We start from the raw sequence: 100,090 nt of genomic DNA, 5'->3' as shown, positions 1-100,090 counted from the left end.
TGCGCCCCCGACGGCACGCTCGACTCGTCCAGATCGTTCGAGATCGTCAGGTTCTCCGCCACGAAACCCGCACCCCGCGCGAAGAACGACGCGCTGTTCGACGTCCCGTGCGTGTACGCGCTGTTGTTGTAGACGATCACCGTGCCCGACGGCCCCGACCCCAACCCCCGCAACGTGATGTTCGGCTTGTTCGCCGGAACGGTCACCACCTCGCGATAGGTCCCCGCCTTCACCGTGATCACCGTCCGCGCCGAGCTGTTCGCCGGCGCCGCGTTCACCGCGTCCTGCACCTTCCGATACGTCCCCGAACCATCCGCCGCCACCGTCGGCTTCTCCGCCGACGCGGCAGGGGTGAACAGCCACTGCTTGTTCGAGTTGGCCGTGCACCCCTCCTGCACGACCGGCACGCCGAGACCCTGCCCGGCGTCCTTGTTCGACAGGCACAACCCGCTGGCCACGTTGATCAGCTGGTACGTCCCGGACCCGGAGGCGGTGAACCGCCACCGCTGCATGGTGTCGCCGGAGCAGCTCCACTGCTGGGCCTGCACGAAGTACTCGGTGGTCCCGTAGGGGATGTCCAGGCACTTGCCGGTGGCCACGTTGACCATGCTGAAGGTGCCCGACCCGGCGTCCCGCAGCGTCCACTGCTGCATGGCGCCGTTCCAGCAGTCCCACTGCGCGACCAGCGCGCCGTTGGCGGTGTTGCCGTCCAGGACGTCCAGGCACTTGCCGCTGTTCTTCACGGCAACGGTGTAGGTGGTCCCGGCCGCAGGGGTGGCCGCGGACGCCGCAGTGGTCGTGGCGACCACCGCCGCCCCCGCCATCAGGACCACGGCGGCGGCCGACAGCGCGGTGGCCAGCCTCCCGCGCCCTCTCTTGTTAACGCTCACATTCGATTCGCGCACACTCGTCCTCTCGCAGGCGTCGTCGCCCGCCGCGCCCGCGCAGGGGCGGGAGCGGCGACCACACAGACACCGGCGAGCGCGCGGTCATAACGGATTCCGCGCGAATTGCGCCGAACGGAGTCGGCCCTGCGGTCGAACGGGTCAGTTCCGGAAGGGGTTGTCCTCCGCGAACCCGTCCAGCAGCGACGCGAGCAGGTCGCGCGCGAAGTCCCGCACCGGCGGGACCAGGATGATCAGAGCCACCAGCAGCGCCGCGTACAGCGCGCACCCGCCGCTCCTGCGCTTCGAGGCCACCGCCCACCTCCCGAGTTCGATCTCACCCCTATACAACCACCCACCGCTGACACCTCCCCCCGGCCGGGGGTCACCCGGTGGAGCGGGGGTTTGCGGCGCGATCCGTCGCTCGGACCGGTCTACTTCGCCGATCGGCGCGGCGACCTCCCGCCTACCGGTGGACATTGCTCCACGTAGGGGTACCCGAGTCGAACCGGAGTTGACCCATGCCCGCTGCACGGGGTGCGCACCGCTTCGCGGTGGTCGGAGCGATCGCGCTGCTGGTGCTCGGCGTCCTGTGGTGGGACGTGCCCGGCGTGCTGCGCGCGGTCGGCACCGGTTCGATCACCGGCCAGGCCTACGTGGACGCCAACGACGACGGCGTCCGGCAGGGCGGTGAGACCGCGCTGGCCGACGTGCCCGTCCGGCTGACCGGCAGGCGCGACAACTGCCCGGTGGGCGAGCAGCCCGACTGCGCGGCGTCCGCGACCACGACCACGTCCGCGACCGGCGAGTTCACCTTCAGCGGCCTTGAGGCGGGCCTGTACTCGGTCACCGTCGCCCGTCCCGCCGGGTACGCGGACGGCAAGTCGGCGGCGGGCGCGGCGGGCGGGTCGCGGAGCGCGCCGAACCAGATCAGCGGCATCCGGGTGGACAGCGGCGCGGCGGCCACCGGGTACTCGTTCGGCATGAGGATCGGGGCCGTCACCGGCACCGCGTGGGTGGACAACAACGCCAACGGGACGATCGAGGACGACGAGCACGAGTGGCTGGAGGACGTGACCGTCACGCTCGTGAAGTCCGACGAGACCCCGGTGGCGACCACGACGACCTCCACGACCGGCGACTACAGCTTCGACGCCGTGCTGCCGGGTGACTACGTCGTGCGCGCCACGCTGCCCGCCGGGTACGGCGCGGCCTCGCCCACCTCGGTGCCGTTCACCCTGGCGTCCGGGCAGGGCAGGCACGTGGACTTCTCGATGGTCAAGGGCGCGCTGGGCAACTTCGTGTGGCTCGACGCCGACCGCGACGGGCTGCAGGGCGTCGGGGAGGAGGGGGTGCCGGGCATCGCCGTCGAGCTGCACCGGGAGCCGGGCGGGGTGGTCGACAGCCAGCTGACGGACGCGAACGGCGAGTACTACTTCGTCGGGCTGGACGAGGGGACGTACTTCATCCGGGTGGAGAAGCCCGCCGGAACGGTGTTCACCCAGCGCGACAAGTCCGCCACGGTCGGGTCGCACGTCGACGCGGACGGGTACTCGTCGCCGGTGGAGATCAAGGTCGAGAACAGCGGGATCACGCAGGACATGACGCTGGACGCGGGGTTCTACGAGCTGGCGCAGGGCGAGACCCCGCCGACCACGACCACGACGGCCCCGACGACGACCACCACGACCACGCCGCCGACCACCACGACCACGGTGCCGCCGACCACGACAACGGTGCCGACCACGACGACCACGACGACCACGGCCCCGACCACGACCACCACCGGTCCGCCGACCACGACGACCGGTCCGACGACGACCACGGGCGTGACCACCACCGCCCCGACGACCTCGACGACCGCACCCACCACGACCACTCCGCCCACCACGACCACGCCGCCGACCACGACCGCCCCCGCCACACCCACCACCACGGCCCCGCCCCGCACCGACCTGGGCGTGCAGTTCGCCGTGGACAACCCGAAGCCCGCCGTGGGCGACAAGGTCACCTTCACCACCGTGGTCGTCAACCGGGGAACCGCGCCGGTGGAGGGCTCGCGGGTGACGATCACCCTGCCGGACGGCCTGCGCCCGGAGACCGGGACCGGCCGGAACCTGCGCAGGGCGCTGCTGGCCCAGGCGGGCTGGACCTGCCAGGCGAACGGCCAGCAGCTGACCTGCGCGAACCCGGCCGTGGTCCAGCCGGGGGCCTCGTTCGAGCCGCTGACCGTGGTCACGACCGCGACGGCCCCGGTCCTGCCGCAGGCCACCACGGTGGCGGTCGCCCTGTACGACGGCACCCCGGACGACAACCCGGACAACGACGGCACGACCCCGGTCCTGGCCACCCCGACCACGACGAGCCCGGTGCCCGGCACGGTGACCGAGCTGATGCCCACCCAGCAGCCCACCACGGCCGCCCTGGCCACCACGGGCCGCCCGGCGCACGCGCTCCTGCTGACGAGCCTGGTCCTGATGGTCCTGGGCGCCGGCCTGCTGGTGACCACCCGCAAGCCCGCCACCGGAGGCCGCCACCGCGCCGCGCGCCGAACCGACTGACCACGGGTGACCTGCCACGGGCGACTGAACACGGGTGACTGGCCACGGGTGACCGGCCACGGATGACCGGCCACGGGCGACTGGCCACGGATGACCGGCCACGGACGACTGGCACGGGCGACCGACCACGGACGACTTGCCACCGCGCGGGCGCCGCACCTGAACCGGGTGCGGCGCCCGCGCCGCGTTCGGGGCCGCATGTCGTATCCGGGGCTGTGCCGTGTTCGGGACCGCGTGTCGTGTCCGGGGCCGCATGTCGTATCCGGGGCTGTGCCGCGTCCGAGATCGCATGTCGTGTCCGGGAGGCCGTGCTGCGTCTGGTGGCTGTGCCGCATCCGGGGGGCTCGTGCTGCGTTCGGAGGAGGCGTGCCGTGCTCAGGGGCGTGTGCTGCGTCCGTGACCCGTCCCGCGTCCAGGGCCCTCCCCGCGCCCGAAGACCCGCGTCGGGGCCGCGTACCGGGGAGCGGTCCGCGCGGCCATCGTCGCGATCGTGGCGGGCAGGCGCCAGTGGCCGGTCACGGGTGGAGCAAGCGGCCTGCGGCCCTGCGGACCACCGCGCCCGGTCGTCGCAGAGCACGTTCCGCTTCATCCGGAGCAGTTCGTTCACGCCGCGCAACCTCAGGGCCGCCCAGCGGTGTGCTTTCCGCGACGGCGGCTCGTCTCAGGGCCTCCGCGTGAGCGAGGAGGACACATGCCTCTCCGGAAAGTGCTCTCCGCCGGGGCGGTGGCGGTGCTCGCGGCGGCAGTGCTCACCGTGACCGGTCCTCCCGCGCCCGCCGCACCCGGTGGCGCCCCGACGACCCCGTCCCGCCCCGTCCCGCACGGCGCCGTGACCCTGCTGACCGGCGACACCGTCACCGTCGCGGGCGACGACCTCCGCATCACCCCCGGCGCCGGTCGCGAGAAGATCGTGTTCCACCGCTCCGGCAGCCACGTCATCCCCTCCGACGTCGTGGCCGACCTCGGCTCCGGCAGGCTCGACCGCGCCCTGTTCGACGTCACCGGCCTGATCGCCGCAGGCTACGACGACGCGCGCTCCGACCACCTCCCGCTGATCGTCACCGACACCGGCGGCCCCGAGGCCGCGAGGCCGCAGGGCTCGGACGTCCGTGACCTGCCCAGCGTCGACGGCTACGCGCTCAAGGCCGCTAAGTCCCGCCCCCTCCTAGGCGCCGCCGAGCGCGCGCCGGGCCGGATCTGGTTGGACGGCCGCGTCTCCGCCACCCTGGACCGCAGCGCCGCCCAGATCGGCGCCCCCACCGCCTGGGCCGCAGGCCTCACCGGCGCGGGCGTCCGGGTCGCGGTCCTGGACACCGGCGTCGACGCCACCCACCCCGACCTGGCGGGCGCGGTCGTGGAGTCCGCGAACTTCAGCGACAGCCCCGACGCGACCGACCGGATGGGCCACGGCACGCACGTCGCCGCCACCATCACCGGTTCCGGCCGCTACCAGGGCGTCGCGCCGGACTCGCGCCTCCTCAACGGCAAGGTGCTCGACGACAGCGGCGGCGGCTCCCACTCCGCGATCATCGCCGGGATGGAGTGGGCCGCCTCCCGCGCCGACGTGATCAACATGAGCCTGGGCGGCCTGGCCACCGAGGACGACCCGATGGCGCTCGCGCTCGACCGGCTCACCGCCGAGACCGGCGCGCTGTTCGTGGTCGCGGCGGGCAACTCGGGTCCGAGCCCCGCCACGGTCCTCAGCCCCGGCAGCGCCGCCTCCGCGCTGACCGTGGGCGCGGTCGACCGGGACGACGTCCTCGCCCCGTTCTCCTCGCGCGGCCCCAACGTCGGCGAGCACGTGCTCAAGCCGGACGTCACCGCGCCCGGCGTGGGCGTCGTGGCGGCGCGGGCGGGCGCGCCGGACGGGCACGTCCCGATGTCCGGCACGTCGATGGCGGCCCCGCACGTCGCGGGCGCCGCCGCCGTCCTGGCCCAGCAGCACCCGGACTGGCGGGCGCCGCAGCTGAAAGCCGCGCTGATGGGCACCGCCGTCGACCCGAAGGGCGCGACGGTCTACGAGCAGGGCGCGGGCCGCGTCGACCTGGCCCGCGCCACCACCGGATCGCCCCTGCTGGCCGACCCGCCGTCGCTGAGCCTGGGCGTCCAGCGCTGGCCGCACGACGACGGCGAGCAGCCCGCGCCGCGCACCGTCGCCTACCGCAACACCGGGGACCAGTCGGAGGAGGTCGCGCCGACCGCCGTCCTGCGCGACCCCTCCGGCGCCGAGCTCCCCGGCGCGGTCGTGGTGTCCCCGCCGTCGGCGACCGTCCCGCCGGGCGGCTCCGCCGAGTTCGTCGTCACCACGACCCTGCCCGACGGCGCGCCGCCCGGCGCGTACGGCGGGGTGCTGCTCGCCGGTGACGGCACGCGCGTCCCGATCGGCGTCGTCCGCGAGGGGGAGACCCGCGAGCTGCCGGTCCGGGTGCTGGACCACACCGGTTCGCCCACCGCGCGGTACGAGTACGAGCTGGTCGACGTCGAGACCGGCGTCCGCTACAGCTCGTTCGACCCGTCCGGCTCGACCACCGTCCGGGTGCCCGTCGGCGACTACCTGCTGAGCGCGGAGGTCACCACGGGGGAGCGCGTCACCACCTTCGTCGAACCCGCCCTGAGGATCGACCCCTCCTCGGTGCTGGAGCTGGACGCCCGGCTCGGGAAGCCGCTGCGGGTGCGGTTGGACGAGCCGGGCGCGGTCGTGGTCGACGTCTCCGCGAGCACCACCGTCGAGCTCCCCGGCGTCCCCGGCGGGCCGCACCGCGTGGGCGCGTACGGCTCGGACCCGGAGAACGTGCTGCTCGCGCCGTCGAGGACCACCTCGGCGGCGGCCGAGACGACCCTGGAGGAGACGCTGGTCCCGCCCGCCGGGTTCACCGGGACCCCGTACCAGTACGGGCTGAAGTGGATCGCCGAGGGCGGTTTCCCCGCCGACCTGCGCCGCGACGTCCGCAAGCGGGACCTGGCCCGCGTGGACACCACCGCTGCCGCCGTGGGCAGCGGGAACCTGGTGTGGCACGACTTCCGGGCCAGTCTGGCCGCGCCGCACTCGATCCGGCTGCACTACAGCCCGGACGTGCCCTGGCGGCAGTGGAAGCACGTCCAGGCGGGCGAGGTGACCGCCGCCTACCAGAGCCGCACGAAGGACGTGGTCTACCGCAAGGGACAGGTGCTGCGCGAGTCCTGGTTCCGGGGCGTGCTCGGCCCGGCGTTCCCGGAGGTGGCCGAGGGCGCCCCGCAGCACGTCTCCCGCTGGGGCGACGAGCTGTTCTACTGGCCTCCCCTGTTCACCGACCAGGGCGCCGACCACCGGGGCGGCCGGAACGACACGACCGAGCGGGTCGTGCTCACCAGGGACGGCGAGGTGCTGCTGGACGAGCTGCTGGAGGGCTACCTGCTGGTGAACCTGCCCGCCGACCCCGGTCGCTACGAGCTGAGCACCGACGTGACCGGCGGCGCCGGGTTCGAGGTGTCCACGGCGGTGAGCGCGAAGTGGGGCTTCCGCTCGGCGCGCACCGAGGCCGAGGAACCGCTGCCGCTGCTGGCCGTCCGCTACGCCCCCGACCTGGACGAGCGCAACCGGGCGGCGCGCGGCCGGGTGACGATCCCGTTCTCCGTGCAGCGCAACGGGAGCGCGGAGGCGCCTGACGTGCGCAGGCCGAGCGTGGAGGTCTCGTACGACGACGGGAAGACCTGGCGGGCGGCCCCGGTGAGCGGGCGCGACGGCAAGTGGTCGGCGACCGCGGTCAGCCCGCCGGGGGCGTCGTTCGCGTCGCTGCGGGCGTCCACTTCGGACTCTTCGGGGAACTCGGTGGAGCAGACGATCATCCGGGCGTACGCGTTGCGCTGACACCGCTGGAGCGTGACGGCACGTGCCCCGGTGGCGCCGTCCACCGGGGCACGTCGCCTTTCCCGGTCGCCGGGAATCGCCGGTGGAGCAAGGGGGGTGCGGCCCGGCGGCCCACCGCCCCTGCCACCGGGACCCCCGGTTCCGCCGCACGCGGAGCAGTTCGTTCACGGCGGGCAACCTCACGCCCCGCCGGGGGAGTGCCATTCCCGACGGCTGCCCGACCTGAGGGCCGCCGCGCGAACGAGGAGGATCGATGCCTCTCCGCAAACAGGTCTCCACGGGGGTGGTGGCGGTGGTCGCGGCGGCGGCGCTCACCGCCACCACCGCCACGGCGGCGCCCGGCGCCGGACCCGACCGGCCGGACGCGGCCGGACCCGGCGTGCGCGGCGCCGTCACCCTGCTGACCGGTGACACCGTCACCGTCCGGGGCGACGACGTCGAGATCGACCCCGGTCCCGGCCGGGACGGGATCGCCTTCCAGCGCTCCACCGAACCCGGTGTGCTGCGCGTGGTCCCCGCCGACGTGGCGGCGGACGTCGCGTCGGGCAGGCTCGACCCCCGGCTGTTCGACGTCACCGGCCTGATCGCGGCCGGGTACGACGACGCGCGCTCCGACCACCTGCCGCTGATCGTCACCGGCGCCGCCGACACCGCCCGCGTGGCGGGCGAGGGGGTCCGCGACCTGCCCAGCGTCGACGGCTACGCCCTCAAGGCGCCCAAGTCCCGCCCGGTGCTCGCGGCGGGCGCCGAGCGCGCGGGCGGCCGGATCTGGTTGGACGGCAAGGTCTCCACCGCCCTCGACCGCAGCACCGCGCAGATCGGCGCACCGGCCGCCTGGGCGGCGGGCCTGACCGGCGCGGGCGCCAAGGTCGCCGTCCTGGACACCGGCGTCGACGCCACCCACGCCGACCTGGCGGGCGCGGTCGTCGAGTCGGCCAACTTCACCGACACCGCCGACGCGGACGACAACTTCGGCCACGGCACGCACGTCGCCGCCACCGTCACCGGCGCGGGCAGGTACCGGGGCGTCGCGCCGGACGCCGAGGTGCTCAACGGCAAGGTGCTCGACGACACCGGCGGCGGCTACGACTCCTGGATCATCGCGGGCATGGAGTGGGGCGCTGCCCGCGCCGACGTGGTCAGCATGAGCCTGGGCGGCCCCGCCACCGACGGCACCGACCCCATGTCTCTCGCCGTCGACCGGCTCACCGCCGAGACCGGCGCGCTGTTCGTGGTCGCGGCGGGCAACTCGGGCGCGCCGGGCACGGTCGGCAGCCCCGGCAGCGCGGCCTCCGCGCTGACCGTGGGCGCGGTCGACCGGGACGACGTCCTCGCCCCGTTCTCCTCGCGCGGCCCCAGGACGGGCGACAACGCGATCAAGCCGGAGATCACCGCGCCGGGCGTGGACATCGTCGCCGCCAAGGCGAAGAACGGCGGGATCGGCACCCCGGTGGACGACGCGCACGTCGCCCTGTCCGGCACCTCGATGGCCACCCCGCACGTCGCGGGCGCCGCCGCCGTCCTCGTCCAGCAGCACCCGGACTGGCAGGCGCCGCAGCTGAAAGCCGCGCTCATGGGCACCGCCGTCGACCCGAAGGGCGCGACCGTCTACGAGCAGGGCGCGGGCCGCGTCGACCTGGCCCGCGCCACCACGATCCCGGTGCAGGCCGCTCCCGCCGTGCTGGACCTGGGCACCCTGCGCTGGCCGCACGACGACGGCGAGCAGCCCGCGCCGCGCACCGTCGCCTACCGCAACACCGGCGACCAGCCGCAGACCCTGCCGCTGACCGCCGTGCTGCGCGACCCCTCCGGCGCCGAGCTCCCCGGCGCGGTCGCGGTGTCCCCGTCCTCGATCACCGTCCCGGCGGGCGGCACGGCCGAGGCGACCGTCACCACCACCCTGCCGCCCGGCGCGCCGCTCGGCTCCTACAGCGGCGTGCTGCTCGCCGGTGACGCGGTGCGCGTCCCGATCGGCGTCACCCGCGAGCCGGAGAGCTACGACGTCGCCGTCACCGCCACCGACCACGCGGGCGCGCCCGCGTCCGACTACGGGTACGCGCTGTTCAACCTGGAGACCGGCGACCGCTACAGCAAGGTCGACGCGTCGGGCCGGGTCACCGTCCGGGTGCCCAAGGGCTCCTACGCCGTGCAGGGCCAGGTGAGCACCGGCGAGCGCACGACGCTGTTCGTCGAACCCGCCTTCGAGGTCGGCGGCCCGGCGAGCCTGGAGCTGGACGCCCGGCGCGGCGTGCCGCTGAAGGCGGAGGTCGACGCGCGCGGCGCGGAGATCGGGTTCGTCATGGCGTCGACGTCCATCCCCTTCGGCGACAGCTCGGTCACGGCGGGCGGGTCCGCCGGGAGCGCCGAGGCGCTGCTGCTGGCCCCGTCGCTGACCCGCGACGAGGACGCCGAGACCAGCCTGTACGCGACGCTGGCCCGGTCGGACGGCGAAGGCGGCTTCACGGGCACCCCGTACCAGTACCGGCTGCGCTGGGACAACGACGGCGGCATCCCCGCCGACGCCGGGAGGTTCAGGCGGGTGCGCGACCGCGACCTCGGCCGGGTCGACGCCACCGCCGCCTCGGTGGCGGACGAGTCCTGGGTGGTCTACCCCGAGAACGCGGTGGTGCCCGCGCCGAGCACGACCCGGCTCTACTACACGCCGGACGTCGAGTGGACCCAGCACAGCCTCGTGCTGGAGTCCCCGGACGCGCCGGTCGTCAAGGCCTTCCAGGGCAGGCCCGTGCCGAAGGTGCTGCGCAAGGGCGAGGTGACGCGCGAGGGGTGGTACCGGGGCGTGCTCGGACCGGGGTTCCCCCTGCTGCCGGAGGCGCCCGCGTTCAGCGCCGGGCGCATCGGCGACACGGTGATCTACTACCCCGACCTGTTCACCGACCGGGAGCCCGGCCACTACGGCGGTCGCAACGGCGTCACCGGGAAGATCGTGCTCAGCCGGGGCGGTCAGCCGGTGGCGGAGGCCCCGACGGCGCAGCAGCTCGTGGCGCTCGTGCCCGCCGAGACCGGTGACTACGTGCTGACCGCCGACGCGGTCAGCGACGGCTACGACGTGTCCACCGCGGTGAGCGCGCGCTGGGGCTTCCGCTCCGGGACCGCGCAGGAGGCGACCGCGCTGCCGCTGCTGGCGGTCCGGTTCGCCCCCGACCTGGACGAGCGCAACCGGGCGGCGCGCGGCCGGGTGACGATCCCGTTCTCCGTGCAGCGCAACGGGAGCGCGGAGGCGCCTGACGTGCGCAGGCCGAGCGTGGAGGTCTCGTACGACGACGGGAAGACCTGGCGGGCGGCCCCGGTGACGGGGCGGAACGGCAAGTGGTCGGCGACCACGGTCAGCCCGCCGGGGGCGACGCACGCGTCGCTGCGGGCGTCCACTTCGGACTCGTCCGGGAACTCGGTGGAGCAGACCGTCATCCGGGCCTACGCGTTGCGCTGACACCGCTGAAGCGCGACGAGGAGGGGGAGCGGGTCCCGGCGCAGCCGTGCGCCGGGGCCCGCTCCCGCAGCGGCCCCCGGCGGAAGCTCCGCCGGGGGCCGCGTCCGATCGCGGGGATCAGACCAGGTCGTACCGGTCCAGGTCCATGACCTTGGACCACGCGGCGGCGAAGTCGCGGGCGAACTTCTCCTTCGCGTCGTCGCTCGCGTACACCTCGGCGACCGCGCGCAGCTCCGAGTTCGAGCCGAACAGCAGGTCCACGCGGCTGCCGGTCCACCTGACCTCGCCGGTGGCGCGGTCGTGGGCGGCGTACGTGCCGTCACCGGCGGGCTTCCACTCGACCGCCATGTCCAGCAGGTTCACGAAGAAGTCGTTCGTGAGGGTCTGCGGCGCGGTGGTCAGCACGCCCAGCTCCGACTGGCCCTGGTTGGCGCCCAGCACGCGCAGGCCGCCGACCAGCACGGTCATCTCCGGCGCGCTCAGGTCCAGCAGGTTCGCCCGGTCCAGCAGCAGGTACTCGGCGGGCAGCTTGTGGCCGGGGCGCAGGTAGTTGCGGAACCCGTCGGCGGTCGGCTCCATCGCGGAGAACGACTCGACGTCGGTCTGCTCCTGCGAGGCGTCCGAGCGGCCCACGGTCACCGGCACGTGCAGGTCGAGGCCCGCGTCCTTGGCGGCCTGCTCGACGGCGGCCGAACCGCCCAGCACGACCAGGTCGGCCAGCGAGACCTTCTTGCCGCCGGTCTGCGCCGAGTCGAAGGCCTCCTTGACCTCCTCCAGCTTCTGCAGCACCTTCGCCAGCGACTCGGGGTCGTTGGCCTCCCAGCCGCGCTGCGGCTCGAGGCGCACGCGGGCGCCGTTCGCGCCGCCGCGCTTGTCGCTGGCGCGGAACGTCGAGGCCGACGCCCACGCCGCCGACACCAGCTGCGAGATCGACAGGCCGGAGTCGAGGACGCGGCGCTTGAGCTCGGCCACGTCGTCGGCGTCGACCAGCTCGTGCTCGACCACCGGCAGGCGGTCCTGCCAGAGCAGCTCCTCCTGCGGCACCAGCGGGCCGAGGTAGCGCTGGATCGGGCCCATGTCGCGGTGGGTCAGCTTGAACCAGGCGCGGGCGAACGCGTCGGCGAACTCGGCCGGGTTCTCGTAGAAGCGGCGCGAGATCTTGCCGTACTCCGGGTCCTCGCGCAGCGCGATGTCCGAGGTGAGCATGGACGGCGCGCGGTTGAGCTCACCGGACTCCGGGTCCGGCACGGTGCCCTGCGCGGCGTTGTTCTTCGGCTTCCACTGCCAGGCGCCCGCCGGGCTCTTGGTGACCTCCCACTCGTAGGTGAAGAGGTTGTGGAAGAACCAGTTGCTCCAGCGGGTCGGCGTGGGGGTCCAGGTGACCTCCAGGCCGCTGGTGATCGTGTCGCGACCGCGACCGGAGCCGAAGGTGTTCTTCCAGCCGAGGCCCTGCTCCTCCAGCGAGGCGCCCTCGGGCTCGGGGCCGACGTGCACGTTCGGGTCGGCCGCGCCGTGGGTCTTGCCGAAGGTGTGGCCGCCCGCGATGAGGGCGACGGTCTCCTCGTCGTTCATGGCCATCCGGCCGAACGTCTCGCGGATGTCGCGGGCCGAGGCCACCGGGTCCGGGTTCCCGTTGGGGCCCTCGGGGTTGACGTAGATCAGGCCCATCTGCACGGCGGCGAGCGGGTTCTCCAGCTCGCGGTCGCCGGTGTAGCGCTCGTCGCCGAGCCAGGTGCGCTCGGGGCCCCAGTACACGTCCTGGTCAGGCTCCCACACGTCCGCGCGGCCACCGGCGAAGCCGAAGGTCTTGAAGCCCATGGTCTCCAGCGCGCGGTTGCCCGCGAAGATCATCAGGTCGGCCCAGGAGATCTTGCGGCCGTACTTGCGCTTGACCGGCCACAGCAGGCGGCGCGCCTTGTCCAGGTTCCCGTTGTCCGGCCAGCTGTTCAGCGGCGCGAACCGCTGCATCCCGGCGCCCGCGCCACCGCGGCCGTCGTGGGTGCGGTAGGTGCCCGCGCTGTGCCAGGCCATGCGGATCATCAGCGGGCCGTAGTGGCCGAAGTCGGCGGGCCACCAGTCCTGCGAGGTGGTCAGCAGGGCGTCCACGTCGGCGGCCAGCGCGTCCAGGTCGAGCGTGGCGAACTCGGCCGCGTAGTCGAAGTCGCCGCCCATGGGGTCGGCCACGGGGGAGTGCTTGCGCAGGATGGCGAGGTTGAGCTGGTTGGGCCACCAGTCGCGGTTGCTCCCGCCCTCGGTCGGGTGCGAGAAGCGGCCGTGGGCGACGGGGCAGCCGCCCGCCTCCTCGACGTTCATGTCACCGACGACGGCGTTGGGGCTGTCGGACACGGGAGATCCTTCCGGGAACGGGAACAGCGGTCGGACGCGGGGTGGTCCGGTGTTCGTGCGGTGTGGTGGTGGTGTTCAGCGCGTGGAGGCGCAGTCGGGGCACAGGCCCCGGTAGACCACCTCGGCCTCGTCGATCACGAAGCCGTGGGAGTTCGAGGCGGTGAGGCAGGGCGCCTGGCCCACCGCGCAGTCCACGTCGGCTATGGCGCCGCAGGTCCGGCACACCACGTGGTGGTGGTTGTCGCCCACGCGGGCCTCGTACCGCGCGACCGAGCCGGGCGGCTCGATGCGGCGCAGCAGACCGGCGGTGGTGAGCGCGCGCAGCACGTCGTAGACGGCCTGGTGCGACACGGCCCCGAGCGCGCCCCTGACCACGCCGATGATCGAGTCGGTGTCGGCGTGGGGGTTCGCGTGCACCGCCGACAGCACGGCGACCCTCGGCGCGGTGACCCGCAGCGAGGCGTCGCGGAGCAGCTGCTGGAACTCGGTGGACGTGGGCACGGGGGGAGTGTGGCGGATAAAGTGGAACTAATCAAGTATTGGACTGTTTCCGCTGTTCGTCGTGGTGCCCCGCCCCCGTCCGGAGCATGTCGGGCTTCCGGGCGCGTGGACAGGGCGGAACGGCGGATCGCCCCCGGACGGGTGATGGGAGTCGTCGGTTCGGGAGCGCGCGGACGCCGAAGTCCCACGACCGCCGGGCGGTCGTGGGACTTCGGGGGTGCGGGTCGCCGCGCGGCGAGGGGGCGCGCTCAGACGGTGAAGCCCGAGATCAGCCGCTGGAGCTCCGCGGAGGACCGGGACAGCGAGTCGGCGGTGTCGCGGGTGGTGGTGGCGCCCGCGCTGGTCTCGCCCGCCGCCTGGGCCACGGTCGCGATGGAGCGCGCGATGGAGTTCGCGCCGTCGGCGGTCTCGGCGACGTTGCGGCTCAGCTCGCCCGTGGTCGCGGTCTGCTCCTCGATGGCCGAGGCGATGGTGAGCTGGGTGGCGCTGATGTCGGAGACGACGTTCTGGATCTTCGAGATGGCGGCGACCGCCTCGGTGCTGCCCACCCGGATCGCCTCGATCTGCCTGGCGATCTCCTCGGTGGCCGTCGACGTCTGGAGCGCCAGCTCCTTCACCTCGCCCGCGACGACCGCGAAGCCCCGGCCCGCGGCGCCCGCCCTGGCGGCCTCGATGGTGGCGTTGAGGGCGAGGAGGTTGGTCTGCTGGGCGATGTCGTTGATCAGCTTCACCACCGAGCCGACCTCCGCCGACGACTCGCCCAGGCGCGTCATGGTCGCGTCGGCCTCGGCGGCGGTGCGCACGCCGTCGTCCGCGATCCGGGTCGCCCTGGTGGCGCTGCTGGAGATCTCCGCGACGGCGGCGTTCATCTCCTCGGCGGCGGCGGCCATCGTGGTGACGATCGCCGACACCTCCCCGGCGCTGGTGCTGACCGTGCCCGCGCGGTCGCTCGTCGACCGGGCGCCGTGCTCCAGCTGCACGCTCACCGCGCTCAGCTCCTCGGCCGCGCCCGCCACGTCCTGCGAGGTGGCGGTGACCTCGCGGACCAGGCCGCGCACCCGCTCCAGCAGCCGGTTGAAGCCCTCGGCGGCCAGCGCGATCTCGTCGCGGCCCGCCGCGTCCGCGCCCTTCGTCAGGTCGAGGGTGTCCGCGACGCCGACGAGGTCGTCGCGCAGGGCGTTCAGCGGGTGGGTGATCGAGCGGACCAGGAGCGCGGCGAGGGCGGCGCCCAGCAGCAGCGCGGCGACACCGCTGACGATCAGCAGGGTGGTGGCGCCGTCGGCCGTGGCGTTCGCCTGGGCGACGGCCTCGTCGCTGCGCGCGAGGACGGACGCCACGATCTGGTCGATGTCCTTGGTGATGCGCTCGAAGATGGCGATCTCGTCGACCAGCACCAGCTTGTCGGCGGCGGCGGCGGACTCGGGGGTGCCCAGCCGGTAGTTCGCGACCACCTGCTGGTCGAGCTTCATGAACTCGGCGAAGTCCGCGACGGTGGCCTCGTAGTGCCGGTGCTCGGCCTCGGTCAGCCCGGCCGCGCCGAGGGCGTCCAGCTCGGTCGCGAAGTCCTGCGACGAGGTGAGGAAGGCGGCGCGCGCGGCCGAGGTGTCCGAGCCCGCGCTCGCGCCGTTGAGCGCCACGTCGAACGCGTAGGCGGTCTGCCAGCCGTTGAAGTCGGCGGAGCGGAACTTCACCTGCTGGGCGACCCTGGTGGTGTCCTGGTCGGTGTCGACGACGGCCAGCGCCCGCTGCTGGTTCGACAGGGCGACCACGCCGAGGACGATCGTGGCCACCAGGAGGACCATCAGGACGGCCATGACCGAGACCAGGCGGGTGCCGATCGTGAGTTTGCGCAGTGTCGCGAGCATGGCTGACCTCTGACGTCGTCTGGCTCCGGTGGCGGGCGTCGTGCACCCGGTGCAGACGGCACGGGCCGGGCGGACCTGAGGACGTCGGTGGACCCGCTCGGGTGGGGGTCAGAGGTCGCCGAGGTCCCGGCTGATCCAGCCCGGCGTGTCGAACCGGATCGGCAGGACGCCCACCAGGGCCTCCAGCTGGGCCTCGAACCGCTCCAGCTCCGCCTCGCCGAGCTGCTCGGCCCAGCGCGCCCGCAGCTCGTCGAACACCGCCTCGCCCTGGGTGAGCACCTCGACCCCCGGCGGCGTCACGCGCAGGCGCTTGCGGCGGGCGTCGCGCGGGTCGGCCTCGGTGGTCACCCAGCCGCGCTCCTGGAGGACGGCGATCGTGCGGGCGGCCGACTGCTTGGTCACGGACAGCCGCCTGCCCAGCTCCGAGGCGCTCTCCGCGCCCGCCGCGATCGCGCGCATGGCGAAGTCGTGGACCGGGCGCACGTCGTCGTAGCCGCGCCGGGCCAGTTCGGCGATCGCGGCGTCGGTGAGCGTGCGGAAACCGCCCAGCAGGGCCAGGGCCAGGTCTGCGCCGGAGCGTGGCATGGCGGGAGCGTACGGCACCGGCCTGGACAAAAGACAGTCTGGGTGTCTATCGTTGCGCCGCAATCGACAACTTGACTGTCTATTTGGGGGTTCTGCGGTGATCACTCACCACAACGCGCAGGTCAACGGCACGACGCTGCACTACGTGTCGGCGGGCGACAGCGGCGCGCCGATCCTGCTGGTGCACGGGTTCCCGGAGACCTGGTGGGCGTTCCACCGCCTCATCCCGCTGCTCGCCGCCCGGCGTCGGGTGTTCGCGGTCGACCTGCGCGGGTTCGGCGACTCGGCCGTCGCGGGGCCGGACTTCGACGCGGCGGTCGCGGCGGAGGACCTGCACGCGCTGATCGGGCGCCTGGGGGTGGGGCCGGTGCACGTGCTCGGGCAGGACTTGGGCGGCGGGGCGGTGTTCCGGCTGGCGGCGCGGCGCCCGGAGGACGTGCTCGGGGTGATCGCGGTCGAGACCGCGCTGGCCGGGTTCGGGTTCGAGCTGCTGACCGATGTGGCGCGCGGAGGGGCCTGGCACATCGGAGCGGTGGCGGCGGAGGGGGTGCCGGAGCTGCTGCTGCGCGGGCGGGAGCGGGAGTTCCTGCGGTACGCGTTCGACGGGATGGCGGCGGCTCCGGGTGCGGTGGGCGAGGCGGACCTGGCCGAGTTCGCGCGCACGTACGCCCGGCCCGGCGGGTGGTCGGGGGCGGCCGGGCTGTACCGGGCGGCGCTGCGGGAGGGGGAGGAGCTGCGGGCGCTGGCCCTGGAGCCGGGGGTGCGGGCGCCGGTGCTCGCGGTCGGGGCCGGGACCGGCGGGTTCACGGCGGACACCATGACGCGGGCGGTGGGGGACGTCGTGGACGTGCGGCTGGACGGGGTGGGGCACTGGGTGGCGCTGGAGGCGCCGGAGCGGCTGGCGGAGGTGGTGCTGGGGTTCACCGGCGGTGGGCGGGGCGGTTGACGCCCGCCGGCCTGTCGTGCGGGCGCGCCGCGCCCGCCGACTTCCCGGACGGCTCGAACTCCCCCCACGCCTTGGTGTTCGACGACACGAACCTCAGTCGGTGCTGTCCCGGTGTGATCTCCTTGAAGCGCGCGGCCCCCTTCTTCGGGTCCGCCGAGCGCGGTTCAGCGGACCCCTCGTAGACCGTGTGCACGCGAAAGGACCGGGCGGACTCGATTTTCGCCTTGAACTTCTTCCTGTTGCAGAGCAAGAGGCTTGAAATTTGCACCACTGTTCTGCGGGCTGTGGACAGGATTTACCTGTCGTTTAGGCGCTTTATCATTATCTGATTGAATTCGTCTGCATCTGCTTCTAGTTCGAACCTTCCGTAGCCGTCCTCTATCATGAAGCTTTCCAGGCTTGGGGAAGCTATGACTTCAACCTCGACTTCGCTTGACTTGAAAGTCATGAACCAACTCCACGAGGTGAAACCTGAAGGCTCGGAAGAAGGTTCTATGGATACGGCGAGGGGGATGTTCAGTTTTTCTGCCTCGTTTTTTACTTGATTCGCAGTGGACTCTGCTTTTTTGTATAGCGCGTTCCACGCGGGAAGCTTTTTCTGGCTCATTCGTGCCACTTGCCCTTAACTGATGTGGGGTCACAGAAAAGATCCTTGTGTGGGGCGGTTTTCCGTGACCGCGCGCAATCCTGAAAGTCGCAATCCCGCCCTTCCGGTCGTGCTTTCATTTGAGGTGGCGTGAATCACTGCTTGAAATCGATCGTCTGCGCGGTGGGTCGCTGATCCCTTGCCGGGAGCGCGTCACCCCACTGGCGGCCCCACCGCCGCCAGCAGCCCCAGCTTCTCGTGCGTCTCGCTCCCCGGCACCGCCGTGTACACCAGCAGCAGGTGCGACTGCACCGGGTCCACCAGGGTCTGGCACTCCAGCTCCAGCCTGCCCAGCTCGGGGTGCTCGAAGCGCTTGCCGCCGTCCGGCTTCAGGCCCACCTCGTGCGCCTCCCACAGCTCCCGGAACTCCGCGCTGCGCTCCAGCAGCAGCCCCACCAGCCGCGCCGCCTTCGAATCCGGGCCGCGCAACGTCGCCACCTCCCGCGAACCCGCCACGTACACCCGTGACAGGTAGTGGTGGTCCTCCGGCGCGTACAACGTCCGGTACCCCGGATCGGTGAACCACCGGTACCCCAGCGAGCGCGCCGGACCGGTGTACCGGGTCGTATCACCGGTCAGAGCGACACCCATCGGGGTCTGTCGCAGCGTCTCGCCCAGTTCGGTGACGATCTCCGCCGGGGTGTCGCCCAACCGGTCGAACACCCGCAGCATCCCCGGACTGATGTGCTCCCCGGTCGCCCCACGGGCGGGTGGGTGGTGGCCCGCCAGTCGGAACAGGTGGTCGCGCTCGGCGAGCGACAGGTGCAGCCCTTGCGCGATCGAGGCCAGCATCTGCTCGGACGGCTGAGGTCCGCGCTCGCGCTCCAACCGCGAGTAGTAGTCGGTGGACATGTGGCACAACATCGCCACCTCCTCCCGCCGCAACCCGCTGGTCCTGCGCCGCCGCCCGCGCGGGAGCCCGACGTCCTCGGGCTGGAGCGACTCCCTGCGCCGCCGCAGGAACTCGGCCAACCCGACCCGGTCGATCACCACGCGCAACCCCCTCAGCCTCACCGTCACCCGTTCTTACCGCCCAGCCCACCGCCGAGCCACGGATCGGCGATCCCCCTCTCCCACCGGGGGACCGCCGATCCGAGGCTCACCGCGCCGTTGCCCACACCCGTGAACAGGCCGAACCTCGGAGGCGCAGCACGTTCCACCACGACCAGGAGTTGAGCCCAGTGCCGAACGCCATCGACCTCACCCTCCCCGACCTCACCGGACGGCGCGCCGTCGTCACCGGCGCCAGCGACGGCGTCGGCCTCGGCATCGCCGCCAGGCTCGCGGCGGCGGGCGCCGAGGTGCTGCTGCCCGTCCGCAACCCGCGCAAGGGCGAGGCCGCGCTCGCCGAGATCCGCAGGCGCACCCCCGGCGCCACCGCCTCGCTGCGCCCGCTCGACCTGTCCTCCCTGGACTCCGTCGCCGCCCTCGGCGAGGCGCTGCGCACCGAGGGCGCCCCGATCCACCTCCTGGTCAACAACGCGGGCGTGATGACCCCACCCGAGCGCCAGAGCACCGCGGACGGCTTCGAGCTCCAGTTCGGCACCAACCACCTCGGCCACTTCGCCCTGGTCGCCCACCTCATGCCGCTGCTCAGGGCGGGGCGGGCGCGGGTGACCACGCAGCTGAGCGTCGCGGCGAACCAGGGCGCGATCAACTGGACCGACCTGAACTGGGAGCGCTCGTACAGCGGCAGGCGCGCCTACAGCCAGTCCAAGATCGCCGCAGGCCTGTTCGGCCTGGAACTGGCCAGGCGCAGCCGCGAGGGCGGCTGGGGCGTCACGAGTACCCTGTCCCACCCCGGCATCGCCCCGACCAGCCTGCTCGCGGCCCGTCCCGAACTCGGCAGGTCCGGCGACACGGCGGGCAGGCGCCTGATCCACCTGCTGGCGTCGACCGGCCTGCTCGTCGGCACCCCGGACACGGCGGGCCTGCCCGCCCTCCTGGCCGCGACCACCCCGGACCCGGCCCCGTTCTACGGCCCGAGCGGACCGGGACGGCTCGGCGGCCCGCCCGCCGAGCAGGAGCTGTACTCGCGGCTGCGCGACAAGGACGACGAGGCCCGGCGGCTGTGGGAGGTGTCGGAGGAGCTGACCGGGGTGAGCTTCGCGCGGGTGTGACGGACGCGCGGTGGGGCCGGGGCCCCGAGGCGCGAGCGACCGCACCGCCTCACCCGGACGGGAGAGCTGAACCGGGGCCCAGTCGCAGGCCGCCCGGTGGTGGGGGTGGGCCTGCTCGCGTTGGGTGGGGCGCACCAGCAAGCCGGTGGGCGGGAGGTCGGGTGTGGGGAGCGAGTCCTGGTTCGTGGTCCTGCCCGACCTGGTGGGGGCCGGGCGTGCGCTGCGGCGGTTGCGGGGAGGCGCGGTGCTCGTCGCGCACCGGTCCGGGCGGCCCTGGGTCGTCGGGAGCGGGACCCCCGTCTCGCGGGAGGACGGGGTGGTGGTGATCGGGGGCGGGGGTGGCGCCGAAGTCGCCGTGCGACTTGGAGCAGGCGTGCTCGCGGTTCCAGTCGACGGGGCCGCCGGGGGCGACCGGGTCCGGGCGGGCAGCTGCCACCTCAGCGCCTCGGTCGACGGGGGCGTCCGGGTCCGGGGCACGGCGTCCGGTCTCCGGCGGGTGTTCCACGCGCGCGTCGACGGCGTCGATCTCGCCTGCGACCGGGCCGACGTGCTCGCCGCCGCCGCGTCCGCGCCCGTCGACGAGGCCGTGCTCGCGGCGCTCCTGCTCGGCGACCGGCTCCCGCACCCGCTCACCGACCTCACGCCCTGGCGCGGTGTCACGGCCGTTCCCGCAGGCAGCGAGCTCGAACTGCGCTCGGACGGCGGCACGCGCACCCGGCGGTGGTGGACGCCACCCGAACCGGTCCTCGGCATCGAGGACGGGGCCGCCGGGCTGCGGCGAGCGCTGGAGGAGGCGGTGGGGCTGCGCGGGGACGCGGTCACCGCAGGACCGGGTGGGATCGGGGCTGCCGTGCTCGGACTGCTCGCCGACCGGCGCGGCGCGCTCACCCCGACCGACGCCGCGCCCGGCGGGGCGGCGACCCGCGCCACCGACCTGCCCGCGCCACCGCCGTGCGCGCCACCGCCGTGCGCGCCACCGGGCCCGCTGCCACGCCTCCACGGGACCGGCGCCGACGAGGTCGTCGGCGCGCCCGTCGAGTACCTGCACGACCTCGCCCGCCACGACCCGCGCGCCGCCTGGCAGCACCTCGCCGCCCACCGGGCCCGCCACCGGTGGGCGGTCGGGGACGTGCTGCGCGGGTTCGCCGACCGGCGGGACTACCGGGCCTGGCTGCTCGACCAGGCCCACGCGCTGCACGACGACGCCGTCCCACCGCTCGGCTGGGGCGCCCCGCCCCGCCTGCCGCCGTGGGTGAGCGTCGAGGCCGCCGCCGGGGTCGCCGCGCTGCTGCGCGCCCACGCCGACGTCGAACCGCTCGCACCCCGCCGCGGGCAGCACAGCCACCTGCAACGGGTCAGGGCCGTCGCCGCGTCCTTCCTGGCGGCGGGCGGGGGCGAGGCTCCGTTCCTGGACGACCGGGTGCTGGAGGCGTGCCTGGCGGTCCGGGCCGAGCAGCGCGGCGCGCCCTGGGGACGCGCGCCGCTGCTCGTCGCGGCCGTGCCGGAGGTGGCGTTCGCGCCGGAGGAGGCGAGCGCGGACCACACCGGCGAGAACGAGAACGACGACGGGAACCACGACGACGAGAACGACGTGCTCGACGCCTCCCCGCTCACCGCGCTGGGCATCGTCGACGCCGACGTCGTGCGCGCGCACCTCGCCGTCCCCGAACCGCGCTGGGCGACCGCCCTGGCGCACACCCTGGCCGTGGCGCGCTGGCGGCCGGGCGGCGCGCTCGGCGGGGGACCACCACGCCCCCGCGACCCGCCACCCGCCGTCAACTAGCGTTCACGGCCGGACTGCGGTTTTCCTGGAGGTCGGTGCGGTGAGTGGCGAGCCGGTGGGCGGTGCCGGGCTGGGCAGGTGGGCGCGGGCGGCGCGCTGGGGCGGGTGGCACGCGCTCGTCGCGGTGGCGGGCGGCGCGCTCTACCTCGCCTTCCCCCCGCACGGCCTGTGGTGGACCGCGATCCCGGCGTTCGCCGCGCTCTGGACCGCCCTGCGCGGCGTCCGCGCCCGCCGCGCGTTCGGGCTCGGCCTCACCTTCGGCCTCGCCTTCTTCCTGCCGCACCTGCTGTGGCTCAACGACTTCCTCGGCCGCGAGTACGGCGTCGGCCCGTGGCTGCTGCTCTGCGCGGTCATGGGCCTGTACAGCGCCGCCGCCTGCGCGTTCGTGCCGCTGGTCTCCCGGCTGCCCGCCGCCCCGGTGTGGGGCGCGCTGCTGTTCGTGCTCCAGGAGACCCTGCGCGGACTGGCGCCGTTCAACGGGTTCCCGTGGGGCCGGGTGGCGTTCGGCCAGGTCGACGGGCCGTTCCTGGCGCTCGCCGCGCTCGGCGGGGCCCCGCTGGTGTCGTTCGCGGTCGTCGTCACCGGGTTCGGGCTGGCCTCGTTCGCCACCGCGCCCCGCAGGCTGGGGCACGCCTGGGTCGTCGTCCCGCTGGTCGCCGCGCTGGCGACCGCCCCGCTGGTGGGAACCGCCGCCCAGGAGGGCGAGCGCAAGATCGCCGTCATCCAGGGCAACGCCCCCGACATCGGCCTCGGCCTGCTCTACGCGCGCGACACCCTGCGCGCCAACCACCTCGGGGCCGCCGCCGAGCTGGCCGACCGCGTCCGCTCCGGCGAGCTGCCGAAGCCGGACCTGGTGGTGTGGCCGGAGAGCTCGGTCAGCGTCGGCGCCGACGACCTGGGCGTCGACCTGGCGGTGCGCGAGCTGGGCGTGCCGAACCTGGTCGGCGCGGTGCGGCGGGTCGACGGGAAGCAGCAGAACGCGATCGTCGACTGGGACCCGGTCGAGGGGCCCGGCGAGGTGTACGCCAAGCAGGAGCTGGTGCCGTTCGCCGAGCACATCCCGGTGCGCGACCTGGCCAGGATCATCACCCCGTTCGCCGACACCCCCGACATGGACGCGGGCGGCGAGCCCGGCCTGTTCGACGTCGCGGGCACCAGGATCGGGCTGGGCATCTGCTACGAGCTGGCCTACGACTACGTGCTGCGCGAGTCCGCCGCCCAGGGCGCGCAGCTGATCGTCGCCCCCACCAACAACGCCTGGTACGGGCCCGGCGAGATGACCTACCAGCAGCTCGGCATGGCCCGGCTGCGCGCGGTCGAGCACGGGCGGGCCGTGGTCGTCGCGGCGATCAGCGGGGTCAGCGCGGTGGTCCGGCCGGACGGGACCGTGGCCGAGTCCACCGGCATGTTCACCGAGGACCTGATGGTCGCGGACGTGCCGCTGCGCTCGTCGGTGACGGTCGCGACCCGGATCGGCGGGGTGCTCGGCGGGCTGTTCACGATCGCCGCGCTCGGCGCGATCGCGGCGGGCGCGTGGCTGGCGCGCCGCGAGCGCGGGGCGGCGGCCGTCGAGCGCGTCGACGAGCCCGTCCCCACGCCATGAAACGGGCGGTTCCCGCCCCCTGGTGAGGGGGCGGGAACCGTTGTGGGGGATGGAGGAGAGGGTTCAGGGGGTCACACGCGGAAGCGCTCCACCGCCGCGCGCAGGTCACGGGCCGAGCTGTCCAGCGACTGCGCCGCCGAGGTGACCTCCGCGAGCTGCGCGGTGGTCCGCTCCGTCGCCTGCGCCACGCCCGACGCGTTCACCGCGATCTCGCCGGACCCGGTCGCCGCGCCCGACACGTTGCGCGCCATCTCGGCCGTGGTCGCGGTCTGCTCCTCGACCGCCGCCGCGATGGTGTTCTGGAACGAGCTGATCTGCCCGATGATCGTGGAGATCTCCGCGATCGCCAGCACCGCCGCGTCCGTGTCCGACTGGATCACCGCGACCTTGCCCACGATGTCCTCGGTCGCCTTCGCGGTCTCCTGCGCCAGCTCCTTGACCTCGTTCGCGACCACCGCGAACCCCTTGCCGGACTCGCCCGCCCGCGCCGCCTCGATCGTGGCGTTCAGGGCCAGCAGGTTGGTCTGCTCGGCGATCGAGGTGATCGCGCCGACCACCGAGGCGATCTCGGTCGACGACGCGCCGAGGCGGGACACGATCGTGGTGGTGGACTCGGCGGTGGACACGGCCTGCGCGGCGACGCGGGCCGCCTCGGCGGCGTTGTGCGCGATCTCCTGGATGGACTGGCCCATCTCGGCGCTGCCGGTGGCCACGGTGCGCACGTTGCCCGAGATGTCCTCGGCCGCCGCCGACACCCGGCCCGCCTGCGCGGCGGTGTCCTGGTTGTTCTGGGACAGGGTCCGCGCGGTGCCCGCCAGGCCACCGGCGAGCGAGGTCAGCGAGGTCGCCCCGTCGGACAGCGCGGTCACGGCGGCGCGGGTGTTGTCGACGGCCTCGGCCAGCGCCCGGTCGGCCTCGGCGACCTCGTCGCGGCCCTCCGGGGTCGGGGTGGCGGTCAGGTCGCCCTCGGCGACGCGGCGCAGCGCGCGGACCGTGCGGCCCAGCGGCGCGGTGATGCTGCGGGTGACCGCGAACGCGAGCAGCGCGGCCAGCGCGATGGCGGCGACCAGCGCGATCGCGACCCAGGTGACCAGGGTCGACGCGGCGGACTCGGCGGCGGCCTGGTCGGCGGCCAACCGGTCGCTCAGCTGCGCGATCAGGGCGTTCGTGTCCTCGACGATCGTGAAGTAGATCTCGTAGCCGGGGCCGAGGACGATCGCGTCGCCCTCGTCCACCGCGCCCCGCGCGTACGCGGCGGCGGCCTGGTCGTCGGCGGTGAAGTACTTCTTCCAGGAGTCGGAGATCCTGGTGAAGACCGTGCGCTCGGCGTCGGTGAGCCGGTCGGCGGGGACGGAGGCGAGCACCTCGGTCAGCTTGGCCTTGTCGGCGAGGAAGCCCGCGCGGTTGCCGCTGGTCGGGGCGACGGCCTCGGCCGGGGTGAGCCTGCGCGCGTCCCAGGCGTAGGCGACCTGCCAGCCGCTGATGTCGGCGTCGTAGAACTTGATCAGGTCGGCGGTCCGGACCAGGTCGCGGACCTGCCGCTCCCGCGCGGCCGACTCCTGCTGGTCGCCGATGCCCAGCACGGCGGCCACCGAGGCGCCGCTCAGCACGACGGTGACGGCGGTGAACGCGGCGCCGAGCCGGGCGCCGGTGCGCAGGCGGCGGAGCTGACCGGAGAACATCCGACCTCCAGGGGCGGTGCGCCGCAGGGCGCGGCGGTGCACCGGCTGTAACGGCAGGGACCGGGGCAGGTTGACGGGTTTTCCAGCTGGGTGGTTCGCCTGTCCGGGCGACCGCGGTGGGAGTGGGGCGTGTGGGGGGCGTTGTGCGCAGGCAGCGTTAATGCGTTGCGTAAGAGCAACGGATAGGAAGTCGGTGAGGTGGAGAAATTCCGGTCTAATCAGCGGATTCCCGAGAGGTGCGTCCCCGGAAGTCGTTGCGCTCGCGCGACGTTGTAGCGTTGTGCTGACACACCTCGAAGCCCTTGCTGCCATCCGTCGGGAAGCAGAGTGATCGCCCCGAGGGGGGTGCATGACGATCAGTCCACTACCGCCGAGGGTGCGCGCTGCGCTGGCCCTGCTGGCGCTGCACACCGATCTCCGACGCGGCATCGACCGGGTCGCGGCCTCCGGCTCGGGTGGGCTGTTCGTGCTCGGCTGGGACGACACCGTCGACAAGGTCTGTTCCGGTGGTTACCCGTTGCCCGGCGTAGCCGCCACCCCTGAGAACCTGTCCCAGACCGCCAAGATGGACCTCGCCGTGATCCTCGGCGGCGATGGCCTCACCGAGATCGTCCGCGCCCACGCCGTGCTGCGCCCGCACTCGAACCACGTCCAGCCCGGTCATGGCGCCCGGCACTCCACCGCCGCGAACACCGCGCGCGACATCGCCGTCCCGGTGGTCGCCGTCAGCGAGGAGACCGGCGTCGCGACCCTCTACACGGGTGAGCACCGGATCGTGCTCACCGAGCGGAACGTGCTGATGAGCAAGACCGCCGTCCGCGTTCTGCTGCTCGAATCGCGCCTCAGCGACCTGTGCGACCCCGCGCTCGACCTGGCCCGCGCCGATGAGTTGCGCCGTGAGGTTGGTGCGCTGCTCGACGACTTGGACCTGCTGCTGCTTGAGCTGGGCGATGATGGTGCGATCACGGCCGAGCTCGTTGTCGTGTACCGCCGCAAGCTGGCCGCCGGTCCTGTCAGGGGGAACCCGCTCGCGCCCGGTGAAACCGACGAGTGGTGGGACCACGCGCTGGTGCACGTGTCGGCACTGCTGTCCGGGACGCCGGACGTGACGGCCTCGGCTGACCCGTCCCTGCCCGAGCTGCGCTTCCGCGACGAGCCCCACGCGCTGGCCTGGTTGGACAAGCGGTGGGTCGCGCTGCTGCGTTCCACCCGGTGGGCCCTCGACAGCGGCGACCACCGCACCGCGCTGCGCAGGCTCACCCTGGTGCTGGACTACTGCTACCACCGCAAGCCGTGGCGGGACTGGATCGACCTGGCCACCAGCGCCGTGCTCATCGCCCGGAGGATCGGTGACCAGGCAACCGAGGCTGCTCTGCTGTCCACCCTCGGCCTGGCGCACCGCGAGCTGCGTGATCACGAGGTCGCTGTCGAGCTGCTGTCGCTGGCCGCCGAGGTGTGGCGCGGACTGGACGACCCGAGCGGTTGTGCCGTCGCGCTCAACCGGCTCGCCTACGCCCACGTCGAGGCAGGTACCCCTGACCTGGCTTTGAGCCTGGCCGGGCAGGCGCTGGAACTGGCCGTGCTGGCAGGCGATCCGAAGCTGGAGGGCATGGTGCTCAACAACCTGTGCGGCATGCACCGCAGGGCGGGCGACCTGGTTGCGGCGTTGGAGCATGGCGACCGGGCGACCGAGGCGTTCCAGCGCGCGGGTTACCGGCAAGGGCTCGCCTGGGCGGAGGTGATGCGCGGCAACGTGCATCACGACGCCGGGCGCCACCAGGAGGCAGTTGCCTGCTACCAAGCCGCGCTTGCCGTCCGTACCGCCGTTGACGACCGCTACGGGGTCGCGGTGTGCCACCACGACCTGGCCAGGACATTGCTCGCGTCCGGTGACCGGGCGGGCGCGCGGGAGCACTTGGACCTGGCGCTGGCGCACTTCGACGCTATCGGCGATCCGCGCGCGGGGGACGTGCGGGAGCTGCTGCGCGAGGTCGCGGGCTGAGCGGCGGAGGGGGAGCGTTGAAGGACATCAGGAACGTGGTCAGCGGCGCGGCGCACGTCGTCGTGCAGGCCGGGAACATCGAGTCGGTCGGGCTGCCCGTTCCGCGCCCGCCCATGCAGCTGCCCGGTTGGCAGGGCGTGCTGTTCAACCAGCGGCAAGCCCAGGCGCGCCTGTCCGAGGCGTTGCCGGACGGCGGACCCGCGCTGCTGTGCGTGTCCGGGCAGCCGGGTGTCGGCAAGTCCGCGCTGGTAGTGCACTGGGCGCGACGCAACCTGGCACACTTCCCCGACGGGGTCCTGTACGCGGACCTGCGCGGCCACAACCCGGCCAACCCGCCCGCCGAACCCGGCGAGGTGTTGGACCAAGTGCTGCACGAGCTGGGTGTCACCGGGGTGGGTGACACGGGGAACCGGGCCGCCCAGTACCGCAGCGCGCTCAGCAGCAAGCGGGTGCTGGTCGTGCTCGACGACGCGTCCGGCGCCGAGCAGGTTCGGCCGCTCCTGCCAGGCGGGCGCTCGGTGGTCGTGGTGACCAGCCGGTCGCGGCTGCGCGGCCTGGTCGTGCGCGACGGCGCCGTCGACATCCCCCTCGGCCCGCTCTCGCCCGACGACGCGGTGGCGCTGCTCGCGCAGCGCAGTGACGGCGTGAACGTGGCCGACGACCCGGAGACCGAGGTGCTGGCCCGCCGCTGCGGTTACCTGCCGCTTATGCTGCTGATCGCCGCCCAGCGAATCGACGGCTTCAGCTACGGCACGGCCGCTGAGCTGGCCGGGGCGCTGACCGGGAAGGCGGTGTTCGCGGTGCTCAAGGACGGTGCGGAGGGTGAGGCGTCGCCGGAGGACGTGATCGGCCTGTCCTACCGCAAGCTCGCGCCCGAGCACGCGCGGGTGTTCCGGCTGCTCGGGCTGCTGCCCGGCATCACGGCCACACCCGACGCGGTCGCTGCGCTGGCCGACGTCGGGGGCGGGGTGGCGCTGGACGCGCTCGGCGCGCTGTGCCGGGTCAATCTGCTGGAGGTCGTCGAGGCCGGTCGGCGGTTTCGGGTGCACGACGTGCTGCGGGAGTACGCCCTCGCGCGGGCCGAGGACGAGGAGAGCGCCAGCGAGCAGTTCGACGCGGTGCGGCGTGTGCTCTCGTGGCGCTTGGCGGGTGCGCTCGACGCAGACCGGGAGCTGCAGGCCCCGGTGTCCGATGCCCGGTCTGGGGAGAAGGCCGCAGCGGCCCAGGAGTGGTTCGCCGCCGAGCGGGTCAACCTGGTCGCGTCCGCGCGGCGGGCCGCCGAGCTGGGTGAGCACGAGGTGGTGTGGCGGCTCGCGATCGCGCTGTTCGAGCACTGCTATCGGGTGAAGGCGTGGGACGACTGGATCACTGTGCACGAGCTGGGACTTGCGTCGGCGCGGGCCGCAGATGCCCCGGCAGGGGTGGCCCAAGTGCTCGGCGGGCTCGGGGTGGCGCGCCGGGAGCTGCGCGAGTACGGGTGCGCGGAGGAGTGCTTCCGGGAGGCGCTGCAGATCCACGAGAGGGAGCGGGACGAGCGCGGGATCGGGTGGGTGGCGGTCCGGTACGCGCAGTTGTGCCGTGAGCTGGGGCGAGAGAGCGAGGCGCTGGCGCTGCTGGAGCGATCATTGCTCGCGGCTGAGCGGATCGGCGACCTGCACGCGGCCGGGGTGGCGCGCAACGGCCTGAGCGGGGCACACAGGGAAGCCGGACGGCCTGTCGAGGCGCTGGCGTTCGCGGAGGCCGCGCTGAGCGACTTCACCGCGACCGGGGCGCGCAGGAGCGCGGCGTGGGCGCGGTTGAGCGCGGCGAACGCGCTGCGGGACGCCGGGCGGTTCGCCGAGGCGGTGGCGCGGTACGAGCTGGTGCGCGAGGCGCGGCGGGTGCCGGGGGAGGAGTACGGGCTGGCGCTGGTGCTGGCGGAGCTGGGGTTCGCGCGGTGCCTGTCCGGCGACGTGGCGACCGGGCTGGCGGAGCTGCGGGAGTCGTTGGCGCTGCTCCCCGAGGGGGACGCCGTCCGCGACCGGGTGCGCGGCTGGATCGAGCGCTTCACCGCTTCGTCGGGCGAGGCCGGCTCGACCGGTTCCTGACCCGGCTGGCGCCTGACCAGGCCGCTCACCGCCGGATCGCCGACCGACGGGCGTCCCCCGTGCTCGGGACGCCCGTTCGGGGGTCAGTGCTGCTCGCCCTCACGCCGGGTGAGCACCACGGGCCCGTCCTCGGTGATGGCGACCGTGTGCTCGGAGTGCGCGGTGCGGGAGCCGTCCGCCGAGCGGATGGTCCAGCCGTCGTCGTCGTAGACGATCCGGTCGGTCGTGCGCGCGAGCCACGGCTCCAGCGCCAGGGTCAGACCGGGCCGCAGCTTCAGCCCCCGGCCGCCCTTGCCCTTGTTGGGCACGTGCAGGTCCTCGTGCATGGTGCGCCCGATGCCGTGGCCGCCGAACTCGGTGTTGACCTTGTAGCCGAACTCGGACGCCACCGCGCCGATGGCGGCCGAGATGTCACCCAGCCGGTTGCCCGGCCGGGCCGCCTCGATGCCCGCCTCCAGGGCGACCTCGGTGGCGCGGATGATCCGCTGGTCCTGCTCGTTCGGGGTGCCGACGATGACCGTGCGCGCCGAGTCGGCGACCCACCCGTCGATGCTGACCGCGATGTCGGCGCTGAGCACGTCGCCGTCGCGCAGGGCGTAGTCGTGCGGCAGGCCGTGCAGGACGGCGTCGTTGACGGACAGGCAGATGACGTTGCGGAACGGCCCCTCGCCGAACGAGGGCGCGTAGTCCCAGTAGCAGGACTCGGCCCCGCGCTGCTTGATCAGGCCGCGCACGTGGTGCTCGATGTCCATCAGGTTGACGCCGACGTCGGCCAGGTTCCCCACCTCGGTGAGCACCTCGGCGACGAACCGCCCGGTCACGTGCATGCGGTCGATCTCCGCAGGCGTCTTCAGCTCGATCATTTGTACCCTCGCGTCACATCAGTGCCGGTATTTCTATACCGGTACCTTAACACGGGCGCGGTATAGAAATACCAACTGCGGGGCGGCGGCGTGCCGCTGAGGGGGTCGCGCAACTCGGTGATGGGCCGCTTGAGCCGAGGGGTGGTCGTGGTCGGGTGCGGGTGATCGACCCGCGAGCGGGAACTCGTCACGCCTGGGAAGGTTCCGGGTGCTGCCGCGCCGTGGTCTCGCGCCTGCGCGGCAGCACCCTCGCCAGCACCACGGTCAGAACCGCGGCGAGACCGGCCATCCCCCACAGCGCGACGTGCAGACCGCTGGTGTAGCCCGGTTCCGCGAGCCGGCCGCCGGTCGTCGTGGCCAGCACGGCGCCCACGACGGCGATGGCGATCGTCTCCAGCGCGAGCCGCACCGCGTTGAACATCCCCGCGCCGGTTCCCGCGCGTGCGGGATCCACGCTGCCGATCGCGACCCCGTCGATCAGCCCGGTCGAGATCCCGAACCCGGCGCCGACGGTGAGCAGCGGCCCCGCGATCGACAGCACCGACGCCCCCGGCCCGATCACCGTCAGCCAGGCCGCGCCGATCCCGACCAGCGCGACCGCCAGCACCACGACGCCCTGCGGCGGAACGACCTTGGTGACCAGCGGCGCCACCGGCGGCAGCGGCAGCCCGGTCAGCAGCATCAGCACGACACCCGCCTCGCCGGGGCACTGGTCGGGCTGCTCGGCGCGGCGCGCGCGGTCGTCGCCGACGTCGGCGCCTGCCTGGTCGGCGTCGCGACCCTGCTGCTGGTCCGGCACCGCGAGCCCGCCCCAGCCCGGCCGCGCGAGCGGGACCGGTTCCTGTGGGAGCTGACCGCCGGGCTGCGCCTGCTCGTGGCGAACCGCTCACTGGTGCTCATCACCGCCACCAACAGCTTCGGCGGGTTCGTCGTCGCCGGGCTCGCCCCGCCCGGACCGGTCGGCGTGGCCGTCGCCGCCCTCGGGTTCGCCGTCACCTTCGCGGGCCTGCTGGTCTACAACGTCGCCCAGCGCGCCTACCGGCTGCTGTCCTGCCCGCCCGACCACCTCGGACGGGTGAACGCCGCCGTCAACTGGGTGCAGTGGGGGCTCCGGCCGCTCGCCGGAATCGTCGCGGGCGGCCTCGGCGCGGTGCTCGGCCTGCGGCCCTCGGTGCTGCTGCTCGCCTGCCTGCTGCCGCTGTGCGCGATCGCGCTGCGCTTCTCGCCGCTGCGCGCCGAGGCCGTCGCGCCCTAGACCCCCAGCCCGCCGACCACCCGCACCACCTCGGCCGCCTCGCCCCAGGACAGCGTGAACCCCGCCCCGCCGTGCCCGTAGCACGCCACCACCGGCAGGCCGCGCCCGTCCACCACCTCCAGCCGCACCCGAGGCCGCGCCGGGCGCAGGCCCACCGCCCGCGACACCACCGGGCACCCGGCCAGCTCCGGCACCAGCGCGGTCGCCCTGCGCAGGATCGCCGCCTCGACCTCGGGGTCCGGCTCGGTGCCCCACTCGCCCACGTCGCCGGTCCCGCCGCACACCACGTCCCCGTCGCGCGGCACCACGTAGGTCAGGCCGCCGGGGTTGTCGTCGTCGGTCACCCAGCGGGTCAGGCCGGGGTTCGCCAGGCGCACCACCTGCCCCCGGATCGGGTGCACCTGCGGATCGCCCAGCAGCGCCCCCGAGCCCAGCCCGGCCGCGACCACCACCGCGTCGAACCCCGCGCCCACGTCCTCCGGCTCGACCAGCCCGGCCGTGCGGAACCCCACGCCCAGCCCCTCGACCCGGGCCCGCAACCAGCCCAGGTACACGTCCGTCACCGCCACCGGCAGGGTCACCACCACCCCGCTCGCGCCCTCCGGCACCTCGGACGCGGTCGCCGGGCGGTGCGCGGCCACGGCCGACGTCCACGACAGGTCGGGGTCGGGGCGGCGGGCGAGGACGGTCCCGGTGCGCATCCGCACGCCCGTCGCCGGGTCCGCCGCCAGCGCGGCCAGCCGCTCACCGGTGGTCCTGGCCGACGCCAGCACCCGCGCCGAGCTGTCCACGGCGTGCGGGAACCAGATCGCGGCGGCCACCGACGACACCGACCCCGCGTGGTCCGCCCCGGCCACCACCTCGACCCGGTGCCCGGCGACCGCCAGCTCGTGCGCCACCGTCAACCCGACCACCCCGGCGCCGATCACGGCGATTCGCCCCATGCCCGGCGACCCTACCCGCGCGTCCGCGCGCCCCACGCCGTCACGGCCCGAGCACCCCTCACAGCCCGACGCCCTCCGCCAGCCCGTCTACGTGGAACCGCAGGAACGCCTCCGGGTCCCACACCGCCGAGTCCGCGTACTGCCCGAACACCTCGAACAGCACCGCCCCGATCACCGCCGACCACAGCCCGTACACCCGAGCCACGTTCCCCACCGGCATCAGCAGCCCGTACGCCTCCCGCAGCTCGCCCATCGCCGCCCGCACGGCCGCCGAGCGCGGCGGGTCCACCGCCCGCAGCCGCCCGGCCCGCCACGCGTGCTCGACCACCCCGCCCAGCGCCAGCACCACCCGCGTGCCCGGCCCGCCGGTCTGCTCGTCGGGCGCGTGGTAGCCGGGCACCGGGGTGCCGTGCAGCAGCGCGAACCGGGACGGCTCCCGCAGCGCCCAAGCGCGCGCCGCCAGCACCCCGGCCTCCAACCGCCCCCGGTGCGCCCGCCGAGAGGCCGCCGCGAGCGCCGCGTCGACCTCGTCGGCCAGCTCGTCGTAGGCGTCCACGATCAGCAGGGTCAGCAGCGCCTCGCGGTCGCGCACGTACCGGTACAGGGCGGACGGCACCACGTCGAGGTCCCTGGCCACCGCCCGCAGCGACAGCTCGGCGGGCGGCCCGGCCTTGAGGTGCTCGCGGCCCACGCGCACGATGTCGCGCGTCATGCGCTCGCGCGCGGACCGCCGTGGGGTGACCATGCCGCACACCCTAGAGAGCGGTCGCGACCCCCGCGGGCCGCCAGGCGCGCCAGCCCCGGCAGGCCGCGTAGGCGACCGCCGTGCTCACCGCCAGCCAGCCGTCCACCAGCGCGGCCCCGATCCCCTCGCCGGTGTGCGCGACGGTCAGCGCCACGGCGGTCAGCGCGACCTTGTGCACGAGCACCAGCTCCCACAGCGCGGGCGTGCGCCGGGGGTGCGCGGCGAGCACCGCCCACAGCCCGGCGAACACCAGGAAACCGGTGGCGCGCCAGGACTCCACGACCAGGTGGTCGTCCGGGACGTCCCCGAGCGCGAGGGCGCCCGCGCCGAACGCGCCGAGCGCCAGCAGCGCGTTCACCCCCGCCAGCGCGCGCCCGACCCGGTCCAGCGGCGGTCCGGTGGTTCCCACGGCGTCCCCCAACGTCGGTGAAACCGAGAACAGTGTTCTCGGATCGCCCCGATTCTGGCTTCCGTCCGGCGGGCACGTCAAGGTAGCGGCGCGCACCGCCGCGAACACCGTTCCCGATCCGGCGGGGCCGCTCAGGCCGGGGGCTCGCCCGGCAGGTGGTTCACGCACACCGGTCGCAGCTCGCGCAGGATCGCGTACGCCAGCGTCGCGAGGTCGTCCACCTGGTCCCCGGCGAGGTGGTCGAACAGGTTGGCGCGCAACGCCGTCGCGTAACCGGGCGCGCACTCGGCGACCTTGCCCTCGCCCTCCCCGGTCAGCCTGGCCTGGGTGTACCGGCCGTCCGCCGGGTCGGGGTTGCGGGTGATCCAGCCGCGCTTCTCCAGCCGCGCCACGATCCGGGACAGGTGCGAGGCGGTGACGCCCGCGCTGTCGGCGAGCTGGCTCATGTGCAGCACCTTCTCAGTGCTGGTGGAGAGCCACCACAGCACCTGGTACTCGCTGTGGCTGATCCCGGCTTCCTTCTGCAGGTGCGCGTCGAGCGCGGCCGGGAGCCAGGTGGTCACGCCCAGCAGCAGCGCCCACGCGCGCTGCTCGGCCACGTCCAGCGGCTTCGGGGCTTCCTCGCTCGGCACCCCCGCACCCTACCAAGCCGTCATTTGACATGGAAAGTGATTCGGGTATGGTCACTTTCCACGGAAAGAGTTTCCGTGGAAAGTGATCACCCGTCGGGGTGGTCGAGCGGTCCGCCAGGGCCGGGAACCGAGGAGAGAGCCATGCGCGCAGCGCGCTACCACGAGTACGGCCCCAGCAGCGTGCTCACCGTGGACGACGGCGTCGCCGAGCCGCACGCCGGACCGGGCGAGGTCCGGATCGCGGTCGGCGCGGCCAGCGTCAACCCGGTCGACTGGAAGGTCCGCGCGGGCCACCTGGCCAAGCTCTTCGACCTGCCCGTCGAGCAGCAGCCGCCCGGCCTCGCCGCCTTCTACATCGAGCTGCCCGCCATCCCCGGCCGTGACGCCGCCGGGGTCGTCGACGAGGTCGGCGAGGGCGTCACCGGCGTCGAGGTCGGCGACCTCGTGTTCGGCCTCGGCGGCCTCGGCGGCGCCACCGCCGAGCACGCGGTGCTCTCCGCCTGGGCGCGCGTGCCGTCCACCTGGACCGTCGAGCAGGCCGCCGCCGCGGGCCTGGCCGTGGTCACCGCCGGGGGAGCGCTCGACGCCCTCGGTGACATCGAGGGTCGCACCGTCCTGGTCGAGGGCGCCGCAGGTGGCGTGGGCAGCACCGCCGTGCGGCTCGCCGTCGCGCGCGGCGCGAAGGTCGTCGGCACCGCGAGCGAGCGCAACCACGACTACCTGACCGAGCTGGGCGCGGTGCCCACCACCTACGGCGACGGGCTGGCCGAGCGGGTCGCGGCGCTCGGCGGCGTCGACCTCGTGCTCGACGCGGCCGGGTCCGGCTCGCTGGCCGACCTCGTGGCCATCGCGGGCGGCCCCGACGCGGTCGTCACCGTCGCCGACCAGGTGCGCGCCCCCGCGCTGGGCGTGCGCGCGCTCGGCGCCGAGAACAACCCGGTGCTGCTGGCCGAGGCCGCCGACCTCGGCGAGCGCGGGCAGTACGCGCCGCACGTGTCGCGGGTGTTCGCGCTGGAGGAGGTCGCGCAGGCGCACGCGCTCGTCGAGGAGGGTCACGTGCGCGGCAAGGTCGTCGTGCGGATCTGAGTTCCCCGAATGCGTTCACGGTGGTGAACAATTTTGTTCACCACCGTGAACGTGATTGCGCCGAACGAGTTTTCGTTGCTTGACCGGAAAAGCTGCGCTACGGTCCCCATTACCGCGCTTCTCCGCTGTTTGCGCAGTTCAGAGACGTGAACAACGGATGCGGGATCGCGTTTTTCCGGGTGCTCGCAAGGAGGCGTGCATGGGTTCGCGCAACCGTTTGAACATTTCTCCCCATTCGTGGAGGGTCTTCTCCGCGCTGGGCGCCGTGGGCGCTCTGGTGGTCGCCCTCGTGGCCTGGCCGAGCGCGCCGCCCGCGTCGGCGGCGGTGAGCGCGGGCACGTACGTGGTCACCAACGGCGGCAGCGGGCAGTGCCTGGACGCGGGAGGCGGAGCGAGCGGGTCGCAGTTGACGCAGGCGTCGTGCGGCGGGGCCGCGAGCCAGCGGTGGACCCTGGCGGCGGTCAGCGGCGGCTTCCGGATCACCTCGGCGGCGGGCCTGTGCGCCGGGGTGCGGGACGACTCGACGTCGGCGGGCAAGGTCGTGGAGCAGGTCGCGTGCGGCAGCACCGGCAGCCAGACCTGGACCCTCGTGGAGAGCGGCGGCAACCACCGGGTGGTCAACGCCAACGGCGGGAAGTGCTTGAACACCAAGGACAACTCGACCGCGTCGGGCGCCCCGGTGCAGACCAACTCGTGCGACAGCGCGGCCACCAAGCAGTGGTCGTTCACCACCTCGGGCGGCGGCAACCCGACCACCACCACCACCACCACGACCACCGGCGGTGGCGGCGGCCCCACGACCACCACCACCCCGCCGCCCGGCGGCGGCGTCGGCGACGGCCCGTGGCCGGGCGACACCGGCAGCGTGCACCAGACCACGACGAAGAACGCGGGCACCTTCTTCGACGGCGGCCTCAAGCGCTACTACGGCATCGGCGACGGCGGCCAGGGCGAGAGCCAGGACCCGATGTTCGTCGTGGCCAACGGCGGCACGATCCAGAACGTCATCATCGACGCGCCCGCCGGTGACGGCATCCACTGCGAGGGCTCCTGCACGATCCGCAACGTGTGGTGGAACGACGTCGGCGAGGACGCGGCCACGTTCAAGTCCTCCAGCTCCTCGGCCACCTACCTGGTCGACGGCGGCGGCGCGAAGTCCGGCGCGGACAAGGTGTTCCAGCACAACGGCGCCGGGACGCTGACCATCCGCAACTTCCAGGTGCACAGCTCGGGCAAGCTCTACCGCGCCTGCGGGAACTGCTCGTCCTCGTACCAGCGGCACGTCGTCCTGGACGGGGTCACCGCGCGCTCGACCAAGGTCCTGGTCGGGATCAACACGAACTGGGGCGACACGGCCCGGTTCTCGCGGATCACCGTCTACGGGAACACGACGGTGTGCGAGAAGTACCAGGGCGTGCCGAAGGGCAGCGAGCCGAAGAAGATCGGCGAGGGGGCGGACGGGAAGAACTGCCTGTACCAGCCCTCGGACATCACCCAGCGGTAGCAGGCGGACCGGGGGCCGGGGTCGACGTCGACCCCGGCCCCCGGTCCCCGTCGTCACGCCGCGGCGCGCACGGCGGCCTCGGCGACGGTGGTGGCGACCTGGCACACGTCGACGTCGAACCGGCCCTGCCGGACCTGCACGCCCGCCACGCCCCGCTCCAGTCGCACGAGCACCGCGCACGCCGTCCCCTCGCGCGGGTTCATCGTCACCCGGTGCGCCTCCCGGCCCGCGACCCGCACCTTCGTCGTGCGGTCGGGCGCGGTCCGGCTCAGCGCGAACCCGTCCGGCGCGGCCCAGAACACCTCGGCCGTGAACAGCCCGGAGCCCTTGCCCTCGTTGTGGTTGGTGTAGACGCACGAGGTCGCGAAGCCCTCGTCCGGCAGCCGCAGGGTCGGCACGACGTCCCTGGGGTGCCTGACCTGCTCGGGGAACGCCGCCCAGCCCAGCGCGCACGGGTCGAACGGCGCGCCGACGGCCGCCGCGTCCGGTGGCACGGGGTGCGCGCCCAGGACCACCGGGGCCGTGGCCACCCGCTTCGCGGGCGGCGGCTCCTCGCCCATCGCCGCCAGAACCTTCCCGGTGCTCTCGTCCAAGCCTGCGCAGCTCAGCGACTTCACCTGCACGGTCTGGAGCTGGAGGTAGCGCAGCACCAGCTCGCTGCTCTCGTTCACCAGCGGCAGCCCCGCCTGCCAGGCGAACTCGTTGCGGCACCCGGTCGCCAGCTTCTCCTTGACCACGTCCCGGCCGCCCATGACGACCACCTCGGCGTTGTCCGGCCGGTTGCCGACGGGGTCGCCGCCGATCAGGAAGCTCACCTCGATCCGCTGGCCGCCACCGCGCCCGACCTCGACCACGCACGTGTTCGTGCCCAGCGGCTTGCCGAGCCGCGCGCCGGGGGAGTCCAGCAGCGCCGAGGCTGGCACGCACGGGTCCAGGGTCGCCAGCGCCAGCTCGGGCGAGCTCCGCCCCTCGCCCGCCACGGGCAGGTCGGACCACAGCGCGGCGGTCGACTCCAGGTAGCCCCGCCCGGCCCCGCACAGGTCGACCCCCGGCGTGTCGCCGCCGTGCATCCCGAACTCGATCAGCGGGGGCACCAGCCCGCGCGAGGACTCGGGCAGGCCCAGCTCCTCGTCGACGTCCAGGTAGAACGAGCACTTCGTGTCCTTGGCCACCAGCGCGGTCCGCCCGGCGACCTGCTCCGGCGCGCCCCGCGCCCGGCCGTTGGCGGCGTTGGCGGCCAGCGTCAGCTGCACCTCGTACTTCAGCTCGCCCGCGCCCTCGCCGACCGCGACCACCGCCCGGCAGGTGCCGAGCACCGTCGCGGGCAGCACCAGCTCGGTCCGGGAGCCGGGGAACGCCTTCGCCATCGCGGGCTCGTCGTAGAGCAGCCCGCAGGCGTCGACGGCGCGCAGGTGGGCGTAGGCCACGGCGAGCGGCCGGTCCTCCTCCTCGACCTGCTCCACGATCGCGGTCCCGCCCGCGCCGACGCGCTGGTCGGGCGGCACGGGCACCGCCCTGGAGCCCACCACGCTCGTGCAGGCGGCGAGCGGCAGCAGCAGCGCCGCCGCGACCAGCGCGCCCGGCCTCCCGCGCGACCGACGACGTGCTTCTGTCCCTCGTGCGACGATCAAGTCGACCCCCCGGTCGGAGCTGTGCCGTGAACGCTGGCGGCGCTCCCGTGACCGGGCCCGCGCCGTGCCGCGCACGAAGCTAGCAACGCGGGCCGCCCGGCGCGGGTGTTTCGCCCGAGTCCGCCGGAACCGGCCGTGATCCGTCCTCAGTGGACGTCCACCGGGGGAGCGGCGCGTCACCGCACGCCGGTCAACCAGCGGTCTTGACGATCTCCGCGGCGACCGCCGCGCTCACCGCGCACGGGTCCACCGGGAACTTGTCCTGCCACAGCTCGCCCCTGGCCGTGCCGCTGCCCAGCGCCACGACCGTCTCGCACGTCGGCTTCCCGCCCCGCTCGGTCGAGGCCAGGCTCGTGCCCGCCCTTCCTGCCAGGTCCACCCGCTGACCCCCCGGCTTGGCCGCCTCCGCCGCCAGGTCGAACGCGCCGGGCGCCCACCACTGCACGATCGCGCTGAACACGGCGGGCTTGGCGCCGGAGCCCGGTTCGCCGGGGGTGATCGAGATCGAGTCGCTGTTGGAGTAGTCGCAGCCGGTGGCGAAGTCGCGATTCGGGCGCAGCGGCAGCGGCTTGGTCCGCTGCGGGTGCCTGACCTGAGCGGGGAACGCGCCCCAGCCCTTGCCGCCGATGTCGCACGGGTCGAAAGGCGCGCCCACGTCCTTCGCCGCGGGTGCGGCGGCCAGGTCGCCCAGCCGCACCCGCGCGCCCGCCGCCGATCAGCGGGAGGTCCTGCCGCAGCGCGGCCGTGGCGGCCAGGTACTTCCTGGCGGTCTCGCAGGCGAGCTGGTTCGCGCCCAGCTCGAAGCTGAGCACCGTGAGGTCCAGGACGGCCGCGTCCGGGGGACACCGGCAGGTCGTTGACCGTCTCGGCCGGTCCGGCCGTCGTCCGGGTGCTTGGGGCCCAGCGCCAGCCACAGGTCGAACCCGCCGCGCTTCTCAGCGCCCACGGCGACCTTCAGCTTGCAGCCCGCCAGGTCGAACAGGCCGGGGATCAGCGAGAACGGGGTGTCCTGGCCGAACAGGGTGGTCACGGCGGTCTCGTCGTAGAGCAGGCCGCACACGTCGATGTCGCGCAGCTTGGTGAGCGCGGCCGAGAGCCGCGTGTCGCCTTGCTGCTCGCCCCGGAGCGAAGTCAACCCAAAAGGGTGACAGGACCACTCTGCGTGGTCCTGCCACCCTTCTGTGAGCAGCCGAGCCTCGTGCCCGCGCCTCAGCTCGCCGCGCAGCTCACCGACGGGGACGCGGGCGGCTCGCCCGCCCCGTTGAACCCGAAGTTCGTGCTCCCACCGGCCTGGATCGTGCCGTTGTACCCCTCGTTCGACACCACCACCGTGCCGCTGTTCTGGTTCAGCTTGCCGTTCCACGACGACGAGATCGTCTCGCCCCCCGTCGCCGTCCAGCTCACCGTCCAGCCGCTCACCGGCGCGCCGCCGGGGTTGCGCACCACGACCTCCCCCTGGAACCCGTTAGGCCACGAGTTGGTGATCGTCAGCGTCGCCTCGCAGCCACCGGGGCCGGAGGGGGCCTGCGACTCCTCCTCCGACTCCTCGGTCTCCGTGGGCGTCGAGACCCGAGGGGTGATCTGGCGCGAGTAGACCGTGGTCGTCGTCGGGGGCTCGCTGCTCGACGGGTCGGGCGCGGCCTGCGTCGACGCGCCCTTGTCGTCCGAGGTGGTGGACAGCGCGAAGCCCAGCACCACGCCGCCCGCGAGCAGCGCGCCCGCGATGCCCGCCCACGCCATCGGGCGCAGCGACAGCTGCCTGCGCACCGCCAGCATCATCGTCCGACCACCCTGCGGAGCGGCGGCGGCAGCGGGCGGCGGGGACGCGGGAGCCGGGGGAGCGCCCGGAGCGGGCAGGGTGCGCGCGGCGGGCGGCAGCGGCTTGCCCTCGGCGGTGGCCTGGAGCATCTGGCGGGCCTGCGCCATGGTCGGGCGGTGGTCGGGCTCGCGGGCCATCAGCAGCACCAGCACGTCCGCCAGGGGACCGGTGGTGCGCGGCGGGGTCACCTCGCCCTTCGCGGCGCGGCGCAGCAGGGCGTACGGGTTGTCCTCCAGCCTGCCGAAGGGTGGGTGCCCCTCGACGGCCGTGTACAGGGTCGAGCCCAGCGAGAACACGTCCGACGCGTGCGAGGCCGACTCGCCCGACGCCACCTCGGGCGCCAGGAACGCCGGGGTGCCCACGACCTGCCGCGCGTCGGTGACCGTGCCCTCGCCGACCGCCCGCGCCACGCCGAAGTCGGTGATCTTCACGTTGCCGTCGTCGTGCGAGATCAGGATGTTGTACGGGGTGACGTCCCGGTGCACGATGCCCGCCTGGTGCGCGGCGGTCAGCGCCGAGGCGACCAGCCCGCCGATCCGCGCCACCTCGCCGGGCGGCAGCGGGCCGCGCTCGTCCAGCAGGGCGCCGAGGCTGTGCGACGGCAGGTACTCCATCACCAGGCACGGCGTGCCGTCGTGCTCCACGACGTCGTGCACGGTGATCGCGTTCGGGTGCCGCAACCGGGTCGCGATGCGGCCCTCGCGGGCGATCCACGCGCTGGAGTCGGCCGAGCGCACCGACTCCTCCAGCAGCTTCACGGCTATGACGCGGTCCTGCTCCTCGTCCCGCCCCCGCCAGACGACCCCCATCGCCCCTTGCCCGACCAGCGACTCCAGCCGGTAGCGACCGGCGATCAGCTCTCCCGCGTGTGGCACGGGGCGACGGTACCGAGTAAGAGGGTGTAGGGGCCACCCGACTGGGTGATAGCGGGAGGGGGCGCCGGGGTGCAGCGGGCTCGCGGGGGCAACCGGAGTGCCCGCTCGCTGCCCTCCCGGCACTGCCGGGTGACGGGCCGGGCGCGGGACCGTGCCAGCCATGCGGCGCACCGAGCACGGCGAGCGACCGGACCGGGCCGACCGGGCGCCGGTCCGCAGACCCCAGGACGACCAGGCGACCCCCCGACCGTTCGTGCCGGGCCTGTCGGGCCCGGCCGAGGCGCTGGCCGCGCAGCGGAACCTGGGCAACCGGGTGCTGAGCGGGCTGGTGACCGGGGGCGCGCCCGTGCAGCGGACGCCGGTGCAGCGCGCCCTGGTCGAGGTCGACCTCGCGCTCAACTTCCTCAAGATCAACGCGAGTGGCGAGAACCGGTACAGCGACGACTTCGACGAGCCCCTGAACGACCTGCAGGCCGCGCTGGCGCTCCGGGGCGTCACCACCGTCGACTCCACGGGCAACTCCCTGGACTCGGCCGCCACCGCGGTCCTCGCCCAGTACATGGCCCTGACCAACGACCACACCAGCCCGACCTACCGGGTCGTCTACTACATGCTCAACGGGGGCGTCGCGCCGAGCACCGGTGGCCTGGGGGACCTCAGGGTCGGCGGGCAGGCCCTCACCGGCAGGCCCGCCTTCGCCACCGGGCTCAAGCAGACCATGCCGATCGCCCCCATGCAGGCAAGGCGGCACATCACCGCCTGGCACAACATCAGCTCGTTCCTCACCAGGGCCTACCAGGCCCAGCGGCAGCCGCTCATGAGCGCCCTGCAGGCGGCCGAGGCCAACCCGTCACAGCGCTTCGCCGCGTACTCGGGGGAGGTGCAGAACTCCCTGAACCAGCGCCCGCCCCAGCAGTTCGGGAACATCCCGGCCGCCGAGGCCCAGTTGCTGATGAAAGCCGCCTACGTCGCCAACAGCACGCCCGCGAACCTCTGGCCGGGCAACAGCAAGGAGAACAGCCAGATCAACGTGCTGAGCACCCAGCTCCGCAGGCTCGTCGCCACGCTGCGCACCACCAGCCCCGCAGGCGCCGCCGCTTTCGCCCAGACGTGGACGGGCACGCTCAACGGGTACCAGGGGTTGAACAGGCCCAAGGCGCAGACCGCCATCCAGGGCGTGATCGCCCGGCTGGGCACGCTGATGTCCCCCAACCCGCCCGCTCCCACCGCCGTCGCCTCGGCCATCGAGGGCGGGGAGATCCGGGACCTGGAGGTCGACCAGCGCCCCGGCAACGCCCACGGGCAGGACATCCACCAGCGGATCTTCGAGATCACCCAGGAGAAGAACCCCCAGAACGGCCCCGGCCCGAACTCGGCCGTCACGCCCCAGGACATCACCGACTTCGTGGCCTTCTTCCTGAACTGACCGCCCCTGAACTGACCGCGACCACCTCGGAAACCGCTTTCCTCCAACCCTAGCAACAAGAACCCCAGCCGGGAAGCAACTCCCGGCCGGGGTTCCGCGTCACCGCTCAGGCGTCACCGCTCAGGCGTCACCGGCTCAGACGTCGTAAGCCACCCGCTCGTCCAGCAGCGAGCTGACGTCCCCGGACACCTCCTCCGCGTCCTTCCCCCGCCGGAACACGATCGCCGGACCGCCCCCGCGCACCGCGACCGACGTCCCGCCGACCACGCACGACTGCGCGCGCCCGTCGCCGGACACCCGCAGGTGCGTGCCCTCCCGCAGCCCCAGCACCGGGACGTCGTTCTCCTCCAGGAACTCCAGCAGCCTGGTCTCCCGCGTCTCGCCCATGTGCGTGCTGGTCGGGTCCGCGTCGATGAAGTGCGGGTTGATCTGGAACGGCACCAGCCCCAGCGCCGCGAACGACTCCGGCTCCACGATCGGCATGTCGTTGGTCGTCCGGATGGTCGGCGCGGTGATGTTGGTGCCCGCGCTGGCGCCCACGTACCGGGTCGCCCCGGAGCGCACCGCCTCGCGGATCGCCACGTCCAACCCCTGCCGCTGCAGGGAGCGCAACAACCGGAACGTGTTGCCGCCGCCGACGACGACCGCGCCCGCCGACGCCACCGCCGCCACCGGGTCGGCCTCGCGGTGCAGGCCGCGCAGCCGCACCCCGGCGGGGGCGAAGGCGTCGGCCACCTTGGCGGTGTACGCGTCGTGGTCGGCGAGCGCGAAGGGCACGAAGAGCGCGTCCTCGACACCGGCGAGGAAGTCGCGGATCTCGGGCAGCGCGTGGGCGTAGGGACGCCCGCCGTGATTGGTCGAGTTCGAGAAGAGCAGCAGGTCCACGCGCCGAAGTTTACGGATTAGCAACCGGGGGGGCTGGATTACGGCTGATGGAGCATTTACCGTTCATCCCGATGACAGGAAAGCCTTCCCGATTATCGGGAAGCAACCCGCCCGGAGGGACCCCCTGTGGCTGACGAGCTGCTCACCGTCCAGCGTGCGCTCGACGTGCTCTCGCTGTTCTCGGCGACCGAGGACACGTGGGGCGTCAGCGACGCCGCGCGCCGCCTCGGTCTGGGCACCTCGCAGGTCCACCGGATCATGGCCACCCTCTCCGGCCGGGGCTTCCTCGTCGCCGACAAGCGCACCCGGCTGTACCGGCTGGGACCCGCGCTGATCGGTCTCGGCCACCTCGCCGCCGAGTCCGACGCCAACCGGCAGATCGCGCTGCCGGTGCTCAACCGGCTGTCCGCCCTCGTGGGGCGGTCCGCCGTGTTCAACGTGCGCCAGGGCTCCCGCTACGTGCTCGCCGCCGCCGCCGACGCGCCCGGCGACCTGCGCTGGGAGCTCACGCTCGGGCGCAGCTACCCCTGGTACGGGGGCGCGGCCGGGCACGCGATCTTCGCTTTCCGGCCCCAGGAGGAGATCGACGCGCTGATCGCCTCCGGCTTCGACGAGTCGACCGAGACCGGCCCGCACGACGCCACCACCCTCCACAGCCTGCACGGCGCCGTGCGGGAGCGGGGTTTCGCCACCTCTACCGGCGAGGTGAACCCGCACGTGACCTCGGTCGCCGCTCCCGTCAGATCCGGGAGCGAGATCACGGGCTGCATCGCGGTCCTCGGCGTGACCCACCAGGTCGCCGCCACCCCTGAACTCGTCGGCCACCTGCTCACGGCCGCCGCCGAACTGTCCGACGCCCTCAGCCGGACAGCGTGAGAGGAGACCTCCGTGTCCCTTGACTCCTCGAAGGACCCCGCGACACCGACCACCGGTGACGCCCCCGAGAAGCACCCCAGGGCTTTCGAGCCCATCACGTTCGTGATCATCGCCCTGCTCAGCGTGCTCGGCGCCATCATCGGCCTGCACATGATCACCACGCTGGGCGTCTCGCCCAACACCTCGGTGATCGGCGCGCTGGTCGCGATGGTCGTGGGCCGCTTCGCCTTCCTGGGCCTGGCCAGGATGCGCAGCGTCCACCGCCAGAACCTCGCCCAGTCCGCGATCTCCGGCTCCACCTTCGCCGCCGCGAACTCGCTGCTGATCCCGATGGCGATCCCGTTCGTCTTCGGCAAGCCCGAGCTGGTCTGGCCGGTCTTCATCGGCGCGGGCCTCGGCCTGGCGATCGACGTGTGGATCCTCTACCGGGGCTTCGGCTCCTCGTTCCTGCCCGCGCACGCCGCGTGGCCGCCCGGCGTGGCCGCCGCCGAGACCATCAAGGCCGGTGACTCCGGCGGCCGTCAGGCCAAGATCCTGGCCGTGTCCGGCGTCCTCGGCTTCGGCGCCAGCTTCGCGGGCCTGCCGATGTCCGCCGCCGGTGTCGCGCTGATCGGCAACGTGTGGGCGCTCGGCATGTTCGGCGTCGGCCTCCTGGCCGCGCAGTACGCCCCGGTCCTGTTCAACGTCAAGCTGGCCGCGCTCTACGTGCCGCACGGCGTGATGATCGGCGCCGGTCTGGTCGCCCTCGTCCAGGCCGCCATGCTGCTCATTGGCCGCCGCTCCGCGAAGTCCGAGGCCAAGGCGGAGGAGGAGAAGAAGGCCGCCGCCGCGAAGGCCGACGGTTCCGACGCGGTCCTCGAAGACGATCCGTCCATGGTGGACACCGTCACCATCGGCAAGCTCCGCCGCGCCTTCTCCACCGGCTACCTGCTCTACGTCGGTGGCGCCGCGATCCTGGCCGTCCTCGCCGGGGTGTACTCCGAGCTCTCCGTCCCCGCCCTCGTCGGCTGGGTCCTGTTCGCCGCGTTCGCCGCGATCGTGCACGAGATCATCGTCGGCCTGGCCGCCATGCACGCCGGGTGGTTCCCCGCCTTCGCCGTCACGCTGATCTTCCTGATCGTCGGCCTGTTCCTCGGCTTCCCCCAGGTCCCCCTGATGGTCCTGGTCGCCTACTGCGCCGCCACCGGCCCCGCGTTCGCCGACATGGGCTACGACCTCAAGGCAGGCTGGCTGCTGCGCCGCGCGCACCGCCCGTACAGCGCCTTCGAGCTGGAGGGCCGCCGCCAGCAGCTCCTCGCCAGCGTCATCGGCTTCGCGGTCGCGGTCGGCGCCGTGGCCCTGCTGTGGCAGAGCTACTTCAACAACGGCGACATCCCGCCCGTCTCCAAGGTCTACGCCGACACCATCAAGGCGGGCCTCGGCGACCCCGAGGTCCTGCGCAACCTCCTGATCTGGGCCGTCCCCGGCGCGATCATCCAGCTCATCGGCGGCCCCAAGCGCCAGATCGGCGTCCTGCTCGCCACCGGCCTCCTGGTCGCAACCCCGAACGCCGGCTGGCTCGTCCTGGCCGCGCTCGCCCTGCGCGTCATCTGGGTCCGCAAGCGCGGTCCGGAGGGCGAGAACGACGCCGCGCTGGTCGGCGCGGGCCTCATCGCGGGCGACTCGATCAACTCCGTCGGGAGGATCTTCCGTGGCTGACCCGCAGACCGCCCCCGTCACCCTGGGCGTCGTCACCATCGGCCAGACCCCCCGAGCCGACCTCACCCCCGAACTGCGCGCCTGGCTGCCCGGCGTGCGGATCGTGGAGCGCGGCGCGCTCGACGGCGTCACCCCCGAGCAGATCACCGAGTGGGCCCCCGCCGAGGGCGACGAGGTGCTCACCACCCGCCTGCGCGACGGCGGCTCCGCGATCGTCGGCCACCACCACATCGCCCCCAGGGTGCGGGCGGCCGTGGCCGAGCTGGAGGAGGCCGGGGTGGACGCGGTCTACCTGGCCTGCACCGGCGAGTTCGGCGAGCTGGAGCACCGGGGCCCGGTGCTGCGCCCCGAGTTCATGATCGGCCACGCGGTGGCCGCCATCGCCGCGGGCCTGACCACCGTGGGCGTCCTGGTCCCGCTCGAAGAGCAGAAGCACCACCCGGACACCAAGTACGCCCCCCTGGACGCCGAGGTCGTGGTGGCCGTCGCCACCCCGTACGCGGGCTCGCCCGAGGCCGTCGCCGAGGGCCTCAAGTCCGCAGCCGCCGAGTTCAAGGCGGCGGGCGCGCAACTCGTCGTCGCGGACTGCATCGGCTACACCCAGGCGATGCGCGCGGTCCTGGTGGCGGAACTGGGCGTGCCGGTGGTGCTGGCCCGCTCCGTCGTGGCCCGCCTGGCCGCCGAACTCCTCGACCGAGGAGCCCCCGCGTGACGTCCCCACGCCGCATCGGCGTCATCCGCGTGGTCACCTCCACCGACCTCGACTTCCTCGGCGCGCACGGCCGCATCCTGGAAGCCGAACTGGGCGTGATCACCCGCACCGCCTGCATCCCGGACCAGCCTCGCGGCGTCCACGACGACGAGTCGTTCGCCCTGGCGGAGCAGAAAGTCCCACTCCTGGCCGAGGAACTGGCCCCGCACGTGGACGCCATCGTGGTCAGCTGCGCCGCGGACCCCGGCCTCGCCGGAGCACGCGACCGCGTAGCCATCCCGGTCCTTGGCGCGGGAGCCTCTGCCGCAGGCGTCGCCCTGACCCTGGGGGAGCGGGTGGGCGTCCTGGACCTGACCGCCGCCACCCCGCTCTCGGTCACCAGGGTCCTGGGCGACCGCCTGCACGGCGCCATCCAGCCCGACGGCGTCACCGAGACCGCCCACCTCCTCACCGAGCAGGGCAAGCAGTCCAGCCTCGACGCGGGCAGACGCCTGGTCGACAGCGGCGCCGACGTCCTCGTGCTCGCCTGCACCGGGATGACCACCATCGGCCTGGCCGAACCACTCCGGCGCGCACTCGGCGTCCCCGTCGTGGACGCGGTCCGCACCGCCGGACTCCTCGCAGCCAGACCCTTCTGACCACCGGCGACCGTCCACACGGGACACATCCGTGCGGGCGGTCGCCGGTCCCCCTGACTTTCCCAACCTTCCCCCAGCGTGAGGAGCACGTGCCCATGTCCTGGCGTCACGTCATCGAAATGTCCGACCTGCTCGACTCGCCCTCCGCGAGCGGCAAGGCCGTGGCCGAGGTGCTCAAGTCCCTAGGCGCCACCGAAATCGAGGTCACCGAGGTCACCGGCGAGGCGGGCGAGACCGAGTTCGTCAAGGTCCTCATCCCCGGCACGAACGGCCGCAGCTCCGGCGGCGACGCGCCCACCCTGGGCATCATCGGCCGTCTGGGCGGCCTCGGCGCCCGCCCCGAGCAGATCGGCTTCGTCTCCGACGGCGACGGCGCCCTCGTCGCCCTCTCCGCCGCCGCGAAGCTGCTCGACGCCGCCGCGAAGGGCGACCGCCTGCCCGGCGACGTCATCGTGAGCACCCACGTCGACCCGGACGCCCCCACCCAGCCGCACGACCCGGTGCCGTTCATGGGCTCCTCGGTCGACATGGCCGTCACCAACTCCGTCGAGGTCTCGGCCGAGATGGACGCGATCGTGTCCGTCGACACCACGCGCGGCAACCGCATCTGCAACCACCGGGGCTTCGCGATCACCCCCACCATCAAGGAGGGCTGGATCCTCCGCGTCTCCGAGTCCCTGCTCGACATCGTCGAGCGCACCTCGGGCCAGAACCCGGTGATCCTGCCCATCACCACGCAGGACATCACCCCGTACGGCAACGACGTCTACCACGTGAACTCGATCGTCCAGCCGACCACGGCCACCCCGGCCCCGGTCGTGGGCGTCGCACTGACCACCGTGACGGCCGTTCCCGGTTCCGCCACCGGGGCGAGCGACCTCCAGGTCGTCGAGAGCGCCGTCCGCTTCGTCATCGAGACCGCCAAGGACTACGGCCGGGGCATCGCGACCTTCTACGACCCGGCCGAGTTCGAGCGCCTCACCGCGCTCTACGGCTCCCTCGCGCACCTCCAGACCAAGGGCGTCGAGAAGGACTGACACCCGTTGCGGCACAAGGGGGACGGCCGGAGCCGTCCCCCTTTGCGCACGTGCGCGTAATACGCGCGCAGGGGTCCTCCGATCGTCCACATGTGACACGAGGCACGCCCCGACCGAGGTGTGTTCTTCACGTCCCCAGGACTTGATCTTGTTCACCCGAACGGACCTGTCACGCAGGGTGATGTATCGGAGAAGATTCGTCCCGTTGCGCTGAGTAGCGGCCGAGGCCGCGCTCCAACGGGGAGTTGAGCTTCTGTCTGTGATCACCGGTCGCGCGCTGACGCGCGTCCGTTCCCTGGCCGCCGGTCTGGCCCTGGCTGTGCTGGCCACGGTGGCCCCCGCACTGCCCGGTGCTGCCGCCGCTGCCACGGCGCAGCAAGGACTTCCCGACGCCACAACGGTAGGCGCGTCCCCCGGCGCCCTGCCCCCGGTCGAGCAGACCACGGTGGAACTCCCCACCACCGACTCCGACGCGCCCGCGCACCCCCGAGCGGCCACCCCCGCCACCACCACCGTGACCGCCAGCGGCACCACCCACGTGCACGCCCCGTACCTGGCGGACTACTCCACCGACCCCACGTTCAGCGTCGGCACCTACAACGGCGGCGCCAACCGCGCGACCGCCTTCCTGAACTTCGACACCGCAGGCCCCGCGCTCACCGGCCGCACCGTCCTGGACGCGACCCTGTGGCTGTTCAACACCTGGTCCTACTCCTGCGCCCCGCGCCCCGTGCACGTGGACGAGGTCACCACCGCCTGGTCCACCACCGGCCTGAAGTCCTGGCCAGGCCCCGAACGCGGCCCCGAGCTGGGCAGCGCCCTCTTCTCCTCCGGCTACCTCACCGGTTGCGCGGAAGGCGGAGCCTGGCAGCGAATCCCCCTGGACGCCCAGGGTCTCACTCTGATCCAGTCCTGGGCGGAAGGCGCCCCCAACCACGGCCTGGCGATCCGCACCGCCGAGAACGACTCGTACAGCTGGAAGAAGTTCGCAGCCGCGACCAGTCCCACCCCACCCCGCCTGGAAATCACCACCGAGCCCGCCACCCCCGCACCCCAGCCGGACACCACCCCCGACTCGGCCAAGCACAACGGCGCGGTCCCCCCACGCGCACCGGGCAGCACCGCAGCGACCACCCCGATCCCCACCCCGCACGTAGACCGCGCGAACCCCTTGCTGCGCAACGAAACCCCCCAACCCCCGGTCCACCGGACCGGCACTCCCGCCACCACCGCCCGCGCGGGCGGTGAGGCCCGAGGAGACACGCCCTCGCCAGCGCGCTCTCCCCGCTTCACCACCTGGACGGCCCAGGAGGTGGCACCCCCCTTCCCCACCCCACCGGGCGCGGAGCCGCCGACGACAACGTGGACAGCGGCCTCCACCCCGTCGTCGCAGCCCACCCCGAACAGGGACGGGATCCCCCAAGGACGGGGCCCACCCACCCCAAGACCGCCCTCATCGCAGACGCTTGATCGACCGGCACCACCCCCGGTGACCGCGACCGTCCCCACCGGCGACGGCCACCGGAAGCACGCACCCGCACCGCCGTCCAGGCGGCCGAGGTCCAACGTCCCGCCCTGGAGATCCGGGCTGGACGCCCACCAGGACCAGGCCGCGAGCGGCCGAAGTCCGACGTCCCCCCAGCACCACTCGCCTGCTGGCAGCGGACGACTCGCCCGGACTCGACCCAACGGCCCTCCGACGTCCCAGCCTGCCCAAAAACTCGCCGGGCAGCCCCAAGGGACGACTCGCCCGGAGCAGGCCCAGGACAGCACCGCAGGGTGCGGCCCGGCCACACGGCCGTGCTGGTCGCTCACAGCCGAGGTAGTCGCCCGCGCGCACCCCCCTGAGCGCGCGGGCCCGCAAGCCCCAGCGGGGCGCTGCGCCCAGCGCGCGCCGCCCCGCTGCGCCGCGCCCACTCCCACCCCAAGCCACCCCGCACAGTGCCTAGAACACGCACCACCGGACCGCTGCAGAACGCCACCCGCTGACAAATCTGCAAACTGCTGGCAGTGAACACTTCTCACCGCAGCTGGCGACGGGCCCGACTGCCGCGCCCGCTCTACGCAGATGAGAGCGACCAGGCGGACAAGGACGACGTGCGACAGGCAAACGCAAGCTGCACAGCAAACTCACCGCACTCGCCAACGTCCCCGCACTCGCGGGCTAAACCGCTTCGCGGGCTGCGGGGCGAGCGCAGCGAGCCCACGCAGCCCCAATCCCGCGTCCCTCTTCTCCGTGTGGCCTGGCGCAGCCCGAGCACGCTCGTCAAGATGCCGCCGCACTGCCCGGCAGACCGCCCGAGTCATACGGCGTCTTGACGAGTGTGCTTGCCTGAAAGGAGGCCACACGGAGAAGAGGGACCCCGCCCACCGCAGGGGTAAACCGCACCACCCCCGGAAGCGCCACCGGCCGGCAGAGCCCGTCCCCCTCTTTTTTGGAGGCCTGCCCCGCCGGCGAGGCGAGCTTTTCAGCTCTTCGCCCTCATCAGCGCGCCCCCACCAACTCCTTACACTCAACCCCAAACCCCAGGTCCACAACACCGGGGTAAAGAGCTGCGGGGATGGTTCCAGTGCGGGATGCGGTGCGAGATCTAGCCAACGCCGTCGGCTGGGAAGGCCTCTCCCACGCCGTGACCCGCTGGGACCTGGTCGAGTCCCGCCTGGGCTTCCCACTCCCCGCCGACTACCGCGAACTGCTGGACGTCTTTCCGCCAGGCTCGTTCCGAACCGCCCGAGGCTCAACGCTCACCATCACCCCACCCCTCCTGGTCAACGGCGCCCCGGACCAGCTCTGGCAGTTCCACACCGAACTGCGCGAACTAACCGACTGGAAGCGCGCCCACCCCACCGACGTCCCCCACCCCCTCCTCCCCGAGGACAACGGCCTAGTGCCGTGGGCCAGAGGCGATCAAACCTGCCTGCTCTGGGTCCGCAACTCACCCGACCCGGACACCTGGACGGTCGCAGCCTCCAACGGCGGCCTGTGGCGCCAAGCCGACGAGCCGGTCATCGAGGAGTTCGACCACGGCGCAGCCGAGTTCCTCCTCAAAATCCTCCGGCGACCTCACCAGCCGAGTGCTCGACCCACTGGGGGAGCGCCACTCCAGCCCAACCCCACCCCCCACCCCCGCCTTCGCCCCGCTGGACCGCCAGCTCTGGTCCCGCTGGCACCACAAGGACGAGCACCTCACCCCACACCCACCCCCACACCCCTAAAGGTGCTCCACCACCCGCTCCGCGGCCTCCAACGCGACCCGCCGCATCGCTTCCTCCGTCTGCGCCCCCACGTGCGGCGTGATCACCACGTTCGGCTCAGCCCGCAACGGGTGGTCCCAAGGCAACGGCTCCACACTCGTCACGTCCAACCCGGCCCCGGCCAACCGCCCTTCCCGCAACGCCACCACCAACGCGTCCTCGTCCAACACCCCACCCCGAGCCGTGTTCACCACAACCGCACCCTCGGGCATCAACCGCAACCGCTCCAACCCGATCAACCCACGAGTCTCATCAGTCAACGGCACGTGCAGGGAAACGTTGTCCGCCAAGGACAACAACTCCTCCAACCTCACAGGCTCAGCCCCACCAGCCCGAACCTCCGCATCCCCGAGCACCGGGTCGTGGGCGAGCACCCGCATCCCGAATCCACCCGAGCAGATCGCAGCCACCCGCCGCGCAATCCGCCCGAACCCCACCAACCCCAACACCGACCCGGACAACTCCCGCCCCCGGATCGCCGCCCTCACATCCCCACTTCCTCCTCCACTCCCTGCACTCCCTCCACTTCCTCCTCCACTTCCTTCCTGGGTGTCCCCACCCCCACGCACCGCGATCCCGATCCCACGCCGCACCGCCAACATCAACGCCACCGCGTGCTCGGCAACCGACTGCGCGTTGGCCCCAGGCGTGGTCGTCACCACGATCCCCAACTCCCGCGCGGTGACCACGTCAACCGTGTCCACCCCAACCCCGTGCCGAGCGACCACCCGCAACCGAGGCGCCCGCCGCATCATCGCCCCGTCAACCCGCTCCGTCCGCAGCAGGATCGCGGTCACCCGCCCGCACACCTCGTCGAACCCCACCGCCCGGTCCCCGTACCCGAGCACCACCTCGGCCCGCTCCCGCACCAACGCCACCGCGTCCTCGTGCACCGGCCGGGGAATCCACACCACCGGCTCACCCACGGGGCACCAACGCCTGATTGGCGGCCCGCCGCTCAGCCTCACCCGCGATCAGCTCAGCCACCCTGGCCACCACCGCCCCGACCTCCCCGACCGGAACGACCGCCACCCCGTCCCCATCCCCGACCACCCAATCCCCAGGCGACACCGGCACCCCGCCCACCGCGATCGTGCAGCCGACCCGGAACGGCCCCGTCTTCCACGGACCGGCAGGCGTCACCGCCCGCGCGAAGACCGGAACCCCCAACTCCTCCAGCTCCGCCACGTCCCGCGCCGCCCCGTCCAGCACGATCCCGCCGATCTCCAACGCCTTGGCCTTCTGCGCCACCAGCTCCCCGATCAACGCGCGCGTGCTGTCCCCGCCCCCGTTGACCACCAGCACCTCACCCCGCCTGATCTCCTCGAACGCCGCGTGCAACCCCTTGTTGTCCCCAGGCCGCGTCCACACCGTGAACGCGGGCCCCGACAACACCGCCCCGCGCCACAACGGCCGAATCCCGTCCGCGACCCCAAAGCGCTCCATCGCGTCGGACACGGTGGCGACCGGCTGGGTCCCCGCCGCCGGGTAGTCGACTGGCTCGTGCACTGGCCACTCCTCGCGATCGATCCACTCCGAACGGTCGGCAGACCGCCGGAAAGCCCTCACTCCCGCGCGGCTCTCACCCCAACGCGGGCGGCAACCCGCTCACCGCGATGTCCGCGGCGCACCGCTGAACGGCCGCCACGAACCCCGGCACCTTCTCGTCGCCGAACCGCACAGTCGGCCCACCCAACGCCAGCACCACCGGCCGCCCCCGCCCCCGACCACCAACCTCCGGCACCGGAACCGCCAACCCCGTGTTCCCCGGCTCCCGCTGCCCGTGCGTCAGGCACCACCCGCGCTCCGCAGCCTCCGCGATCGCCGCCCGCATCCCCTCGACGTCATCGCTGACCTGCGGCAACAACCCCTCCAACACCGCAGCCGACTCCAGCGACAGCAGCACATAAGCCGCAGACCCCACCGACAGCGGCAGCTCGTCCCCCGGCTGCACCACGTGCCGCAACGTGTTCGGGCTCGGCGCCTGCCCGACCACCACCCGCCGAACCCCGCTGCGCACGTACAGGCTCACCGTCTCCCCGGTCTCCGCAGCCAGCGCCCGCATCCGCGCCGCAGTCGCCTCAGGCAAGGCCCAAGCCGCGTCCGCGAACGCCGCGAACGCGATCAGCGCCGTCCCCACCCGGACCTGCCCGTCCGCCGCCCCCTGCTCCAGCAGCCCCTCCCCGGCCAGCGTCTCCACCAGCCGCAGCACCGTCGTCCTCGGCAGCCCGGTCTCCCTGACCAGCTCCGCGACGCTCAACGACACCCGCTCCGGGGTGAACGCGCGCAGCACCCGCCACGCCCTGCTCACCGCGCGGATCCCGCCGCCGTCGCCCTCGACGGCCGTGCTGCTGGCGGACATGTCGTCTCCTGTTCGTGATTGCGCTCACTCGGAAGACATGCTTACCATCAGGCGGTCAAGGTTGTCCACCAGGCGGACACTAGCCATCGGGCAACCCGGTAACCCACCTCACACACCGGATCACAAGGGAGTGATCGTGCGGAGAAAACGCCTCGTACTCGGGGTCCTGGGGGCCGTGGGCGCTCTCGTGCTCACGGGGTTCGCCGCCGTGGACGCCAGCAAGTCCACCGCAGGGGCCACCCCGCGCTCCAAGCTCACCGTCATGGCCCCCGCCGCGCCCGGCGGCGGCTGGGACCTCGCCTCGCGCGAGTTCCAGCAGGCCCTGCGCGGCGAGTCGATCGTGAACAACGCCCAGGTCGTCAACGTTCCCGGCGCTGGGGGCACGATCGGCCTCGGCCAGTTCACCGAGATCGGGCCCGACCCGACGCAGCTGATGATGACCGGCACCGTGATGGAGGGCGCGATCACGGTCAACAAGTCCCCGGTGAACCTGCTGGACACCACCCCGATCGCCCGGCTCGCCGAGGACTACGAGGTGTTCATCGTCCCGGCCGACTCGCCGTACCGCACCCTCACCGACTTCATCGACGCCTGGAAGCGCGACCCGCAGGCCCGAGCCGTCGGCGGCGGCGGTCTCGGCGGCACCGACCACCTGCTCGCCGGGCTCGCGGCCAAGAGCGCGGGCATCACCCCCGAGCAGATCAACTACATCGCGTTCGCGGGCGGCGGCGAGGTGCTGACCGCGCTGCTCTCGCACACCATCGAGGTGGGCATCAGCGGCTACAACGACTTCCGCGACCAGATCGAGGCCGGGACCCTGCGCGCGCTGGCCGTGTCCGCCGAGGAACCCGTCCCCGGCATCGACACCCCGACCCTGATCGAGCAGGGCGTCGACGTCGCGCTGCCGAACTGGCGCGGACTGGTCGCCCCGCCCGGCATCACCGCCGAGCAGCGCCAGGAGCTGATCGACATCGTCACCGAGATGGCGGGCACCGCCGACTGGAAGGACGCGCTGCAGCGCAACAAGTGGGTCGACAGCCTGCTCACCGGGGACGAGTTCGCCGAGTTCATCCGCGAGGACCAGGCCAGGGTCGACGCGATCATCGAGGAGCTGGGCCTGTGAACGCCGACTTCCTGCGCCGCCGCACCGGCCTCGTCATCCCGCTGCTCCTCCTGGTCACCGGGATCGTCCTCGGCGTCGGCACCCTCACCATGGAGGTGCCGCGCAACGCCGCCTCACCGGGCCCGCAGCTGTTCCCGACCCTGATCGCGATCGCCTGCCTGGTCTTCGCGGTCCTCATGACCGTCGACGTCCTGCGCCGCCCGGAACCGGCCCGCGTCGCGGACCCGTCCCACCCCGCCGAGTTCGAGCACGCCGTCACTGACACGGTCCTGGTTGAGAACCCCACCACCGACCCCACCGCCCCCACCCACCCCGCCGACCACGAACCGACCCGCTTCCGGGGCAACCACAGCGCGGTCCTCCAGTTCGTCGGCACGATCGTCGTCTTCATCGTCGTTCTCAACCCGCTCGGCTGGCTGCTCTCCGGCGCGCTCCTCTTCTGGGGCTCCGCCCGAGCACTGGGCAGCCGCCGCCCCCTCTTCGACCTGTTCCTGTCACTGGCGATCTCCTCGATCGTCCAACTGGCCTTCTCGGCGGGGCTCGGGCTCAACCTGCCCCCCGGCATCCTGGCGGGAGTGTTCTGATGGACCAGTTGGCCAACCTCGGTCAGGGCTTCCTGACCGTCCTGACCCCGATGAACATGCTCTGGGTGTTCGTCGGCGCGCTCCTGGGCACCGCCGTGGGCGTGCTGCCCGGCCTCGGCTCCGCCATGGCGGTGGCGCTCCTGCTCCCCGTCACGTTCTCGCTCGACCCCATCGGCGCGTTCATCATGTTCGCGGGCGTGCTCTTCGGCGGCCTGTTCGGCGACTCGATCTCCGGCATCCTGATGAACACCCCCGGCAACAGCACCGCGATCGCCGGGTCGATCGAGGGCCACCGGATGGCGAAGTCCGGCCGGGCGGCCCAAGCCCTCGCCACCTCCGCGATCGGCGCGTTCGTCGGCGGCATCGTCTCCTCGATCCTCGTCGTCTTCTTCGCGCCCTCCCTCGCCCAGCTCGCCACCCTCTTCGGCCCCGCCGAGTACCTGGCGCTCGCGGTGTTCGCGTTCGTCGCCATCTCCGCCGTGGTCAGCGACTCGGTGCTGCGCGGGCTGTCCGCGCTGGTGATCGGCCTGGCCATCGCGCTGGTCGGCATCGACGGCATCTCCGGCGCGGCCCGCTTCACCGGCGGGATGCCCGAGCTGTTCGACGGCGTCGACATCGTCGTGATCACCGTCGGCCTGCTCGCGCTCGGCGAGGTCATCTCGGTCGCCGCCAAGCGCGGCACCAAGCAGGACAACGAGGTCATCCCCTCCTCCGGGCGCTTGTGGTTGTCCCGCAAGGAGTTCCGCCTCGCCATGCCCGCGTGGCTGCGCGGCACCGCCATCGGCGTCCCGTTCGGCATCATCCCGGTCGGCGGCTCCGAGGTGCCCACGTTCCTGGCCTACGGCACCGAGCGCAGGCTCGCCACCCGCCGGGGCGACCGGATGTTCGGCAAGGGCGCCATCCAGGGCGTCGCCGGTCCGGAGGCGGCGGGCAACGCCACGGCGGGCACCGCGATGGGCGCGCTGCTCGCGCTCGGCCTGCCCACCTCGGCCACCGCCGCCGTGCTGCTCGCCGCGTTCCGCCAGTACGGCCTCCAGCCCGGCCCGCTGCTGTTCGAGCGGGCCAGCGAACTGGTCTGGGCGCTGCTCGCCAGCTTCTTCATCGGCATGGTCGTGCTGCTGATCCTGAACCTGCCGTTCGCCCCGCTCTGGGCCAAGCTGCTCCGGGTCCCCCGCCACTACCTCTACAGCGGCATCACCGTCTTCGCGATGCTCGGCGTCTACGCCACCAGCAGCAAGATCCTCGACCTGGTGCTGGTGCTCGCCATCGGCCTGCTCGGCTTCGCCATGCGCCGCTACGGCCTGCCCGTCGCGCCCGTGCTGATCGGCGTGATCCTCGGCCCGCTCGCGGAGACCGAGTTCCGCAGGGCCATGGCGGTCAGCGGCGGCGACCCGGCGGTGCTGGTGGGCAGCCCCATCGCGATCGGCCTCTACAGCGTGCTCGTGCTCGGCGTCGCCGGGCTGCTCGTCCAGCGGGCGCGGACCCGTCGTCGACAGGAAGCGTTGGCATGACAAGGAAAAACCCCTCGGAGCAACCGCTCGCCGGGGTCAGGGTGCTCGACCTGTCCAACGTCCTCGCCGGGCCGTACGCGGGCTACCAGCTCGCGCTGCTCGGCGCGGACGTGATCAAGGTCGAGGTGCCCGGCGCGGGGGACCTGGCCCGCCAGCTCGGCGCCTCCGCCGAGCTGAACCGGCACCGGCTGGGGGCCTCGTTCCTCGCGCAGAACGCGCAGAAGCGCTCGCTCACCCTGAACCTGAAGTCGTTGCGCGGCAAGGAGGTCCTGCGCAGGCTGGTGGAGAGCGCCGACGTCCTCGTGGAGAACTTCCGCCCCGGCGTGCTCGACCGGCTCGGCTTCGGCTGGGCCGAACTGCGGCGGCTCAACCCCGGACTCGTGTACTGCGCGATCTCCGGGTTCGGCCAGACCGGCCCGCTGCGCGCCAAGCCCGCCTACGACCAGATCATCCAGGGCTACTCGGGGATGATGAGCGTGACCGGCACGACCGGGACCGCGCCCCTCCGCGCCGGTTACCCGATCGCGGACGTGCTCGGCGGGCTGGCCGCAGCGTTCGCCGTGTCGTCCGCGCTGGTCGGCCGCGAGCGCACCGGCGTCGGCTGCTCGATCGACGTGTCCATGCTGGAGACGGCGGTGACCGCGATGGGCTGGGTGGTGTCGAACCACCTGATCGCCGGTCAGTCCCCGCGCCCGCTGGGCAACGACAACGGCACGGCGGCCCCGTCCGGCACGTTCCGCACCTCGGACGGCGACCTGAACATCGCGGCGAACAAGCAGGAGCAGTTCGAGCTCCTCTGCGCGGTGCTCGGCAGGCCCGAGCTGGTGACCGACCCCAGGTTCGCCGAGCGCGAGTCCCGCAAGGCGCACCGCGCGCAGCTCACCGCCGAGCTGGAGGTGGCGCTGACCAAGGAGAGCGCCGCGCACTGGGAGGAGGCGCTCAGCTCGGCCGGGGTCCCGGCGGCGGCGGTGCTGAGCGTGCCGGAGGTGCTGGCCAGCCCGCAGATCGTCGACCGGGGTCTGGTGCACGAGCTCCCGTTCCCCGGCGGGGTGCTTCCGGACCCGCTCCGCGTGCTGGGCAACGGCATCCGCGTCGACGACCGCCCGAGCACGCCGTCCCTCCCACCCCCGGTGCTGGGAGAGCACACCGACGCGCTGCTGGCGGAACTGGGTTACGGCGCCGAGGAGATCGCGGCGCTGCGCGAGGAGGGGGCGGTATGACCGAGGCGGCAGGCCCGACGGTCGAGGACACCACCGCGTGGTGGTCGACGTCGATCACCCGCATCGCGCCGGGCGAGATCGACCTGCGCGGCTACCCGATCGAGCAGCTGATCGGCAAGCTCGGGTTCGTGGGCGCGATCTGGTTGCTCACCAAGGGATCGCTGCCCACCCCCGCCCAGACCCGCCTGCTGGAGGCGGCGATGGTCGCCAGCGTCGACCACGGCCCGCAGGCCCCGTCGATCGCGAGCGCCCGGATGGCCGCGACCTGCGGGGTGGGCATCAACGGGGCGATCGCCAACGGCGTCAACGTCCTCGGCGACACCCACGGCGGCGCGGGCCAGCAGTGCGTGGAACTGCTCTGCGCCATCGTCGACACCGCCCGCCACGACGGCAGGCCGGTGACCGAGGTGGCGGCGGAGGCCGTCGCCGAGCACCGGGCGCGCAAGGCGTACCTGCCCGGCTTCGGCCACCGGTTCCACCCCAGGGACCCGAGGCGCGACGTGCTGCTCGCGCTGGTGCAGGAGGCGGTCGACGCGGGCGAGGTCGCGGGCGAGCACCTGCGGGCCGCGCTGGCCCTGGAAGCGGCCCTGGCCCGAGGCTCCCGCAAACCCCCGATGAACGTCGACGGCATCACGGCGGTGGTCTACGCGGAACTGGGCGTGGAACCGGAACTTGCCAGGGGCTACTTCGTGCTGGCGCGGTCGGTGGGAATCCTGGCGCACGCCTGGGAGGAGTCCAACTCGGGCAAGCGCATCAAGGGCCCGCTGCCCCCGCCGCTGCTGGCGGACTACACCGGTGAGCCGACCAGGGACTTCCAGGGCTGAGCCCCGCCCCACGCGCCCCGTTCCCGGACCTCGGGGGCGGGGGGTGTGGGGCGACGGTGCAGGAGTCCGGCTGATGACACCCTTGATCGGCGTGCGTCGTCGGGGCGGGCTGCATCCCTCGCACGTTGTGAACGAGGAGAGCGGTCAGACGGGCTGGACTCTGTCTACGCGCTGTGGCGAATACTTCTGAGTGGCTGTTTGTGTACCTGGGTTTGTGGTGTGGGCCCAGTCGGGGAGGGCGCCGTGGTAGCCGGTGTCGGCCCAGACCAGTGAGAATCGGGTGCCGGCGCGATCCCGGACCCGTCGGAGCAGGGACCGGGCGGCGCGTTTGTCGTGGGTGCTCGCCGGGGTGACCAGGACCGCGATCAGCAGCCCCATCGTGTCCACCACGATGTGGTGCTTGCGGCACTGGACCTTCTTGGCCGCGTCCCAGCCTCGGCTGTCGCGGCCCACGGTCGGGGTGGCGCGCAGCGACTGGGAGCCGATCATCCCGGCCGAGGGGGCCGCAGCACGCCCGGCCTTCAACCGTGTCCGGTCGCGGACGGTGTCGAGCAGGCGTTGACTCGCGCCAGCCAACTCCCAGGCGGCGAAGCGCTGGTAGACGGTGTTCCAGGGCGGGAAATCGGCGGGCAGGGCACGCCACTTGGCACCGTTGTCGACCGTGTACAGGATCGCGTCCACGACCACCGCCCACTGGGCTTCGGTCAGATCGCTCGGGTAACGACGCCGCCGAGCGACGGGGTGGTGGGTGGCGGCCAGACGGCAACCACTGAGGCCCACGTGCAGCGTCATGGACACCGGTGCGGACGAGCTGGTGCGGCTTTACCGCGAGACCGGGGCCGGGGCGAGCGAAGAGCGCCCCGCAGCGTCCTCGCGCGGTACAACGGAACCGGTACGGATGCAGACAAGTTCGGCAGTGGACTTCTTCGGGCTGTACGAGGACTTCGAGGAGTGCCACGCCGTGCTGCGCGACAAGTAGGAGAACAGGGTGAGCGACGGGACGACGTCGACCGTTCTGGCCAGGCGGTGGAGCGCGTGGCCGCTGACGATCGTGGTCAACGGCGTGCTGGGGTACTTCGGGGCTGTTCCGCTCCTCGTCTTCGCAACGGTGATCGCCGAGCTCGCCGGACTGTCCACACCGGACTTCACGGGAGCCGACGACAGCCCGGTCGTCCTGATCCTGATCGGCCCGGTGGCCTCAGCCCTGGTGTTCGGGCTCTTCGCCGGGGTCAACTACGTCCTGTGGCGCTTCGGACGCTTCTCCGCGCGGTGGCACTGGCCGCTGAGCGTGCTCGTCCTGCTCGCTCCAGCTGTTCTCGCGCTGCTCCGCCCTGATGTCTGGAACGGGATCGCGTGGGGCTGATCCAGATCCAGGTCGGCCCGGACGACCCGCGTCTGGTCGAGGTCGCCACGAAGATCCGGTACTGGAACAGCAGGCCCGGTAGCGGAGCGGGCGTGCTCCACCAGGCTGTCTGAGCCCCGTCAGCGCGAAGGGCCCGCTCCCCGCCGGGGAACGGGCCCTTCCACGTCAGCGCTCGCCGAGCTGCCACTCCGGCCGCACGTAGTGGCACGTGTACCCGTCCGGGTAGCGGACCAGGTAGTCCTGGTGCTCCGGCTCGGCCTCCCAGAACTCGCTCGCCCTCGTCACCTCGGTCACCACCTTGCCCGGCCAGCGCTTCGACGCGTCGACCTCGCCGATCACCTGCTCCGCCTGGGCCTTCTGCTCGTCCGTGTCGTAGAAGATCGCCGACCGGTAGCTCGTGCCGATGTCGTTGCCCTGGCGGTCCAGGGTCGTCGGGTCGTGGATCTGGAAGAAGAACTCCAGCACCTGCCGGTACGACAGCAGCGCCGGGTCGTAGACGATCTCGATCGCCTCCGCGTGCCCCGCGTGGTTGCGGTAGGTCGCGTTCGGCACGCTGCCCCCGGTGTAGCCGACCCTGGTGTCCAGGACACCGGGGTGCCGCCGGAACAGGTCCTCCATGCCCCAGAAGCACCCGCCCGCGAGAACGGCGCGCTCGGTCACAGCAGTCATCAGGTGATCGCTCCTCGGCTGGTTCGTGGTCCACCAGGGAGAACGCCCGCGCGCCCCGGTGTCATCCCGCCCTCGATTGTGACCCACGTCCACCCCCGCCGCCCAATCGAGGGCCCGAGGTCAGCAGCCGGGATCGGACCTGGTCAGCGCCACCGAGTCCAGCCGCCGCGCGCCCTGCGGCACGGTCACCTCCTGGCCCGCGCGCCACCCCGACGCCTCCAGCGCGCCCTGACCGGTCAGCAGGTGCACCAGCAGCTCCACCCGACCGCTCCTCGCGCACCCGTCCCCGCCCACGGGCACCGGCCGCGCCCACACCCCCGGACCAGCCCGCCCCGGATCGGCCGTGCCCGCGTCGACCCAGGTCAGCACGCGCACCGGCGGTCGCTCGTGCGGAACCCCGTCGGGGGTGGTCAGCTCGCGCGCCAGCAGCACCAGGCGGCCCTCCGGGTACGCGGGCACGTCCAGCTCCACCACCGGCAGCGGGCCGTCCACGACGCCGCCGCACGGCGCGCGGAACGCCACCACCAGCCCATCGGCCGGGGTCGGGTCGCCGCACGCCGGAGCGCCACCGCCGGTCACCGCGCCCGGCCGGTTCGTCGCGCTGCCGGACAGCGCCGACGCGGACGCCTCACCACCGTCGCCACGCACCCGGTCGCTGAACGCCACCAGCAGCGACAGCACGCCCACCGACGCGCCAACGGCCGCGATCAGCGCCACGTTCCGCGCCGCGCCGTCCCGCCGCCCCGATCCGGAACCGCTCATCGGTGATCCTCGCAATCCGGAACCTGATCCGCCCTGGTGACCGGCACCCGGTCCAGGAGCCCGCTGTCGGGGGGAACCACGAAGCCACCGGCCAGCCCCGAACCGGCCAGGTCCGAGCCCGCCTGGCCAGAAACCGCCTGCCCAGAAGCCGCCAGCCCGGAACCCGCCAGCTCCGGACCACCCAGCTCAGGCCCCGCCAAGCTGGTCCAGTCGCGCGCCGGGAACAGGTAGGCGCGCAGCTCGGCCCCGGTCCGGTCGTCCGCGCACCGCGCGCCGATCCGCACCACCAGCGACCACCGCCCCGGCTCGTCCGCCCACCCCACGAGCACGTCCCTGGCCGGTGCGGGCGCGCCGTCCCGGTCGGTGGAGGTGCGCAGCACCAGCGCGACCGCGCCGTCGTCGGGCAGCTCGCCCACGTCCAGCTCCACCCGCTGCCACAGCCCCACCGCGGCTCCCGCGCACGGCTGCCGGAACACCGCCCCGCCACCCGAGGGGGAGGAGCAGGCGGGGGAGCGCGCGGGCGCCCGCCCGCTGCTCACCACACCGTCCACCACCCGCACCGGGACGGTCGGAGCGGTGGTCGTGCTCACCGCCGTCGTGACGCCTGCCTGCGGCGCGCCTGCCGGCGGTGCGCCACTCGACGCCGTGGTCGTCGTCGGCGGCGCGTCCGGTGGCGTCGTGGCCGATGGCCGCGCGGTCGGGGGCTCGGCCGCCGGGTTCGTCGCCCGCACCGGGAAGGTCGCCGTCACCGTCCACAGCGGACTCTCCCCGGCCGGGTCCGCCGGGCGCACCAGCTCCGCCCGCGTCGCTCCCGGTGTCGTGGCCGCCGCGGCGACCACCAGCACCGCCACCGCCGACCACCCGGTCAGCGCGGGCAGGCACCGCTTCCACCCCATGGCCGCTCCTCCGCATCGGTCACCGGGTGATCGGCCGAGGGGGCGGACATGTGTCACCACCAGGCCGCACACCACCCGTTCGGCCGCGCCCCGAGGGACGACCGGTAACGACCGGAGCGGAAAGCGGATCAAGGCGAGGGGGCGACTGTGAACGACCGCCGGTGAACGACCGCCGGTGAACGACCGCCGGTGAACGACAGCCGGTGAACGACAGCCGGCGAACGACCGCCTGCGAACAACCGGGGTCGGAACGATCGGCGGGAGAACGACACCGCCGTGGAACGCGCCTCGTACAGCCCCGCGACCCCCGCAGCCCCGCCCCTTACAGCCCCGCCGCCGCCAGCACGCCGTCCGCGATCACCTCGTGCCCTGCGGGCTTCGGGTGCACGTCGGTCAGCTCGCAGAAGTACGTCAGCTCGCACACCGTCGCCACCGGCCCCGGCACCTGCCCGTGCACCGGGTCCTGCACCAGTTCCGTCAACGGCCGGTAGGCCCCGGTCGCCTCGGTGACGTCCACGAACTCCGCGCCGATCTTGTCGTACTCGGCCTTGAGCGAGGTGTTGAAGAAGTCCCGGAACAGCGACACCGACAGCTCGGCCAACCGCTGCCCGCCCGGCACCGCGTCGTTCACCCACGCCCCCAGGAACACGTCCGGGTAGGTCAGCCCGACGATCGGCGCGTCCCCGGCCGCCGCGCGCAGCTTCGGCAGCGCGGTCGCCAGGTTCGCCTTCACCCGCGTCACGGCCTGCGCCGCGCACGCCAGCGCCTGGTCGGTCTGCCCGGAGGCGCACGGGATCAGGTCGTTGCCGCCGATCACGACCGTGACCAGCCCGACCTGCCCGGCGCTCGCCTCCAGCTCGGCCACCGCCGCGTCGATCTGCGCGACCCCCGTCGACTCCGGCGCGTCCAGGGCCCGGTTGCCCGCCGTGCAGTCCGCCCCGCCCACCAGGTCCGCCGAGGTCGCCCCGCTGCACGCGAGGTTGACCAGCCGCAGTTCGGCCTGCTCGGCCACCAGGTGGCTGAACGCGTCCGCCGACGACCCGCCCCGCTGCCCGTTCACCGGAGGCCGGAACCCGGTCGCGTAGGAGTCGCCGACCGACACGTACACCTTCTGCGGCGGTGGCGGCGCGCTGCTCGTGGTCGCGCTCCCACCGGCGCCGTCCTGAGCGTCGGAACCCCCGGTGCAGGCGGTCAGCGCGAGCAGCAGCGCGCAGGCCAGCGCGGAACGGTGGTGTCGCAGCACGGGAGAACCCCTCGGGTCGGCAGCACGAACTCCTGCCGACCCAGGGTACCTAACCCAGGAGGTGCATAACGGACAGACCGGTCGACCGTCGAACGACCACCGACCAACCGCCGAACCACCGCAGACCGTCCAACCGAGCGCCGCAGGGGGAGGCCCTGATCAGCTGTTCTCCTGCTCCTCCTCGAACGTCAGCATCGCCGCCACCTCGCCGCCACCGCCGCCGCTGTCCGAACCGCCCTGGAGCATCGTGACCGGCTTCGTCTGCGCCTCCCGGAACGCCACGATGCCGGTGCGCACCGAGTCCGGGTCCTGCCCCAGCAGCTTGTAGATCTTGCGCAGCACGGCGACCTCGCTGTCCGAGATCTCCCCGTCCGCCGCCGCGATCGCGCTCGCCACCTCGGCGATCTGCGCCCGCTGCTCCTCGCCGAGCACGCTGATCCGCTTGGCCAGCCCGGTGAGCTTGAGCGGCGACACCAGCAGCCAGTCCAGGTGCGCGGTCAACCGCATCCGCTCGCCGGGCGTCAAATCCAGCCGCGACTGGAGGTACGCGACCAGGTGCCCCCACTCGGCGTCGGACACCTCGTCGTCGGCCGTCGACACCACCGCCGCCAGGTGCAGCAGCGCCGTCGCGGACGCGTACGCGGGCGTCAGCTCCTTCGGCTGTTCCGCGGTGACCCGGAACAGCACGGCGGGCCCCTCGGACTGCACCGGCCCACCCAGCCGCGCGTCCGGCTCGATGCCAACGCCCAGCCTGCCCAGCAGCTCGGCCATGCCCACCGCGTCCGCCTTGGTGAACTTGCCGGTGGCCCGCGCGGGCCACAGCGCCACCAGGTCCGACACGTCGACGCCGCACTGCCAGGTCCGGCCGGGCAGCGCCTCGTCGATCAGGTCCAGCAGCTCCTCCAGCTCCGGCGACGGGTTCGCCAGCACCGGGGACGGGTGGTCGAACAGCTCGGCGGGCAGCAGGAGCAGCGCGGTCAGCGTGCCCTCGGCGGCCGGGTTGCGCGCCAGCAGCCTGCTGTACGGGCCGAGGTCCTCGGTGCACGAGTCGACCAGCGCCGTCAGCACCTTCGTCGGCGCGGCGGCGCTGATCACGTCCGGCAGGTCGGCCGACAGCGCCGCCGACTTGATCGCCGGGTTCGCCGGGTCGTAGGACAGCTTCACCCTGCGCTTGAGCGGGCGCACGACCATGCCCGCGCCGTGCTGCGCCCGGTAGCGCGCGTGGAACAGCGCGCGGAACAGCTCCGGGTAGCGGGTGGCCGCCGACTTCAGCGACACCGCCGGGTGCGACGTGGCCCACGCCCACGCCCAGTCCGCCGGGACCGGCCGCTCGTCCGCGACGAAACCGCCGATGCCCACGGCCAGGTCGTGCGCGACCTCCTCGGCCGACAGCACGGCCGGGTCCGGCGGCGCGAACACGTCGCCGCCGCCCAGCACCCGCAGCACCTGCTGGAACGCCTCGGCCTGGGCGCGGAACCCGGCGTGGTGCCCGTACACCTCGATCAGCCGGGTCACCTCCACCAGCACGCGCGGCAGGTCGGCCTTCGCCACCGGGTCCCGCGCCGCGTCCACCAGCGCCCGGCGCTCGAGGCCGTAGAAGTACAGGAACACGTAACCGATGTGCGCGGTCGTCGCCCGCCGCCCGCTCTCCAGCCACAGCACGTACGCGGCCCTGGCCTGCGGGGTCAGCGAGTGGTACGCGGGCTGCGCGGGCACGTCCCGGCCGCCGTAGTCGGGCACGTCCCAGTCGATCGGCAGCGCCGGGTCGATGACCTCGCCGTCCCGGTTCCCCTGCGGCTTCCCCTGCGGGAGCCTGCCGTAGTAGAGCATCCCGCCGGGCAGGGTGGCGTCCGGCACCCACACCGACGTGCCCGGCGGCACCCAGGCGATCGCGTTCGGCGAGGACGTCATCAGCGCCCGCGTCGGGTTGGGGCCCTCCTGCTCGGCCAGCGGCATCGCCAGCACCTTCGTCGCGGTCGGCCCGGCGTCCGGGAACGGCACGAACGCGGGAGGCTCCTGCGGCACGTGAACCGGTGTCTTCGCGCTCGCCGGTTCGATGTTGAACACCTTCAGCAACCGGTCGAACAGCCCCACTCGCCCGCTCCCTCACAGCCCCTGGCCCGCCCCACGCGGGTGTCCCTGCTTCATCCAGCGTCCACGACGCCCCGCACCCGTCCGGCTTCGGCGACCGAACGAGTTGATCACAATCGGTAGCACCCCCTACCGCTCCCGGCCAAATGGCGCGTCCCGGCCCGCGCGCGGCCCCGCGCGCGGAAGAGACCCAGCTCACCGGGAAAACCCGCTGATCACGGCGTTCGGCCGCATAGGTTGTCCTCCCGTGGTCGTACCCCGACTACGTCCGTGGACCGACGCGACGGCGCCGCCCGCCGGGCGATCATGGGGTGCACGCCGACCAGTGGAGAGGCCCCGGATGTCCCACCCCGCCAGGAAGAACGCGACCGCCGTCGACGGGACCGACGACGTGGGCGCGACCGGCGGATCGGTGGTCCAGGCCACTCCCGCGCGAGGTGCGGGGTGGGCCGCGTCACCCGACGTGCTGCGCTGGCTCGGCGTCGTGGCCACCGTCCTGCTGACCGCCGCCGCGTGGACCGCGCTCCTGGTCACCGAACCACCACCCGCCGTGGCCATTTCCGCGCTGGCCGCGGGGGTGTGCGGCGTCGGACTGCTGGTGCTGGCCTGGTCGCTGCTCGGCCGCGCCGCCCGCACCCCGGCCGGGCTGCCCGCCGTCGGCTGGCTGCGCGGAACGCTCGCGCTGTGGGCCGCGCCGCTGGTGGTCGCGCCGCCGCTGTTCAGCGGGGACGTGCACAGCTACCTCGCGCAGGGCGAGATCGCCGCGCGCGGCATGGACCCGTACGAGCTCGGCCCGGCGCAGGCGCTCGGGGCCGACTCGGAGATCGTCGCGCGGGTGAGCGACTACTGGCAGGAAACGCCGTCGCCGTACGGGCCGCTGACCACCGCGATCCAGCAGGCCATCGCCGCCGCCGCGCCGGGGAACCCGGTCGTCGGCGTGCTGCTGCACCGGGCGTTCGCGCTGCTCGGGGTGCTGCTGGTGGTGTGGGCGGTGCAGCGGCTCGCGGTGCTCGCCGGGGTCTCGCGGCGCACCGCGCTGTGGCTGGGCGCGCTGAACCCGCTGGTGCTGTGGCACTTCGTCGCGGGCGTGCACAACGACGCGCTCATGGTCGGGCTGATGCTCTCCGGCGTCGCGCTGGCGCTGACCGCGCTCGGCGGCGAGGTCGACCGGTGGCAGCTCGTGGGCGGGGTCGCGCTGGTCGGGGTCGGGGCGGCGGTGAAGCTGCCCGCGATCATCGCGCTGGCCGTGGTCGGGACCGCGCTGGCCCGGCGGTTCGGCGGCGGGTACGGGAGGTTCGTGCTGGCCGGGGCCGCGATGGTGGTGGCGTCGGTGGTGGTGTTCGCGGCGCTGTCGCTGGCGACCGGGGTCGGGTTCGGGTGGCTGTTCACGCTCGGCACGTCCGGCGGGGTCAACAGCTGGATGGCCCCGACGAACTGGTTCGGGTTCCTCACCGGGGGGATCGGGGCGCTGTTCGGGGCGTCGATCACCCAGACCATGATCGGGGTCGGGAAGCTCATCGGGTACGCGGTCATCGCCGGGTGCTTCGCGTGGGTGCTGCACCGGCAGCTGCGCGGGCGGGTCGAGGCCGTCGCCGCGCTGGGGCTGATGATGGCGGCGTTCGTCGCGTTCGGGCCGGTCATCCAGCCCTGGTACCTGCTGTGGACCGTGCCCGCGCTGGCCGCGTGCCTGCCGCTCGGGCGGGTGCACCGGCGGATCGCCTGGCTGGTGGCGGTGTTCTCGCTGGTGATCCCGCCGCTGGCGGGGAACTTCGCCGGGAAGGTCGGCGAGCTGGTTGGCGGGTACGCCGGGGGAGCGGTCGTGGTGGCGGTGGTGTTCCTCGCGCTGCGGCGGGTCGGGCGGCGGGAGGCCGTCGCGCAGGCCGGGTGAGCCTCAGGTGAGCGGGTCGAGCGCGGCGGGGAGGTCGGCGCGGCCGGTCACGCCGAGCTTGCGGTAAGCGCGGGTCAGGTGCTGCTCCACGGTGCTCGCGGTGATCGACAGCTCGCGGGCGATGTCGTGGTTGCGGCGCCCGGTCGCGGCCAGCTCCGCGACCCGCTGCTCGGCCTCGCTGAGCCGCTCGCCGACGTCCGCGGGACGCTTCGCCCGGCGCGGGGGTTCCGCTTCGACGCCGGGCGGGGGCTTGCCGGGGAGGGCTGGGGCTGCGCTGGTTCGAACCGCACCGGGCAGTGGAGTACCGGGCAGTGGCGCACTGGACAGCGGGGTACTGGACAGCGGCGCACCGGGCAGTGGGGCACCTGGCAGGGACGCGCCGCACTCGTCCGCCAGCAGCCACGCCCGCCGCGTCGCAGCCCGCGCCCGGTCGGCCGCGCCGGTCCGGCCGAGCGCCACCCCGAGGTCGGCCAGCGCGCGCCTCCTCCCACCGGGCCCCGCTCGCCCGCAGCAGCGCCGCCGACCGCGTCAGCAGCCGGGGCCGCTCGTCCGGCCGGACCGTCCCGGCCAGCACCCGCAGCGCCACGCCGCGCGCCCACCGGTTGCCCTCGTGCGCCCGTTCAAGCTGCTCCAGCAGCAACCCGCGCGCCTCCTCCGTTCGCCCGGTCGCGAGCAGCGCCTCGGCCAGCCCGGTGCGCCACGGCAGCGCGCCCGCCGCGTCCACGCCCCGTGCCACCGCCAGCTCCCCGCACTCCCGCAGCACCGCCACCGCCGCCCGAGCCCGCCCGTCGGCGAGGTCCCGCGCGCCCTCGGCCAGCCGGTGCCGCAGCCCGGCGAACCCGTGCGGTCCGGTCACCCCCGTCCCGGCCGAGGCCCGGAGATCGCCCGACCGCACCGCGATGGCGGCCCGCACGTCCAGCAACCCGGTCACCCACGCGCCCGCCCCGCGCCGCCGCGCCTCGGCCAGCAGCGCCTCGCACCACGGCAGCGCCACCGCCCACCGGTCCAGGTCGACCAGCGCCCGCAGCACGCCGAGCAGCACCTCCCACGAGTCGTCCCCGAGCGGGGTCTCCCGCAGCGCCCGCTCGGCGTGCCCGACGCCCTCGTCGGGGTCGCCGTCACCCAGCACGACCGCGAACACCCGGCCCGCCTGGGTCACCGGCCGCGCGGCCCGCCGGGGCGCCGCCTCCGGGGCGGTCCAGGCCAGCCACAGGTCGAGGTCCGGGTCGCCCGCGCGCTCGGCCAGCCCGGCGGCCTCGGCGAGGCGACCGGCGGCGACCAGGTGCCGCACCACCGCAGGCAGGTCCTCCGGCGCGCACTCGTGCCCGGCCACCGCCAACCGGTCGATCCAGTCCTGACCGATCCCGTCCTGATCGCCGCGACGCCGCGCGGAGACCAGCGGCGCCAGCGCCGACACCCGCTCCCGCCCCGTCCGGGCCACGCGCTGCGCCAGCTCCAGCAGCACGACCGCCCGCCCCACCCGGTCCTCCCGCAGCGCCCGAGTCCCGGCCGCGACCAGCACCCGCGCGCCCCAGTCCGGCAGCGGCAGGACCTCACCCGCGCCCACCAGCAGCTCCGCCGCCCCGTCCACGTCCCGGCGCCGCAACACCCCGGCCGCCCGCAGCCGCAACCCGGCCCGCTCGTCCGGGGCCAGCCCGTCCAGCGCCGCCGCCCGACCCGCGTCGACCGCGAAACCCCCGTCCACCAGCAACCCGACCGACTCCAGCACCCGCAGCCGCTCCGCGACCACGTCCGAGGGCTCGCCGACCAGCTCCGCCACCAGCCCCGCACCGGGCACCGGTCCTGCTCCGGTCGCCAGCCCCGTCCCGGCGCCCGCCCCCGGCCCCACCGCCGACCCCGCCCCGACCAGCGGTCCAGTCCCGACTACCGGCTCCGGTCCGTTCACCGGACCTGCCTCGCCTGCCTGCCTTGTCCCGCCTGCCGACCCCGTCCCGGCCACCGACGCCACCCCGCCTGCCGCCCCACTCCCGGCCGCTTGTCCCGCCCCGCTCATCACCCCCGCCCCCGCCCCCACCCCGAGCACCGCGACCGCCCGCGCCACCGCAGCCACCTCCGGCCCGCACCCGCGCAGCAGCGCCCGCACCGCCTCCGCGAACGCCTCGCCCGGCCCACCCACCCCGTCGTCCACCACCGCGCGCACCAGCAGCGGGTTGCCCCGACTCGCCTCGTAAGCCCCTTCCCCATGCGCGGCAACGACTCCCGCCCGCGACAGCGGCCCCAACCTCACCCGCGTCCCACCGGTCACGCCCGCCGCCGCCAGCACGTCCGCGCGCCCGGCCGACAGCACCAGCGCGATCCGCGCCCCGCGCACCCGCCGCGCCAGGAAGGCCAAGCCCCGCAACGAGAACCCGTCCGCCAGGTCCGCGTCGTCCACCACCAGCGCCAGCGGTCGCCGCTCGGCCAGCTCCACCAGACCCAGCCACAGGTGGTGCAGCACCGGCTGGCACAACCGGTCCAGCCGCTCGACCCCGGCCGGACTCGTGTCGCCGAGCAGGGCGACGCACTCGCCGCCGCCGTCCACCAGCCGCGCCATGGCGTCCAGGTGCCCCTGCCCGATCCCGCCGAGCTGCGCGGCCTGCACCAGCGCCCCGAACGGCATCCCGGCCTCGTCGGGGGCGCAGGTCGCGGTGAGCACCGTCGCGCCCCGCGCCGCCAGCGCGGCGAACGCCTCCAGCAGCGCGGTCTTGCCCGTGCCGACCGGTCCGGTGACCAGCGCCGTCCCGCCGCGCCCCCGCGCCGCCCCCGCCAGGACCTCCCGCAGCAGCCCGAGCTCGCCGTCCCGATCGATCACGCCGCTCCCACCGCTTGCCCGACCGCCGAGCGTAACAACGGCCTACCCGCGTAGGGGAGTGGTAGGGGGTGCGCGCGCCAGGGGGTGCCGAGGCCCGTCGCACCCGGCCTAACGTCCCCTCGCGAGCACGAGATCACCGGAGAGGAAACACGTTGACCAGCACCGGGAAGACCACCGTCGTCGCAGGCGGCACCGACGGCATGGGGCGGGCCATCGCGCTGGCCAGGCTCCGCGCGGGCGACGCGGTCGTCGTCATCGGCCGCAGCGGGCGCAAGGCCGCCGAGCTCGCCCGAGCGGCCGGTGGCGGCGCGCTCACCTTCCTGCCCGCCGACCTGTCCTCCACCGCCGAGACCCGCCGGGTGGCCGAGCGGATCGCCGCCGGGCACGACCGCGTCGACGCGCTCGTGCTCACCGCGAACCGGCAGTCCTTCCGGCGCGCCGAGACGCCCGAAGGCCTGGAGGCGACCTTCGCCCTCTACTACCTGAGCCGCTACCTGCTCGCGCGCGAGCTCGCCCCGCTGCTGGCCGCCGCGCCCGACCCGCTCGTGGTCAACATCGCCGGACCCGGCGTGCGCAGGGGCCGGATCCGCTGGGACGACCTCCAGCTCCGCGAGCGCTACCACCCCCTCACCGCCCAGCTCCAGGCCGGGCGCGCCAACGACCTCCTGGCCGTCTCCTCCGCCGCGGATCCCCGGCTCAGGGCCAAGTACGTCCTGCACCACCCCGGTTTCACCCGCACCGGCGCGCTCGACCAGTTCCCGCAGCCGCTGCGCGCCCTGGTCAAGCTCTACGCCCGGTTCGCCGCGCGCTCCGTCGAGCAGGCCGTCGCGCTGCCCCTGACCTGGGTGGAGAACCCGCCGGAGCGGCGGCTGACCGTGGACGACCGGGGTGAGCCGGTCGACCTGTCCCAGTCGATGTTCGACCCGGCCGCCGCCGCGCGCCTGGCCGAGGCCACCGAGGCGCTGCTGTCCCGCCGGTAGTGGGATTCCCGGCGCCCCAACGGTTTCCGCGCTGGTTGCGCAAGGCCCCGCGTCGATTCGCCGTCGAACCGGCCCGGTCCGGCTCGAAGCGTTCGACGGGGTTGTCGAACCCCCGTTCACCAACCATGCTCGGACCGCGTCACGGTCCCCTCAACGCAGAGGTCACTGTCATGACCAGGGTATTCGCCTTGCTCGGCGCCACACTGCTGGCCATCGCCGGCCTCGTGGTCGTCTCCCAACCGCCGCAGGCGCAGGCCGCCGTCGGCCTGCACGTCAGCGGAACGAAGATCGTGGAGGCCAACGGCCAGCCGCTCGTCATGCGCGGGGTCAACCACCCGCACGTCTGGTACACCGGCCGCACCAGCTCGTTCGCCGACGTCAAGGCGCTCGGCTCCAACACGGTGCGCGTGGTGCTGGGCAGCGGCAAGCGGTGGGGGCCGTCCGGCGACACGGCCGAGGTCATCGCGCTGTGCAAGCAGAACAAGCTGATCTGCGTGCTGGAGGTGCACGACACCACCGGGTACGGCGAGGAGGGCGCGGCGGCCTCGCTCGACGAGGCGGTCGACTACTGGATCAGCCAGAAGTCCGCCCTGGTCGGCCAGGAGGACTACGTCGTCATCAACATCGGCAACGAGCCGATCGGCAACACCAACGCCGCCCAGTGGACCGACGCGACCGTCAACGCGGTCAAGAAGATGCGGACCAACGGGTTCCAGCACCTGCTGATGGTCGACGGCCCGAACTGGGGCCAGGACTGGCAGTACGTCATGCGCGACAACGCGCAGCGCGTCCTGGACGCCGACACCCAGCGCAACACCGTGCTGTCCATCCACATGTACGCGGTGTTCAACACCCCCGCCAGCATCATCGACTACCTGGACCGCTTCCAGGCCAACGGGTGGCCGCTGGTGATCGGCGAGTTCGGCTGGAAGTTCGCCTCCGGCGAGGTCGACCATGAGACCATCCTGGCCCAGGCGCAGGCCAGGGGGATGGGCTACCTGGGCTGGTCGTGGAGCGGCAACACCGACCCGATCCTGGACATGGCCACCGACTTCGACCCGACCAGGCTGACCACCTGGGGCCAGCGCATCTTCAACGGGGCCAACGGGATCAAGGCCACCTCGCGCGAGGCGTCGATCTACGGCGGCGGCAACCAGCCCACCAGCACCACCACGACGACCACCACCACGACGACCACGACCACCCCGCCGCCCACCGGCGCCTGCACCGCGAGCTACACCACCACCGGTCAGTGGCAGGGCGGGTTCCAGGCCGAGGTGCGGGTCACGGCCGGGACCAGGGCGATCAAGTCCTGGACGGTCACCTGGACGTTCGCGGACGGCCAGACCGTGAGCAACGCGTGGAACGCCGACGTCACCTCGTCCGGCGCGAACGTGACCGCGCGCAACGCCTCCTACAACGGGTCGCTGGCGGCGGGCGCGAGCACCGCGTTCGGCTTCCTCGGCACGACGCGCGGCGCGAACACCGCGCCGACGCTGAGCTGCGCCGCGTCGTAGCGACGGGAACACCCGCCGCGCCCCCGTTCGGTCGAACGGGGGCGCGGCGGTGTGATCGAAATGCCGGGCAAGCGCATCCCGCCTCATCTGGAATCGCCCAGCCGTGACGGCGTCCGGCCCCCGCACCACCCCTCCCGCCCGGCCGACCGCTCGTCCCGGTTCCACCATCGGGTCGTTGACCTCCGGTTTTCCGCCGTTCTAGCATCGCGCTGGCGACGGCGCGCGCCCGTCGTCCGAGGGGGCACGACATGAGGCGCTGGTTGTCCGTCGCGTGCGCGATCGCGCTCCTGCCGCTCGGGGCGGTGAGCGCGCACGCCGCCGAACCCGCGGCCCCCGGACCCGCAGCGCCCGCGCCCGCAGCGCCCGCGCCCGCCGCGCCAGGACCGGGGCGGGGCGTGCCCGCCAAGGCGGGCGCGATCGTCGACGGCGGCAGCGGCAACCGGGCCTCGCTCGGCGCGACCTCCGCGGGCAACACCATCTCCGGGCAGGTGTGGAGCGACGACGGGGACGGGGTGCGCGAGGACCACGAGGCGCTGCGCGAGGTGGAGGTCCGGCTCTGGAGCCACCACCCCGTCAACGGCTGGAGCGCCGTCCGGATCAACTCCTACGGCGGGTCGTACGCGTTCACCGACGTGCCGCAGGGCAGCTACCAGGTGCAGGTGTGGATCTCGGACGCGTTCACCGAGTCGGCGACCCGGTACGGCGCGGGGAACGACCGGCAGCGCGACTCCGACGTGTTCGGCTCGAACGTCGAGAGCCCGCCCGTGCTGTTCGCGGGCGGCGGGCCCGAGAGCAGGGGCGTGGACGCCGGCCTGGTGCCGGGGCGGGGGAGCGGGAACTTCGTCAAGAGCGCCGCCAACCACTGGTGCCTCGACCAGGAGGCGCCCAACGGGCTGCCGCCCACCACGGGCGTCGGCGCCTACGGCTGCCACGGCGACGTGAACCAGAAGTGGGACTTCTACTGGATCACCACCGAGATCGTCGAGGTGTGGGGCCGGTGGAACTGGGACTGCCTCGACCAGGAGCACCCGGACGACCAGCGGACCAGCGAGGTCGGCGTGCACCCGTGCCACGGCGGGCTGAACCAGCGCTGGCGGGTGTACCACAACGAGCTCCAGGGCGAGCCGATGATCATCACCAACGTGCGCTCCGGCCAGTGCCTCGACCAGGAGTCCCCGCACGGCCCGCCGACCAGCGGGGTCGGGGTGTACGCCTGCCACGGCGGGCTGAACCAGAAGTGGTACCTGGCCGGGTGAGCGCTTTCCCCGAGCGGTTCGGAATTCCGGGGCAACCTGCGGTCGACGTGCACCCCTCTAAAGGTTTTTCCGCTTTTCGCGCTTAACCTCGTGGTGGCGGCGGTGAACGTCCGCCGCACTGGGGGGAAATGACATGAAGAAGTGGTTCGCCGTCGCGTGCGCCGCGACGGTGCTCTCGCTGGGGTCGGGAGTCGCGGAAGCCGCCGAGGAGGACGAGAACTGGATCTCCGGCGCGGTCTGGATCGACGTCAACGGCAACGGTCTGCGGGAAGGCGAGGACTGGCCCAGGACCCAGGAGATCCGGTTGTGGGAGTACGACCAGGTCGACAGCGCCTGGGTGCTGGTCGGCAGCACGCTGTCCCACAGCGGCGGGTACGGCTTCAGCGCGGGGGCGGGCGCCTACCAGGTCCAGGTGATCCCCGAGCAGGGCGAGCGCGTCACCGCGTACAACGCCTCGGCCGGTGGCTCCGCCGTGTTCGGGCCGGACGGCAAGTCCTTCCCGGTCACCTTCGCGGACAACAGCGGCACGGGCGTGCGCCTGGAGATCGGTGTCGCCGAGGGCGTCCACCCCGGCAACGAGCTGCGCGGCTCGGCCAGCGGCTGGTGCCTCGACCAGGAGGCCCCGCGCGGCACGCCCACCAACGGCGTCGGCGCGTACGGCTGCAACGGCGGGGGCAACCAGCACTGGACCCTGAAGTGGATCACCGCCGGTTCCGCCGAGGTGCGCAACAAGGCCACGGGTCAGTGCCTTGACCAGGAGTTCCCCGGCGGCGCGCCGAGCAACGGGGTCGGCGCGTACGACTGCAACGGCGGCGCCAACCAGCGCTGGCTGGTGCGCGCCACCGACGTGCCCGGCAGCGTCCGGCTCGTCAACGCGGCCACGTCCGACTGCCTCGACCAGGAGTCCCCGCTCGGCCCGCCCACGACGGGCGTCGGCGCGCACCGCTGCAACGGGGCCCCGAACCAGGTGTGGACCCTCGCGGGGTGAGCCGCGAGACCGGACCGGCCGGGGGAGTGTGACCCGGTCGGTTCGGCTTTCCGAGGGAAGGTCGAACGTTCGGCGGGTGAAGTAGGGGGGACCCTGCAAAGCAGCTATTCCCTTGTGGCGCAAGCGATTTTCCGCGTTGCTCCACAAGGGAGGGTGATTGGGCCATCAGGTCTATACCGGGGGGTGATGATCTCGATCTAGCATCGCTTCGGCGGTGGCGCTCGTCCGCCGCACTAGGGGGCTAGTCGTATGAGACGCTGGTTGTCCGTGGCGTGCGCCGCGTTCGTCGCACTCCCGCTGGGGGCGGGGATCGCGCAGGCCGAGGAGCCGGTCGAGCAGCAGGACCGCGTGGGGATCGCGGTCAGCGAGCTGACCGAGAAGCCGTACGCGGAGGCGCGCCCCGCTTCCCAACGACGCCAGGAGCGGGTTTCCGCCCAGGCCGTGGGCAGCAACGTCGTGGCCGGTCGGATCTGGACCGACACCAACGGCGACGGCTACCGGGGCGACAGCGAGCCGGACAAGTCGACCGAGGTGCGCCTCGTCTTCGAGGAGGACGGTGAGCGCTGGTACCACTCGACGTACACGCAGAACGGCGCGTACGCGTTCTACGACCTCCCGGCGAACACCTACAAGGTCTACATCGACACCGACCCGAGGAACTCGTGGCTCATCCCCACGAAGCTGGGCGTCGGCGGTGACCGGCAGCGCGACTCCGACCTGCTCGGCCCGAACGCCCTGAGCCTGCCGATCCACTTCGCCGACAACGGCCCCGCGCAGCGCGGCGTCGACGGCGGCTTCATCACGTCCCAGTACTACTTCGGCTACCAGGTCAAGAACGGCGCCAGCAACTGGTGCCTCGACCAGGAGTCCCCGCAGGGCACTCCGACCACCAAGGTCGGTGTCCACCACTGCAACGGCGGCATCAACCAGGTGTGGGACGTTGTCTGGGACTACGACGCGGGCATGGGCGTCTACTGGTTCGAGAACTTCGCGTCCGCGCACTGCCTCGACCAGGAGTACCCGAACAACCAGCAGACCCCGCGCGTCGGCGCCTACCCGTGCAACGGCGGCACCAACCAGAAGTGGGTCGTGCACCACAACGAGCTCTACGGCGAGCCCGCCCTCGCGATCAACCAGCGCAGCGGCTACTGCCTCGACCAGGAGGCCCCGCGCGGCACGCCGACCACCGTGCTCGGCGCGTACCTGTGCAACGGTGGCGCGAACCAGAAGTGGTACCTGAACGACTGACGTTTCACCCGTAGTACCGCCCCGGCCGGGTCACGCGACGCGCGTGGCCCGGCCGGTTCGCGTCCCGGCGTGCCGACCGCTCCCGCCGCTGCCCCGAACGGGTGGAAGCCGCAGTGCCTCGGCGTCACCGTCTCAGCGATCTTCAGCCCCTCGGCCGCTGTGTCCGACGTCACGAGCTTCTACCATCGCGCTGGCGGCGGCGTCCGACCGCCGTCCTAGGTGGTGAAGACCATGAGGCGCTTGGCCGCGGTCGTGTGCGCGCTGGCTCTCCTCCCGCTCGGGGCGATGACCGCCCAGGCTCAAGCCGACCCGGCGGAGCGATCACCGGGCGTCGAACGGCAGAAGGTGCCGCCCAAGCGGACCGGCGTGCCCTACAAGGCGGCGGCCGGGAGCGCCGCGGTCAGCCAGAACACCGTCTCCGGCCTGGTCTGGGTGGACGCCAACGGCGACGGGGTGCGGTCCAACACCGAGGTGGCCGCGCGGCTGGAGGTCTTCCTCTGGACCTACGACGCCACCGAGGGGTGGATGTTCCGGACCACGTTCTCCGACAAGGGCTTCTACAGCTTCACGGACCTGCCCGCCGACAAGTACCTCGTGCAGGTCGTCATCCCGGACGGCTACCGCGCCACCGCGTTCGGCGCGGGCGGCGACCGCTCGCGCGACTCGGACGTGGTCGGCTACTCCGCCGACAGCACCCCGCTCAGCTTCACCGACGTCGGTCCCCGCACCCGCTGGGTCGACGCGGGCATCACGCCGGGCGAGCCCACGGGGACCCCGGTGCGCAACTCCTCCAGCGGCTGGTGCCTGGACCAGGAGTCGCCCAGCGGCGTGGCGACCAACGGCGTCGGCGCCTACGGCTGCAACGGCGGCCTGAACCAGCACTGGTTCCTGGTCTGGTACCGCCCCGACGTCGCCGAGGTGTGGAACACCGCGCCGCCCATCGACTGCCTGGACCAGGAGTCGCCCAGCGGCGTGCCGACCAGCGGCGTCGGCGCGTACCCGTGCAACGACGGGCAGAACCAGCGCTGGGTCGTCCGGCACGACGAGGAGACCGGCAGCGAGGAGGTCCAGTTCGTCAACCTGAGCAGCGGTGACTGCCTCGACCAGGAGGCCCCGCGCGGCACGCCGACCACCGGCGTCGGCGCGTACGGCTGCAACGGCGGGCGCAACCAGCGCTGGACCCTCGGCTAGACCTGCCGACGGGGCGCCCCCGGTCGTGGGGGCGCCCCGTCAGCGGGCCGAAGCCGTCAGCGGGCTCTCAGCGGTCCGGGAACCTCAGCGGTCCGGGAACCTCAGCGGGCCAGGAACTCCAGCACCACCCGGTTCCACTCCTCCGCGTGGCTCACGTTCACCCCGTGCGGCCCGCCCGCCACCACGTGCGCCTCGCTGCCGGGGATCGCCGAGTGGACCCGCTCGCCCGACCCCTCGTAGGGCACCGTGGCGTCGCTGTCGCCGTGGATCACCAGCGTCGGCACGGTGATCGCGGGCAGGTCGTCCCGGAAGTCGGTGCCCGCCCACGCCGCCATGCAGGCCTGCGCCGCCCGGTGGTCGGCCTCGTCGCACAGCGCCCGCGCCTCGCGCCACTGCTCCTGGGTGACCTTCAGCTCGCCGTCGACGGAGAAGAAGTCGGTGACGAACGTGTCGTAGAAGGTGCTCTCGTCGTCCTTGAGCCCGGCGGCCAGCTCCTCGGCCTTCTCGGCGGGCAGCGGCCCCTCGGGGTTGTCGTCGGTGCGCGCCAGGTACGGCGGCACGGCCGAGGCGAACACGACGCCCCGCAGCCGCTCCTGCCCGTACCTGGCCACGTACCGGGCGACCTCGCCGCCGCCCATGGAGAACCCGACCAGCACCACGTCGGTCAGCTCCAGCTGGGCCAGCAGGTGGTGCAGGTCCTCGGCGAGCGTGTCGTACTCGTAGCCCCCGCGCGGCTTGTCGCTGCGCCCGAAGCCCCGCCGGTCGTAGGTGATCACCCGGTGGCCCGCCGCCGCGAGCGCCGGGACCTGGAGCTTCCACGACTCGCCGGACAGCGGCCAGCCGTGGATCAGCACCACGGGGCGGCCGGGCCCGCCGGTGTCGTCCACGTGCAGGTTCGTGTCCTTGAACAGCCCGTGGTGCGCGGTGATCTCGGCCATGTGCCCCGTACTCCTCCTGGTGGTGGCTATTCCACCCGGCGTACCCGACCCGTGTGGCGGGAAACGCCCGCCCCGGTGACCCCCGCGCGGGGCGTCACCGCCCGTGCCGCTCCAGCAGCGTCCGCAGCGCCGCCATCTCCCGCGCCAGCGCCCCGCGCCCCTCGGCCGTGATGGCGACCCACGTGCGCGGTCGCTTGCCCTCGTACCCCTTCTCCACCGCGACCAGCCCGGCTTCCTCCAGCACGGTGATGTGCCGCGACAGGTTGCCCGCGGTGAGGTCGAGGGTCCCCTTCAGGTAGCCGAACTCCACCCGGTCGGCCTCGGCGGTGACGGTCAGGATGCCGAGCCGGTGGCGCTGGTGCACCACGTCGTCCAGGCCTGCGGTGGGGTGTTCGCTCACCGGCGCACCCTACTCAGCGCGAGCGCGACGAGCCCGCCGACGATCGCGATGGCGCCGGGGAGCAGCACGTCCTTGGCCGCGAACAGCACCTCCTCCACCCCGACCGCAGGGTTCGGCCGCCAGCCCAGCCGGTAGAACACCGTGCCCATCCAGCTCCCGTTGGCCAGCAGGGTGAACCACGAGTAGCCGAGCGCGACCGCTCCGCACCACGCGCTGCGCTCGCGCCAGGCCAGCACGAGCAGCCCGGCCGAGAACAGCAGCAGCCCACCGGTCTTGGACACCACCGCCGCGCCCAGCACCGAGGTGAGCGCGAACCCGGCGACCAGCGCCACCCGGTACCCGCGCGTGCGCCCGAACTCCCGCTCGGACAGCACCGCCAGCACCACCGGCACCACCAGGAACACCGCCGACTCCAGCATGGCGGCCTTGCCCCCGAACCGCAGGTAGCTGACCGGCTCGGCCGCGACGGCCCGCACCAGCGACATGCCCAGCACCACCAGCAACCCGGCCAGGGTGACCCGCGCGTACGCCTTCGTGGAGGTCTCCAGCCCGGAGGTCTCCGCGCGCCTGCGGTACCACCAGGTGGTGAGCAGCAGTCCCGCGAGCAGCGCCAGCAGCCAGTACACGCCCAGCGCGAGCGGGCTGACCGGGTCGTACAGGTTGCCCGCCGTGAACGCCCCGAGCGGGTCGAACCGGCCGAGGCCCGGCACGGTGAACGCCGTGCTCGGCACCTCGCCGGAGTCGCACACCCCCTGCGTGCGGACCAGCGTCCGGCACGGGTCGGACTCCGGTCGGTAGAACGGGACCGCCCCCAGCGTCAGCGCGCCGATCGCCAGCAGCGGCAGCCAGTGCCCGCGCCGGTCACGCCGGGTGCGCTTGCGCAGCGCGTCCAGCTCGCCGAGCAGGACCGCCGCGTCCCCGTCAGCCATGGTTCCCCCCAAAGTCAGCTTTGAACGGCAGGTAGGTTTGTATCGCAAACCAAATGTGCCGGACAAACCCGCCGAGCGCAATCCTCCGCAGGGCACACCCCTGGTCGAGCAACCCCACCGCCCGTCCGTCCGTACCGCGCCCGCCCGCGAGCGCCGCGCGCCCCCCGCTGTTGCACCGCTCCGCGCGGACGCGTCGGGAAGCCGCAGGCTCGCGACCCGCCCCACGACCTGCGGGGCAACTCGTTTGCCGAGCAAGCGGCCGACGCGCCCGGTGGTGCGGACCCCCGCTTGTGATCTTGTTCTCCCCGGTTTTCCACCCGACCCGTCCCTAGGCTGCGATCCGCTGCTTCCGGGCAGGCGGCACGACACCGGCCGCCCGCCCGAGACACCGAACTGGGGAGAAAGAACCGCATGGGCACCAAGAACCGGAAGTGGGGCGCCGCGATCGCGGTGACCGCCTCCGCCGCGCTGGTCGGCGGGCTCGTCGCGCCCGCCACCGCCTCCGCCTCAGCCGAGGCGCGGACGCCGAGCCTGCCCGAGGCGCTGCGCGCCGCCGTGGTCGCGCAGGACTTCAAGGACATCATCGACCTCACCCCGCCCGACGCGGCCCGCGCGGGCTTCCGGACCGCCCGCACCGGCGCGCCCGAGAAGTACGACAGCGCGCCCGCGAGCACCGCGCGCCTGGCCGCCGCCGCGCGCCCGATCCACCAGCAGCCCAACGTCGACCTGGCCGTCATCGAGCTGGACGACAAGGGCAGGCCCACCGCCGTCGGCGACGTGCTGATGAGCCCGCAGTACCCGAACGGCGTCACGGTGCCGGTGAAGAAGAGCTCGCTGTCCACAGACCAGGTGCGCTACCGCTGGTGGGACGACACCGAGTGGGACGTCAACGGCGGCCAGGGGACCGTGGACGTGCTGCCGGGCCGGGAGAGCGCTCCCATCGACTTCTCCTCGCCCTACCCGGCCTCCGTCCTCAAGCTCATGGTCGGCTTCGGCGTGCTGCGCCTGGCCGACGAGGGCCGGATCGACCTGGACTCGGTCTACAGCTACCAGCCCGCCGTCCTCAACCCGAGCTGCGGCGGCGCGTTCAGCGCGGTCATCCGCTCGAACTTCGACCAGATGATCACCAAGTCGCAGAACGAGCCCACCTGCGCGCTCATCAAGCTGCTGCACGACCTCGGCGCCTGGGACGAGGTCAACGCCGAGTTCGCCGAGCTGGGCCTGCCCACGCTCATGGTCACCGGCACCAACCCGGCCAACGGCGGTCGCTGGATCGGCTCGAACATGAGCAGCCTCGACACCGCCAAGCTGCTGCTGCTGGTCAACGGCGGCCAGGGCACCCTGTGGACCACGCCTGCGGGCAAGGCGATCACCCGCGCCGAGCTGAGCGAGACCTCGCGCGCGCTGTTCCTGAAGGCGCTGGCCGAGCAGGGCCACAACGAGATGCTGTCCACCACCAACTGGTGCGGCCGGACCTACCCGGTGCAGGGCATTCCGCAGCTCACCCCGCCGCGCTGGGTCGAGGCCGACGGCACGGTCACCGTCGGCGGCGCCGTGTACGACCGCGACGTGCGCCCCTGCGACGCCGTCGCCGAGGTGGGCTTCAGCCACAAGACCGGCTGGGTCGACACCACCGGCAGTGACGCGGGCATCGTGAAGTCGTTGCCCGGCAAGGAGAAGCGCAACTACATCGTGGTGATCTTCTCCAACCTCGGCACCGACTACGTCGACGCCGACCGGCCCGCCGACCCGCCCGGCGTGTTCCCGGTGCTGTACACCCAGAAGTACGCCAAGCTCGGCAAGGCCGTCGACGCGATCATGGCCGCCCGCTGACGCTCCCCGCGTGAACCGGCCCGCCGCCCCCACCGGAAGCAGGGGGCGGCGGGCCGCTCACGAACCCGTTGCGGGCCAAGGGGGAGCGCCCGGCGGAGGACGGCCTCAGCGCCGGTTCCCGCGCGGGCGCAACCGCCCCATCGGCATCGGCGGCGCGGGCAGCCGGTCGCCGTCGTAGCCCACCACCGCGCCGAACCGCTCGTCCCCGCGCTCCCACTCCTCCCGGAACCGCACCACCTCGTCGTGGTCGCGCCCGATGAAGTTCCACCACATCACGATCTCCTCGCCGAACGGCTCACCGCCCAGCAGCAGCACCCGCGCGTCCTCGGACCCGGTGCTCACCAGCCGCAGCACCGCCGACCCCGCGCCGAGGCACCCCAGCGACCCGCGCGGCACCACCGTCCCGGCCAGCTCCACCTCGCCCCGGTCCACCAGCACCCCGTGCTCGAACGCCGGGTCCACCGCCAGCTCCACCGCGACCCCGGCGGGCACCACCAGCTCCGCGCCCAGCAGCGGCGTGAACCCGCGCACCGGCGAGGTCACCCCGCCCAACGACCCCAGGAACACCCGCGCCACCGCCCCGCCGATCCGCACCGGCTCGGGCACGTGGTGCTCGAAGCCCCTCGGCGCGTCCCGGTGCGCGTCCGGCAGCGCGATCCACAGCTGCACCCCGTGCAGCACCGACGTTCCCGAGGTGGAGACCTCCGAGTGGCAGATCCCGCGCCCCGCCGTCATCAGGTTCAGCTCGCCCGGCCGCACCAGCGCGTGCGCGCCGTGGCTGTCCCGGTGCTCGATCTCCCCGGTGAACAACCAGCTCGCCGTCTGCAACCCGGTGTGCGGGTGCGGCGCGACGTCCATGCCGCCGGTGGCGGACACGTCGTCCGGCCCGTAGTGGTCCACGAAGCACCAGGCCCCGATCAGGGACCGCCCGCGCTGCGGCAGGGTGCGCCGCACCGCCATCGCCCTGGGGCCGCCCAGCGGCACGTCGCGCGGGCCCAGCACCTCCACCTCGGTCGCGGGGGCGGAGGCGGCGCAGACCAGTTCGGCCGGATCGCGTTCGGCGTTGCTCACCGGCACATCGTAGGTCCGCAGCCGCGTCCCGCCGCCCGACCGGCGCGCCGCGCCCGCCCGCACCGCCCGCACCCAGCGCGGACGCCCCACCACCCGACCGGACCGGCCGAACCGCCCCGTTCCGGTCCGGCGCGGTCCCGCTAACACCCCGCGCCCCGCCCGCGATGACGTTGTGCACCACCCGCCCCAGAGAAGGTGACCACCGCTGTGCCCTACACGGCCGAGATCAGCCGCGCCACCCCGGCCTGCTTCGTCTTCCTGGTGGACCAGTCCGCCTCGATGGAGGACCCGATCGGCGGCCCGGCCAGGCAGCGCAAGGCCGACGTGGTCGCCGACGCCCTCAACCGGCTGCTGACCGAGCTGAGCGTCAAGTGCGCCAAGGAGGAGGGCGTGCGCGACTACTTCCACATCGCGGTGATCGGCTACGGCCACACCTCCGTCGGCTCCGCCTTCACCGGCCCGCTGTCCGGCCGCGACCTGGTCCCGCTCAGCCAGGTCGCCGACCGCCCGGCCCGCGTCGAGGACCGGGTGAAGAAGTTCCCGGACGGCGCGGGCGGACTGGTCGAGAGCAAGGTCAAGTTCCCGGTCTGGGTCGACCCGGTCGCCAACGGCGGCACCCCGATGTGCCGGGCGCTCGCGCAGGCCGACGCGATCGTCGCCGACTGGGTCGCGCGGCACCCGGCGGGCTTCCCGCCGATCGTGCTCAACCTGACCGACGGCGAGTCCACCGACGGGGACCCGGTGGAGGCCGCCCTGGCGCTCCAGCGGCACGTCAGCGCGGACGGCGCGGCCCTGCTGTTCAACCTGCACGTGTCCGGCTCGGCTGCGATCCCGGTGACCTTCCCGGACAACCCCGCCGCCCTGCCCGACACCTACGCCCGCGCGCTGTTCGAGATGTCCAGCCCGCTGCCGCAGCACATGCGCTTCTACGCGCTCCAGCAGGGCATCGCGTGCACCGAGCTCTCCAGGGGCTTCGCCTACAACGCCGACATCACCACCGTCGTGCAGTTCCTCGACATCGGCACCCGCGCCACGGACCTGCGCTGACCCCCGGCATGTTCACCACCGCCCTGCGCGCGCCCAAGCTGGGCAGCGCCGAAGCGGAGTGCGAGGACGCGCACCTCGTGCTCCCGGCCGCCGAGCCCGACACCTGGCGCGCCGAGCCCGTGCTGGTCGCCGTCGCGGACGGCGCCTCCGAGAGCCTGCTGTCCGGGCCGTGGGCCGCGCTGCTCACCGCCGAGATCCTCGCGCGGGTCGCCGCCGACCCGGCCGTGCTCGACGCGCCCGAGGCGTTCGCGCGCGCCCTCGCCGGGGCCGGGCTGACCTGGCGGCCCTGGCTCGCCGACTACGTCGCCCGCCGCGAGGCCGCCGGACGCCCCATCGCCTGGTACGAGCAGCCCGGCCTCGACCGGGGCCCGCACGCCACCGCGCTGGCCGCCCGCTTCGCCACCGGCCCGGACGGCCGCACCGCGTGGGCCGCCGCCGCGCTCGGCGACAGCTGCCTGTTCCACACCAGGGGGGCGGAGCTGCTGCACGCGTTCCCGCTCGCCGACCCGGCCGCGTTCGACAGCTCGCCCGGACTGGTCAACGCGCTCACCACCGACACCGCCCTGCTGGCCAGGCACACCCGCACCGCCTCGGGCCTCGCCGAGCAGGGCGACCAGTTCTTCCTGTGCACCGACGCGCTCGCCGCCTGGTTCCTGCGCGCGGCCGGGCGCGGCGGCGCGCCGTGGGACCTGCTGGCCGAGCACACCCGCGCGGGCGACCCCGCCGGGTTCGCGGCCTGGCTGGACGCGGCGCGCGCGGCCGGGGAGGTGCGCAATGACGACGTCACGCTCGTCCACGTCGACCTCGGGTGAGGGCAGGCGGGCGTTCCCGTCCGGCGCGGCCTACGCGGAGGCGCTGCAGAACACCGCGCTGTGCTTCCGGGGCACCGCGCTCGAGAACGGCCTGGTGCGCACCGACGCGCTGGGGCGTCCGCGCGCGATCTCCGGCAACTTCGCCAGCGTCTTCTCGGTGACCACGCCCGACGGCGCCGAGCACGCGGTCAAGTGCTTCACCAGGGAGGTCCCCGAGCAGGCCGACCGCTACCGGGCCGTCGGCGCGCACCTGGCCCACCTGCGCGCGGACTGGGCCGTGGGGTTCGAGCACGTGGACCGGGGCGTGCTGGTCGCGGGGGCCTGGTACCCGGTGCTGCGCATGGAGTGGGTGCGCGCCCGCAACCTGATCCGCTGGATCGAGGACACCGGCGACGACAAGGTCGCCTTATCGGCGCTCGCCGCCCGCTTCGCCGCGCTGGCCGCCGAGCTGGAGGCCGGGGGAGTGGGGCACGGCGACCTCCAGCACGGCAACGTCCTGGTCACCGACTCCGGCGCGCTGCGCCTGGTCGACTACGACGGGATGCACGTGCCCGCGCTGGCCGGGCGGCCCGCCGACGAGGTCGGGCACCGCAACTACCAGTCGCCGGACCGCACGCGCGCCCACCACGGTCCCACCGTCGACCGCTTCTCCGCCTGGGTGGTGCACCTGTCGCTGGTGGCGCTGTCGGTCGACCCGTCGCTGTGGCGGCTGCTGCGCGACGAGGACGCCGAGCACCTGCTGCTCGCCGAACCCGACTTCGCCGACCCCGGCCGCTCCTACCGGCTGGCCACCCTGATCGCGCACCCCGACCCGAGGCTGCGGGCGCACGCCGAGCGGTTCCGGGACGTGCTGCTGCACCACCGCGCCGCGCCACCGCCGCTGGAACCGGTCGACACCACGCCGGTCGGGGTCGCGGCGCCCGGCGCGGCGACCGCCGTCCCGGTCGTGGCCGGTGCGACGGGCACCCCGGCGTGGCTGGCCGAGCGCCTGCGCCCGCACGCCCCGGCCGTTCCCGAGGTCGTGCTCCCGACCGGCGGGGTGCTGGACGGACAAGTGCTCGACGGCCAGGTGCTCGACGGCGAGCCGCTCACCACCGGCGCCGCCCTCGACGGCCGCGGTGGCGAGCTGGTCCGGTTCGGGCGCAAACCCGTGCTGCTGATGGCCCTGACCTGGCTGCTGCTGCTCGGCGCGTCCGCGCTGCCACTGGCCGCCGAGCTGTTCCTCGGCCTGACCGGGCCCGAGCTGACCGCGCCCGTGCTGCTGATCCCGCTGCTGCCGGTGGCCGCCGCCGTCTCGTACCGCCGCCGCCCCGAGCGGGTCGCCGCGAAGGCCGCCCGCCGGGCCCGCCGCCGCGCCCGCTCGGCGCACCGCGCGCTGGCCGTGAAGGGCGCCGGGCTGCGCCGCGCGGGCGAGCGGCTGGAGGCGGCGCTGCGGCAGGCCGAGACCGCCCGCGACCGCGAGCAGCGCGAGCTGGCCGACCGGCACAAGCGGGAGGTCGCGGAGCGGCAGGCGGACACCGCCCGGCTCGTCGTCGAGGCCGAGCGCGCCAAGCAGGCCCTCGCCCGCACGACCCGCGACGCGGAGGAGAAGCTCCTGGCGCAGGCCAGGAAGGCGCACGTGCTGAACCACCTGGCCCGGTTCCCGCTCAGGGGCGCGGGCATCGAGGGCATCGGCGAGGCGCTCACCGCCAAGCTCGCCGACTCGGGCATCCGCACCGCCGCCGACTTCACCGGGGTGGTGCGCAACCCCGGCCAGGAGGCGGGCGTGCTGTTCCGGCTGGCCGGTGGCGGCGCGGTGCGCGTGCCCGGCATCGGCGAGGTCAAGGCGGGCCGGGTCGAGCGGTGGCGACTCACCCTGCTCAAGCAGGCCAAGGCCGCTGAGCCGACGCGGCTGAGCCCGGCCGAGCGCGGCGCGCTGAAGGCCCGCTTCGCCGCCGAGAGCGCCAAGCTGGACGCCGAGCACTCCTACGCGATCGCCGAGCGCGAGCGGGCCGTGGTGCTGCTCAAGGACCGGCACCGGGCCGAGCACGCGGCGCTGCTGGAGCGGCTCACCCGCGAGCGCGCCGACGCCGCGCGGGAGCGGGTCGAGCACGACCGGGCGGTCAAGGAGAGCGCCGTGCGGGTGCGGACCGCCGAGCGGGGCGTGCGGGAGAGCCGCGCGGCGGCCGAGGCGTTCCGGCGGGTCACCTACCGGCGCTACGCCTTCTTCGCGCTCTTCGGCCGGGGCTGACCCCGGAGGTGTCCGGGGAATCGTCCGGAAAGCTCCGCGCGCGACCGCGAACCGCGTTGAGGGGTTCCGGTTACCAGGCCGTGATCGGTCGCGCCAGTGCCTTCGGGTCCCTTCCCGGCGCGCCGGTGAACCTCCTTCGCCGGGCTCCGCAACCGTCCTGTGATAGGGGCTCCGGAATGCTCCGGTCCACAGTGGAAAACGCGGTCAGGGGTCGACACCCAGGCCTCGTCCGTTCAGGATGGACGGACGCCGAGCGCCGACCGCGCCCGGAACCCCTCGTCAGCCGGGTGATCAACGTCGCATCAGGACGGAAGTCCGGTCCGGCGCCCCGCGTTTCGGTTAACTTGCCCGTTGACTGAAGTTCATCCGCTGATAATGTTCGACAAATCGCCGGGCACCCTGCCGACATCCGTCGAGCCCGGCATTCGTCGACGAGCACAGTGAAGAAGGTCCCTGCATGGCCGTGGAATCACCTCCCGGGATGGAGATCACCGAGGAGAACGAGTTCAAGGGCGCCCTGTTCATCTCCTCCTGGGACGAGATGATCGATTCCATCGGCAAGGACGCGGAGACCGAGGCGGAGAAGGTGCTCGACGTGACCTTCGCCGCCATCGGCGCCGCGTCCTCGATGGCGATGCTCGCCGTTGACCCGTTCGGGACGATCCTGGGCGCCGGCATCGGCTGGCTCATCGAGCACGTCACGTTCCTGCGGGAACCGCTCGACCAGCTCATGGGCGACCCGGACGACGTCAACGCCAACGTGGCGGCCACCAAGGCCAACGCGGTGGAGATGCGGGTGCTGGCCGAGACGCACCGCAACACCCTGGCGCAGCCGCAGGAGTGGAGCGGCCAGTCCCAGGAGGCCTTCAAGGCCAGCATGGCCGCGCTCGGCGAGGAGCTCGACTCGCTGGCCAACGCGGTCGAGCAGAAGGCGAAGATCGTCGCCGTCTGCGGGATGCTCGTGCAGGTGCTGCGCGACATCGTCCGCGACATGATCGCCCAGTTCCTCGGCTCGCTGCTGGCGGGCGCGATCGCCGCCGCCGCTGCCGCCGTCTTCACGTTCGGCGCGTCCATCGCGGGCTTCATCGCCTACGCGGTCGGCAAGGCCGTCGCGCTGGGCGTGAACATCGCCTCGCGCCTGGCCAGGCTCGTCGGCGGCCTCGGCCGCCAGATGGGGCGCATCAAGAACCTCGACGACATCACCGAGGGCATCGGCAAGGGCTGGAAGCGGTTCGAGAACGTCGCCGACGTCTCCGAGATCGGCTACGAGTCCTGGAAGGCGCAGGAAGGCGTCGACCGCGCGATCGACAAGGCCGTCTGAGCGCGGCCGACCCGCCTCCCCACCTCCCCACGCACCCTCGGAGATCCCCCGTGGCCAAGTTCTCGGGTTCCGGCGGTTCCGGTTCGAGCAGACCGGACCCCGGTTCCAGCAACCCCAGCTCCAGCACCAACCCCGCCCCCAACCCCGACGGCTCGCCGCCGCGCACCGCGCCGCCGCCCCCGCCGTCGGCGGCCCCGTCCGGGCCGACCGGGAGCAAGGGCTTCTCCATGAGCACGAACTCGATGGAGACCTTGCGGCGCCAGGCGGACGACCTGCGCACCGCGTACGGCGACATGGCGGGCAAGCTCTCCGGCCAGCGGCTCGGGGCCACCGCGCTCGGCGTCCTCGGGATGCCCGCCGTGCTCGCGCTCAACTCCTCCAACGGCAAGTCGGTGGAGCGCGCCAAGCAGGCCGGTGACACGTTCGGCCAGGTCGGCGACGGCGTGAAGGCCACCGCCGACACGCACTTCTCGCTCGACCGCTACAGCGGCTCGCAGTTCGACGGCATCGTCACCGGGACCACCGCCAAGCCCCCTGCGGGCGCGCCCGGCGGCGGTGGCAAGCCCGGTGGACCGCAGGGGCCCAGGGCCAGCCAGGTCGAGAACGTCCCCGGCGACCCCGGCGCGACCGGCACGCACGTCCCGCGACCGCAGGGGCCTGCCACGACCGGCGTGACCCCGGTGCCCGGCGACCCCGGAGCGCCCGGCGGCCACACCCCGCGACCGCAGGGGCCGCAGGTCACCCCGGCGCAGCCGGTCCCCGGCGACGGCGGCGTCACCTCCGCCGCGTCCAGCACCCCCGGCGCGCAGGCGCAGCCGGTCCTGGCCGTGCCCGGCGCGCAGGGCGGCCCGAACCCCGGTTCGACCACCCCCGCCGCCACCGGCCAGCAGCTCCCGCCGATCCCCAGCGTCCGGGGCGACCTGAACGCGCCCGCGCCCGGCAGGCCCGCGCCCGACCCGAAGTCCGAGCTGCCACCGCTCATGCAGATCCCGCCCAAGCCCAAGACGCACCCGGCTGGCGCGCCCAAGGTCGAGCTGTCCAAGCCGGGAAGCGCGGCGGACTCGTTGCGCGGCAACCAGAACAGCTTCCCGCCCAAGGCCCAGGTCCCGCCGCCCGGCGCGCCCGCGCCGCGACCTCAGAACCCGCGGACCGCGCCCGGCAAGCTGATCAGCCCGCCGCCCGGCGCGGCCCCGCCCGTGGTGTCCCTGCCGGGCAAGGACCCCTTCGCCCCGCCCGGCGCCACCACCGCGCCGCCCGCCGCGCAGGGCCACGGCCGGGTCACCTCGCCCGGTTCGGCGAAGGACTCGCTCAGCGGTCAGCACGACCCGTCCGCGCCGCCCGCGCCCAAGCCCGCGACGCCGCCGCGCCCGCCGCTGAACCTGCTGCCCCCGGCCGACCAGGTGGACCCGGCGAAGCTGCCGCTGCCGCCCGACCAGCCCAAGGACACCGTGCCCTGGTCCACCCTGGACAACCTGACCGACCCGAGGGCCGACCACCGCACCACGAACGCGTTCCCGGTCACCACGATCGACGGCGTCGAGCACTTCGACCTGCGGAACCTGTCCAAGGAGGAGGGCGCCCGCTGGGTCGCGGACCTGCGCCGCATCCTGGACAGCAAGCCGGACGGCGCGTTCTTCTGGTCGGGCAACTTCATCGACTCGACCGGCCAGCGGCACTCGGTGATGGACCCGGCCGAGTTCATCGCCGCCCAGGACGGGCGCGTCACCCTGGAGGGCAAGCTCGACCACGACCACATCATCATGCCGGACTGGGGCAGGACCAACGACGCGGGCAAGGCCGTGTGGGACAGCGTGTCCGCCAGCCTCGCGCAGGGCGCCAAGGGCGACGTGTACGCCCTGGTCGGCCCGAGCAGGCGGGTGGACAACGTGTTCTCCATGACCGAGTTCCCGATCCTGCAGAACAACCCGAACGTCGACCGGGTCTTCACCATCGACGTGATGACCGGGAAGCAGACGCAGCTCTACCCGTAGCCACCCGTCGTCAACGGGTTCCTGAAGCGCGTGGCGCCGGGAGGCAGCGACCTCCCGGCGCCACGCGCGCTGCCATCACCCCGCCGCCACCCCGCCATCACCCCGCCATCACCCCGCCGCCACCCCGCCGCACCCCGCTGACCTGCGCTCCTGCCGTTCCCCTTCCCAGGTCCTGCCGTCCCGCTGCGGTGTGTCCTGCTCCACTGCGCCCGTGCTCGACAACGGAGCGGCCCCCGCCGAGACTGGCCCGGTGAAGGTGTTGGTGGTCGAGGACGATCCCGCGATAGCCCGGTCCCTGGCCACCGGCCTCGAGCGGTTCGGGTTCGCGGTGGAGTGGGTCACGACGGGAGCGGCGGCGCTGGCCGCCACCGGCTACGAGGTCGTGCTGCTCGACCTCGGGCTGCCCGACGTGGACGGCCTCGACGTGTGCCGGGCCCTGCGCGCCCGCACCGACCTGCCGGTCATCGTGATCACCGCCCGCTCCGACGAGGTCGACACCGTGGTCGGGCTCGAGGTCGGCGCGGACGACTACGTGTCCAAGCCGTTCGGGACCCGCGAGATCGTCGCCCGCATCCGCGCCGTGCTGCGCCGCTACCGGCAGAGCGCGCCGCAGGACACCGCCCCCGAGGACGACGGGGTGCTCGTGCTCGGCCGGGTCCGGCTCGACCGGCGGGCGCGGCGCGTGCACGTGGGCGAGGACGAGCAGGTGCTCGCGCCCAAGGAGTTCGACCTGCTCTCGTTCCTGGCCGAGGACCCCGGCGCGGCGTTCACCCGCGAGCAGATCCTCGAAGCCGTGTGGGACGCGCACTGGCACGGCCCCACCCGCACCCTGGACGTGCACGTGGGCGTGCTGCGCCGCAAGTTCGACGGCGCGCTGCGGATCGAGACGGTGCGCGGCGTCGGGTTCCGCCTGGAGGTCCTGCCGTGATGCAGCGCCGCCTGGTCACCTCCTCGCTGCTGCTGGTGGTGATCGCGCTGGCGGTGTTCACCGTCCCGGTCGGCATCAGCCTCGGCGACCTGCTGCGCACCAACCTGCTCGAAGGCGCGCTGCGCGACGCCCGCACCATCGCGTTCCTGCAGGGCGACGGCGGTTCCGAGGCGACCCTGCGGTCGCTGCGCGACGAGTTCGAGGCCCAGTCCCACGGCCGCGTCGAGCTGGTCGACGCGCGGGGGGCGCCCGCGCTCGGCCGGGACGTGGGGGCCACCGAGTCGCTGGGCGCGGCGCTGCGCGGCGAGGAGGGCGTCGAGTGGTTGGAGGACAGCAGGCTCGGCACGCCCGCCCTGGTCGTCACCGCGCCCGCGCGCGACGCGTCCGGGGCCGTGGTCGGCGCGGTCCGGGTCACCTACCCGACGGTCGCGCTGGAGCAGCAGATCCGCACGATCTGGACCTTCCGCATCGTCGCCGGGATCGCCACGCTCGCCCTCACCGCCGTGCTCGCCCTGCTCATGGCCCGCTCGCTGACCAGGCCGCTGCGCTCCCTGCAGGCCGCCGCCACCCGGTTCGGGCAGGGCGACCTGAGCGTGCGCGCCGAGGAGATCGGCCCCGACGAGACCCGCCGGGTGGCGCGCGCGATCAACATCGGCGCGCACCGCATCGACCAGCTGCTGTCCGCGAAGCGCGACTTCGTCGCCGACGTCTCGCACCAGCTCCGCTCCCCGCTGACCGCGCTGCGCCTGGGCCTGGACAACGTGCACGACCTGTCCGACGACCCGAGGGCCCGCGAGGCGCTCGACGGGGCCATCGCCGAGGTGGTGCGGATGTCGCGGCTGGTCAACGACCTGCTGGCGCTGGCCCGCGCGCAGGCCGAGGACGGCATCCGCGAGCCGGTGCGGGTGGACGCGGTGGTGCGCACCAGGGCCGAGGCGTGGCGGGCCGCCGCCGACGACAAGGGCGTGCGGCTGCGCGAGGTCGTGGAGCCGGGGGTGGTGGCCGCGCTCATCCCCGGCCACCTGGAGCAGGTGCTGGACAACCTGATCGCGAACGCGCTGGACGCGGCCCCGGAGGGCAGCGCCCTGACCCTGCGGGCGTCCGCCGACCGGGACCGCGTGCTGGTGTCCGTGGCCGACCGGGGACCGGGCCTGAGCCGCGAGCACCGGGAGCGCGCGTTCGACCGGTTCTGGCGCGGCAGGCCCGGCGGCACCGGCCTCGGCCTGGCGATCGTGCGCCAGCTCGTGGAGGACGACCAGGGCGCGGTGGCGCTGCACGACGTCCCCGGCGGCGGCCTTGAGGCCAGGGTCACGTTTCCGCGCGCCGGAACCCGCGCGGAAAGTTGACCGTCCTCTGCCGCTCTCCTGCCGATCCGCTGCACGCCCCCTCCCCAGGCTGGGTGACGTCGGGTGATCAACCCCGCCCGGCGCCGAGGGAGGAACCACCGTGAAGACCGCACCCGCACTGACCGCCACCGCCGCCGTCCTGCTGCTCGCCACCGCCTGCGGCACCGGCCAGGCCGCGACCCCGGACCCCTCCACCGCTCCCGCCGCGCCCGGACAGCCCGGTGACCCGAAGGCCCTGTTCGACCGCTGGAACGCCAGCCTCGTCGCGGGCGACCTGGACGGCGTGGTCGACCAGTACGCGGCGGACGCGGTGCTGCTGCCCACCGTCGCGGGCGAGGTCCACGACACCCGCGCCGAGATCACCGAGTACTTCGAGCACTTCCTGGAGCTCAGGCCCAGCGGAACCCTCGTCGAGCCCAAGACCAGGGCGCTCGGCCCCGACGCGGTGGTCCTGTCCGGCCTCTACGACTTCGCCGTGACCAGCGAGGGCGAGCCGGACACCGTGCAGGCCCGCATGACCTTCGTCTTCGAGCGCCGCGACGGTCGGTGGACGATCGTGGAGCACCACTCGTCCCGCAAGCCGTGACCCCGGCCGGGCGCGGGTACCCCGCGCCCGTGCGGAGAACCTCACCGGCCGGGTGAAATGCGCACCGGTATTTCGGCGCCGCCTCCCGACCGGGGGAACTACCCCGCATCGGATGGTGTGGACCGCGCGCGTCCCCCCGAGCGGGAAGACGTGCCGGGGGTTTGCGCGACGGACCGCAGTCGGCGCGCGGCGACGTTCACCGGAACGCGCCGGGGGGCCGTGCCGACCGCGACTGTCCGCACCCCCGGCGCCCCACCTGACCAGGGTTTCCGCGCCACTTCCCGGCCCTGCGCGCTGCTCCCGGCTCGCCATAGGGTCCACCGCGTCAGAGGGAAGAGCCGGACCGGGTGAGCGGCAGCGCCGGAACGCGGTGCGGCGGGTCGTGGTCCCGAGCCGCAGCGCGGGGCCGGAGGAGGCGAGGCCCATGGCCACCACCCGTGCAGTGGTGCTGGGAGCGGGCATCGCGGGCCTGCTGGCCGCCCGCGTGCTGGCCGACCACGTCGGCGAGGTGCTGCTGGTCGAGCGCGACCGGCTGCCGCAGGGGCCGCGCGAGCGGTCCGGCACGCCGCAGGCCCGGCACACGCACGTGCTGCTGTCCGGCGGCGCGCACGCGCTCGACCACCTGCTGCCTGGGACTACCGACGAGCTGCTCGACCTGGGCGCGCAGCGCGTGGGCGTGCCCGACCGGATGCTCGTGCTGCTGCCCGCCGGGTGGGTGGCGCGGTTCCCGGAGGTGCAGTCCGTGCTCAGCGCGAGCCGGGCGCTGGTCGAGCACGTGGTGCGCGAGCGGGTCCTCGCCGACGAGCGCGTCCACCTGCTGGAGAGCACCGACGCCACCGGCCTGCTCGGCGGGCCCGAGCGGGTGACCGGCGTCCTGGTGCGCGACCGCCGCGACGGTCGCACCGGGCGCGTCACCGCCGACTACGTCGTCGACGCCACCGGCCACCGCTCGGCCGCGCCGGTGTGGCTGTCCGCGCTGGGCGCGAGGCCGCCCGCCGAGGAGCACGTCGACCCCGGCGAGTTCTACAGCACCCGGCTGTACGCGGGGCGCTCGGACGCGCCCGCCGTGAGCGTGCTGCCCGACCCCGAGCACCCCGGCCAGCTGCGCAGCGGGCTGCTGTGCCCGATCGAGGGCGACCGGTGGAGCGTCACCCTGGTCGGCACCCGCGAGCAGCGGCCGTCCACCGGCGAGGAGGCGTTCGCGCGGTGCGCGGGGCGGCTGCGGCACCCGGTGATCGGCGACCTGATCGCCGACGCCCGACCGCTCGGCCCGCCGAGGGGGATGCGGTCGCCCGCGAACCGGAGGCTGCGGCTGCGGGGCGCGGACGGGTGGCCGGAGGGGTTCGTGGTGCTGGGGGACGCGGCGTGCACGCTCAACCCGGTGCACGGGCAGGGGATGTCGCTGGCGGCGCTGGGGGCGGTGGCGTTCTCGGAGGCGTTGGGGGATCGGGGCATCGGGCACGGCGCGGCGCGCGTGCAGCGGGCGGTGGGGCGGGTGTCGGCGCGGGCGTGGGACGTGGTGACCGGGCTGGACCTGAGGTTCCCGGCCACCACCGGGCCCCGGCCGGGGCCTCGGGGGCGGGTGGCGGCGCGGCTGCTGGAGCGGGTCGGGTTCGCGGCCACCGGGAGCCCGACGGTGGCGCGGGCGTGGTTGGACGTGCGCTCCCTGGTCGAGCCGCCGCGCGCGCTGCTGCGCCCGAGCGTGCTCCTGGCGGTGGCGCGCGGCCCGCTGCACCCGCCGCAGGCGAACCCGCCGCTGCGGCCGTGGGAGCTGCCGCACTCGGCGGTGCGGGTGCTGCCGTAGGCCTGAGGGCTGGGCCCGGCCGTGGAGCACTGCCTCTCAGGTCGGACGTCAGTTCAGGATCGAGGAGACCTGGGGAACGACCTTGGTGTAAGCCTCCACCTGGTCTGGAGTCATGAACTCGTAGACCTTGGTCACCCCCGGTTCGACCTCTACGAAGCCGCCCGCTGATCCGAGGATTCCGGTGTCGCCGTAGAAGATCACTTTCAGTTCGGCGGTGATGGATCGCTGCTCCTGGTTGGTGACCTCCCCGTGCACGACGTGGTACCGCGACCGCCGACTGACGTTGGGGACGCCCAGGATGAGAGGCCCCGTGGAGGGCGTCGGAGGTTGTGCTGGGACGGGGACCGGGGGCACGGGGACGGCCGGTTCTTTCGAGGGCTCGGTTTCGGGTGTCGTCAGTGAGGAGTAGAGCCAGTCCGAGCTGCTGGTGTCCACGAGGCAGCGGACCCGGCGCAGCCCTTCCACCAGAGCGCTTCGCGCACCCTTGGTGTCCCGCAGACGGTAGATGTACCGGCCGTCGATGTCCGAGAGGCTCCTGACCTCGCCGAACTCCACGATCAGGGTTCGCTCGGGGTAGAGCGCCAAGGCGGCGCCTGCCTCGAACAGCACGTTGGGCCGTGCTTGTCCGGCAGGCATGCGCTCGGCCTCACCGTCCGTGCTCTTCAGGAACTCGGGCTTCAGCTGCACCAGTTCGTCAGGGGTCATCAGCACCAGGATGGCCTGGCAGCGGCTCATGCCCTCCTTCAGCACGGTGCCGATGAACGGTGCGCCCTCACCGGTCATCTCCAGAGCTGAGCCCCACGCCAGAGGCTTGAGGTCGAGCGCGCGCAAGAAGTCGAACACCTCTCGCCGTGCCTTCGAGTTCCGGCCGTGCACGACAAAGACGTTCCGCCTGCTGTCGGTGGAGAGCTGCGGCTCGACGCCGGGCGCTTCTTCGGTGGTCACCTTGCCGAACCCCTGTCAACGGTCCTGCGGAAGACGCGCCGAACCTACACCACCCGCCTTCGCCAGGTGCTCCACCGCAGAACGCGTGGGCATCGAAGCAGCAAGTGCGCATGAGTCCACGCAGAGCAGGTGCTGGGCATGTGCGTCGTGAGCGGAGGCGGGGCAGGCACGAGGGAAGAGCCAGGCAGCGTCTGGTTGGCCCCCGGCACTGCTCCTTTTGCGCGCTGCGGCTCTTCAGGAGGCGAAGATCCAAGCAGGCCTGCTACGGGGGGCGGTCTCGCGCTCGTCCACCGAGAGGAGCGAAGAAGCCGTGGACAGGGTGGCCTGCGGCTGGCGGGCGGCCGGATCTTTACCCCGGATGGGTATCCGGTCCGATGGTGTGAGGCTTGCTCGCCCATCGGCGTGCGATACCGGGCGCACATCCCCCACAGTGGTGACGAGGCCGGGCGCCTGTTGTCCGCGTTCCAGGTGTTCGGGAACTCTTGCGACTGCCGTCGGGAGCGAACCGTGGAAGAGCGCCAGACGACCCACAACCAGGTCTCGGGACGCGGCAACAACATCGTTCAAGCGGGAGTGGTTCATGGTGATGTGGTCGTGGGGAGTGCGCCTGTGCCGCAGGTTCCCCGCGAGTTGCCTGCCGGAGCGAGGCACTTCGTGGAACGCGAAGCCGAGTTGGCTGCGCTCGAGAGGGCGCTCGAACCTCGCACCGACGGGCAGCCCTCCTTGGTGGTCATCAGCGGCACAGCGGGAGTGGGCAAAACCGCGCTGGCGCTGAGGTGGGCTCACCAGCACGTCGATGACTTTCCGGATGGACAGCTGTTCGTCGATCTGCACGGGTTCGCCCCGGAACCGCCGGTGAGCAGTCTGGAAGCCGCTTCCAGACTGCTCAGGTCGCTTGGGGTTTCGCGTCCGGAAGAGCTCATCGGTATCGGTGAGCGTTCGGCGAAGCTCAGGACGGTGATGAGCGGGCGTCGCATGATCCTCCTGCTCGACAACGCCAAGTCCACCCACCAAGTCCTGCCACTCCTGCCCGGTGCTTCTTCCTCGGTGGTCTTGGTGACCAGTCGGCATGTGCTCAGCGGGTTGGGCGTCTACCGGGACGCGCCGTTGCTGCGGGTCGATCCGCTGGATGTGCGAGCGGGGACTCGGTTGCTCGTCGCACTCGCAGGGCGTGCGGTCCTCGAAGTGGCGACAGCGGCCATGCTGACCGGAGTATGCGCGGGGTTGCCCCTTGCCTTGCGCATCGTCGCTCAGCGACTCGCCTCCAGTCCGGGGATCACCGCGACTGTTCTGGCCGATGAGCTTCGCGGTCAATCGAACCGACTGTCCTCGATGACTGCTGAAGCGGATATCAGATCAGTCTTCTCCTGGTCTTATCGGGACCTGGGAGAGGTGACTGCTGCAGTGTTCCGCGCGGTTGGCGTGCAGCCCCGAGGGGCTTTTGACCTCGATGCGTTGGCAGCGGCTTCGGGTTATGAGTGCGCTGTTGTAGCGACTGCGGTCGATGAACTTGTCAAGGTCCACCTCCTGAGTGAGGTTGCGCCGGGTTTGTTCAGCGCGCACGACCTGCTCCGCTCTTACGCGGTGGAGTTGACGGTTGCGAGAGAGGGGGAGCGATCTGCTGCATTGCGTAGGATTTTTGAGCATTATCTCCATAATGCTGCGCATGCTGATCTGCTGTTGACGCCGCACCGAACCCGGATACCGCTCGTGGGGCAGCCGGGAGTGTTGAAGTCGTTTTCCGGCGCTCAGGAGGCGCAGGCGTGGCTTCGGGGCGCGGAGGCTGCAATGGTCGACCTCAGTCGAGTCGATGAGCCGGAGCTGGACGCTCAGCGCTGGCAGTTGGCCTACGTGCTCCGCACCTACTTCTACCTGAACAAGCAGTTGGATGGCTGGTTGGAAAGCCACTTCAACGCCCTGTCCGCTGCAGTGCGGTCACAGGATGCATGGGCTGAGGCCACAACGCGCAACAACCTGGGTATGGCGCTGACCGGAGCGGGCAGGTTGGGCGAGGCCATGGAGCACTACGCCAAAGCCGTGGAGTTGTTCGATCGCCTTGGGGACGGGCATGGGCGCAGCAACGCCTTGGCGAACTCGGCTGCAGTGCTTCGCCGTCGAGGGGAGCCCGCTGCTGCGCTGGAACTCCAGGAAAGGGCGCTTGACCACTATAGGCGAACGGGAGCGTTGAGCAATGTGGGGATCACCTTGCGGGGCATGGCGGGGTCTCACCTGCAACTCGGGGATTCCCGCAGTGCGGTGTCTTGCGCTCAAGAGGCGGTCGACGTGGCGATGTGGTTTTCTTATGATCTAGACATCGCTCAGGCGAGCACAATGCTCGCTGCGGCGCTCCGCATAGCGGGAAATTTGGTGCATGCAGAGGTTGCCTTGTGGCAGGCGGTAGCCGCCGCTGTCCGCTGCGGAAGTCGATTTGAGCACGCGAGGGCACTTCAAGTCTTAGGAGAGATGAGGGTTGAGAAAGGGGATCACTGTGAAGCTAGAGAGTATTGGGAAAAAGCGCTGATCTTTTACCGGGAGTTAGGGTCGGGTCACGCTGATATTCTGGCTGAAGAATTATGTGCTTTACCTGCGCCTGAGGGCCCCGGAAGGTGATGATCGCTACTTGATTCCTTCCGGGGCCTCTGAGTCGAAGGCGTCAGCTCAGCGGGCGGTGCAGGTGAGCGGTGCGGTCGGGGCGGTGCCGGTGGCCTGGTAGCCGAACTCGGTGGACCGGCCTGCCGCCAGCGGGCCGTTGAACCCGGCGTCGGTGAACGTCACGGGGCCGGACGTGCCGGTGCGGGTGGTGTTCCAGGAGTTCGTGATGGTCGCGCCCTGCGGGAGGGTCGCGCCGACCGTCCAGCCGGTGATCGCCCGGTTCGCGGTGACCGTGATCGTGGCGACGAAGCCGCCGTTCCACTGGTTGACCGAGGCGCTGGCGGTGCAGCCCGCGCCCGGCGGGGGAGTGGTGGTGGTCGTGACCCCGGTGGTCGTGGTGGTGACGCCGGTGGTCGTGCTGGTCGGCTCGCCGCCGCCACCGCTCAGGACCGGGGTCTGCCAGTCGCGCCACTGGGCGAGGTTCCCGGCCTTCTTCGCGGAGATCCGGAAGACCTGCTGCGCGTTGCCCGACTTGAGCAGGTGCTCCCGGATGTTCTCCTGGATCGGGCCGCGCCACTCCGAGCGCGAGGCGCAGTGCGTGCCGTCCTGCACGTCCGACCAGTAGGAGATGTTGTCGGCCGCGCCGAGCGCCTTGTACACCTCGGCCCCGGCGAGCGCGGCGACGCTGCCGGAGCGCGCGGCGAGCCAGTCGACGTGCGGGTTCTCCAGCAGCAGCAGGCCGCGCGGGGCGATCATGCCGATGACCTGGTGGGTGTCGACCGGCAGCGCGTTCGGGTTGCCGGTGTAGGCGGAGAACGCGTCGCCGAGCCAGGGCTGCTCGCCGTACGCGCTGCTCAGCGGCTGCGCGCCGCTCTCGCCCGCGATCGAGCGGAACGCCGGGGCTCCCGCGCTGCCCGACTCGATCGGCATGGTGAGGGCGATCCGCTGGTCGAACGCGCCGACCGCGAACGCGCTCTTGCCGTACCGCGAGCACCCGGTGACCCCGATGCCGTCCGCGCGGATCGTGGCGCTGCCGGACTGCTCGATCACGTCGATGATGCGGCTCGCGCCCCAGGCCCAGGCGGCGAGCAGGCCGGTCGGGCTGGACGCGCCGTGGAGCGAGTAGAACGCGCCCTGCTTGTTGCTGCGCGGCGTGCCCTCGCGGCCGACGGCGAGCGGGTCGTAGCTGATCACGGCGGCGCCCGCGGCCTTGATCGCGGCGGTGTCGGCGCCGAACCCGCCGACCACGATGACGGCGGGGAACGGGCCTGCGCCGCTGGGGGCGTCGACGCTCGCGGAGAAGCTCGCGGTGCGGCCCTGGTGGGTGGCGGTGACGGAGATGGAGGTGCGCGAGACGGCGCCGGTGACGGAGGCGGGCTTGGCGGGCTTGTCGCCGTAGACGTGGCGCTCGGCGAGCTCGCGGATCTCGGCGCGGCGGCACCGCCAGTCGGCGAGGGTGGTGACGCGGGAGCCGTCGATCCTGGTGAACGGGTCGGGCAGGCGCGGGTTGGCCGGGGTGCTGCCGGGCAGGGTGACGGGGCAGTCGGCGCCGTCGTCCTCGACGGCGAGTGCGGTCGGGGGTGCGGGGGTGGG

Annotated in this window: 81 protein-coding genes and 1 pseudogene (1 of these 82 only partly in view); 45 read left to right on the top strand and 37 right to left on the bottom strand. The window is 73.3% G+C overall.

All coding sequences use genetic code 11. The features are described 5' to 3' along the window. Together LV78_RS15370 and LV78_RS15365 are read right to left on the bottom strand one after the other, a co-directional pair. A partial coding sequence (locus LV78_RS15370; protein ID WP_253845952.1) for a pectinesterase family protein occupies nucleotides 1-890 on the bottom strand: 890 nt, incomplete at its 3' end. 156 nt (nucleotides 891-1,046) lie between these two features. Continuing rightward, nucleotides 1,047-1,199: a hypothetical protein gene (locus tag LV78_RS15365; RefSeq protein ID WP_253845951.1), complete on the bottom strand. Its 153-nt coding sequence runs from the start codon at nucleotides 1,197-1,199 to the stop codon at nucleotides 1,047-1,049. A gap of 206 nt (nucleotides 1,200-1,405) precedes the next feature. On the opposite strand from LV78_RS15365, the gene LV78_RS15360 reads away from it, so the two are divergent. From LV78_RS15360 to LV78_RS15350, 3 genes are all read left to right on the top strand, one after another. Further along, nucleotides 1,406-3,445 (top strand): SdrD B-like domain-containing protein, encoded by a 2,040-nt coding sequence (locus LV78_RS15360; RefSeq protein ID WP_253845950.1) that lies wholly within the window; start codon nucleotides 1,406-1,408, stop codon nucleotides 3,443-3,445. A 691-nt stretch (nucleotides 3,446-4,136) separates the two neighbouring features. After that, on the top strand, nucleotides 4,137-7,292 hold the full coding sequence (locus tag LV78_RS15355; protein WP_253845949.1) for a S8 family serine peptidase: 3,156 nt from the start codon (nucleotides 4,137-4,139) through the stop codon (nucleotides 7,290-7,292). Nucleotides 7,293-7,545: 253 nt separating this feature from the next. Further along, nucleotides 7,546-10,740, top strand: a complete 3,195-nt coding sequence (locus tag LV78_RS15350) for a S8 family serine peptidase (RefSeq protein WP_253845948.1) — start codon at nucleotides 7,546-7,548, stop codon at nucleotides 10,738-10,740. A 117-nt stretch (nucleotides 10,741-10,857) separates the two neighbouring features. On the opposite strand, the gene katG is transcribed toward LV78_RS15350, so the two are convergent. The 4 genes from katG to LV78_RS15330 all read right to left on the bottom strand — a co-directional run bounded on the left by katG (nucleotide 10,858) and on the right by LV78_RS15330 (nucleotide 16,037). Then, nucleotides 10,858-13,086 (bottom strand): catalase/peroxidase HPI, encoded by a 2,229-nt coding sequence (katG, locus tag LV78_RS15345; protein WP_253845947.1) that lies wholly within the window; start codon nucleotides 13,084-13,086, stop codon nucleotides 10,858-10,860. Between the two features lie 75 nt (nucleotides 13,087-13,161). After that, on the bottom strand, nucleotides 13,162-13,587 hold the full coding sequence (locus LV78_RS15340) for a Fur family transcriptional regulator (protein WP_253845946.1): 426 nt from the start codon (nucleotides 13,585-13,587) through the stop codon (nucleotides 13,162-13,164). 248 nt (nucleotides 13,588-13,835) lie between these two features. Further along, nucleotides 13,836-15,452, bottom strand: coding sequence for a methyl-accepting chemotaxis protein (locus LV78_RS15335; protein ID WP_253845945.1), 1,617 nt, complete (start codon nucleotides 15,450-15,452; stop codon nucleotides 13,836-13,838). Between the two features lie 108 nt (nucleotides 15,453-15,560). Further along, the gene (locus LV78_RS15330; protein ID WP_253845944.1) at nucleotides 15,561-16,037 is read right to left on the bottom strand and encodes a MarR family winged helix-turn-helix transcriptional regulator; all 477 of its coding nucleotides are present in this window, start codon (nucleotides 16,035-16,037) and stop codon (nucleotides 15,561-15,563) included. A 97-nt stretch (nucleotides 16,038-16,134) separates the two neighbouring features. Between LV78_RS15330 and LV78_RS15325 the strand changes: the two genes are divergently transcribed. Then, on the top strand, nucleotides 16,135-16,983 hold the full coding sequence (locus LV78_RS15325; protein ID WP_253845943.1) for an alpha/beta fold hydrolase: 849 nt from the start codon (nucleotides 16,135-16,137) through the stop codon (nucleotides 16,981-16,983). A 295-nt stretch (nucleotides 16,984-17,278) separates the two neighbouring features. On the opposite strand, the gene LV78_RS15320 is transcribed toward LV78_RS15325, so the two are convergent. Next, nucleotides 17,279-17,590 carry a hypothetical protein gene (locus LV78_RS15320; RefSeq protein WP_253845942.1) on the bottom strand — a complete coding sequence of 104 codons (312 nt, stop codon included), beginning with the start codon at nucleotides 17,588-17,590 and terminating at the stop codon, nucleotides 17,279-17,281. 192 nt (nucleotides 17,591-17,782) lie between these two features. Next, the gene (locus LV78_RS15315; RefSeq protein ID WP_253845963.1) at nucleotides 17,783-18,619 is read right to left on the bottom strand and encodes a helix-turn-helix transcriptional regulator; all 837 of its coding nucleotides are present in this window, start codon (nucleotides 18,617-18,619) and stop codon (nucleotides 17,783-17,785) included. 191 nt (nucleotides 18,620-18,810) lie between these two features. On the opposite strand from LV78_RS15315, the gene LV78_RS15310 reads away from it, so the two are divergent. The 3 genes from LV78_RS15310 to lnt all read left to right on the top strand — a co-directional run bounded on the left by LV78_RS15310 (nucleotide 18,811) and on the right by lnt (nucleotide 23,135). Next, the gene (locus LV78_RS15310; RefSeq protein WP_253845941.1) at nucleotides 18,811-19,749 is read left to right on the top strand and encodes an SDR family oxidoreductase; all 939 of its coding nucleotides are present in this window, start codon (nucleotides 18,811-18,813) and stop codon (nucleotides 19,747-19,749) included. Between the two features lie 163 nt (nucleotides 19,750-19,912). Beyond that, a complete protein-coding gene (locus tag LV78_RS15305; protein ID WP_253845940.1) occupies nucleotides 19,913-21,532 on the top strand; it encodes an asparagine synthase-related protein in 1,620 nt (539 codons plus the stop codon). A gap of 40 nt (nucleotides 21,533-21,572) precedes the next feature. Next, complete coding sequence (lnt, locus tag LV78_RS15300; RefSeq protein WP_253845939.1) at nucleotides 21,573-23,135, top strand: apolipoprotein N-acyltransferase; 1,563 nt, start codon at nucleotides 21,573-21,575, stop codon at nucleotides 23,133-23,135. A gap of 71 nt (nucleotides 23,136-23,206) precedes the next feature. Here the strand turns inward: lnt and LV78_RS15295 are convergent, their stop codons facing one another. Beyond that, nucleotides 23,207-24,817 carry a methyl-accepting chemotaxis protein gene (locus LV78_RS15295; RefSeq protein ID WP_253845938.1) on the bottom strand — a complete coding sequence of 537 codons (1,611 nt, stop codon included), beginning with the start codon at nucleotides 24,815-24,817 and terminating at the stop codon, nucleotides 23,207-23,209. Nucleotides 24,818-25,166: 349 nt separating this feature from the next. Here LV78_RS15295 and LV78_RS15290 point away from each other — a divergent pair, with 349 nt between their 5' ends. Together LV78_RS15290 and LV78_RS15285 are read left to right on the top strand one after the other, a co-directional pair. Beyond that, nucleotides 25,167-26,819, top strand: a complete 1,653-nt coding sequence (locus LV78_RS15290) for a tetratricopeptide repeat protein (RefSeq protein WP_253845937.1) — start codon at nucleotides 25,167-25,169, stop codon at nucleotides 26,817-26,819. A gap of 17 nt (nucleotides 26,820-26,836) precedes the next feature. Further along, complete coding sequence (locus LV78_RS15285; RefSeq protein WP_253845936.1) at nucleotides 26,837-28,906, top strand: ATP-binding protein; 2,070 nt, start codon at nucleotides 26,837-26,839, stop codon at nucleotides 28,904-28,906. An 83-nt stretch (nucleotides 28,907-28,989) separates the two neighbouring features. Here the strand turns inward: LV78_RS15285 and map are convergent, their stop codons facing one another. Further along, on the bottom strand, nucleotides 28,990-29,769 hold the full coding sequence (gene map, locus LV78_RS15280; RefSeq protein ID WP_253845935.1) for a type I methionyl aminopeptidase: 780 nt from the start codon (nucleotides 29,767-29,769) through the stop codon (nucleotides 28,990-28,992). A 187-nt stretch (nucleotides 29,770-29,956) separates the two neighbouring features. Beyond that, entirely contained in the window at nucleotides 29,957-30,568 is a 612-nt protein-coding gene (locus LV78_RS15275) for an MFS transporter (protein WP_253845934.1), read from the bottom strand. A gap of 75 nt (nucleotides 30,569-30,643) precedes the next feature. Here LV78_RS15275 and LV78_RS15270 point away from each other — a divergent pair, with 75 nt between their 5' ends. After that, the gene (locus LV78_RS15270; RefSeq protein WP_253845933.1) at nucleotides 30,644-31,024 is read left to right on the top strand and encodes an MFS transporter; all 381 of its coding nucleotides are present in this window, start codon (nucleotides 30,644-30,646) and stop codon (nucleotides 31,022-31,024) included. On the opposite strand, the gene LV78_RS15265 is transcribed toward LV78_RS15270, so the two are convergent. The 4 genes from LV78_RS15265 to LV78_RS15250 all read right to left on the bottom strand — a co-directional run bounded on the left by LV78_RS15265 (nucleotide 31,021) and on the right by LV78_RS15250 (nucleotide 33,754). Further along, the gene (locus LV78_RS15265) at nucleotides 31,021-31,968 is read right to left on the bottom strand and encodes an FAD-dependent oxidoreductase (RefSeq protein ID WP_301306530.1); all 948 of its coding nucleotides are present in this window, start codon (nucleotides 31,966-31,968) and stop codon (nucleotides 31,021-31,023) included. The genes LV78_RS15270 and LV78_RS15265 overlap by 4 nt on opposite strands. A 58-nt stretch (nucleotides 31,969-32,026) precedes the next feature. Continuing rightward, nucleotides 32,027-32,713, bottom strand: a complete 687-nt coding sequence (locus LV78_RS15260) for a TetR/AcrR family transcriptional regulator (protein ID WP_253845932.1) — start codon at nucleotides 32,711-32,713, stop codon at nucleotides 32,027-32,029. Between the two features lie 10 nt (nucleotides 32,714-32,723). Then, on the bottom strand, nucleotides 32,724-33,122 hold the full coding sequence (locus tag LV78_RS15255) for a hypothetical protein (protein ID WP_253845931.1): 399 nt from the start codon (nucleotides 33,120-33,122) through the stop codon (nucleotides 32,724-32,726). A 131-nt stretch (nucleotides 33,123-33,253) separates the two neighbouring features. After that, complete coding sequence (locus LV78_RS15250; RefSeq protein ID WP_253845930.1) at nucleotides 33,254-33,754, bottom strand: MarR family winged helix-turn-helix transcriptional regulator; 501 nt, start codon at nucleotides 33,752-33,754, stop codon at nucleotides 33,254-33,256. 141 nt (nucleotides 33,755-33,895) lie between these two features. Between LV78_RS15250 and LV78_RS15245 the strand changes: the two genes are divergently transcribed. Both LV78_RS15245 and LV78_RS15240 read left to right on the top strand, forming a co-directional pair. Next, a complete protein-coding gene (locus LV78_RS15245) occupies nucleotides 33,896-34,840 on the top strand; it encodes an NADP-dependent oxidoreductase (RefSeq protein ID WP_253845929.1) in 945 nt (314 codons plus the stop codon). 265 nt (nucleotides 34,841-35,105) lie between these two features. Further along, nucleotides 35,106-36,344 (top strand): pectate lyase, encoded by a 1,239-nt coding sequence (locus tag LV78_RS15240; protein ID WP_253845928.1) that lies wholly within the window; start codon nucleotides 35,106-35,108, stop codon nucleotides 36,342-36,344. 53 nt (nucleotides 36,345-36,397) lie between these two features. Here LV78_RS15240 and LV78_RS15235 read toward each other — a convergent pair whose 3' ends face one another. From LV78_RS15235 to LV78_RS15220, 4 genes are all read right to left on the bottom strand, one after another. Beyond that, complete coding sequence (locus LV78_RS15235; RefSeq protein WP_253845927.1) at nucleotides 36,398-37,975, bottom strand: hypothetical protein; 1,578 nt, start codon at nucleotides 37,973-37,975, stop codon at nucleotides 36,398-36,400. A gap of 190 nt (nucleotides 37,976-38,165) precedes the next feature. Next, nucleotides 38,166-38,672, bottom strand: coding sequence for a hypothetical protein (locus tag LV78_RS15230; protein ID WP_253845926.1), 507 nt, complete (start codon nucleotides 38,670-38,672; stop codon nucleotides 38,166-38,168). Nucleotides 38,673-38,690: 18 nt separating this feature from the next. Then, nucleotides 38,691-39,110, bottom strand: a complete 420-nt coding sequence (locus LV78_RS15225; protein WP_253845925.1) for a hypothetical protein — start codon at nucleotides 39,108-39,110, stop codon at nucleotides 38,691-38,693. A 74-nt stretch (nucleotides 39,111-39,184) separates the two neighbouring features. Then, on the bottom strand, nucleotides 39,185-40,669 hold the full coding sequence (locus LV78_RS15220; RefSeq protein ID WP_253845924.1) for a protein kinase domain-containing protein: 1,485 nt from the start codon (nucleotides 40,667-40,669) through the stop codon (nucleotides 39,185-39,187). 160 nt (nucleotides 40,670-40,829) lie between these two features. Between LV78_RS15220 and LV78_RS15215 the strand changes: the two genes are divergently transcribed. Further along, entirely contained in the window at nucleotides 40,830-42,095 is a 1,266-nt protein-coding gene (locus tag LV78_RS15215; RefSeq protein WP_253845923.1) for a hypothetical protein, read from the top strand. 135 nt (nucleotides 42,096-42,230) lie between these two features. On the opposite strand, the gene pepE is transcribed toward LV78_RS15215, so the two are convergent. Next, nucleotides 42,231-42,980 carry a dipeptidase PepE gene (gene pepE, locus LV78_RS15210; protein ID WP_253845922.1) on the bottom strand — a complete coding sequence of 250 codons (750 nt, stop codon included), beginning with the start codon at nucleotides 42,978-42,980 and terminating at the stop codon, nucleotides 42,231-42,233. A gap of 126 nt (nucleotides 42,981-43,106) precedes the next feature. Between pepE and LV78_RS15205 the strand changes: the two genes are divergently transcribed. The 6 genes from LV78_RS15205 (at nucleotide 43,107) to LV78_RS42005 (ending at nucleotide 49,955) form a co-directional block, all read left to right on the top strand. Then, the gene (locus LV78_RS15205) at nucleotides 43,107-43,856 is read left to right on the top strand and encodes an IclR family transcriptional regulator (protein ID WP_253845921.1); all 750 of its coding nucleotides are present in this window, start codon (nucleotides 43,107-43,109) and stop codon (nucleotides 43,854-43,856) included. 12 nt (nucleotides 43,857-43,868) lie between these two features. After that, the gene (locus tag LV78_RS15200) at nucleotides 43,869-45,554 is read left to right on the top strand and encodes an OPT family oligopeptide transporter (RefSeq protein WP_253845920.1); all 1,686 of its coding nucleotides are present in this window, start codon (nucleotides 43,869-43,871) and stop codon (nucleotides 45,552-45,554) included. Continuing rightward, nucleotides 45,547-46,266 (top strand): AroM family protein, encoded by a 720-nt coding sequence (locus tag LV78_RS15195; protein ID WP_253845919.1) that lies wholly within the window; start codon nucleotides 45,547-45,549, stop codon nucleotides 46,264-46,266. The genes LV78_RS15200 and LV78_RS15195 overlap by 8 nt, the downstream gene beginning before the upstream one ends. Beyond that, nucleotides 46,263-46,904: an aspartate/glutamate racemase family protein gene (locus tag LV78_RS15190; protein ID WP_253845918.1), complete on the top strand. Its 642-nt coding sequence runs from the start codon at nucleotides 46,263-46,265 to the stop codon at nucleotides 46,902-46,904. Before LV78_RS15195 ends, LV78_RS15190 begins: the two co-directional genes overlap by 4 nt. Before the next feature lie 95 nt (nucleotides 46,905-46,999). Further along, complete coding sequence (locus LV78_RS15185; protein WP_253845917.1) at nucleotides 47,000-47,941, top strand: DUF1177 domain-containing protein; 942 nt, start codon at nucleotides 47,000-47,002, stop codon at nucleotides 47,939-47,941. Between the two features lie 259 nt (nucleotides 47,942-48,200). Beyond that, complete coding sequence (locus LV78_RS42005) at nucleotides 48,201-49,955, top strand: DNRLRE domain-containing protein (protein WP_372494899.1); 1,755 nt, start codon at nucleotides 48,201-48,203, stop codon at nucleotides 49,953-49,955. Between the two features lie 1,198 nt (nucleotides 49,956-51,153). On the opposite strand, the gene LV78_RS15180 is transcribed toward LV78_RS42005, so the two are convergent. The 3 genes from LV78_RS15180 to LV78_RS15170 form a co-directional block, all read right to left on the bottom strand. Continuing rightward, nucleotides 51,154-52,122 carry an NAD(P)-dependent oxidoreductase gene (locus tag LV78_RS15180; protein WP_253845916.1) on the bottom strand — a complete coding sequence of 323 codons (969 nt, stop codon included), beginning with the start codon at nucleotides 52,120-52,122 and terminating at the stop codon, nucleotides 51,154-51,156. Next, nucleotides 52,115-52,705 carry an RraA family protein gene (locus tag LV78_RS15175; protein ID WP_253845915.1) on the bottom strand — a complete coding sequence of 197 codons (591 nt, stop codon included), beginning with the start codon at nucleotides 52,703-52,705 and terminating at the stop codon, nucleotides 52,115-52,117. Before LV78_RS15175 ends, LV78_RS15180 begins: the two co-directional genes overlap by 8 nt. Before the next feature lie 73 nt (nucleotides 52,706-52,778). Further along, entirely contained in the window at nucleotides 52,779-53,558 is a 780-nt protein-coding gene (locus tag LV78_RS15170; protein WP_253845914.1) for an IclR family transcriptional regulator, read from the bottom strand. Between the two features lie 136 nt (nucleotides 53,559-53,694). Between LV78_RS15170 and LV78_RS15165 the strand changes: the two genes are divergently transcribed. The 5 genes from LV78_RS15165 to LV78_RS15145 are packed head-to-tail and all read left to right on the top strand — an operon-like array spanning nucleotide 53,695 to nucleotide 58,820. Beyond that, nucleotides 53,695-54,681, top strand: coding sequence for a Bug family tripartite tricarboxylate transporter substrate binding protein (locus LV78_RS15165; RefSeq protein WP_253845913.1), 987 nt, complete (start codon nucleotides 53,695-53,697; stop codon nucleotides 54,679-54,681). Then, nucleotides 54,678-55,265: a tripartite tricarboxylate transporter TctB family protein gene (locus LV78_RS15160; RefSeq protein WP_308208718.1), complete on the top strand. Its 588-nt coding sequence runs from the start codon at nucleotides 54,678-54,680 to the stop codon at nucleotides 55,263-55,265. The genes LV78_RS15165 and LV78_RS15160 overlap by 4 nt, the downstream gene beginning before the upstream one ends. Continuing rightward, complete coding sequence (locus LV78_RS15155; RefSeq protein WP_253845912.1) at nucleotides 55,265-56,776, top strand: tripartite tricarboxylate transporter permease; 1,512 nt, start codon at nucleotides 55,265-55,267, stop codon at nucleotides 56,774-56,776. The genes LV78_RS15160 and LV78_RS15155 overlap by 1 nt, the downstream gene beginning before the upstream one ends. Further along, entirely contained in the window at nucleotides 56,773-57,996 is a 1,224-nt protein-coding gene (locus LV78_RS15150) for a CaiB/BaiF CoA transferase family protein (RefSeq protein WP_253845911.1), read from the top strand. The genes LV78_RS15155 and LV78_RS15150 overlap by 4 nt, the downstream gene beginning before the upstream one ends. Beyond that, nucleotides 57,993-58,820 (top strand): citryl-CoA lyase, encoded by an 828-nt coding sequence (locus tag LV78_RS15145; protein WP_253845910.1) that lies wholly within the window; start codon nucleotides 57,993-57,995, stop codon nucleotides 58,818-58,820. The genes LV78_RS15150 and LV78_RS15145 overlap by 4 nt, the downstream gene beginning before the upstream one ends. Nucleotides 58,821-58,964: 144 nt before the next feature. Here LV78_RS15145 and LV78_RS15140 read toward each other — a convergent pair whose 3' ends face one another. Next, complete coding sequence (locus tag LV78_RS15140; protein WP_253845909.1) at nucleotides 58,965-59,612, bottom strand: IS5 family transposase; 648 nt, start codon at nucleotides 59,610-59,612, stop codon at nucleotides 58,965-58,967. Here LV78_RS15140 and LV78_RS15135 point away from each other — a divergent pair. From LV78_RS15135 to LV78_RS40765, 3 genes are read left to right on the top strand one after another with little or no spacing between them, the layout of a single operon-like run. Next, a complete protein-coding gene (locus LV78_RS15135) occupies nucleotides 59,611-59,799 on the top strand; it encodes a hypothetical protein (protein ID WP_253845908.1) in 189 nt (62 codons plus the stop codon). The genes LV78_RS15140 and LV78_RS15135 overlap by 2 nt on opposite strands. Before the next feature lie 9 nt (nucleotides 59,800-59,808). Then, nucleotides 59,809-60,183: a hypothetical protein gene (locus tag LV78_RS15130; RefSeq protein WP_253845907.1), complete on the top strand. Its 375-nt coding sequence runs from the start codon at nucleotides 59,809-59,811 to the stop codon at nucleotides 60,181-60,183. Next, nucleotides 60,174-60,296 carry a hypothetical protein gene (locus LV78_RS40765; protein WP_301306528.1) on the top strand — a complete coding sequence of 41 codons (123 nt, stop codon included), beginning with the start codon at nucleotides 60,174-60,176 and terminating at the stop codon, nucleotides 60,294-60,296. The genes LV78_RS15130 and LV78_RS40765 overlap by 10 nt, the downstream gene beginning before the upstream one ends. 52 nt (nucleotides 60,297-60,348) lie before the next feature. Here LV78_RS40765 and msrA read toward each other — a convergent pair whose 3' ends face one another. The 5 genes from msrA to LV78_RS15100 all read right to left on the bottom strand — a co-directional run bounded on the left by msrA (nucleotide 60,349) and on the right by LV78_RS15100 (nucleotide 65,847). Continuing rightward, nucleotides 60,349-60,852, bottom strand: coding sequence for a peptide-methionine (S)-S-oxide reductase MsrA (gene msrA / locus LV78_RS15125; protein ID WP_253845906.1), 504 nt, complete (start codon nucleotides 60,850-60,852; stop codon nucleotides 60,349-60,351). A gap of 120 nt (nucleotides 60,853-60,972) precedes the next feature. Then, nucleotides 60,973-61,614, bottom strand: a complete 642-nt coding sequence (locus tag LV78_RS15120; protein ID WP_253845905.1) for a hypothetical protein — start codon at nucleotides 61,612-61,614, stop codon at nucleotides 60,973-60,975. Then, entirely contained in the window at nucleotides 61,611-62,510 is a 900-nt protein-coding gene (locus LV78_RS15115; RefSeq protein WP_301306527.1) for a hypothetical protein, read from the bottom strand. The genes LV78_RS15120 and LV78_RS15115 overlap by 4 nt, the downstream gene beginning before the upstream one ends. A 322-nt stretch (nucleotides 62,511-62,832) precedes the next feature. Then, the gene (locus LV78_RS15105; RefSeq protein ID WP_253845903.1) at nucleotides 62,833-63,753 is read right to left on the bottom strand and encodes a GDSL-type esterase/lipase family protein; all 921 of its coding nucleotides are present in this window, start codon (nucleotides 63,751-63,753) and stop codon (nucleotides 62,833-62,835) included. A 159-nt stretch (nucleotides 63,754-63,912) separates the two neighbouring features. Further along, complete coding sequence (locus LV78_RS15100; protein ID WP_253845902.1) at nucleotides 63,913-65,847, bottom strand: tellurite resistance TerB family protein; 1,935 nt, start codon at nucleotides 65,845-65,847, stop codon at nucleotides 63,913-63,915. 337 nt (nucleotides 65,848-66,184) lie between these two features. Between LV78_RS15100 and mptB the strand changes: the two genes are divergently transcribed. After that, nucleotides 66,185-67,732: a polyprenol phosphomannose-dependent alpha 1,6 mannosyltransferase MptB gene (mptB, locus tag LV78_RS15095; protein WP_253845901.1), complete on the top strand. Its 1,548-nt coding sequence runs from the start codon at nucleotides 66,185-66,187 to the stop codon at nucleotides 67,730-67,732. A 3-nt stretch (nucleotides 67,733-67,735) separates the two neighbouring features. Here the strand turns inward: mptB and LV78_RS41610 are convergent, their stop codons facing one another. Continuing rightward, entirely contained in the window at nucleotides 67,736-68,191 is a 456-nt protein-coding gene (locus LV78_RS41610) for a helix-turn-helix domain-containing protein (RefSeq protein WP_253845962.1), read from the bottom strand. Nucleotides 68,192-70,058: 1,867 nt separating this feature from the next. Beyond that, a pseudogene (locus tag LV78_RS15085) lies at nucleotides 70,059-70,544 on the bottom strand (ATP-binding protein); the annotation flags it as partial. A gap of 152 nt (nucleotides 70,545-70,696) precedes the next feature. On the opposite strand from LV78_RS15085, the gene LV78_RS15080 reads away from it, so the two are divergent. From LV78_RS15080 to LV78_RS15055, 6 genes are all read left to right on the top strand, one after another. Next, nucleotides 70,697-71,524, top strand: a complete 828-nt coding sequence (locus LV78_RS15080) for an SDR family NAD(P)-dependent oxidoreductase (RefSeq protein WP_253845900.1) — start codon at nucleotides 70,697-70,699, stop codon at nucleotides 71,522-71,524. A gap of 170 nt (nucleotides 71,525-71,694) precedes the next feature. After that, nucleotides 71,695-73,041: a cellulase family glycosylhydrolase gene (locus LV78_RS15075; RefSeq protein WP_253845899.1), complete on the top strand. Its 1,347-nt coding sequence runs from the start codon at nucleotides 71,695-71,697 to the stop codon at nucleotides 73,039-73,041. 248 nt (nucleotides 73,042-73,289) lie between these two features. Beyond that, nucleotides 73,290-74,297 carry a ricin-type beta-trefoil lectin domain protein gene (locus LV78_RS15070; protein WP_253845898.1) on the top strand — a complete coding sequence of 336 codons (1,008 nt, stop codon included), beginning with the start codon at nucleotides 73,290-73,292 and terminating at the stop codon, nucleotides 74,295-74,297. A gap of 133 nt (nucleotides 74,298-74,430) precedes the next feature. Then, a complete protein-coding gene (locus LV78_RS15065) occupies nucleotides 74,431-75,285 on the top strand; it encodes an RICIN domain-containing protein (protein ID WP_253845897.1) in 855 nt (284 codons plus the stop codon). Nucleotides 75,286-75,534: 249 nt separating this feature from the next. Continuing rightward, nucleotides 75,535-76,533, top strand: coding sequence for a ricin-type beta-trefoil lectin domain protein (locus tag LV78_RS15060; protein ID WP_253845896.1), 999 nt, complete (start codon nucleotides 75,535-75,537; stop codon nucleotides 76,531-76,533). A 231-nt stretch (nucleotides 76,534-76,764) separates the two neighbouring features. Continuing rightward, a complete protein-coding gene (locus tag LV78_RS15055) occupies nucleotides 76,765-77,724 on the top strand; it encodes a ricin-type beta-trefoil lectin domain protein (RefSeq protein WP_253845895.1) in 960 nt (319 codons plus the stop codon). Nucleotides 77,725-77,825: 101 nt separating this feature from the next. Here LV78_RS15055 and LV78_RS15050 read toward each other — a convergent pair whose 3' ends face one another. The 3 genes from LV78_RS15050 to LV78_RS15040 form a co-directional block, all read right to left on the bottom strand. Beyond that, on the bottom strand, nucleotides 77,826-78,662 hold the full coding sequence (locus LV78_RS15050; protein WP_253845894.1) for an alpha/beta fold hydrolase: 837 nt from the start codon (nucleotides 78,660-78,662) through the stop codon (nucleotides 77,826-77,828). Between the two features lie 94 nt (nucleotides 78,663-78,756). After that, entirely contained in the window at nucleotides 78,757-79,062 is a 306-nt protein-coding gene (locus LV78_RS15045; protein WP_253845893.1) for a winged helix-turn-helix domain-containing protein, read from the bottom strand. After that, the gene (locus LV78_RS15040; RefSeq protein WP_253845892.1) at nucleotides 79,059-79,991 is read right to left on the bottom strand and encodes a hypothetical protein; all 933 of its coding nucleotides are present in this window, start codon (nucleotides 79,989-79,991) and stop codon (nucleotides 79,059-79,061) included. The genes LV78_RS15045 and LV78_RS15040 overlap by 4 nt, the downstream gene beginning before the upstream one ends. Before the next feature lie 411 nt (nucleotides 79,992-80,402). On the opposite strand from LV78_RS15040, the gene LV78_RS15035 reads away from it, so the two are divergent. Beyond that, nucleotides 80,403-81,824, top strand: coding sequence for a serine hydrolase (locus LV78_RS15035; RefSeq protein WP_253845891.1), 1,422 nt, complete (start codon nucleotides 80,403-80,405; stop codon nucleotides 81,822-81,824). 105 nt (nucleotides 81,825-81,929) lie between these two features. On the opposite strand, the gene LV78_RS15030 is transcribed toward LV78_RS15035, so the two are convergent. After that, complete coding sequence (locus LV78_RS15030; RefSeq protein ID WP_253845890.1) at nucleotides 81,930-82,895, bottom strand: pirin family protein; 966 nt, start codon at nucleotides 82,893-82,895, stop codon at nucleotides 81,930-81,932. A gap of 207 nt (nucleotides 82,896-83,102) precedes the next feature. On the opposite strand from LV78_RS15030, the gene LV78_RS15025 reads away from it, so the two are divergent. From LV78_RS15025 to LV78_RS14985, 9 genes are all read left to right on the top strand, one after another. Further along, nucleotides 83,103-83,942 (top strand): vWA domain-containing protein, encoded by an 840-nt coding sequence (locus LV78_RS15025; protein WP_253845889.1) that lies wholly within the window; start codon nucleotides 83,103-83,105, stop codon nucleotides 83,940-83,942. Nucleotides 83,943-83,950: 8 nt separating this feature from the next. Next, on the top strand, nucleotides 83,951-84,754 hold the full coding sequence (locus tag LV78_RS15020) for a protein phosphatase 2C domain-containing protein (protein WP_253845888.1): 804 nt from the start codon (nucleotides 83,951-83,953) through the stop codon (nucleotides 84,752-84,754). Beyond that, on the top strand, nucleotides 84,717-86,984 hold the full coding sequence (locus LV78_RS15015; RefSeq protein WP_253845887.1) for a serine/threonine-protein kinase: 2,268 nt from the start codon (nucleotides 84,717-84,719) through the stop codon (nucleotides 86,982-86,984). The genes LV78_RS15020 and LV78_RS15015 overlap by 38 nt, the downstream gene beginning before the upstream one ends. A 481-nt stretch (nucleotides 86,985-87,465) precedes the next feature. Then, nucleotides 87,466-88,305 carry a WXG100 family type VII secretion target gene (locus LV78_RS15010; protein ID WP_253845886.1) on the top strand — a complete coding sequence of 280 codons (840 nt, stop codon included), beginning with the start codon at nucleotides 87,466-87,468 and terminating at the stop codon, nucleotides 88,303-88,305. Between the two features lie 50 nt (nucleotides 88,306-88,355). Beyond that, entirely contained in the window at nucleotides 88,356-90,296 is a 1,941-nt protein-coding gene (locus LV78_RS15005; RefSeq protein ID WP_253845885.1) for a hypothetical protein, read from the top strand. Nucleotides 90,297-90,546: 250 nt separating this feature from the next. Next, nucleotides 90,547-91,224 (top strand): response regulator transcription factor, encoded by a 678-nt coding sequence (locus tag LV78_RS15000; RefSeq protein ID WP_253845884.1) that lies wholly within the window; start codon nucleotides 90,547-90,549, stop codon nucleotides 91,222-91,224. Beyond that, on the top strand, nucleotides 91,224-92,570 hold the full coding sequence (locus LV78_RS14995) for a sensor histidine kinase (RefSeq protein WP_253845961.1): 1,347 nt from the start codon (nucleotides 91,224-91,226) through the stop codon (nucleotides 92,568-92,570). Before LV78_RS15000 ends, LV78_RS14995 begins: the two co-directional genes overlap by 1 nt. A gap of 100 nt (nucleotides 92,571-92,670) precedes the next feature. Beyond that, the gene (locus LV78_RS14990) at nucleotides 92,671-93,156 is read left to right on the top strand and encodes an SgcJ/EcaC family oxidoreductase (protein WP_253845883.1); all 486 of its coding nucleotides are present in this window, start codon (nucleotides 92,671-92,673) and stop codon (nucleotides 93,154-93,156) included. Nucleotides 93,157-93,580: 424 nt separating this feature from the next. Next, a complete protein-coding gene (locus LV78_RS14985; RefSeq protein ID WP_301306526.1) occupies nucleotides 93,581-94,960 on the top strand; it encodes an FAD-dependent oxidoreductase in 1,380 nt (459 codons plus the stop codon). 48 nt (nucleotides 94,961-95,008) lie between these two features. Here LV78_RS14985 and LV78_RS14980 read toward each other — a convergent pair whose 3' ends face one another. Beyond that, on the bottom strand, nucleotides 95,009-95,905 hold the full coding sequence (locus LV78_RS14980; RefSeq protein WP_253845882.1) for a TIR domain-containing protein: 897 nt from the start codon (nucleotides 95,903-95,905) through the stop codon (nucleotides 95,009-95,011). A gap of 507 nt (nucleotides 95,906-96,412) precedes the next feature. Between LV78_RS14980 and LV78_RS14975 the strand changes: the two genes are divergently transcribed. Beyond that, on the top strand, nucleotides 96,413-98,515 hold the full coding sequence (locus LV78_RS14975) for a tetratricopeptide repeat protein (RefSeq protein ID WP_253845881.1): 2,103 nt from the start codon (nucleotides 96,413-96,415) through the stop codon (nucleotides 98,513-98,515). 48 nt (nucleotides 98,516-98,563) lie between these two features. Here the strand turns inward: LV78_RS14975 and LV78_RS14970 are convergent, their stop codons facing one another. Then, on the bottom strand, nucleotides 98,564-100,090 hold the 3' portion of the coding sequence (locus tag LV78_RS14970) for a glucuronyl esterase domain-containing protein (protein ID WP_253845880.1). 87 nt of this gene lie beyond the right edge of the window; only the last 1,527 of its 1,614 coding nucleotides appear in the window; the start codon falls outside the window, past its right edge; its stop codon occupies nucleotides 98,564-98,566.

The organism is Actinosynnema pretiosum (genome assembly GCF_024171695.1).
GTDB lineage: Bacteria > Actinomycetota > Actinomycetes > Mycobacteriales > Pseudonocardiaceae > Actinosynnema > Actinosynnema pretiosum.
Note: the sequence above shows the minus strand (reverse complement) of the source record. Positions and strands in the feature narration are given on the sequence as shown.

Excerpts from the sequence above, each read along its gene's own strand:
- LV78_RS15150 (WP_253845911.1), top strand. The coding sequence starts at position 56,773 with ATGACAAGGAAAAACCCCTCGGAGCAACCGCTCGCCGGGGTCAGGGTG.
- LV78_RS15115 (WP_301306527.1), bottom strand. The coding sequence starts at position 62,510 with ATGGGGTGGAAGCGGTGCCTGCCCGCGCTGACCGGGTGGTCGGCGGTG.
- LV78_RS15335 (WP_253845945.1), bottom strand. The coding sequence starts at position 15,452 with ATGCTCGCGACACTGCGCAAACTCACGATCGGCACCCGCCTGGTCTCG.
- LV78_RS15035 (WP_253845891.1), top strand. The coding sequence starts at position 80,403 with ATGGGCACCAAGAACCGGAAGTGGGGCGCCGCGATCGCGGTGACCGCC.
- LV78_RS15050 (WP_253845894.1), bottom strand. The coding sequence starts at position 78,662 with ATGGCCGAGATCACCGCGCACCACGGGCTGTTCAAGGACACGAACCTG.
- LV78_RS15290 (WP_253845937.1), top strand. The coding sequence starts at position 25,167 with ATGACGATCAGTCCACTACCGCCGAGGGTGCGCGCTGCGCTGGCCCTG.
- LV78_RS15065 (WP_253845897.1), top strand. The coding sequence starts at position 74,431 with ATGAAGAAGTGGTTCGCCGTCGCGTGCGCCGCGACGGTGCTCTCGCTG.
- LV78_RS15070 (WP_253845898.1), top strand. The coding sequence starts at position 73,290 with ATGAGGCGCTGGTTGTCCGTCGCGTGCGCGATCGCGCTCCTGCCGCTC.
- LV78_RS15185 (WP_253845917.1), top strand. The coding sequence starts at position 47,000 with ATGTCCTGGCGTCACGTCATCGAAATGTCCGACCTGCTCGACTCGCCC.
- LV78_RS14995 (WP_253845961.1), top strand. The coding sequence starts at position 91,224 with ATGCAGCGCCGCCTGGTCACCTCCTCGCTGCTGCTGGTGGTGATCGCG.
- LV78_RS15060 (WP_253845896.1), top strand. The coding sequence starts at position 75,535 with ATGAGACGCTGGTTGTCCGTGGCGTGCGCCGCGTTCGTCGCACTCCCG.
- LV78_RS15020 (WP_253845888.1), top strand. The coding sequence starts at position 83,951 with ATGTTCACCACCGCCCTGCGCGCGCCCAAGCTGGGCAGCGCCGAAGCG.
- LV78_RS15075 (WP_253845899.1), top strand. The coding sequence starts at position 71,695 with ATGACCAGGGTATTCGCCTTGCTCGGCGCCACACTGCTGGCCATCGCC.
- LV78_RS15350 (WP_253845948.1), top strand. The coding sequence starts at position 7,546 with ATGCCTCTCCGCAAACAGGTCTCCACGGGGGTGGTGGCGGTGGTCGCG.
- LV78_RS15145 (WP_253845910.1), top strand. The coding sequence starts at position 57,993 with ATGACCGAGGCGGCAGGCCCGACGGTCGAGGACACCACCGCGTGGTGG.
- LV78_RS15055 (WP_253845895.1), top strand. The coding sequence starts at position 76,765 with ATGAGGCGCTTGGCCGCGGTCGTGTGCGCGCTGGCTCTCCTCCCGCTC.
- msrA (WP_253845906.1), bottom strand. The coding sequence starts at position 60,852 with ATGACTGCTGTGACCGAGCGCGCCGTTCTCGCGGGCGGGTGCTTCTGG.
- LV78_RS15360 (WP_253845950.1), top strand. The coding sequence starts at position 1,406 with ATGCCCGCTGCACGGGGTGCGCACCGCTTCGCGGTGGTCGGAGCGATC.
- LV78_RS15295 (WP_253845938.1), bottom strand. The coding sequence starts at position 24,817 with ATGTTCTCCGGTCAGCTCCGCCGCCTGCGCACCGGCGCCCGGCTCGGC.
- mptB (WP_253845901.1), top strand. The coding sequence starts at position 66,185 with ATGTCCCACCCCGCCAGGAAGAACGCGACCGCCGTCGACGGGACCGAC.
- LV78_RS15140 (WP_253845909.1), bottom strand. The coding sequence starts at position 59,612 with ATGACGCTGCACGTGGGCCTCAGTGGTTGCCGTCTGGCCGCCACCCAC.
- LV78_RS15120 (WP_253845905.1), bottom strand. The coding sequence starts at position 61,614 with ATGAGCGGTTCCGGATCGGGGCGGCGGGACGGCGCGGCGCGGAACGTG.
- LV78_RS15260 (WP_253845932.1), bottom strand. The coding sequence starts at position 32,713 with ATGGTCACCCCACGGCGGTCCGCGCGCGAGCGCATGACGCGCGACATC.
- LV78_RS15015 (WP_253845887.1), top strand. The coding sequence starts at position 84,717 with ATGACGACGTCACGCTCGTCCACGTCGACCTCGGGTGAGGGCAGGCGG.
- LV78_RS15010 (WP_253845886.1), top strand. The coding sequence starts at position 87,466 with ATGGAGATCACCGAGGAGAACGAGTTCAAGGGCGCCCTGTTCATCTCC.
- LV78_RS15155 (WP_253845912.1), top strand. The coding sequence starts at position 55,265 with ATGGACCAGTTGGCCAACCTCGGTCAGGGCTTCCTGACCGTCCTGACC.
- LV78_RS15330 (WP_253845944.1), bottom strand. The coding sequence starts at position 16,037 with ATGCCACGCTCCGGCGCAGACCTGGCCCTGGCCCTGCTGGGCGGTTTC.
- LV78_RS15320 (WP_253845942.1), bottom strand. The coding sequence starts at position 17,590 with ATGAGCCAGAAAAAGCTTCCCGCGTGGAACGCGCTATACAAAAAAGCA.
- map (WP_253845935.1), bottom strand. The coding sequence starts at position 29,769 with ATGATCGAGCTGAAGACGCCTGCGGAGATCGACCGCATGCACGTGACC.
- LV78_RS14985 (WP_301306526.1), top strand. The coding sequence starts at position 93,581 with ATGGCCACCACCCGTGCAGTGGTGCTGGGAGCGGGCATCGCGGGCCTG.
- LV78_RS15245 (WP_253845929.1), top strand. The coding sequence starts at position 33,896 with ATGCGCGCAGCGCGCTACCACGAGTACGGCCCCAGCAGCGTGCTCACC.
- LV78_RS15135 (WP_253845908.1), top strand. The coding sequence starts at position 59,611 with ATGGACACCGGTGCGGACGAGCTGGTGCGGCTTTACCGCGAGACCGGG.
- LV78_RS15170 (WP_253845914.1), bottom strand. The coding sequence starts at position 53,558 with ATGTCCGCCAGCAGCACGGCCGTCGAGGGCGACGGCGGCGGGATCCGC.
- LV78_RS15215 (WP_253845923.1), top strand. The coding sequence starts at position 40,830 with ATGCGGCGCACCGAGCACGGCGAGCGACCGGACCGGGCCGACCGGGCG.
- LV78_RS15265 (WP_301306530.1), bottom strand. The coding sequence starts at position 31,968 with ATGGGGCGAATCGCCGTGATCGGCGCCGGGGTGGTCGGGTTGACGGTG.
- LV78_RS15355 (WP_253845949.1), top strand. The coding sequence starts at position 4,137 with ATGCCTCTCCGGAAAGTGCTCTCCGCCGGGGCGGTGGCGGTGCTCGCG.
- LV78_RS15040 (WP_253845892.1), bottom strand. The coding sequence starts at position 79,991 with ATGGCTGACGGGGACGCGGCGGTCCTGCTCGGCGAGCTGGACGCGCTG.